This window comes from Stenotrophomonas sp. YJH_SMC_122 (assembly GCF_059369535.1).
This window is the reverse complement of the sequence record NZ_JCAFST010000003.1, coordinates 114,887-228,751: the sequence shown is the minus strand read 5'-3', so window position 1 is coordinate 228,751 and position 113,865 is coordinate 114,887. Positions and strand designations below refer to the sequence as shown.

At 66.4% G+C, this 113,865-nt stretch carries 97 protein-coding genes, 1 tRNA gene and 1 pseudogene; 40 read left to right on the top strand and 59 right to left on the bottom strand.

The window, feature by feature from the left end; genetic code table 11:
• Positions 1–108 precede the first annotated feature (108 nt).
• Both gshB and AC5P66_RS06380 read left to right on the top strand, forming a co-directional pair.
• Positions 109–1,056 carry a glutathione synthase gene (gene gshB, locus AC5P66_RS06385; RefSeq protein WP_134709577.1) on the top strand — a complete coding sequence of 316 codons (948 nt, stop codon included), beginning with the start codon at positions 109–111 and terminating at the stop codon, positions 1,054–1,056.
• Positions 1,056–1,940 (top strand): energy transducer TonB, encoded by an 885-nt coding sequence (locus AC5P66_RS06380; RefSeq protein ID WP_049415555.1) that lies wholly within the window; start codon positions 1,056–1,058, stop codon positions 1,938–1,940. The genes gshB and AC5P66_RS06380 overlap by 1 nt, the downstream gene beginning before the upstream one ends.
• Positions 1,941–2,267: 327 nt before the next feature.
• Here AC5P66_RS06380 and tsaB read toward each other — a convergent pair whose 3' ends face one another.
• The 7 genes from tsaB to AC5P66_RS06345 form a co-directional block, all read right to left on the bottom strand.
• Positions 2,268–2,981, bottom strand: coding sequence for a tRNA (adenosine(37)-N6)-threonylcarbamoyltransferase complex dimerization subunit type 1 TsaB (tsaB, locus tag AC5P66_RS06375; RefSeq protein WP_099494530.1), 714 nt, complete (start codon positions 2,979–2,981; stop codon positions 2,268–2,270).
• A gap of 9 nt (positions 2,982–2,990) precedes the next feature.
• Entirely contained in the window at positions 2,991–5,039 is a 2,049-nt protein-coding gene (gene yoaA / locus AC5P66_RS06370) for a DNA repair helicase YoaA (RefSeq protein WP_099494532.1), read from the bottom strand.
• Between the two features lie 602 nt (positions 5,040–5,641).
• Entirely contained in the window at positions 5,642–6,178 is a 537-nt protein-coding gene (locus AC5P66_RS06365) for a hypothetical protein (protein WP_049414191.1), read from the bottom strand.
• Positions 6,175–8,601, bottom strand: coding sequence for a penicillin-binding protein 1B (gene mrcB, locus AC5P66_RS06360; protein ID WP_495216135.1), 2,427 nt, complete (start codon positions 8,599–8,601; stop codon positions 6,175–6,177). Before mrcB ends, AC5P66_RS06365 begins: the two co-directional genes overlap by 4 nt.
• A 76-nt stretch (positions 8,602–8,677) precedes the next feature.
• Positions 8,678–9,631, bottom strand: a complete 954-nt coding sequence (locus AC5P66_RS06355; protein WP_099487653.1) for a glycosyltransferase family 2 protein — start codon at positions 9,629–9,631, stop codon at positions 8,678–8,680.
• Between the two features lie 186 nt (positions 9,632–9,817).
• Positions 9,818–11,389: a hypothetical protein gene (locus AC5P66_RS06350; protein ID WP_495216134.1), complete on the bottom strand. Its 1,572-nt coding sequence runs from the start codon at positions 11,387–11,389 to the stop codon at positions 9,818–9,820.
• Positions 11,390–11,419: 30 nt separating this feature from the next.
• Entirely contained in the window at positions 11,420–13,576 is a 2,157-nt protein-coding gene (locus AC5P66_RS06345; protein WP_495216133.1) for a RelA/SpoT family protein, read from the bottom strand.
• 130 nt (positions 13,577–13,706) lie between these two features.
• Here AC5P66_RS06345 and AC5P66_RS06340 point away from each other — a divergent pair, with 130 nt between their 5' ends.
• Positions 13,707–14,231, top strand: coding sequence for a hypothetical protein (locus AC5P66_RS06340; protein WP_495216132.1), 525 nt, complete (start codon positions 13,707–13,709; stop codon positions 14,229–14,231).
• 74 nt (positions 14,232–14,305) lie between these two features.
• Here AC5P66_RS06340 and hrpA read toward each other — a convergent pair whose 3' ends face one another.
• Positions 14,306–18,388: an ATP-dependent RNA helicase HrpA gene (hrpA, locus tag AC5P66_RS06335; protein ID WP_495216131.1), complete on the bottom strand. Its 4,083-nt coding sequence runs from the start codon at positions 18,386–18,388 to the stop codon at positions 14,306–14,308.
• Positions 18,389–18,474: 86 nt separating this feature from the next.
• On the opposite strand from hrpA, the gene AC5P66_RS06330 reads away from it, so the two are divergent.
• The 6 genes from AC5P66_RS06330 (at position 18,475) to AC5P66_RS06305 (ending at position 25,424) form a co-directional block, all read left to right on the top strand.
• Positions 18,475–19,023: a Dps family protein gene (locus tag AC5P66_RS06330; protein WP_005418469.1), complete on the top strand. Its 549-nt coding sequence runs from the start codon at positions 18,475–18,477 to the stop codon at positions 19,021–19,023.
• Positions 19,024–19,663: 640 nt separating this feature from the next.
• Positions 19,664–21,469: a DNA helicase RecQ gene (gene recQ, locus AC5P66_RS06325; RefSeq protein ID WP_049441274.1), complete on the top strand. Its 1,806-nt coding sequence runs from the start codon at positions 19,664–19,666 to the stop codon at positions 21,467–21,469.
• A gap of 152 nt (positions 21,470–21,621) precedes the next feature.
• The gene (locus tag AC5P66_RS06320; protein WP_099495000.1) at positions 21,622–22,005 is read left to right on the top strand and encodes a CopL family metal-binding regulatory protein; all 384 of its coding nucleotides are present in this window, start codon (positions 21,622–21,624) and stop codon (positions 22,003–22,005) included.
• Positions 22,006–22,080: 75 nt separating this feature from the next.
• Entirely contained in the window at positions 22,081–23,892 is a 1,812-nt protein-coding gene (locus AC5P66_RS06315; RefSeq protein ID WP_049413348.1) for a copper resistance system multicopper oxidase, read from the top strand.
• Complete coding sequence (locus AC5P66_RS06310; RefSeq protein WP_099494999.1) at positions 23,889–24,830, top strand: copper resistance protein B; 942 nt, start codon at positions 23,889–23,891, stop codon at positions 24,828–24,830. The genes AC5P66_RS06315 and AC5P66_RS06310 overlap by 4 nt, the downstream gene beginning before the upstream one ends.
• A gap of 81 nt (positions 24,831–24,911) precedes the next feature.
• Positions 24,912–25,424, top strand: coding sequence for a GNAT family N-acetyltransferase (locus AC5P66_RS06305; protein WP_099494998.1), 513 nt, complete (start codon positions 24,912–24,914; stop codon positions 25,422–25,424).
• 75 nt (positions 25,425–25,499) lie between these two features.
• On the opposite strand, the gene AC5P66_RS06300 is transcribed toward AC5P66_RS06305, so the two are convergent.
• The gene (locus AC5P66_RS06300; RefSeq protein ID WP_049413343.1) at positions 25,500–25,823 is read right to left on the bottom strand and encodes a TFIIB-type zinc ribbon-containing protein; all 324 of its coding nucleotides are present in this window, start codon (positions 25,821–25,823) and stop codon (positions 25,500–25,502) included.
• A gap of 150 nt (positions 25,824–25,973) precedes the next feature.
• On the opposite strand from AC5P66_RS06300, the gene AC5P66_RS06295 reads away from it, so the two are divergent.
• Both AC5P66_RS06295 and AC5P66_RS06290 read left to right on the top strand, forming a co-directional pair.
• On the top strand, positions 25,974–26,741 hold the full coding sequence (locus AC5P66_RS06295) for a CPBP family glutamic-type intramembrane protease (RefSeq protein WP_049441281.1): 768 nt from the start codon (positions 25,974–25,976) through the stop codon (positions 26,739–26,741).
• 92 nt (positions 26,742–26,833) lie between these two features.
• Positions 26,834–27,256, top strand: coding sequence for a response regulator (locus AC5P66_RS06290; RefSeq protein ID WP_049413341.1), 423 nt, complete (start codon positions 26,834–26,836; stop codon positions 27,254–27,256).
• Positions 27,257–27,313: 57 nt separating this feature from the next.
• Here the strand turns inward: AC5P66_RS06290 and AC5P66_RS06285 are convergent, their stop codons facing one another.
• The 3 genes from AC5P66_RS06285 to AC5P66_RS06275 all read right to left on the bottom strand — a co-directional run bounded on the left by AC5P66_RS06285 (position 27,314) and on the right by AC5P66_RS06275 (position 29,840).
• Positions 27,314–28,252 (bottom strand): alpha/beta hydrolase, encoded by a 939-nt coding sequence (locus AC5P66_RS06285; RefSeq protein ID WP_099494997.1) that lies wholly within the window; start codon positions 28,250–28,252, stop codon positions 27,314–27,316.
• An 82-nt stretch (positions 28,253–28,334) separates the two neighbouring features.
• Complete coding sequence (locus tag AC5P66_RS06280; RefSeq protein WP_099494996.1) at positions 28,335–29,186, bottom strand: alpha/beta hydrolase; 852 nt, start codon at positions 29,184–29,186, stop codon at positions 28,335–28,337.
• Positions 29,187–29,621: 435 nt separating this feature from the next.
• Entirely contained in the window at positions 29,622–29,840 is a 219-nt protein-coding gene (locus AC5P66_RS06275) for a hypothetical protein (protein ID WP_143566379.1), read from the bottom strand.
• A gap of 176 nt (positions 29,841–30,016) precedes the next feature.
• On the opposite strand from AC5P66_RS06275, the gene AC5P66_RS06270 reads away from it, so the two are divergent.
• Positions 30,017–30,373: a hypothetical protein gene (locus tag AC5P66_RS06270; protein ID WP_099487634.1), complete on the top strand. Its 357-nt coding sequence runs from the start codon at positions 30,017–30,019 to the stop codon at positions 30,371–30,373.
• 83 nt (positions 30,374–30,456) lie between these two features.
• Complete coding sequence (locus tag AC5P66_RS06265) at positions 30,457–30,786, top strand: hypothetical protein (protein ID WP_099487632.1); 330 nt, start codon at positions 30,457–30,459, stop codon at positions 30,784–30,786.
• Positions 30,787–31,181: 395 nt separating this feature from the next.
• On the opposite strand, the gene AC5P66_RS06260 is transcribed toward AC5P66_RS06265, so the two are convergent.
• The gene (locus AC5P66_RS06260; protein WP_049456377.1) at positions 31,182–32,126 is read right to left on the bottom strand and encodes an aromatic alcohol reductase; all 945 of its coding nucleotides are present in this window, start codon (positions 32,124–32,126) and stop codon (positions 31,182–31,184) included.
• 142 nt (positions 32,127–32,268) lie between these two features.
• On the opposite strand from AC5P66_RS06260, the gene AC5P66_RS06255 reads away from it, so the two are divergent.
• Positions 32,269–32,625: a winged helix-turn-helix transcriptional regulator gene (locus AC5P66_RS06255; RefSeq protein WP_231109319.1), complete on the top strand. Its 357-nt coding sequence runs from the start codon at positions 32,269–32,271 to the stop codon at positions 32,623–32,625.
• Between the two features lie 156 nt (positions 32,626–32,781).
• Here the strand turns inward: AC5P66_RS06255 and AC5P66_RS06250 are convergent.
• Positions 32,782–32,857 (bottom strand) — tRNA-Lys (locus AC5P66_RS06250).
• Positions 32,858–33,024: 167 nt separating this feature from the next.
• Between AC5P66_RS06250 and AC5P66_RS06245 the strand changes: the two genes are divergently transcribed.
• Complete coding sequence (locus tag AC5P66_RS06245) at positions 33,025–34,020, top strand: DUF2268 domain-containing putative Zn-dependent protease (protein ID WP_099494994.1); 996 nt, start codon at positions 33,025–33,027, stop codon at positions 34,018–34,020.
• A 65-nt stretch (positions 34,021–34,085) separates the two neighbouring features.
• Here AC5P66_RS06245 and queC read toward each other — a convergent pair whose 3' ends face one another.
• From queC to aspS, 18 genes are all read right to left on the bottom strand, one after another.
• Positions 34,086–34,751 carry a 7-cyano-7-deazaguanine synthase QueC gene (gene queC / locus AC5P66_RS06240; RefSeq protein ID WP_005410745.1) on the bottom strand — a complete coding sequence of 222 codons (666 nt, stop codon included), beginning with the start codon at positions 34,749–34,751 and terminating at the stop codon, positions 34,086–34,088.
• A gap of 77 nt (positions 34,752–34,828) precedes the next feature.
• Positions 34,829–35,530, bottom strand: a complete 702-nt coding sequence (gene queE, locus AC5P66_RS06235; RefSeq protein WP_049413329.1) for a 7-carboxy-7-deazaguanine synthase QueE — start codon at positions 35,528–35,530, stop codon at positions 34,829–34,831.
• A gap of 130 nt (positions 35,531–35,660) precedes the next feature.
• Positions 35,661–36,479: a tol-pal system protein YbgF gene (ybgF, locus tag AC5P66_RS06230; RefSeq protein ID WP_019660125.1), complete on the bottom strand. Its 819-nt coding sequence runs from the start codon at positions 36,477–36,479 to the stop codon at positions 35,661–35,663.
• 3 nt (positions 36,480–36,482) lie between these two features.
• Entirely contained in the window at positions 36,483–37,001 is a 519-nt protein-coding gene (gene pal / locus AC5P66_RS06225; protein WP_005418510.1) for a peptidoglycan-associated lipoprotein Pal, read from the bottom strand.
• A gap of 64 nt (positions 37,002–37,065) precedes the next feature.
• On the bottom strand, positions 37,066–38,385 hold the full coding sequence (gene tolB / locus AC5P66_RS06220) for a Tol-Pal system beta propeller repeat protein TolB (protein WP_005418511.1): 1,320 nt from the start codon (positions 38,383–38,385) through the stop codon (positions 37,066–37,068).
• Positions 38,386–38,668: 283 nt separating this feature from the next.
• Positions 38,669–39,724: a cell envelope integrity protein TolA gene (gene tolA, locus AC5P66_RS06215; RefSeq protein WP_049413325.1), complete on the bottom strand. Its 1,056-nt coding sequence runs from the start codon at positions 39,722–39,724 to the stop codon at positions 38,669–38,671.
• A complete protein-coding gene (gene tolR, locus AC5P66_RS06210) occupies positions 39,714–40,142 on the bottom strand; it encodes a protein TolR (RefSeq protein WP_005410751.1) in 429 nt (142 codons plus the stop codon). Before tolR ends, tolA begins: the two co-directional genes overlap by 11 nt.
• A gap of 24 nt (positions 40,143–40,166) precedes the next feature.
• Positions 40,167–40,946 carry a protein TolQ gene (tolQ, locus tag AC5P66_RS06205; protein ID WP_005410752.1) on the bottom strand — a complete coding sequence of 260 codons (780 nt, stop codon included), beginning with the start codon at positions 40,944–40,946 and terminating at the stop codon, positions 40,167–40,169.
• A gap of 10 nt (positions 40,947–40,956) precedes the next feature.
• Positions 40,957–41,388, bottom strand: coding sequence for a tol-pal system-associated acyl-CoA thioesterase (gene ybgC, locus AC5P66_RS06200; protein ID WP_049413323.1), 432 nt, complete (start codon positions 41,386–41,388; stop codon positions 40,957–40,959).
• The gene (gene ruvB, locus AC5P66_RS06195) at positions 41,378–42,418 is read right to left on the bottom strand and encodes a Holliday junction branch migration DNA helicase RuvB (protein ID WP_005418515.1); all 1,041 of its coding nucleotides are present in this window, start codon (positions 42,416–42,418) and stop codon (positions 41,378–41,380) included. Before ruvB ends, ybgC begins: the two co-directional genes overlap by 11 nt.
• Positions 42,419–42,544: 126 nt before the next feature.
• Entirely contained in the window at positions 42,545–44,395 is a 1,851-nt protein-coding gene (locus AC5P66_RS06190; RefSeq protein WP_414485319.1) for a potassium transporter Kup, read from the bottom strand.
• Between the two features lie 118 nt (positions 44,396–44,513).
• Positions 44,514–45,107 carry a Holliday junction branch migration protein RuvA gene (gene ruvA, locus AC5P66_RS06185; RefSeq protein WP_005418517.1) on the bottom strand — a complete coding sequence of 198 codons (594 nt, stop codon included), beginning with the start codon at positions 45,105–45,107 and terminating at the stop codon, positions 44,514–44,516.
• Positions 45,108–45,120: 13 nt separating this feature from the next.
• Positions 45,121–45,642 (bottom strand): crossover junction endodeoxyribonuclease RuvC, encoded by a 522-nt coding sequence (gene ruvC, locus AC5P66_RS06180; protein ID WP_005418518.1) that lies wholly within the window; start codon positions 45,640–45,642, stop codon positions 45,121–45,123.
• 105 nt (positions 45,643–45,747) lie between these two features.
• Complete coding sequence (locus tag AC5P66_RS06175; protein WP_495216130.1) at positions 45,748–46,479, bottom strand: YebC/PmpR family DNA-binding transcriptional regulator; 732 nt, start codon at positions 46,477–46,479, stop codon at positions 45,748–45,750.
• A gap of 175 nt (positions 46,480–46,654) precedes the next feature.
• Entirely contained in the window at positions 46,655–47,287 is a 633-nt protein-coding gene (locus AC5P66_RS06170; RefSeq protein ID WP_032954421.1) for an esterase/lipase family protein, read from the bottom strand.
• Between the two features lie 75 nt (positions 47,288–47,362).
• The gene (locus AC5P66_RS06165; protein WP_049415346.1) at positions 47,363–47,884 is read right to left on the bottom strand and encodes a GNAT family N-acetyltransferase; all 522 of its coding nucleotides are present in this window, start codon (positions 47,882–47,884) and stop codon (positions 47,363–47,365) included.
• Between the two features lie 31 nt (positions 47,885–47,915).
• On the bottom strand, positions 47,916–48,236 hold the full coding sequence (locus tag AC5P66_RS06160; protein WP_049441305.1) for a hypothetical protein: 321 nt from the start codon (positions 48,234–48,236) through the stop codon (positions 47,916–47,918).
• Between the two features lie 16 nt (positions 48,237–48,252).
• Entirely contained in the window at positions 48,253–50,004 is a 1,752-nt protein-coding gene (aspS, locus tag AC5P66_RS06155; protein ID WP_099494993.1) for an aspartate--tRNA ligase, read from the bottom strand.
• Positions 50,005–50,162: 158 nt separating this feature from the next.
• Between aspS and AC5P66_RS06150 the strand changes: the two genes are divergently transcribed.
• The gene (locus AC5P66_RS06150) at positions 50,163–50,909 is read left to right on the top strand and encodes a DUF3011 domain-containing protein (RefSeq protein WP_049415338.1); all 747 of its coding nucleotides are present in this window, start codon (positions 50,163–50,165) and stop codon (positions 50,907–50,909) included.
• Positions 50,910–51,042: 133 nt separating this feature from the next.
• On the opposite strand, the gene AC5P66_RS06145 is transcribed toward AC5P66_RS06150, so the two are convergent.
• From AC5P66_RS06145 to blaL2, 4 genes are all read right to left on the bottom strand, one after another.
• Positions 51,043–51,684 carry a hypothetical protein gene (locus AC5P66_RS06145; protein ID WP_495216129.1) on the bottom strand — a complete coding sequence of 214 codons (642 nt, stop codon included), beginning with the start codon at positions 51,682–51,684 and terminating at the stop codon, positions 51,043–51,045.
• Between the two features lie 59 nt (positions 51,685–51,743).
• Positions 51,744–53,300: an ArnT family glycosyltransferase gene (locus AC5P66_RS06140; RefSeq protein WP_049441311.1), complete on the bottom strand. Its 1,557-nt coding sequence runs from the start codon at positions 53,298–53,300 to the stop codon at positions 51,744–51,746.
• Positions 53,301–53,404: 104 nt separating this feature from the next.
• On the bottom strand, positions 53,405–54,634 hold the full coding sequence (locus AC5P66_RS06135; protein WP_099487618.1) for a cation:proton antiporter: 1,230 nt from the start codon (positions 54,632–54,634) through the stop codon (positions 53,405–53,407).
• Positions 54,635–54,720: 86 nt separating this feature from the next.
• The gene (gene blaL2, locus AC5P66_RS06130) at positions 54,721–55,632 is read right to left on the bottom strand and encodes a L2 family extended-spectrum class A beta-lactamase (protein ID WP_099494602.1); all 912 of its coding nucleotides are present in this window, start codon (positions 55,630–55,632) and stop codon (positions 54,721–54,723) included.
• A 174-nt stretch (positions 55,633–55,806) separates the two neighbouring features.
• Here blaL2 and ampR point away from each other — a divergent pair, with 174 nt between their 5' ends.
• Positions 55,807–56,673 carry a LysR family transcriptional regulator AmpR gene (ampR, locus tag AC5P66_RS06125; RefSeq protein WP_099487616.1) on the top strand — a complete coding sequence of 289 codons (867 nt, stop codon included), beginning with the start codon at positions 55,807–55,809 and terminating at the stop codon, positions 56,671–56,673.
• A 78-nt stretch (positions 56,674–56,751) separates the two neighbouring features.
• Here ampR and AC5P66_RS06120 read toward each other — a convergent pair whose 3' ends face one another.
• Positions 56,752–58,617, bottom strand: coding sequence for an ABC-F family ATP-binding cassette domain-containing protein (locus tag AC5P66_RS06120; protein ID WP_014648175.1), 1,866 nt, complete (start codon positions 58,615–58,617; stop codon positions 56,752–56,754).
• Between the two features lie 335 nt (positions 58,618–58,952).
• On the opposite strand from AC5P66_RS06120, the gene AC5P66_RS06115 reads away from it, so the two are divergent.
• The 4 genes from AC5P66_RS06115 to ybaL all read left to right on the top strand — a co-directional run bounded on the left by AC5P66_RS06115 (position 58,953) and on the right by ybaL (position 64,711).
• Positions 58,953–61,340: a TonB-dependent receptor plug domain-containing protein gene (locus AC5P66_RS06115; protein WP_072167662.1), complete on the top strand. Its 2,388-nt coding sequence runs from the start codon at positions 58,953–58,955 to the stop codon at positions 61,338–61,340.
• Between the two features lie 279 nt (positions 61,341–61,619).
• Positions 61,620–61,928, top strand: a complete 309-nt coding sequence (locus tag AC5P66_RS06110) for a hypothetical protein (protein WP_005418535.1) — start codon at positions 61,620–61,622, stop codon at positions 61,926–61,928.
• Between the two features lie 9 nt (positions 61,929–61,937).
• Positions 61,938–62,819: an XVIPCD domain-containing protein gene (locus AC5P66_RS06105; RefSeq protein WP_099494603.1), complete on the top strand. Its 882-nt coding sequence runs from the start codon at positions 61,938–61,940 to the stop codon at positions 62,817–62,819.
• 194 nt (positions 62,820–63,013) lie between these two features.
• Complete coding sequence (gene ybaL / locus AC5P66_RS06100; RefSeq protein WP_099487614.1) at positions 63,014–64,711, top strand: YbaL family putative K(+) efflux transporter; 1,698 nt, start codon at positions 63,014–63,016, stop codon at positions 64,709–64,711.
• Between the two features lie 424 nt (positions 64,712–65,135).
• Here the strand turns inward: ybaL and AC5P66_RS06095 are convergent, their stop codons facing one another.
• On the bottom strand, positions 65,136–66,422 hold the full coding sequence (locus AC5P66_RS06095; RefSeq protein ID WP_111096901.1) for an O-acetylhomoserine aminocarboxypropyltransferase/cysteine synthase family protein: 1,287 nt from the start codon (positions 66,420–66,422) through the stop codon (positions 65,136–65,138).
• Between the two features lie 180 nt (positions 66,423–66,602).
• On the opposite strand from AC5P66_RS06095, the gene AC5P66_RS06090 reads away from it, so the two are divergent.
• The 3 genes from AC5P66_RS06090 to AC5P66_RS06080 all read left to right on the top strand — a co-directional run bounded on the left by AC5P66_RS06090 (position 66,603) and on the right by AC5P66_RS06080 (position 69,567).
• A complete protein-coding gene (locus AC5P66_RS06090; RefSeq protein WP_005418539.1) occupies positions 66,603–67,340 on the top strand; it encodes a winged helix-turn-helix domain-containing protein in 738 nt (245 codons plus the stop codon).
• Positions 67,337–68,626: an ATP-binding protein gene (locus tag AC5P66_RS06085; protein ID WP_495216128.1), complete on the top strand. Its 1,290-nt coding sequence runs from the start codon at positions 67,337–67,339 to the stop codon at positions 68,624–68,626. Before AC5P66_RS06090 ends, AC5P66_RS06085 begins: the two co-directional genes overlap by 4 nt.
• Before the next feature lie 140 nt (positions 68,627–68,766).
• Complete coding sequence (locus AC5P66_RS06080) at positions 68,767–69,567, top strand: MipA/OmpV family protein (RefSeq protein ID WP_495216127.1); 801 nt, start codon at positions 68,767–68,769, stop codon at positions 69,565–69,567.
• Between the two features lie 39 nt (positions 69,568–69,606).
• Here AC5P66_RS06080 and AC5P66_RS06075 read toward each other — a convergent pair whose 3' ends face one another.
• The 3 genes from AC5P66_RS06075 to AC5P66_RS06065 all read right to left on the bottom strand — a co-directional run bounded on the left by AC5P66_RS06075 (position 69,607) and on the right by AC5P66_RS06065 (position 73,834).
• Positions 69,607–70,152, bottom strand: a complete 546-nt coding sequence (locus AC5P66_RS06075) for a hypothetical protein (protein WP_238378509.1) — start codon at positions 70,150–70,152, stop codon at positions 69,607–69,609.
• A 93-nt stretch (positions 70,153–70,245) separates the two neighbouring features.
• Positions 70,246–72,831 carry an ATP-dependent chaperone ClpB gene (gene clpB, locus AC5P66_RS06070; protein WP_099494609.1) on the bottom strand — a complete coding sequence of 862 codons (2,586 nt, stop codon included), beginning with the start codon at positions 72,829–72,831 and terminating at the stop codon, positions 70,246–70,248.
• A gap of 181 nt (positions 72,832–73,012) precedes the next feature.
• On the bottom strand, positions 73,013–73,834 hold the full coding sequence (locus tag AC5P66_RS06065) for a DUF3014 domain-containing protein (protein ID WP_495216126.1): 822 nt from the start codon (positions 73,832–73,834) through the stop codon (positions 73,013–73,015).
• Between the two features lie 169 nt (positions 73,835–74,003).
• On the opposite strand from AC5P66_RS06065, the gene AC5P66_RS06060 reads away from it, so the two are divergent.
• Positions 74,004–74,714, top strand: coding sequence for a glutathione S-transferase (locus AC5P66_RS06060; protein WP_019660153.1), 711 nt, complete (start codon positions 74,004–74,006; stop codon positions 74,712–74,714).
• 165 nt (positions 74,715–74,879) lie between these two features.
• Here AC5P66_RS06060 and AC5P66_RS06055 read toward each other — a convergent pair whose 3' ends face one another.
• The 4 genes from AC5P66_RS06055 to AC5P66_RS06040 form a co-directional block, all read right to left on the bottom strand.
• Positions 74,880–76,490 carry a SulP family inorganic anion transporter gene (locus AC5P66_RS06055; RefSeq protein WP_099494611.1) on the bottom strand — a complete coding sequence of 537 codons (1,611 nt, stop codon included), beginning with the start codon at positions 76,488–76,490 and terminating at the stop codon, positions 74,880–74,882.
• A 285-nt stretch (positions 76,491–76,775) separates the two neighbouring features.
• Complete coding sequence (locus AC5P66_RS06050; RefSeq protein WP_099495925.1) at positions 76,776–78,494, bottom strand: thiamine pyrophosphate-dependent enzyme; 1,719 nt, start codon at positions 78,492–78,494, stop codon at positions 76,776–76,778.
• 131 nt (positions 78,495–78,625) lie between these two features.
• Positions 78,626–79,483, bottom strand: coding sequence for an XAC2610-related protein (locus AC5P66_RS06045; RefSeq protein WP_099495949.1), 858 nt, complete (start codon positions 79,481–79,483; stop codon positions 78,626–78,628).
• A 36-nt stretch (positions 79,484–79,519) separates the two neighbouring features.
• The gene (locus AC5P66_RS06040) at positions 79,520–80,002 is read right to left on the bottom strand and encodes a DUF3574 domain-containing protein (RefSeq protein WP_049452521.1); all 483 of its coding nucleotides are present in this window, start codon (positions 80,000–80,002) and stop codon (positions 79,520–79,522) included.
• Between the two features lie 212 nt (positions 80,003–80,214).
• On the opposite strand from AC5P66_RS06040, the gene AC5P66_RS06035 reads away from it, so the two are divergent.
• The 4 genes from AC5P66_RS06035 to otsA all read left to right on the top strand — a co-directional run bounded on the left by AC5P66_RS06035 (position 80,215) and on the right by otsA (position 86,738).
• On the top strand, positions 80,215–82,650 hold the full coding sequence (locus AC5P66_RS06035; RefSeq protein WP_099495926.1) for a TonB-dependent receptor plug domain-containing protein: 2,436 nt from the start codon (positions 80,215–80,217) through the stop codon (positions 82,648–82,650).
• A 147-nt stretch (positions 82,651–82,797) separates the two neighbouring features.
• Positions 82,798–83,556 (top strand): trehalose-phosphatase, encoded by a 759-nt coding sequence (gene otsB / locus AC5P66_RS06030; RefSeq protein ID WP_049440966.1) that lies wholly within the window; start codon positions 82,798–82,800, stop codon positions 83,554–83,556.
• A gap of 39 nt (positions 83,557–83,595) precedes the next feature.
• The gene (locus AC5P66_RS06025; RefSeq protein WP_049411744.1) at positions 83,596–85,377 is read left to right on the top strand and encodes a glycoside hydrolase family 15 protein; all 1,782 of its coding nucleotides are present in this window, start codon (positions 83,596–83,598) and stop codon (positions 85,375–85,377) included.
• Positions 85,374–86,738 carry an alpha,alpha-trehalose-phosphate synthase (UDP-forming) gene (gene otsA, locus AC5P66_RS06020; protein WP_005418588.1) on the top strand — a complete coding sequence of 455 codons (1,365 nt, stop codon included), beginning with the start codon at positions 85,374–85,376 and terminating at the stop codon, positions 86,736–86,738. The genes AC5P66_RS06025 and otsA overlap by 4 nt, the downstream gene beginning before the upstream one ends.
• A gap of 70 nt (positions 86,739–86,808) precedes the next feature.
• Here the strand turns inward: otsA and AC5P66_RS06015 are convergent, their stop codons facing one another.
• From AC5P66_RS06015 to rluD, 4 genes are read right to left on the bottom strand one after another with little or no spacing between them, the layout of a single operon-like run.
• Positions 86,809–87,246 carry a thiol-disulfide oxidoreductase DCC family protein gene (locus AC5P66_RS06015; RefSeq protein ID WP_099495927.1) on the bottom strand — a complete coding sequence of 146 codons (438 nt, stop codon included), beginning with the start codon at positions 87,244–87,246 and terminating at the stop codon, positions 86,809–86,811.
• The gene (locus tag AC5P66_RS06010) at positions 87,221–87,727 is read right to left on the bottom strand and encodes a DUF4166 domain-containing protein (RefSeq protein ID WP_049416934.1); all 507 of its coding nucleotides are present in this window, start codon (positions 87,725–87,727) and stop codon (positions 87,221–87,223) included. Before AC5P66_RS06010 ends, AC5P66_RS06015 begins: the two co-directional genes overlap by 26 nt.
• Before the next feature lie 20 nt (positions 87,728–87,747).
• Positions 87,748–88,518 carry a peptidoglycan editing factor PgeF gene (gene pgeF, locus AC5P66_RS06005; protein ID WP_099495928.1) on the bottom strand — a complete coding sequence of 257 codons (771 nt, stop codon included), beginning with the start codon at positions 88,516–88,518 and terminating at the stop codon, positions 87,748–87,750.
• Complete coding sequence (rluD, locus tag AC5P66_RS06000) at positions 88,518–89,507, bottom strand: 23S rRNA pseudouridine(1911/1915/1917) synthase RluD (RefSeq protein ID WP_080354703.1); 990 nt, start codon at positions 89,505–89,507, stop codon at positions 88,518–88,520. Before rluD ends, pgeF begins: the two co-directional genes overlap by 1 nt.
• A gap of 113 nt (positions 89,508–89,620) precedes the next feature.
• Here rluD and AC5P66_RS05995 point away from each other — a divergent pair, with 113 nt between their 5' ends.
• Positions 89,621–90,508 carry an outer membrane protein assembly factor BamD gene (locus AC5P66_RS05995; protein ID WP_032960726.1) on the top strand — a complete coding sequence of 296 codons (888 nt, stop codon included), beginning with the start codon at positions 89,621–89,623 and terminating at the stop codon, positions 90,506–90,508.
• 80 nt (positions 90,509–90,588) lie between these two features.
• Positions 90,589–90,861, top strand: a pseudogene (locus AC5P66_RS05990) (lipase family protein); the annotation flags it as partial.
• A 24-nt stretch (positions 90,862–90,885) separates the two neighbouring features.
• On the opposite strand, the gene AC5P66_RS05985 reads toward AC5P66_RS05990, so the two are convergent.
• From AC5P66_RS05985 to sucC, 3 genes are all read right to left on the bottom strand, one after another.
• The gene (locus AC5P66_RS05985; protein ID WP_099495929.1) at positions 90,886–92,520 is read right to left on the bottom strand and encodes an NAD+ synthase; all 1,635 of its coding nucleotides are present in this window, start codon (positions 92,518–92,520) and stop codon (positions 90,886–90,888) included.
• Between the two features lie 179 nt (positions 92,521–92,699).
• Positions 92,700–93,575 carry a succinate--CoA ligase subunit alpha gene (gene sucD, locus AC5P66_RS05980; RefSeq protein WP_005418610.1) on the bottom strand — a complete coding sequence of 292 codons (876 nt, stop codon included), beginning with the start codon at positions 93,573–93,575 and terminating at the stop codon, positions 92,700–92,702.
• A gap of 24 nt (positions 93,576–93,599) precedes the next feature.
• Positions 93,600–94,769 (bottom strand): ADP-forming succinate--CoA ligase subunit beta, encoded by a 1,170-nt coding sequence (gene sucC / locus AC5P66_RS05975; RefSeq protein ID WP_049416943.1) that lies wholly within the window; start codon positions 94,767–94,769, stop codon positions 93,600–93,602.
• Positions 94,770–95,175: 406 nt separating this feature from the next.
• On the opposite strand from sucC, the gene AC5P66_RS05970 reads away from it, so the two are divergent.
• The gene (locus AC5P66_RS05970) at positions 95,176–96,789 is read left to right on the top strand and encodes a sensor histidine kinase (protein WP_049416945.1); all 1,614 of its coding nucleotides are present in this window, start codon (positions 95,176–95,178) and stop codon (positions 96,787–96,789) included.
• Positions 96,790–96,849: 60 nt separating this feature from the next.
• Positions 96,850–98,223, top strand: coding sequence for a sigma-54-dependent transcriptional regulator (locus tag AC5P66_RS05965; protein ID WP_099495930.1), 1,374 nt, complete (start codon positions 96,850–96,852; stop codon positions 98,221–98,223).
• Between the two features lie 84 nt (positions 98,224–98,307).
• Here the strand turns inward: AC5P66_RS05965 and pilB are convergent, their stop codons facing one another.
• Positions 98,308–100,038, bottom strand: coding sequence for a type IV-A pilus assembly ATPase PilB (gene pilB, locus AC5P66_RS05960; protein WP_099495931.1), 1,731 nt, complete (start codon positions 100,036–100,038; stop codon positions 98,308–98,310).
• A 363-nt stretch (positions 100,039–100,401) separates the two neighbouring features.
• On the opposite strand from pilB, the gene AC5P66_RS05955 reads away from it, so the two are divergent.
• The 3 genes from AC5P66_RS05955 to AC5P66_RS05945 are packed head-to-tail and all read left to right on the top strand — an operon-like array spanning position 100,402 to position 103,740.
• Positions 100,402–101,274, top strand: a complete 873-nt coding sequence (locus tag AC5P66_RS05955; protein WP_049405668.1) for a glycosyltransferase family 2 protein — start codon at positions 100,402–100,404, stop codon at positions 101,272–101,274.
• An 11-nt stretch (positions 101,275–101,285) separates the two neighbouring features.
• Entirely contained in the window at positions 101,286–102,500 is a 1,215-nt protein-coding gene (locus tag AC5P66_RS05950) for a glycosyltransferase family 4 protein (RefSeq protein ID WP_241896228.1), read from the top strand.
• Between the two features lie 43 nt (positions 102,501–102,543).
• A complete protein-coding gene (locus AC5P66_RS05945; RefSeq protein ID WP_241896229.1) occupies positions 102,544–103,740 on the top strand; it encodes a lipopolysaccharide biosynthesis protein in 1,197 nt (398 codons plus the stop codon).
• Here the strand turns inward: AC5P66_RS05945 and AC5P66_RS05940 are convergent.
• Both AC5P66_RS05940 and AC5P66_RS05935 read right to left on the bottom strand, forming a co-directional pair.
• Positions 103,703–104,818, bottom strand: a complete 1,116-nt coding sequence (locus AC5P66_RS05940) for a glycosyltransferase (RefSeq protein ID WP_099495934.1) — start codon at positions 104,816–104,818, stop codon at positions 103,703–103,705. The two genes, AC5P66_RS05945 and AC5P66_RS05940, sit on opposite strands and share 38 nt — an antisense overlap.
• Positions 104,815–105,627 carry an FkbM family methyltransferase gene (locus tag AC5P66_RS05935; protein WP_158229697.1) on the bottom strand — a complete coding sequence of 271 codons (813 nt, stop codon included), beginning with the start codon at positions 105,625–105,627 and terminating at the stop codon, positions 104,815–104,817. Before AC5P66_RS05935 ends, AC5P66_RS05940 begins: the two co-directional genes overlap by 4 nt.
• A gap of 168 nt (positions 105,628–105,795) precedes the next feature.
• Between AC5P66_RS05935 and AC5P66_RS05930 the strand changes: the two genes are divergently transcribed.
• Complete coding sequence (locus AC5P66_RS05930; RefSeq protein WP_241896230.1) at positions 105,796–106,887, top strand: glycosyltransferase family 4 protein; 1,092 nt, start codon at positions 105,796–105,798, stop codon at positions 106,885–106,887.
• A 33-nt stretch (positions 106,888–106,920) separates the two neighbouring features.
• On the opposite strand, the gene AC5P66_RS05925 is transcribed toward AC5P66_RS05930, so the two are convergent.
• From AC5P66_RS05925 to AC5P66_RS05915, 3 genes are all read right to left on the bottom strand, one after another.
• A complete protein-coding gene (locus tag AC5P66_RS05925; RefSeq protein WP_070490395.1) occupies positions 106,921–107,337 on the bottom strand; it encodes a pilin in 417 nt (138 codons plus the stop codon).
• Positions 107,338–107,340: 3 nt separating this feature from the next.
• Positions 107,341–109,266, bottom strand: coding sequence for a hypothetical protein (locus tag AC5P66_RS05920; protein ID WP_143566439.1), 1,926 nt, complete (start codon positions 109,264–109,266; stop codon positions 107,341–107,343).
• A 79-nt stretch (positions 109,267–109,345) separates the two neighbouring features.
• The gene (locus AC5P66_RS05915) at positions 109,346–109,780 is read right to left on the bottom strand and encodes a pilin (protein ID WP_070490391.1); all 435 of its coding nucleotides are present in this window, start codon (positions 109,778–109,780) and stop codon (positions 109,346–109,348) included.
• A 355-nt stretch (positions 109,781–110,135) separates the two neighbouring features.
• Here AC5P66_RS05915 and AC5P66_RS05910 point away from each other — a divergent pair, with 355 nt between their 5' ends.
• Genes AC5P66_RS05910 through coaE form a run of 3 tightly spaced genes read left to right on the top strand, consistent with a single transcriptional unit; the run spans position 110,136 to position 112,886 of the window.
• Complete coding sequence (locus AC5P66_RS05910) at positions 110,136–111,392, top strand: type II secretion system F family protein (protein WP_032957218.1); 1,257 nt, start codon at positions 110,136–110,138, stop codon at positions 111,390–111,392.
• Positions 111,393–111,399: 7 nt separating this feature from the next.
• Positions 111,400–112,263, top strand: a complete 864-nt coding sequence (locus AC5P66_RS05905) for a prepilin peptidase (protein WP_049416956.1) — start codon at positions 111,400–111,402, stop codon at positions 112,261–112,263.
• An 11-nt stretch (positions 112,264–112,274) separates the two neighbouring features.
• Positions 112,275–112,886 carry a dephospho-CoA kinase gene (gene coaE / locus AC5P66_RS05900; RefSeq protein WP_111096912.1) on the top strand — a complete coding sequence of 204 codons (612 nt, stop codon included), beginning with the start codon at positions 112,275–112,277 and terminating at the stop codon, positions 112,884–112,886.
• A gap of 173 nt (positions 112,887–113,059) precedes the next feature.
• Here the strand turns inward: coaE and AC5P66_RS05895 are convergent, their stop codons facing one another.
• Positions 113,060–113,446 (bottom strand): hypothetical protein, encoded by a 387-nt coding sequence (locus tag AC5P66_RS05895; RefSeq protein ID WP_049412678.1) that lies wholly within the window; start codon positions 113,444–113,446, stop codon positions 113,060–113,062.
• Positions 113,447–113,865 lie beyond the last annotated feature (419 nt).

Here is a 113,865-nt window from a genome sequence, read left to right as displayed (position 1 = left end):
TTCGCAATGGGTGCGCGACCGCCGGGCGGACGCTGCGTTGCAGTATGGCAGGGAGGCGCGCGGCCGGCGTTGCCGCTACCATCAACGCCTTGCCTGACAGGTGCGCCCATGCCGTTGAACGTCATCGTGGTGATGGACCCCATCGCCCACATCAAGATCGCCAAGGACACCACCTTCGCCATGCTGCTGGAAGCCCAGCGCCGCGGCCATGCCCTGCACTACGTGCGGCCGGGCGGACTGGCCCTGGAAGGTGGCGTGGCGGTGGCCCGGACCGCGCCACTGCAGGTGCGCGACGACCCGGCGGGCTGGTATGAGCTGGGTGAGTTCAGCCGTACCGAGTTCGGGCCCGGCCAGATCGTGCTGATGCGCAAGGACCCGCCGGTCGACGCCGAGTACATCTACGACACCCAGGTGCTGGACGTGGCCGCCGCTGCCGGTGCCTGCGTGGTCAACAACCCGCAGGGCCTGCGCGACTACAACGAGAAGCTGGCAGCCCTGCTGTTCCCGCAGTGCTGCCCGCCGACCCTGGTCAGCCGCGATGCCAAGGCGCTGAAGGCCTTCGCCCTCGAACACGGCCAAGCCGTGCTGAAGCCGCTGGACGGCATGGGCGGCCGCTCGATTTTCCGCAGCGGCCAGGGCGATCCGAACCTGAACGTGATCCTGGAGACCCTGACCGACGGCGGCCGCAAGCTGGCGCTGGCCCAGAAGTTCATTCCCGACATCACCGCCGGCGACAAGCGCATCCTGCTGGTCGACGGCGAACCGGTCGATTACTGCCTGGCGCGCATTCCCCAGGGTGACGAGTTCCGCGGCAACCTGGCGGCCGGCGGCCGTGGCGAAGGGCGCCCGCTGAGCGAGCGTGACCGCTGGATCACCGGCCAGGTTGGCCCGGAGATGAAGCGTCGTGGCATGCGCTTCGTCGGCCTGGACGTGATCGGCGATTACCTGACCGAGGTCAACGTGACCAGCCCGACCTGCGTGCGCGAGCTCGACGCGCAGTACGGCCTGAACATTGCCGGCACCCTGTTCGACGCGCTCGAGGCCGGCCTGCGCTGATGCCGTCCGCACCCGCCGTTCTGCCCCCGCCGCCACGCGAAGCGCAACGGCTGGGGGCCACCATCGCACTGTCGGTGCTGGTCCACGCCCTGCTGATCCTGGGCGTGGGCTTCGCCGTGAAAGGCGATGCTCCGCTGGTGCCGACGCTGGAAGTGATCTTCAGCCAGACGCGCACCGCACTGACGCCAAAGCAGGCTGATTTCCTTGCCGCCGCCAACCAGGAAGGCGGTGGCGAGCACGACCGCGCACAGCGTCCGCGCGACAACCAGGCCGGCATCGTGCCGCAGGCGCAATCCGGACTCAGCCCGGTTCCCCAGCAACAGCAATCGGCCGCGCCGGTTCCGCCGCCGCAGGCACGGGTGGTCAGCAGCCGCAATGGGGAGGACACCGTGGCGCAGGCGCAGTCCCGTCCAACGCCGGAACAGCCTGAGCCGGATGCGCCGCTGAGCGCGCGTGAGCAGCGCGATGTGGAGATGGCGCGACTGGCTGCCGAAGTGCATCTGCGCTCGGCGCAGTATGCCAAGCGCCCGAATCGCAAGTTCGTGTCGGCCAGCACGCGTGAATATGCCTATGCCAATTACCTGCGTGCCTGGGTCGACCGTGCCGAGCGCGTAGGCAACCTGAATTACCCGGACGAGGCCCGGCAGCGACGGCTCGGCGGCCAGGTGGTGATCAGCGTGGGCGTGCGCCGCGATGGCAGCGTGGAGAGCAGCCGCATCCTGCGTTCAAGCGGAACGCCGCTGCTGGATGAAGCGGCGCTGCGGGTGGTGAAGCTGGCGCAGCCATTCCCGCCGTTGCCAAAGACCGAGGACGAGATCGACATCCTGCAGGTCACCCGTACCTGGGTGTTCCTGCCGGGTGGCACCCTGCACGACGATCGGTAGGGTTCTGGTGCCCGGGCCTGCGGCCCGGGACCCGCTGAAAGGCTAGAGCAACGGCAACAGCGACAGCGACAGCGGCGGTTGGTGTACTGAAGCGTGGCGAGGCGGTGTCGGGCGGCGGGGACGCCGCAAGTACGTCCGTGCAAGCCGCGGCCAAGCCCCCATGGGTGAGGGCGCTTCGCTTGCGAAGCATTGCTTCGCAAGCGCCCGAACGCCCAGCCGCCAGCGGCTGGGCCGGACTGGGGGTTTACGGCGTCCCCCGCGAACCCACCCCGCCCGGCCAAGCGCGGCTTTTGGTTTATGCGATCAACCAACCCCGCCACGAGGGGCTCAGCCGTTGGCCTTCGCCTTCGCCTCGCGCGCGGCCTGCTGCTCGACCAGGGTCAGTGCCACGTTGTCGCGCAGGTACGCCGGCTCGACCTTCTCCGGTGCGATCGCCCCACCACGCGCGAACGCCGGCACCGCCAGTGCCAGCACGTCCGACGCCCGCGGCAATGCCGCAGCATCGAAACCGCGCAGGCCACTGCCCAACTGTGCCACCAGCGCGCCGTCGCCCGCGCCGAAACCGGTACCGACACCGTAGGCCGGCATTCCTTCCGGCAGCGTCACCACGGAGGGCGCGCAGACGCGCTCGGCATCTTGCGCGACCGGCAGGCCGTCCACGCGTTCGAAGCGCGCGACATACAGCTCGCCCATTCGTGCATCGATCGCCGACAGGATCTGCGTTTCTTCCGCCGGTGCCCGCAGCGCCAGCACCTGCAGCGTCGAAACCGGCAGCAGCGGGCGGTCCAACGCCAACGCGATGCCCTGGGCGATGGCGATCGCCAGGCGCACACCGGTGAACGCTCCCGGGCCGCGACTGAGCGCGATGCCATCGAGCTGGCGACGGCTGATGCCGGCTTCGGCCAGCAGCGCCTCGGCCCATGGCAGGCTCAGTTCGGCATGCCGGCGCGGGGCGATCTCGAAGCGTTCCAGCACCCGCCCATCGACATGCAGGGCAACGGAGCAGGCTTCGGTGGCGGTTTCAAAGGCAAGCAGTTTCATCAGATCAGGTCAGAACAGGGGGAACGTGGCACCGGGAGCCGGCTCCGGGCCCGGCGCAACAGCGGCCGGGTCAGCCGCATCATCAGCCACGGGCACCCATTGTGGCGTAAAGAAGGCCTGCACATCGGCCAGGCTGCGGGTGCGGCGGAAGGGTGGCAGTGAATCCAGGAAGACCCGGCCATAGCCGCGGTTGAGCAGGCGCGGATCGCACAGGACCAGCACGCCACGGTCGCTTTCGCTGCGGATCAGGCGACCGACCCCCTGCTTCAGTGCGATCACCGCCTGCGGCAACTGTTCGTCGCGGAACGGATTGCCGCCCTGGCCGCGGATCGCCTCCAGGCGTGCCTCATACACCGGATCGTCCGGTGCCGCGAACGGCAGCTTGTCGATCATCACCACGCTCAGCGCTTCGCCGACCACGTCCACGCCCTCGCGGAAGCTGGCCGAGCCCAGCAGCACGCCATTGCCCGATTCACGGAAGCGCTGCAGCAGCGTCGCGCGCGGTGCCTCACCCTGCACGAACAACGGCCATGGCCCGTCGCGCAGTGCCTCGGCCGCCTCGCGCAATGCACGGTGCGAGGCGAACAACAGGAATGCCCTGCCCTGCGATGCCTGCAGCACCGGCCGAAGGGTCTGGATCAGCGCGGTTCCGAAGCCCCGTGCGGCCGGATCAGGCAGGCCTTCCGGCAGGTAGCACAACGCCTGCTCGGGCCAGTTGAACGGACTCGGCTGGACCAGGGTATGCGGATCGTCCAGGCCCAAGCGCGTGGCGATGTGGTCGAATCCATTGCCCACGGTCAGCGTGGCCGAGGTGAAGATCCATGCCGCGCGGCTGCGCTCGCGGTGCTCGCGCAGCGGGCCGGACACATCCATCGGCGTGCGCTGGCAGCGGAAACCCCGCGGCGTGAGCTCGTACCAGAGCACATCGGCGGCACTGGCGTGGTCCGCCGGATCGGCATCGAAATCGAGAGCGGGTTCATCATCGCCCAGCCAGCGCTGCAACCGCGACACCGCCTCGCGCGCCCGCGCATGGCAGGCATCCAGGCCCGCTGCGGCTTCGCGCAGCGGCTGCAAGGCCTGCTCCAGCGCCACCAGGCCGGCCATCACCGTATCGAAGCCGTCACGGACCTTTGGCATGGCCAGCGCACGCCACTGCGTGCCCCGCGGCGGCAGCCCCTCCATCGCCGAACGCAACGCCAGCAACGCCTGTTGCAACTGGTCGACCGGCGCCTGCAGCGCCGATTGCGCGCCCCCTACGCCGCGCGCTTCAGCCAGGCAGTCGCGACCCAGTTCCTGCCATGGGCGCATGCCGAAACCTTCGCCGAAGAACTGCGCTGCCAGTTCGGGCAGCTGGTGTGCCTCGTCGATGACAAAGGCCTGCGCCCCCGGAAGCAACTCGCCGAAGCCGTCCTGTTTCAGTGCCAGATCGGCCAGCAGCAGGTGGTGGTTGACCACCACCACGTCGGCGGCCTGCGCACGCTGCCGTGCGCGCACCACGAAGCAGTCGTCCCAGAATGGGCAATCGGTGCCCAGGCAATTGTCGACAGTGGAGGTGACCATCGGCAGCAGCGGCGAGTCATCGGCCAGGCCCTCCAGTTCGGCGATGTCACCGAACTCCGAGCGGCCGGACCACGCCAGGATGCGCTGGAACTGCGCGGCCTGTTCGGGACTGGAAAACCGCGGCTCGCCCCGCGCCTGCTGCAGTCGGTAGCGGCACAGGTAGTTCGCGCGCCCCTTCAGCAGCGCGCTGCGCAGGCCGACGCCCAGCGCCTGGCGCACGCGCGGCAGATCGCGGTGGTAGAGCTGGTCCTGCAGCGCGCGGGTACCGGTGGAGATGATGGTGCGCAGCCCGGACAGCAGCACCGGCACCAGATAAGCGAAGGTCTTGCCGGTGCCGGTACCGGCCTCGGCCAGCAGCAGGTCCCGCTGCTGCAGCGCATCGGCAATGGCTGCGGTCAGGTGCAGCTGTGCCGGACGCGGGACGAAGGCATCCAGATGCGAGGCGAGCGCGCCGCCTTCGCTGAGGGCTTCGCGGCTGGCATGGACAAGGTCGGACATCAGAGGGAAAGGATACCCGGCCGGGCGCTGCCCGGCACCCGTTTCAAGCCAGAGCGCAGGCAAAGGCAACAGCAACAGCGTGGTTCATGGCTCTGGGTTGCTGCGTGTTTGGCGGGGCGGGAGGGGCAGGCAGGACACGCCGTAAACCCGTCCATGGGGGCTCGATGGCGCCATCCATGGCGCCAACGGTCCTGCCTGCCCCTCCCGCCCCGCCTTCGACAGTTTCCCGGTGACGGATGGACGTGCTTCGTAGCGTCGCGCTTGCTCGACTGATTCAGAAGCGGTGGGTGGAACGGAAACAAGAAGGGGTCGGATCCATTTTCCTGCGGAAAACGGATCCGACCCCACAACGAGTGCGCGCAGCGCGCGACCCGCTTTTGATTTTCTTTCTCTCTTCCGTGGCTGGCAGCACAAGGAAACTGTCAGAGGCCGGGCGGGGTGGGTTCGCGGGGGTGTCCGCGGCATGGATGCCGCGGCCAAGCCCCCAGGGACGGGTTCACGGCGTCCCCCGCGAACCCACCCCGCCCGGCCAAGCGCGGCTTTTGCTTCTGGCTTCAGCGACCAACCCACAGCCACGAGGGGCTGTGCCGTTGGCTGAAAACTCAGTAACGCTTGATCCCAGGCACCGTGCAACCTTCAATCTGCGCGTGCGCCGACACCGCATTTTCCTTCTCGCCCCGCGCCAGCCGCGACTGCTCGATCGTCGCCCAGTGCCGGCGGCACAGCGGCCCGGTCTTCGAGCCCAGATCCACGGCCTTGCGCGCGAACGTCTCCGCCTGTGCCCACTGCCCCTGCAGCAGCGCCAGTTCGGCACGCTCCTGCAGCACCGCCGGGTCACCGGCCACGATCTCCAGCGCATGGTCCAGGCTGCTGGCGGCACCGGCGAGGTCGTTGGCCTGGCGCTGCGCCTGTGCGGCCAGTCTCAGGTCTTCCACCTGCGAATCACGCAGCGGCTGCACCGACAGTTCCTTGTCGTCCGGACCCGCTGCAGCATCCACGGCCGCCAGGCGCTGCGCCGGCGTGGTGGTATCGACCGGCTTGACTACCGGCGGCGCGCTGCTCACGCAGGCGGCCAGGGCCAGGCTTAGACCGGTCAGGACCAGGGGCTGCAGCAGGGTTCGCATGTTCATCGGCATCATCGGCTCGGGGGAGAAGGGGTGGCGGCAGATTCGGCGGGTGCTTCCGGCTTGCGGTCCAGGCCGAACCAGCTTCGCCAGCCACCGCCCTCGCCTTCAGCCTCGCCCTGCCCCTCGGGCGACGCGGCCGGCGCGCACGGCGCATAGGCAGGCGCATAGCCCACCACGAACGGGAAACGACGCGCGCCGGGGCAGCCTTCATCGGTGCTGTTGAGACCGGTGGGAGCCACCGGCTGCCAATCCAGGCCCTTGTTGCTGACCCGCAATGGCGCACTCGGCAGGCGCTGGAAGATGCCCGACCAGACCCGCATCGCGCCAGTGGCGCCGTACAGGCCGGCCTGCTGGTTCTGATCGTTGCCGATCCAGATCACCGCCAGGTGATCGCCGGTGTAGCCGGCATACCAGCTGTCACGGCCATCGTTGGTGGTGCCGGTCTTGCCGGCTGGCTGCAGACGGCCGAGGCCATCAGCATTGAGCCGCTGCGCGGTACCGCTGGCGACGACCTGCTGCAGGCCGACACTGATCAGGTTGGCGGCAATCGAATCGCCTTCCTGTGCCGGTGCCGGCGTCTTGTCGTAGCGCTTGAGCAGCTTGCCCTGCGGATCGAGCACGCCGCGCACGGCGTGCAACGGCTGGATCTCACCACCGGACGCGAGGAACTGGTACAGCTGCGCCATCGCATACGGGCTCTGGTCGGTCGAGCCGAGGATCACCGCCGGATTGGCCTCGGCCTTGATGCCGGCCAGCACATGGATCAGCTGGGTCACGCGCTCGGGGCCGACCTGCATGCCCAAGCGCACCGTCGCCTGGTTGTACGAATGCGCCAGCGCATCGATCAGGCGCACCGTGCCGTGGCTGCGGTTGTCGGCGTTGCCGGGGCTCCAGTTGCGGCCGCGGCCGAGCTGCACCGTCACCGGCGAATCATCGACCCAGCTGGCCAGCGAATAGCGGTCAGGCTGCGCCAGGGCCAGCAGGTACACGAACGGCTTGAGCAGCGAACCGACCGGGCGCTGCGCCTCGATCGCACGATTGAAGCCGACCTCGGACACCTCACGGCTGCCGATCACCGCCAGCACGTCGCCGTTGTGCACGTCGGTCAGCACCATGCCGGCCTGCAGTTCAGGGCGACGCTGGCTTTCCAGCGACTTGATGGTGCGGGTCACCGCGCCTTCGGCATAGGCCTGCGCGGACGGCGACATGCCGGTCATCACGCTCAGGCCCGCGCCCTGCAGCGCAGATTCCGGATAATCATGCGCAAGCTGCCGGCGGACCAGGTCGACGTAGGCGGGGAAGCGGTTGGCTGCCACCAGGCCCGGTGTCTTGGGCACGCCCAACGGAGCCTTCAGCGCGCGCTGGTACTCGGCATCGTCGATCAGCGTGGCCTCGTGCAGCTTGCCCAGCACGAAGTTGCGGCGATCCAGCGCGCGTTCCGGGTTGCGCCGCGGGTCGTAGAAGGACGGCCCCTTGACCAGGCCGATCAGCAGGGCGATCTGCTCGGTCTCCAGCGACTGCAGGTCACGCCCGAACCAGAATTCGGCGCCGGAGGACATGCCATGGATCGCCTGGCTGCCGCGCTGGCCCAGGTACACCTGGTTGAGATACGCCTCGAAAATGGTGCGCTTGTCGTAGCGCGCCTCCATGATCAGCGCGTACAGCACCTCATTGAACTTGCGGGTGAGCGTCTGCTCCTTGCCGATGCCGAGCAGGCCGCTGCGGGCCAGCTGCTGGGTGAGCGTCGAAGCGCCCTGGCGGCTCTGGCCACCGGAACGGATCGTCACCCACACCGCGCGCGCGATGCCGGACAGGTCGATGCCGTGGTGGCGGTTGAAGTCCTTGTCCTCCACCGCCTGCAGGCCGGTCACCAGCAGGTCCGGCGCCTCGTCCATGCGGATCAGGCGGCGTTCTTCCTGCTTCTGGCCGTACAGCGTGGCGATGCGCGCCGGATCCAGCCGCGCGGCCTTCAGTGCCTTGCGGCTGTCGGCGTCGCGCAGCGAGGCCACGCCGCCATCGGCCAGCGACAGCTCCACCCGGCGCGGGGCCACCCGGCCATCGACGTCGTTGTAGCCACGACTGGAGATCACAAAGCGACCGCCGTTCACCGCATAGGTGGCCGGCTCCTTGCCCTGACCGTCATCACGGTAGGCGGAGGCGGCCAGTTCGGTCTTCAGCGTGGGCGCATCCATCGCCTTGCCGGGGGTGAGCACCAGCGGCCGCGCATACACGCGCGTCGGAATCTGCCAGCGCAGCTCGCCGAAACGCTGGGTCACCTGCTGGTTCAGGTACAGCGTATAGGGAATGAGGAAACCCAATCCCAATGCGACCGCAGCCATGCTCCAGGTGATCAGCCGGCGCCGCCACAGCGGACCGCTGTCCTGCTGGTCGTCGTCGAAATCGTCGGTGTCGTCGGAATCGTAGCGTCGGGGCACGGGAGAAACATGGCAGGGGCGTCAGCGGAGTCTACCCCAGCCCATTTCCGCAAGGCAGGTTCACCAAACCGCCTGTTCAGCGATTTACCGGAGGCAAAGGCCCGGCCTTGCCTCGAAGTCCATCCCACAGACCTCTCAGCATGAACCGCAACCGAATCCAGCGAGGGGCGAGGAACAGACCGTTGCCTGCCAGCTTCAGCAACAGGCGCGGCACATCCTGGGCAATCCACACCCGGGGCGTATAGGCACGTCCATAGAGCAGAACGCGATTGCGCATGATGAAGTAAAGGCGGAAGGGCTTGTGCACGATCACGCCATCCGGCTTCGTACGTGATGGCAGCAGCTCCTCGCCGATGCTATGGGTCATCTGCGCATCGCAGATGCCATACAGAGAATAACCCTGGCGCTTGGCCCTGAAACACCAGTCCATGTCCAGGTTGTCAATGAACAGGTCTTCGTCCATTGCACCAATATCCTGCAATGCCGACATCGGCACCAGCGAACCGGACGTGATGAGGAAATCGCAGGAGATGCGCTGGCCCGCCCCCCCTCGCAACTTGTGGTTGAACGGGAAGCCAAAGCGAACGAACGGGGCAAGCATGCCACTGCGCGAATCGCGGAACTGCGGCCCGACAGCAGCCACGCGCTCTGCGCGGTTGAGTTCGATCAGTGCAGTCCCCAGGACATCCACCATCTTTGGCGCCAGCACACTATCCTGATCCATCAGCAGCACATAAGCGAAGCCGAGCGCCTGCGCCCGCTCATAGGCCCGGTTCAAGGCACTCCCGAGGCCAACGTTGTGCGCCGAGGCAACCACGCTGATCCCCTCCCTTCCGGCCAGCAGTTCGTCGACATCAACACCAGTGCTGCCATTGTCGAACACCACCAGATGCCCCACCTGCTGCAGCACACTGTCAACCACCCGCCGCAACAGGTCCGGCTCGGGCCCATAGGTGACGATGACAGCGCAGACAAGGGAGGCATCGAATGCGGGCCCCGGACCTGGCCCTTGCGGAATCACTGGATTCATGACGTCATGTCGCTGGCTGCGGAACGCAGGCCGTGTGAAAAACGATGAAAACGACCAAAGGCCATCTCCCGTCAAGCCTGCAGCAATAGCATTGACAGCAAGACTGACAACTCACTGCACCGCTTGAGCGTGACGCAGCGGCTGGACTATACCCGACCAGTGCGACCTGCACGAATCCTGTCGATATCAGCGTGGTCGCAGCTCACCACCGGCGCGGCGCAGGCGATCTTCAAACGCCGGCAGTTCGGCCAGATCCGGCTGCAGCAACCGCGCCTGTTCGGCGGCATGCGCGGCGAAGGCCAGGTCACCGTTACCGAGCCGCTCGCTGCCGATCGCCAGCCAGCGCTGGGCCAACCGCAGCCGCGCCGAAGGCAGTCCGGCTGCGGTCGGTGACAGCGTCTGCCAGGCCTGCAGGCAGGCGCCTGCCGCCTGCACGCGGTTCTGCCGCAGATTGTCGTCGAAGCAGCGTCGGCTGGCGGGCAGCAAGCGTGCGGCGGCTGCCTTCACCCGCGCATCGCGGGGAGCCAGCGACTGGGCTTCGCGCAACGCGTCGAACGCGCTGTGCCCGGGTGGGCTGATCCACTGCCCCGCACGCTCGGCACGTTCGATCTTCCGCAGGTGGTCGCGCAGCTGGCGTTCGCGCTGCGCCGTGCTGACCGCGGGCTGCTGCAGAGCCCGCTGCGCCTGCTGCGCGCGCTGCAGGCGCTGCGCCAGTTGTTGCCGGACTGCCTGCGAAGCCCCCAGCTCCGCCGCCAGGGCCGCATCACGTTGCGCCGCATCGAACTGGAAGTCGTCGGCGGACTTCTGGCTGCGTGCAACCACTGCCTGCAGGGTCTGCTCACGCCCGCGCTGCGCATTGGAATCATCGGCGGCCACCACCAGCACCGCCTGGAAACCCTTGGCCGCAGCTTCCAGCTGCTGCCGTCGCAACGCACGCTGCGCCTGCCGCAGCCGCCGGTCGGCCGCGCGCGCGAGGGCCTCCTCGCTCGCCGGCAGATCGGCATGACCGGCATCGAACTGACGGGCACGACGCAGGAGCGCGGCCGCCTCGGCCAACTCCCCTCGCTCCGCCAGCGTGCGTGCCTGCAGCAGCAGGTCGCTCAGCGCATCTTCGCGCCCTTCCAGCGCCGGCAGGTTGTCCGGCTGCAGGGCCAGGATGCGCTGGAACAAGGGCAACGCACTGCTGTCGCCGTCATCCAGGCGTCCGGCCGCGAACGCGTTACGCGCCTGCGCCAACAACGCACCAATACCGGCTCCGGCGCTGCGTCGCGCCTGCAACTGGCGGGCGACCGCATCGGCGTCGCCCTGCGGCACCTGCAGCTCACGGGCCAGTGCCAGGGCCTGCGCGCTGCCGTCCAGGTCATCCGCCTGCAGGCGATCGCGCGCCTGTTGCAGCGCTGCCGCGCCGGTATTGGCCAGGCCCTGGCGCGCCTGCGGGCGATCACCGTCCAGCGCCAGCGCCGCCTGGTAGCGCTCGCGCGCACCACTGCCATCGGCATCGCTCAGGCGCCCAACCGCCAATGCACGATCCCCCTCGGCCAGCAGCTGTTCGATCTGCGGCTCATCCCAGAACCAGTCTGCCAACGGCTTGCGCAGCAGGACCAGCAGCACGAACACGGCCAGCGCTGCGAGCAGCGCCCAGCGCCAGATCCGGCGCGCATGGCGCGCCTGCAGCCACCACCAACGCCCCTCGCGACGGACGCGGTCCAGCGCAGGATGTTCAGCGCCATGCGGACGATGCGGGGGCTCGCGTTCCATGCGTGCAGGGTAGCCGGGGCAGCGTGAAGCTCAGCCGAGGCGACGCGCCTCGCTCACGCCCGGCAGCGCATCGAGCTTGCCCAGCAGCGTCGACAACTGCCCGTAGTCACTGACCTTCAGGCGCAGCCGCAGATGGGCACGGCCACTGTTGCGCACGTTGTCACTGTGGATGTCGAGCACGTAGGCGTCTTCCTGGGCGATCAGGTTGGTGATGTCCTTCAGCAGCCAGCGGCGATCGACCGCATCGACCACGACGTCCACCTCGTAGCCGCCCCCGGCCTGGCCCCACTCCACCGGCAGGATGCGCTGCGGGCTGCTGGCCGCCAGCCGGGCCAGCGCGGCGCAGTCTGCACGATGCACGGTGACACCCCGGCTACGGGTCAGGTAGCCGACGATCGGCTCGCCGGCCACCGGCTGGCAGCAGCGTGCCAGCTGCACCAGCAGGTTGCCTACGCCCTGCACGGTGAACTTGGACTTGCCCAGGTTCTCGCGGCGCGCGGTCGGCCGCGGCAGAGCCGGTGCGGGCGCGGGCTGGCTGGCGGCACGCTCCGCCTCCAGCAGCGCACGGCTGACCTGGTTCGGGCCGGTATCGCCCAGCGCTACCTGGATGTACAGGTCATCGACGCTGTCGGCATGGAACTTCTTCGCCGCCACGGCCAGGTCCGCGTGCTGCAGGCCCAGCCGCTTCAGCTCGCGCTCGAGCAGTTCGCGACCGGCCTGCACGTTGCGCGCGCGGTCCAGCTTGTGGAACCAGCTGCGCACCTTCTCGCGCGAGCGGTTGCTGGCCAGGAAGCCGTTGGCCGGCATCAGCCAGTCGCGGCGCGGATCGGCCTCCTTGCCGGTCAGGATCTCGACGCGGTCGCCGCTGCGCAGGCGGTAGGTCAGCGGCACGATGCGGCCGTTGACCTTGGCGCCGCGGCAGCGGTGCCCGACCATGGTGTGCACCTGGTAGGCGAAATCGAGCGGCGTAGCGCCCTGCGGCAGGTCCAGCACCTCGTCCTTCGGGCTCAGCGCATAGACCCGGTCCTCGGTCAGCTCGGCATCAAGCGCCCCGGCCAGTTCATTGCCCTGCCCGTCCTGCGCCTGCTCCAGCAGTTGGCGCATCCAGGTGATCTTGCGGTCGAAGGACTTCTCCGCGCCCTTGCCACCTTCCTTGTACTTCCAGTGCGCGGCCACGCCCAGCTCGGCCTGCGAGTGCATTTCATGGGTGCGGATCTGCACTTCGATGGTGCGACCTTCCGGGCCGACCACGGCGGTATGCAGCGAGCGATAGTCGTTGGCCTTCGGGCGTGCGATGTAATCATCGAACTCGCTCGGCACCGGTGCCCACAGCGCGTGCACCACGCCCAACGCGGCATAACAGGCGGCAACGTCGTCGACCATCACGCGCACCGCACGGATGTCATACAGCTGGTCGAAGGCCAGCCGCTTCTTCTGCATCTTCCGCCAGATGCTGTAAATGTGCTTCGGGCGGCCGCTGACTTCGGCCTTGATGCCCTGGGCGACCAGCTCGCGCGACAGCACCTTCTTGACGTTCTCGACGTAACGCTCGCGGGCGATGCGGGTTTCATCCACCTCGCGGGCGATGCGGCGGTAGGTTTCCGGTTCCAGGTGGCGGAACGCCAGGTCCTCCAGCTCCCACTTCAGCTGCCAGATGCCCAGCCGGTTGGCCAGGGGCGCGTGGATGTCGCGGGTCAGCTGGGCCAGCGCGCGGCGTTGCTCGTCGTCCAGCTTGTCGGCCGCGCGCATCCGTGCCAGCTGCCGCGCCAGCAGGATCGGCACCACGCGCAGGTCGCGGATGATCGCCAGCAGCAGCCGGCGCAGGCCCTCACTGTTGCGCCCCGCCTCACGGCCGGCATGCAGCGCCCACACCGGATCGGCCGCATCCTGGCCATCGAGCAGGCCGACCACCGCCGCCTTGTGGTTGCCCAGCGGCAGCTGCTCCAGGCTGGCGCGCAGGCCCGGCAGGTCGAACAGCAATGCGGCCACCACCGCGCCTTCGTCGGCCGAGAGCATCGCCAGCGCATCGAGGGTATCGCCCAGCACCGACCAGGTGGCACGCATCTGGTGGTCGCAATCCGGCGCTTCCCAATGCTCACGCAGGGCCTGGCGCAGCGGAGCAGGCAGCACCGCTGCCGAGGGACGGTTCAACAAGGCATCCAGGCCAGGGACGGAAGCGCGGTTCACAGCATCGAGCAGGCAAGACAGAGACCCCTACACTAGCGCCGGCGCCGTTCAGGGACAATCACTGCAGCCACCATCACCCGGCATGAAGACATGCCGCTACACTCGCCCACACACCCAGGAGAGACCCGCCATGCCTTCGATTGCCCCGCGCGTCCGTCCACGGCTGCTGGCCTGTGCCGCCGTGCTGCTGTCCCTGTCCGCGCCTGCGCTGGCCCAGCGCGTGGTGGAGGGCGACCTGCAGCAGCAGATGTCGCCCTCCGAGTTCAAGGCCGCCGGCCTGGACAAGCTCAGTGCCGGTGAACTGGCCACGCTCAACCGCTGGCTGCAGGGCAAGGTCGAGGCGGCCACCACCCAGGCCGTCGCCGCAGCGCGCGAAGAAGGCCGCCAGGAAGTGATCAAGAAGAACCGCGGCTTCCTGGACTTCGGCAGCAGCGAACCGATCGAAAGCAACCTGCAGGGCGAATTCCGTGGATTCGACCGGGGCCGCCGCTACGTGCTGCAGAACGGCCAGGAGTGGGAGCAGATAGACGCCACGCACTATTCCGGTGGCCGCAAGGACGCCCCGGGCGTCAGCATGCGCCCAGGGGTGATGGGTGCCTGGTATATGAAGGTGGACGGGGTGAACGTGCAGCCGAAGGTTCGCCGCACCAAGTAACGCCCGGGCATTCCGGCCGTGCCGGCTCCCTGCCCGGCCGGCCACGGTCGCCCGGCGGGGCGACCGTGGCGCGCTCAGGCCTGGCGCAATGCAGTCACGCGCTGCGCCAGCTTCTTCGCCGAGATACCAGAGCGTGCACCCAGCTCCTGCGCGAACAGCGATACCCGCAGTTCTTCCAGATCCCAGCGCAGCGCCTGCCATTGCGGGCGATCACGCAGTCCCTGCTGCTCGCCCGCCTCCAGCGCTTCCAGGAACGGATGCAGTTCCAGCATGCGCGCCTGGTCGCGCGGCGGATCACGCTTGGCACGCTCGGTGCGCAGGATCATCGCCTTCAGGTAGCGCGGGTACTGCGCCAGGGCATCGGCCGGCGTATCGCGCAGGAACCCGGGGTGGATCAGGCCGGCGAGCTGCGCTTCCATATCGTCCAGGTTGCCGCGCGCCCAGCCCATCAACGGCGCTTCCAGCATCGGCTTCAGCTCCGCTACCAGCGCCAGGATGGATTCGGCCAGCTTCAGCCGCGACATGGCCTCGCCGAACAGGCCCTTGGCGGCATGCTCGCGGCGCTGCTCGAAAGCCGCCGCATCACGGATGTCTTCCAGGCCCTCGGCCAGCACCGCGTTCATCGCTGCGTCGACCAGGTCACCACGCAGGCGCTCCTGCGATTCGATCGCGGCATACAACAGGCCGGTCTTGGCGCCGACCGGCAACTGCTTGCGTGCCTGCTTCACCTTCTCGGCCAGGGCGATCTCCAGCAGGCGGCGCACGCCCAGCGGATGGGCGTCCTGCGCCTGCTGGCGATCGGCGAAGATGCGCAGCGCCACGCTGTCGCCCTCGTCCAGCAGCGCCGGATAGGCCGGCACGCCGGCTTCACCGGGCACCTGCAGCGGAATCGGCGTGGCCGGGAACGTGCGCAGGCCGTCAACCGCCATCTCGCGCCCGGCACGCGCGGCGAAGGCATCGCCAGCACGGCCACCGAATTTCGCGCGCAGCGCTTCCAGATCACGCGAGGTGGCCAGCACCTTGCCCTGTTCGTCGCGCAGCCGCAGGTTCATGTGCAGGTGTGGCTCGATCGAACCCGGCTCGAAATCCAGTGCGGTGACCGTCGCGCCGGTCGCACGTGACAGGAAACGCGCCAGCTCGCCGGTGATGGCATCGGCGCTGGGCTGCGGGAAGGCCTCGTAGAACGCGCGACCGAAGTCCGGCGCCGGCACGTAGTTGCGGCGCATCGCCTTGGGCAGGCTGCGGATCAGTGCCGAGGCCTTGTCGGCGACAAAGCCCGGCGCCAGCCAGCCCAGCTGCACCGGATCCAACGCGTTGAGCAGGTGCAGTGGCACGTCCAGGGTGACGCCATCGTCGTCGGCCCCCGGTTCGAAGCGGTAGTGCAGCGGCAAGCGCGCCTGGCCCAGCGCCAGGTACTTCGGATAGCGCTCCTGTTCGCTGCCCTCACCGGGCAACAGGTCTGCCAACGACCAGTGCAGCGCCTTGCGCTGTTCCGGCGCCAGCCCTTTCCACCAGCTATCCAGTCCCGCCGCCGAGTGGATCTGCGGCGGCACCCGGTCCAGGTACCAGCGTGCCTGCCAGTCTTCGTCGGCAACGATGCCGGCGCGGCGCAGCTTGGCTTCTTCCTCGCGCGCGACCTCCAGCACTTTCTGGTTGTCGGCGACGAAACTGGCGCGGGTGTTGATCTCGCCGGTGACCAGCGCCTGGCGCACGAAGATGTCATGCGCCTCGCCCGGCGCGATGCGGCCGTAATGGACCGGTTTCTTCGGTGCCAGCACCAGGCCGAACAGGCTGATCTGCTCGGACGCCAGCACCTGGCCCTGCGCGCGCGACCAGTGCGGGTCGAAGTGCTTGCGCAGCAGCAGGTGCGGCAGTTCGGCGATCACCCAGTCCGGCTCGATCGCGGCCAGGGTCATGCCCCATACCTTCTGCGTATCCAGCAGGTTGGCCACCAGCAGCCACGGCGGTGGCCGCTTGGCCAGCGCGGAACCGGGGAACGGCAGGAAGCGGCGCTGGCGTGGTGCCTGGAAATCGCCCTTCTCGGTGCGGTGGCCGATCTGCGTCGGCAGGCCCGCCACCAGCGCCCGGTGCAGGGTCTGGTAGGCAGCAGCGCGTACACGTTCGCTGAAGCCGCCGCTGGCGGGCGCCTGTTCCTTCTGCGCGCGCACGGCCACCGGTGCCGGTGCGGCCTCGGCCTTGCCTTCGCGGGCCAAGCGCGCGGCGCGGTGCAGCTGGCCACGCGTGGCTTTCACTGCGGCCGCGTCATCACGCGCCGGTGCCGGCGCACTGCTGCCGGCCAGCAACGGTGCCATCGACGCCTCGCTGGCCTCTTCCTTCCAGCCCAGCTCCTCGCAAAGCAGCCGCAGCTGGCGATGCAGCTCTCGCCATTCGCGCATGCGCAGGAACCCGAGGAAATGACGGCCGCACCAGTCGCGCAGCTTGGACTGGGTCAGGTCCTCATGGGCCTGCCGGTAGGCATCCCACAGGCGCAGCACGCCGACGAACTCGGAGCGGCCATCGGCGAACTGCGCATGCGCGCTGTCGGCCGCACCGCGTGCTTCCGGCGGGCGTTCGCGCGGGTCCTGGATGCCCAGGAACGAGGCGATCACCAGCATCGGCCGCAGGCAACCGGCGGCCTGCGCGGCGACCAGCATGCGCGCCAGCTTCACGTCCACCGGCAGGCGCGCCATCTGCTTGCCGATGGTGGTCATGCGCCGCTCGGCATCGATCGCGCCCAGCTCGGTCAGCTGCTGCCAGCCATCGGCCACCGCGCGCTCGTCCGGCGCTTCCAGGAACGGGAAGTCCTCGATGCGGCCCAGGCCGAGCTGCAGCATGCGCAGGATCACCCCGGCCAGGCTGGAGCGGCGGATTTCCGGATCGGTGAACTCGGGCCGCGCCTGGAAATCGGCTTCGGCGTACAGGCGGTAGCAGATGCCCTCGGCGATACGACCGCAGCGGCCCTTGCGCTGGTTGGCGCTGGCCTGCGAGATCGGTTCGATGTGCAGGCGATCCAGCTTGTTGCGCGGGCTGTAGCGCTTGACGCGGGCAAAGCCCGGATCGACCACGTAACGGATGCGCGGCACCGTCAGCGAGGTTTCCGCGACGTTGGTGGCCAGCACGATGCGCCGGTTCGGCCCGGGATTGAATACCCGGTCCTGGTCCTGGTTGGACAGGCGCGCGTACAGCGGCAGCACCTCGGTATTGCGGTACTTGCGTCGTTCCAGCGACTGGTGCGCATCGCGGATCTCGCGCTCGCCCGGCAGGAAGATCAGCACGTCGCCGCGTGCGTCCAGGCGGGTGATCTCGTCGATGGCCGACACGATGGCGTCATTGACGGTGCGCTCGCCCTGGTCTTCGCCCTCGCCTTCCAGCGCCCGGTAGCGCACTTCCACCGGGTAGGTACGGCCTTCGACGCTGATCACCGGCGCATTGTCGAAATGCTGGGCGAAGCGTTCGGTGTCGATGGTGGCCGAAGTGACGATCAGCTTCAGGTCCGGGCGCTTGCGCAGCAGCTGCTTCAGGTAGCCCAGCAGGAAGTCGATATTGAGGCTGCGTTCGTGTGCCTCGTCGACGATGATCGTGTCGTAGTTCGACAACCAGCGGTCGCTGGCGATCTCCGCCAGCAGGATGCCGTCGGTCATGAACTTGATGCGGCTGTCGTCGCTGACCTTGTCATTGAAGCGCACCTGGTAGCCCACCAGCTGGCCCAGTTCGCTCTGCAGTTCCTGCGCCACGCGGCTGGCCACCGCACGTGCGGCGATCCGTCGCGGCTGCGTGCAGCCGATCATGCCAGCCTGCCCACGGCCTGCGGCCAGGCACAGTTTCGGCAGCTGGGTGGTCTTGCCCGAACCGGTTTCACCGGCGATCACCACCACCTGGTGGTCGCGGATCAGTTTGATGATCGCGTCGGCTTCACGCGCAATCGGCAGCTGCGGGTCCAGAGTAATGGACGGCTGCTGTTGCGCCCGCACCTGCCGGCGCTGCACCGACGCCTGCAAGGCCTGCTCGAAAGTAGCGGCCAGTGCCGCATCCTGCGGCTTGGCCTGGCAACGCGAGAGCATTCCCAGCAAACGGCCCCGGTCGCGGCTCATGGCGCCATCGATGGCGGCGCGCTGTTGGCGCAGGCGGGGCGATGGATTTTTATCGATAGAGTTCATCAATCGGTTCGTTCAAAACTTTGAAAGCGACCAGTCATCACGACCGGTTTATTGTGAAGGCCAACGATTCCACAAGGAGGAACCCCATGGCGAAGACCAAGAGCACGACCAAGGCCAAGACCGGCAAGCAGAAGCTTGCAGCGGCGGCACCGTCGGCGCCGAACATCGATATCGGGATCACCCAGGGCGACCGCAAGAAGATCGCCGACGGTCTGTCGCGCTTCCAGGCCGATGCGTTCACGCTCTACCTGAAGACGCACAACTTCCACTGGAACGTGACCGGGTCGATGTTCAACTCGCTGCACACCATGTTCGAGACGCAGTACACCGAGCAGTGGGCGGCACTGGACGATGTGGCCGAGCGCATCCGCGCGCTGGGCTTCAATGCCCCGGGCTCCTACCGGGAATTCGCTGCGCTGACCTCGATCGTCGAGGAACCGGGCCTGACCGACAGTGCGGACTGGCGTGAAATGGTACGCCAGTTGGTGGTCGCCAACGAAGCGGTCTGCCGTACGGCACGTGAAGTCCTGGACGTGGCGGCCAAGGGGGACGACGCCCCGACCGAGGATCTGATGACCCAGCGGCTGCAGACCCACGAGAAATACGCCTGGATGCTGCGCTCGCTGTTGCAGTAAGGGTTGGGGGCGGTTCGGCAGGGCTGCGCCCTGCACCCGCAGAGGCAACGGCAACGGCAACAGCCGGAGCAGAAGCGGGTTTCCTGTGGGTTGGCGGGGTAGGTCCGGTTGCGGGGGACGCCGTGAATACGTCCATGTAGGCTCGGTCGCCGCATCCATGCGGCTCACGCCCCCGCAACCGGCCCCACCCCGCCTTCGACAGTTTTCCGCGATCTGCCAGCAAAGCCATTGGGGTCAGATCCGTTTTCCGCAGGAAAACGGGATCTGACCCCATTTTGTTTGTCGATATCTGACAGATTTCATCCACGCATGGCGTGGATGGACCCTCCGTGACCGGGAAACCGTCGAAGGCGGGGCGGTGTGGGCTTGCAGGACCGTTGGCGCCATGGATGGCGCCATCGAGCCCCCATGGGTGAGGGCGCTTTGCTTGCGAAGCACTGCTTCGCAAGCGCCCGAACGCACAGCCGCCAGCGGCTGGGCCGGTCTGGGGGTTTACGGCGTCCCCGCAATCCGACACCACCCCACCAAACAACGGATCACCCCAGAGCCGGCTGTTGCCTTTGACGTTGCCCTGGCTTGAACGCTTCTGCAGGTGCAGGGCGCAGCCCTGCCGACTCCCCCGCCGGGGTAAACTAAGCGGATGGCTTCCCGTCCCGCGCACGACCTGCTCCAACGCGTCTTTGGTTACGACGATTTCCGTGGTCCGCAGCAGGACATCGTGGAGCATGTGGCTGCCGGTCACGACGCCCTGGTGCTGATGCCCACCGGCGGCGGCAAATCGCTGTGCTACCAGGTCCCGGCCCTGCTGCGTGACGGTTGCGGCATCGTCATCTCGCCGCTGATCGCGCTGATGCAGGACCAGGTCGAAGCCCTGCGCCAGCTGGGCGTGCGTGCCGAGTACCTGAATTCAACCCTGGATGCCGAGACCGCCGGCCGCGTCGAGCGCGAGCTGCTCGCCGGCGAACTGGACATGCTCTATGTCGCCCCCGAGCGGCTGCTGACCGGGCGTTTCCTGTCGCTGCTGTCGCGCAGCCAGATCGCCCTGTTCGCCATCGACGAGGCGCACTGCGTGTCGCAGTGGGGCCATGACTTCCGCCCCGAATATCGCCAGTTGACCGTGCTGCACGAGCGTTGGCCGCAGATCCCGCGGATCGCGCTGACCGCCACCGCCGATCCGCCGACCCAGCGCGAGATCGCCGAGCGCCTCGATCTGCAGGAAGCCCGCCACTTCGTCAGCTCGTTCGACCGCCCCAACATCCGCTACACCGTGGTGCAGAAGGACAATGCCCGCAAGCAGCTGACCGACTTCCTGCGCGGCCACCGTGGCGAGGCCGGCATCGTCTACTGCATGTCGCGGCGCAAGGTCGAGGAGACCGCTGAATTCCTCTGCGGCCAGGGCTTCAACGCTCTGCCCTACCACGCCGGCCTGCCGCCGGAAGTGCGCGCCAGCAACCAGCGCCGCTTCCTGCGCGAGGACGGCATCGTGATGTGTGCCACCATCGCCTTCGGCATGGGCATCGACAAGCCGGACGTGCGCTTCGTCGCGCATACCGACTTGCCCAAGTCGATGGAGGGCTACTACCAGGAAACCGGCCGCGCAGGCCGCGATGGCGAAGCCGCCGAGGCCTGGCTGTGCTACGGCCTGGGTGATGTGGTACTGCTCAAGCAGATGATCGAGCAGTCCGAGGCGGGCGAAGAGCGCAAGCAGCTGGAGCGGGCCAAGCTCGATCATCTGCTGGGCTACTGTGAATCCATGCAGTGCCGTCGCCAGGTGCTGCTGGCCGGCTTCGGCGAAACCTACCCCCAGCCCTGCGGCAACTGCGACAACTGCTTGACGCCGCCGGCCTCGTGGGACGCGACCATACCGGCACAGAAGGCGCTGAGCTGCGTCTACCGCAGCGGCCAGCGCTTCGGTGTCGGCCACCTGATCGACATCCTGCGCGGCAGCGAGAACGAGAAGGTGAGGCAGCAGGGCCACGACAAGCTGAGCACTTATGCCATCGGCCGCGATCTGGATGCACGCACCTGGCGCAGCGTGTTCCGCCAGCTGGTCGCCGCCAGCCTGCTGGAAGTGGACAGCGAGGGCCACGGCGGCCTGCGCCTGACCGACGCCAGCCGCGACGTGCTGACCGGCCGCCGCCAGATCAGCATGCGCCGCGACCCGGCCAGCAGCAGCAGCGGACGCGAGCGCAGTGCGCAGCGCACCGGCCTGTCGGTGCTGCCGCAGGACCTGGCCCTGTTCAACGCGCTGCGCGGCCTGCGTGCCGAACTGGCCCGCGAGCAGAACGTGCCGGCCTTCGTGATCTTCCACGACAGCACCCTGCGCAACATCGCCGAACAGCGCCCGACCAGCCTGGACGAACTGGCCCGGGTCGGTGGCATCGGCGGCACCAAGCTGAGCCGCTACGGCCCGCGCCTGGTCGAGATCGTGCGCGAAGAGGGGTAAGCCGGGCTCCTGTAGAGCCGAGCCGGCGCTCGGCTGCCATTGCCGCAGAAGCAGCCGAGCGCCGGCTCGGCTCTACATTGGTGCGGCTCCAACCTTGAACCGGCCATTCAGCCGGAAGTGCATCCGCGCCCGCTTGCGGCTAGATTAGCGTCATGTCCCTGGCCTCGACCCTGCTCCGCGTCGTGCTCATGCTCAGCCTGTTGCTCAACGGGCTGAACGCGGCCATGGCCCGTGGTCACGAAGAAATGGGCCGGATGGCGCACGCCGTGGCCGCTGCTGTTGATGGCGGCACTGCCGACTGCCACCACCACGCGGGTATGCAGGCCGACCCGGCCCCGCAGGCCCAGGCCCCGGCCCACGACGCCCACTGCCAGATCAAGGACTGCGTGCGCAGCTGCGCCCAGCACCCGCTGCTGGTGGTGCAGCCGTTGCCGTACCTGGCGGGCCCCGGCCTGTCGCTGGCCCCGCAGCCGATGCCGGCCACCGGCCGGCCGGCGCCGCCGCTGCCGCCGATCTCACGCCCTCCCATCGGCTGATTCCACACGCAGCGTGCGCGCTGCGCACCGGAGCCGGCGGCCTGCCGGCGTCTTTCCGTGTCTGGAGTCATCCTCATGAATACCCGTAATCCCCCCGGCCCGGGCGCCCTGCCCATGCCGTCGCGCCGCCTGTTCGTGCAGGGCCTGGCCGCCGGTGGCGTGGTCGCCGGCATTGCTGCCGTCGGCGTGCCGCAGCGTGCGCTTGCCGCGGCCACTGCCACCCCACGCCTGGCTGGCGCTCCGGCCGTGCTCAGCGATACCCGCATCGAACTGGCCATCGGCGAATCGCTGGCCAATTTCACCGGCCGCACCCGACCGGCGATCACCGTCAACGGCTCGCTGCCGGCGCCGATCCTGCGCTGGCGCGAAGGCCAGTCCGTGGACCTGTTCGTGCGCAACACACTGGCCCGCCACCCGACCTCGATCCATTGGCACGGCATCCTGCTGCCTGCGAACATGGACGGTGTCCCGGGGCTGAGCTTCAATGGCATCGGCCCCGGTGAGACCTACCACTACCACTTCGAACTGAAGCAGTCGGGAACCTACTGGTACCACAGCCACTCGATGTTCCAGGAGCAGGCCGGCCTGTACGGTGCGCTGATCATCGACCCGGCCGAGCCAGCGCCGTACCGGCACGACCGCGAGCACGTGATCATGCTGTCGGACTGGACCGACATGGATCCGGGCGCGCTGTTCCGGCGCATGAAGAAGCTCGCCGAGCATGACAACTACTACAAGCGCACCCTGCCCGACTTCCTGCGTGACGTGAAGCGCGACGGTTGGTCGGCCGCGTTGTCCGACCGTGGCATGTGGGGGCGGATGCGGATGACGCCCACCGACATCTCCGATATCAACGCGCATACCTACACCTACCTGATGAACGGCACCGCCCCGGCCGGCAACTGGACCGGGCTGTTCCGCAGCGGCGAGAAAGTGCTGCTGCGCTTCATCAACGGCGCCTCGATGACCTACTTCGACGTGCGCATTCCCGGCCTGAAGATGACCGTGGTCGCCGCCGACGGCCAGTACATCCATCCGGTCAGCATCGACGAGTTCCGCATCGCGCCGGCCGAAACCTACGACGTGCTGGTGGAACCGACCGGGCAGGACGCGTTCACCATCTTCTGCCAGGACATGGGCCGTACCGGCTTTGCCGCCGGCACGCTGGCGGTCCGCCATGGCCTGCAGGCACCGATTCCCGCGCGCGACCCACGCCCGTTGCTGACGATGAGCGACATGGGGCACGACATGGGTAGTGGTGACCATGGTGGCCACGACATGGCCGCGATGAAGGGCATGGAAGGCGGCTGCGGCGCCAGCATGGGCCACGGCCCGCACGGCGGCGGCGATACCGCCAGCAGGGCGCCGAAGCACCCGGCCAGCGAGCGCAACAACCCGCTGGTGGACATGCAGAGCTCGGCCACCGAACCGAAGCTGGACGATCCCGGCATCGGTCTGCGCGACAACGGTCGCCAGGTACTCACCTACGGCGCGATGCGCAGCCTGTTCGAGGATCCCGATGGCCGCGAGCCGAGCCGCGAGATCGAGCTGCACCTGACCGGGCACATGGAGAAGTTCTCCTGGTCGTTCGACGGCATTCCATTCGCCAGCGCCGAACCGCTGCGACTGAACTACGGCGAGCGCATGCGCATCGTATTGGTCAACGACACCATGATGCAGCACCCGATCCACCTGCACGGCGTGTGGAGCGATCTGGAGAACGCGCAGGGCGAATTCCAGCTGCGCAAGCACACCATCGACATGCCACCGGGCACCCGCCGCAGTTACCGCGTGCGTGCCGATGCGCTCGGTCGCTGGGCCTACCACTGCCATCTGCTGTACCACATGGAAGCGGGCATGATGCGCGAAGTGAGGATCGAAGAATGAGCCGCTCACTGCTTTCCCCCAGCCTGCTGGCCCTGGGCCTGGCTGCCGCACTGCCGGTGTTCGCACAATCGCATGCCGGGCATGACATGGGCGCGATGGCGCCGCCGGCGAAGACCGCAACGACACCGGCCGATCATTCGAAGATGGACCATTCGACGATGGATCACTCGACGATGGACCATTCAACAATGGACCACGCAGCGATGGGGCCCGGCGCGCCCGCACCAACCGAACCGCGCGAACCCATCCCGGTTCTCGCCGATGCCGACCGCGCTGCCGCATTCCCACCGATCGGGCACGGTGCGATGGCGCATGCACCGGAGATCAACAGCCTGCTGCTGATCGATCGCCTCGAACAATGGGACGGCAAGAACAGCACCGGCCAGGCCTGGGAGGCCACCGGCTGGATCGGTGGCAACATCAACCGCCTGTGGCTGCGCACCGATGGCGAACGCAGCCGCGGCCGTACGGAATCGTCGTCACTGGAAGCACTGTATGGTCGCAGCGTATCGCCGTGGTGGGACGTGCTGGTCGGCGTGCGCCAGGACTTCCGGCCGGCCGACTCGCGTACCTGGGCGGCCATCGGCATCCAGGGCCTTGCACCGTACAAATTCGAGAGCTCGGCGACGCTGTACATGGGCTCCGGTGGCCAGGTACTGGCCAAGGCCGAGGTCGAGTACGACGTGCTGCTGACCAACCGCCTGATCCTGCAGCCGCTGCTGGAAGCCACCGTCGCAGCCAAGGATGAACCGGAGTACGGCATTGGTCGCGGACTGAACAAGGTCGAAGCCGGGCTGCGCCTGCGTTATGAATTGAGCCGCCGTTTCGCGCCGTACATCGGCATCAGCCACGAGCGCACGTTTGGCGACACCGCCGACTATGCTGGCGACCACGCACGCGACACGCGCTGGGTGGCGGGCGTGCGCATGTGGTTCTGAGCAGCGGTTCGTGAGCAATGGCCGGCCCCGGCAGCCGCCGGGGCCGGCTACACTGCGCCACGCTCCATTGCAGGCACCCCCATGTCGTTGCAGATCCGCCGCGCCACCCTTGCCGATGTCGACGCCCTGTCGGCCATCGCGATTGCCACCTACAACGAAACCTGGGGCGATTCCTATCCGCCGCAGGAGCTGCATGATTTCCTGCAGGCGCACTACAGCAGCGAACCGCAGCGAACCGAACTGTCCGACCCGCGCAGCGCGGTCTGGTTGCTGATGGACGCTGACGCCGTGGTCGGCTACCTGGCCGCCGGCGCCAACACCCTCCCGCATGCCGACGCATGCGAGGGCGACATCGAACTGAAGCGGTTCTACATCCTGGCCGCACACCAGAACGGCGGCCATGGTGCACGCCTGATGGACGCGTTCATGGCCTGGCTGGACCAGCCGCGCCGCCGCACCCTGTGGGTGGGCGTATGGGAAGAAAACTCCGGCGCGCAACGCTTCTACGCGCGCTACGGTTGCAGCAAGGTCGGCGAGTACGACTTCATCGTCGGTGACACGCACGACCGCGAGTTCATCCTGCGGCGGCCGTGATCGCGTCTCTGTAGAGTCGCGCCATGCTCGACCAGGGCCTGCAACATCCCGTCGAGCATGGCTCGACGCTACAAACTAGAAATCGAACAGCTCCGACAGGAAGCTGTCCTTCTTCTTTTTCTTGTACCCATGGCCGTACTGCTGGCCACGGTTGTCCTCGTAGCGCTGGCCCAGGTGGCGGGTATCGCGATGCATCACCGGCGGCGGCGTCGCAGCGGCCGGCTGCGCCTGCACAGGTGCCGGCGGCGGCACCGCAGCGCCGGCACCGGCGCGTTCGATGATCTTGTCCAGCTCGCCACGGTCCAGCCACACGCCACGGCAGCCGGGGCAGTAATCGATCTCGATGCCATGGCGCTCGGCCATCTGCAGGGTCTGGGTCTTGCACACGGGGCACAGCATGGGCATGGCTCCTGAAGGTCTGGCAACGACTTTACCTGCCCACCGATGACTGTGCGGCAACACATGACCGATGGCACAGGGACTTCCGGCGCGTGCCAGCGTCCCCGGCCGCCTTCCACACTCCACGCTGGTTCCGCAGGGAGTGCGTGCATGACCGTCCTGTCCCGCCTGCCCAACGCCGCGCGCCTGCTGCTGGTGCTGCTCGGCGTCGGCGTTGGCCTGAATCTGCGCGATGTCGCTGCGGCCGCAGGCGCGCCGATTCCCGCGTTGCCTATGCCCTACGGCGGCAGCCTGCTGGACAACGCACTGGCCGTCCTGCTGGCGCTGCTCCTGGCCGCACTGCTGCGCCCGCGTGGGGTGGGCCTGATGGCCAGCCTGGGGCTGCACGGGAACGGCTGGCGCGGCCCATTGTGGGTGCTGCTGGCCAGCCTGCCCTGCTGGCTGGGCCTGGCGGTGCTGGGCACGCCCAACACCGCACTGACCGCACTCGATGCGACGATGCTCGCCGTGCTGTTCCCACTGGCCGAGGAAGTGCTGTTCCGCGGCCTCGGCTTCGTGCTGGTGGTGAAGCTCATGCGTGGCCCGTGGTCCCTGCTTGCGCTGCCGCAGGCGCTGCTGTTCGGTTGGGTGCACTGGCTGGGCTTCGGCGGCTTCGACGGCGGCGGCACTGCCCTGTTCGTCGGCGCGGTCATCGCACTGGGCGGCTTCATCTTCGCTTGGCTCGACCATCTGGACGGCGACACCCTGTGGTGCGGCCTGGTGCTGCACGTATCGATGAACATGGCGTGGAACGTGTTCAGCCTCGACGACGTCGTTGCGCTGGGCTGGCAGGCCACCAGCCTGCGTATCGGCACCGCGCTGCTGGCGGTGGCGGTGCTGGCCTGGCAGGTACGCCGCCAGCGCCAGCGCTCGCTGTAACGCCCACTTAGCCTGGCGTGCACGCCGGGATCACCCCCGGCTTGCGCATACTTGCGCGCCTTTTCATTGCTGCTTTCCGGAGCTGTAGCGTCATGTTGCTGTCCAAGCGCCACGTTGAACCCCGCGTCCTGCTGATCGAGGATGCCGAGGAAACCCGCGAGCTGAGCCGTCTTGCGCTGGAAAGCCAGGCCTGCCACGTGGTGGGTGTGAGCTCTGCCGAAGCAGCACTGGGCCTGCTGGCCGCCGGTGAGCGTTTCGACCTGCTGTTCACCGACGTCAACCTGGGCCCGATCAGCGGCATTGAAGCCGCCAACCGGGTTCGCAGCCTGTATCCCCAGCTGCCGATCCTGGTGACGTCGGGCATGGACCAGCACCAGGTGCTGCCGCAGCTGCGCGACGGCATTCATTTCCTGCCCAAGCCCTACAACATGAGCGAGCTGCTCGACGCCATCCGGCTGTGCTTCCGGCACGCCGATGTGGGCGTACTGATCGGGCCGGACGCGCAGGCGGCGTGAGGCAGTCATCCGCGCCAACACCCCAGTATCCGCGCCACGCGTGGATGCAACCGGCCATCAGCCGCTGGTATACGGCCCCTCTCCCGGCATCACGTCCAGCAGCGCACGGGTGATCACCCGCGGGTAGACGGTCAGGTGGTCCTCACCGTCGATCACTACGTTGTCCACCTTCAACTTGCGGCCACTGCGCTCAAGCTGTGCAGTGAAGTCGGCAGTCTGCCGCAGCATGTCGTTCCCGGTTGAGTAACGCGGCCCCGGCTTGTCCGTCTCGTAGCTTCCCACCGACAACAGCACCCGCGTCGGCTGCGCCGGAATCACAGCGGCATCCTGCATACGCGGCAGCAGCAGCTGGTCGAACCACAGCGACGGGCTGGACAGGATGTAGGTGCTGAACATGTCCGGCTGGGTCGTCAACACGTAGGCCCCGAACAAGGCGCCATAGGAATGGCCGGCGAACATGCGGCGGGCGGGATCGGTGCGGTAGCGTGCATCGACCATCGGCAGCACCTGCGCTGCCAGGAAATCGCGGTAGTGCGCGGCACCGCCGTAGGTGACGTCATCGCTGTAGTAGCCATCGACCGTACGCGCTGGATTGCTGGGCGTGTAATCGCGCGAGCGGCTCTGCTTGGAGGTCAGGCCCTCCTGCGGCGGCAGCCCGACCAGGATGAAATCCTCGATGTTGACGCCCTTCTGGCCCACCATGTTGCGCACGCTGCGCACCAGCGGGAAGCTGTACAGCGCGTCGGTCACATACAGCACCGGGTAGTGCTTTTCCGGATGCGCCGCATAGTCAGCCGGCAGTGCTACCCAGATCGGGTAATCGCGGCCCACCGGATCGTGCACGCGCAGCGCTTCGGTGTCCGGCAGCACCACGCCCGTCGCGGCCTTGGTCGCGTCGCCCTTCGCTTCAGGCTGCGTTGCCGGTGGCGCCACCGACATCGCACAGCCACTCACGGCCAGGCAGGCCGCCATACTCCATCCACGCACACGCTGCATCCACACGCTCCCATTGCGGGCGGCGCACCGGATGGCGCCGCTGCCGCATCCTTGCATGCTGTGCACGCCGCTGCCAGTGCGGTCAGGGCGAGGCCGGCGGCGGCGGCGGGAACAGCGTGCGCAGCGCCTGCAAGGCGGCCGGGTGATAGATCGTGGCGTGGGTTTCCTCCGGCAGCGGCAGGTACTTCACCAGTGGCGATGGCGACGCCTGCTGCAGCAGCGTGGCCAACTGTGCGGCGGACGCAGCCAGCTCCGGCTGCCCACTGCTGGCCAGGAACACGCGCGGCTGCGCGCGCATCACGGCCGGCAACTGCTTGGCCGCGGCCGCCAGCATCGTGCCCCGGTTCCACCACAGGCTGGGGTCCAGCGCGATGTAGCTGTTGAACAGCATCGGCTCCTGCAGCAGTGTTTCCACCACGAACAGGCCGGCCAGCGACTCGCCGATCAGTGCGCGCTCGTCGGTGGTCGGGTAGCGCTGGCGGACCTGCGGCATCAGTTCATCGCGCAGGAACGCGCGGTAGGCCACCGAGCCACCGATGCGCGGTGCGATCTTCTGGTCCTGCGGGTCGCTGCTGGGGCCGGTCATGTCGCGGCGGCGCTCGGTGTTCTCGATGCCGACCAGCAGGAACGGACGCATGCTGCCGTTGCCGCTGAGCACCTGCACCAGCCCGGCCACATGCAGGAAATCCTCATCGATGCCGCCGTCGGGCATGTAGAGCACCGGCAGCGGCGCTTTCGGGTCCAGGCCCCACGGCTGCGGACGGTAGACATTGATGCGGCGGGTCTCGCCCAGCGCCTTCGATTCGATGGTGAAGGTTTCGCCGATCACCAGCGGGTTTGCCGGCGATGCCTGTGCGGATGGTGCCGGTTCGGCGGCCATCAGCGGCGCGACGGAGATGGCGGACAACAACAGCGACAGCATGATCAAGCGCATGGGGTGACCCGTCCTGGGATAGAGACCGAGCATAGCCCCCAGCGGCAGGCATTGGCGGCTTCTGCACGCTCAGCATCCCTGCCAGATGCGTGGATCCATGCCATGCGGGGATGACCTCCCCGCGCGCAACCGGGTACGGCTCGGTTTCCCATGCAAATCGCAGCCGAGCATGGCTTGACTCTACAACAGCTCAACCGTCGTGGATGGGACGGATCACTGTAGAGCCGAGCCCACGCTCGGCTCAGCCCACCGCGCAAATCGCAGCCGAGCATGGCTCGGCTCTACAACACCTTGGACGTCGCAGATGCACCGATTTTTGAGTGCGTGACCCGCTGTTCCGTACCACCACGGCTGGCAAACGTGGCGCCCACTTTCCACGTACCCCATCACGGCAAACGTGCCGTCAGCGGCAGTTGCCGACATTTTCCAACGTGATTAGCCAAGCGCCTGAGCACATGCGTCGCGCCCTGTCGCTTGCTGCGTCGGCGCGGCCTGCGCCACCATCGTCGCGCGCCTGGATTCCGCACCGTTCTTCGGAAAATCCTCATTGAGGTCCAGGCGCAGGCGTAAACACCATGCCGCGCCACCGACAACGGGTGGCAGCGGGCCTGCAAGCCCGTGATGACTGTAAGCATGTTGTTTGCGCTCACCCATCGGCACTGTCTCTGGACCATGCCGGCGGGTGATCCGTCGGTCTTCATGGCGGGCGCTGCGTGGGGGTCTTCGGACCCGCCGGTTAACTGCTTACTGTCATTCCGGCTTGCAGCCACGCATCGCCCGCCACCCGTTCTGCGCGGTGGCACGCCCACTCCAGAGTCGAGGAAGCCGAGATGACCGATCGTCCGCCCTATGCTTCGTACACCGCCAGTACTCACTATGACGACGACAACCCTTCGCCCGAACTGAGCACGTTTCTAGGCTGCCTCAAGCGCATCCGCGCGGGCGAAGGCGCCGATGGCCTGCCCTGGCCTGAAACCAGCGTTTCCATCGGGCGCGGGGTTGCCCTGTCGCGGGTGGAACGGGCCGCCATCGGCATGCTGACCGTGGTGGAAATGCTGCACGCCGCCGACCGCTGCCGGGCAATGGCCACGCCGGACCGGCATCTGGATGCCGGCGTGATTGAAGGGCTGTTCTTCGCCTGCCGCAGCCTGGCCGAGCTGGTGTGCCGGGATGTGCGGCCGGAGTAGCATCACCCTGTGCCGCGAACCGGGCCATACTGGGGCCGGACCGGCCGGCACCGGGTCCCATCGAAACCTACAAGGAGGTTTGCGTGTTGAATGTCGTGATCGTTGCCGCGCTGGCTGCTGGCCCGGCTGCGTCCGTTCCGTATGCCGATTGCCTGCTGGGCAATATCCAGCCCGGGCTGTCCGATCATGCTGTGCAACTGGTACAGCAGGCGTGTGCCGCAAAGCATCCAGACAGTTTTCTTGCCTCGCTGGAACTGGAACGCACCTCCAGCGCCCAGCGGCAGGCGCGGTTCGATGCGGATCGTGCGACAGCGGTGCGGGCTGCGAATGCCGCCGCCAATGCTGCAGCCGTTGGCGCGCAGGCAGCCACCGAACGCGAGGCGGCGCGGGCGCGCGGCGCCAAGGCGAAATAGGCATTTTGCGGGCAACAACACAAAAGGCACCGCTGAGCGGTGCCTTTCTGAATGACTTGGGTCATTGATTGCATTGGTGGGCCGTGAAGGATTCGAACCTTCGACCAAAAAGATCAAAAGAAGGCTTGCGACTCCTTTGAAAACAACCGGGTGCGCCGCTCTATTTTTCCGCCCGCCGAGCGTGGAACCATTGCCGATCCTAAGCTCACTCGACAATTTTTCCGCCGTCTCAAGGGATATACACGGGGTCCACGACCAAGGTTCCACCGTTTGACGCCGGTTACCGAGCCACTGGTGAACTGGTGTGCCGCGACGTGCGACCATCGTGAGCGTGCGGGCGGGAACGGCAATGAAAAAGGCGCCCAGCGGGCGCCTCCTCACAATCCAGCGGCAAATCAGGAGCGCTGCACGTTGGAATCCAGCCACGCCTGCACGCCCTGTAGCTCGGCCCCGATCTTCGCATTGAAGGTTCGCTCCACATCCCACGCAACGCCCCTCCCTTGGGCAAAGGCGGCGCGATACTTCTTTATCATGTTGCCCGGGTCGTTAGCCAGTTCCTGCATGAGCTGGGGTACGCCCCAGATCACCAGCTCGAAAGGTTCCCCGAACGCCTTCTGCAGAATATCCGGAAGATCACCGTAGCGGATGGTATCGCCTGCCAGATACACGATCTCGTTGCGGATCGCAGGTGCGTGGAACACGATGCGCGCTGTCATTGCGCCGATGTCATCCGGCGTGGTCAGGGTGACAGCATTGCTCGCCGAGCCCAACGCGTTCACTTTATGCCCAACCAGGTCGACCACCCCGAAGTCCGGCTCGAAGAGGTAACTGGTGAACATTCCAGTAGAGATGATCACCCAGTCCATCGCAGTCTGCGAACGCAGATACTCGCGCACGTCCAGCTGGGCATCGAACAGGTCCTGGGGACCACCGCGCCCGATGGCATCGAAATCGACACCGAACTGCCAAGGAAAGTAGCGGGGAATACCCGACTTCACCGCCGCACGCGCAACCTTCATTGGCGTATCGCGGCCTGCGGCATAGCCGGTGCATCCAATCACTGTGTCAAACTGCGCAAAGGTAGCCGCCAACGCCTCTACCGATTCAGTCACCAGATCACCAGCAACGATATTCACCCCCAAGGCGCGGATTTCATCGACCACCCGCTGCTTCTCCGGCAGTTCTGAGTCAATCGACGTCGCCCGTAGCATCACACTGATCCGTGTGCCTGGATGACTTACGGCCAAACGTGCAAGGTTCCGGATGACAGGCATTCCAAGCTCGCCTGCGCCGAGCACCAGGATCGACCGAGAGGGGGTAGTGCTGATATGAGATGACATGGAAATCGCCCTGTGTGTGTACGATGGCGGCGATTCTGCTCGCCTACTGGCCCACACGTAAGAAGGCACATCGATGATACCGACCGCACCGTTCATGAGTCCGGAAGAACTGCTAAGGCACTCTCAAGCGATATGCGACGGGATGAGCGAGGACGAAGATGGACTGCGCCGGGAGGTTTTGGCGCACGCTGGTAGCCGCTGGTCCCTGGGCATCATCCATGCGCTTGGCGTGTATGGAACGCTGCGTCATGCCGAGGTCGCACGACGGATGAAGGGGATCACCCAGCGCATGCTTACGCGCACCCTCCGGCAATTGGAGCGTGACGGGTTGATCAGCCGGGAGGATTTCCACGAAGTACCGCCGCACGTGGAGTACAGCATCACAGCGCTGGGCAAGGACCTTCTTGTACTGATGATTCCCATGTGGACATGGGTAGTGGCTCATGCGGAGGAATTCCGCCAATGTCGGCAGAATTTTGATTCTTCAGACGGGAAATGAAGATGCACTGTCCGTTCCACGGGATCGCCGAAGGTGACGATGAACTGCCGGTGGTTCAACCGCCCGGAAGGAGGAACGCACTTGAGCGTGGATCCACTTAATTTTTCCGGAGACACAAAAAAGGCGCCGCACGGGCGCCTAAGTCGTTGATGCAATTGGTGGGCCGTGAAGGATTCGAACCTTCGACCAAAAGATTAAAAGTCTTCTGCTCTACCGACTGAGCTAACGGCCCAATGCATCGCCCCGGCCTTTCGGCGGGGTGGGCATTCTACCCTATTTTGGCCGGTCGCGTGGAACCCCGGTGTGTCGGGGTTGCCGGCCAGCGGCCGGCACTACCAGCGGGATTAAACCTTTGGCGCCACTGGCGCATCCCATCTGTGGTCCTTTCTGGAGCCATGGATGCGTCTGATCGTCAGCCTGCTTGCCGCCCTGCTGCCCTGCAAAGCATTGGCTTCGCCGCCCCAGGTCGTCACCGACGACATCGCCCGCTTCTGGGCCACCTATGACGCGGTGCGCGCCGAACCCGATGCCGAGCGCCGGGTGGCGCTGGTCCAGCAGCGCTACATCGATCCGGGCAGCCCCGGCCTGCATGCACTGATGCAGGCCCGCCATTACACCGCCCGCGAGTACGCCGAGGCCATGCAGTCATGGCCACGCTTCTGGACGTCGGTACGGCCGTTGACTGCGAACGCGCAGCAGGCCAGCGCCACGCTGGAGCGGGATCTGACCGCCTTCCGCGCGCTCTACCCGGCACTGCGCCCGGCCACCATCACCTATGCGATCGGTGTCCTGCGCACCGGCGGCACCACGCTGGGCAACAAGGTATTGATCGGTGCGGAGATGGCGCTGGGTGATGAGCGAGTGGATGTAAGCGAGCTTCCGGAGCCGATGCGCAGCCGGCTGCGGATCTTCTACGACAGCCGCCCGGGCGCGAACAACGCGCAGAACAACCTGCACGAGTACGTGCATACCCAGCAGCGCGAGACCACCGGCAGCCTGGCCCAGCATGCATTGCGCGAGGGCGTCGCCGAGTATGTGGCCGAGCGGCTGAGCGGGCGTCGGCCGGCGCTTCCGCTGTACAGCTACGGGCCCGCGCATGAGGCGGACATCCGCACGCGTTTCATTGCCGAGATGGACGGGGGTAACCTCGACAACTGGCTCTACAACAGCGCCCGCAATCCGTTCGGGGTGAGTGATCTGGGGTACTACGCCGGGTATCGCATAGCGCAGGAGTACATGCGGCAGCAGGCCGATGAGAAGGCGGGGATCGCGCGGATGATCGAGCTGGATTACGCCGATCCGGAGGCGGTGCGGGCCTTCATCGAGGCATCGGGGTGGTTGCCTGATGAGGCTGCCGGCCAGCGGCCGGCACTACCAGACTCCAGCCGCCGGTAGCGGCGGAACAGGGAGTGCGAACCAACGATTCGCACCCACCACGGGGGGACATCGCCCCCATTACCTCAAGCGTACAGCGTAGGGTCGGGCACGCCGGCTTCGGCGAAGCCCTGCGCGCGCAGCCGGCAGGCGTCGCAGTGGCCGCAGGCGGCGCCGTTGGCGTCGGCGTTGTAACAGGACACGGTCAAGCCAAAGTCCACGCCCAGGCGCACGCCTTCGCTGACGATCTGGCCCTTGCTGAGGAACTGCAGCGGCGCATGCACCTTGATGCCCGCCCCCTCCACGCCGGACTTGGTGGCCAGGTTGGCCAGCGCCTGGAACGCGGCCACGAACTCGGGGCGGCAGTCGGGGTAGCCGGAGTAGTCGACGGCGTTGACGCCGCAGAAGATGTCGTTGGCGCCGAGCACTTCGGCCCAGCCCAGGGCCAGCGACAGCATGATGGTATTGCGCGCCGGCACGTAGGTGACCGGAATGCCGGCACCACCGGCCTCCGGTACGTCGATGTCATCGGTCAGCGCCGAGCCACCGATGCTGCGCAGGTCCACGTCCACGGTCTTGTGCGCGACCACGCCCTGGGCCTTGGCCACGCGGGCGGCGGCATCCAGTTCGGAGGTGTGGCGCTGGCCGTAGCGCACGCTCAGGGCGTGCACGGCGAAGCCCTGTTCCTGGGCCATGGCGATGACGGCGGCTGAATCCATGCCGCCGGAGAGAAGCACGACTGCCTTCTTCATGGAGAATCTTCCGGTTGGGAGGGGAAAGCCAGCACGCTGTCCCGCGCCGGAGCTACATCAGGGAACGCTGCACCGGCTCATCGGCCGGGCTCGTCGTTCCACAGGATTTTATGCAACTGCATCTGGAAGCGCACCGGCAGCCGGTCTTCGACGATCCAGTCGGCCAACTGCCGCGCGGTGATCTCGCCCTTGCTCGGCGAGAAGAACACGGTGCAACGCTTCACCAGGCCGTGCTCGGCGACCATGGCCTTGGCCCAGTCGTAGTCCTCGCGGCTGCAGATGACGAACTTGATCTGGTCGCGCGCGGTCAGCAGCGGCAGGTTTTCCCAGCGGTTGCGCGCCACTTCGGCCGAACCCGGCGTCTTGATGTCGACCACGCGCGACACGCGCGGGTCCACTGCGCTGACATCCAGCGCGCCGGAGGTTTCCAGCGAGACATCCATGCCCGCATCGCACAGCTTCTGCAGCAGCACCAGGCAGCGCTTCTGCGCCAGTGGCTCGCCGCCGGTCACGCAGACGTGGCGCACGCCCTGGGCCAGCACCTCGGCCACGATATCGTCGATATCCCACCAGGTGCCGCCATGGAAGGCATAGGCGGTGTCGCAGTACTGGCAGCGCAGCGGGCAGCCGGTCAGGCGCACGAACACGGTCGGCCAGCCAGCGGTCTCGGCTTCGCCCTGCAGCGAGGTGAAGATCTCGGTGATCTTCAGGCGCGGCAGCGGCGACTGCACGATGTCGCTGGGGGTGGCGACGGCGTTGGACGGGGTAACGGCGGTCATGGCGGAAAGTTCTTCATGGGACGGGCAGCCGATTCACGGCGCCGGAAACGAAAGCAGCCGAGCATGGGCTCGGCTCTACAGGAGGCTGCCGGGCATCAGCCCAGCGCCACGGTGCGTATTGTACGCCCGGTCAGCGGATCTGCTTGCCCAGGCGGATGGACTGCAGACGGTCCTGCGCGGTGCGCGCGGCGTCCGAGCCGGGGTACTGCGCCACGACGGTCTCCAGCGTCTGCTGGGCCTGGTCGACCTTTCCCTCGCCGTACTGCGAGAGGCCGATCTTGAGCAGGCCGCCCGCGGCCTTGTCGTGGGTCGGATAGCGCGAGAGCAGTTCTCGGAACTGGGTCTCGGCCATCGGGAAATTGCGGGTGGCGTAGTAGCTCTCGCCCAGCCAGTACAGCGCATTCGGCGCGTAGACGCCGTTCGGGTACAACTCCAGGAAGCTCAGGAACAGCTGCGCCGAATCGTCGTACCTGCCGGCCTTCAACGCATCGAAGGCAACGTTGTAGGAGGTGCGCTCGTCGCCGGTGGCGGCAAGGCTGCCAGCATCACCATGGACGGAAGGCGGCCGCTCGGAAGTGGCCGCCGCTGCGGGTTTTGCCGGGGCCGGTGCGGCCTTCGGCGCGCTCGCCGGAACAGGCGGCAGGGCCGGGGCGGCATTGCCCCCTTCCAGCCGGTTCAGGCGGCTGTCCAGATCCAGGTACTGGTCCTGGGCGGACTGCTTGAGCTGGGCGTTGTCATGCTGCAACTGCTCGATCGAGGCCTGCAGGCTGGTGACCTGCTGCCGCAGCTGATTGATCTGGTTCAACAGGTCCTGGTTGGCACTGTTGTTGTACATCTGCTGCTCGAGCGCGCCGACACGGTCAGCCAGGCTCTGTCGCTGTGCGTGCGCCGGTGCGGCAGCCACGAGGGCTGCCGCAACGACCAGCATCAGTTTGATGCCAATGCGCATGGATTACTGCGCGGTGTAGACGATTTCGACGCGACGGTTCTGCGACCAGCAGGACTCGTTCGACTCGGTGCAGACCGGACGCTCTTCACCGTAGGACACGACGGTCAGCTGCGAAGCCGAACCACCGTTGGCCTGCAGGGCCGAGCTGACGCCGTTGCCACGACGCTCACCCAGGGCCTGGTTGTACGCGCGCGAACCGCGCTCGTCGGTGTGGCCCTGCAGGGTGATGCGCGAGGACGGACGGTCACGCAGGTACTTGGCGTGGCACGCCATGATGGCCTGGAATTCCGGCTTCACGTCTTCCTTGTCCAGGTCGAAGTAGACCACGCGCTGGCGCAGGCAAGCGTCGGTGTCCAGGTCGCCCGGGCCGTACAGGCCGGAGGTCGACGGACCGGTCGGGGTGGTGGTCGAGGTGCCGGTGTCGACCGGGGCTGCCGGCTCTTCCTTCACCTTCTTCGAGCAACCGGCCAGGACGGCCACAGACAGCAGGGAAACAAGCAGAACGCGGGTGGACTTGTTCATGGCGATACCTTTGTGGCTCCTAAGCCGATGAGGGGTTCAAGACAACGAAAATATTAACACTCTTTTAGCGCTGGGTACGGTATGGGGACCATGCCGGTTCGCGCACATCACCGTCAGCCAGGACCAGGCGCTGGCGAACCCGCGCATCGGCCGAAACGGCATACAACACACCACGGCCACCTTCGCGGGCGGCGTACAGCACCATGCTTGCGTTGGGCGCAAAGCTCGGCGATTCATCCAGCGAACCCGGGGACAGCGTGCTCCAGCGCGGCGAGCCCAGCGAGCTGTCCATCATCGCGATCTTGTAGCTGTTGCCCGAGCCCTGGGCGACGGCGATCTTCTTGCCATCGTAGGACACCGACGGCTTGGCATTGTAGTTGCCCTGGAAGGTCACGCGCTCGGCGCTGCCGCCGCCGGCACCGACCTTGTAGACCTGCGGACGGCCGCCGCGATCGGAGGTGAAGTACACCGCGCTGCCGTCCGGTGCCCAGGTCGGCTCGGTATCGATGGCGAAGTGGTTGGTCAGCTGGGTCAGCTGCTTGCTGCCCAGGTCCATCACGTAGATTTCCGGGTTACCGGAGCGCGACAGGGTCAGGGCCAGCTTGCGGCCGTCCGGCGAGAACGCCGGGGCGCTGTTGATGCCGCGGAAGCTGGTGACCAGCTCGCGCGCACCGGTACCGATGTTCTGGATGTAGATGGCCGAATTGCCACGCTCGAAGCTGACGTAGGCCAGCTTGCTGCCATCCGGACTCCACGACGGCGACAGCAGCGGCTCGGCCGAGCGCACGATGGTCTGCGGGTTGAAACCATCGGAATCGGCCACCATCAGCGCGTAGCGCATGGCGTCGCCCTTGCCACTGGCGGTCACGTAGGCGATGCGGGTCCAGAAGGCGCCGCGCACACCGGTGATCTTTTCGTAGATGGCGTCGGCCATCTGGTGGGCAACGTCGCGCATGGCATTGCCACGGGCGGTCATCGCCAGGCCCAGCAGGCGCTCGCCCTTGGGCACGTCGAACAGTTCGTACTCGACGCGGTAGGCACCGGCACCGGCATCAAGCACGCGGCCGACCACGATGTAGTTCTGCTTCAGCGCGCGCCAGGTCGCGAACTGGATATCCCCTCCCCGCACGGGCTTCTCGACGATCTGCGCTTCCGGCAGCGTGCGGAACTGGCCCGAACGCTCCAGATCGGCACGGACCACGCCGGCGACGTCGGTCTGCGGAGCGGCCGACGAACCCTGGTAGGGCATCGGCACGATGGTGATCGGCAGCGCGGAGGCATTGCCGCCGATGATGTCGATATCCAGCCCCTTCTGCTGCGCGACGGCAGCAAAGGGCAGCAACAGGGCCGCAAACACGGCAAGCCAGCGAGGCATCTTTTTCATGGAGCGCTCAATAAGGGGAAACCGGAACGAGGGATAACAAAGCGGGAGTGAACCGCTTCGCAATCATGAACCAAGGGTACGTGAATTCCGGGTCAGTTCCAGCCCGTCTTCTCACGCACCGTTAACGTCGTGGCCAACATCGCACCGTCTGCCCTGGTCACGCCGCCCCGGAGGACGGCGTTCGACAGCAGCCCACAGCCTGCCCGGTCGAAACCGAGCACACCAGAGGCAAGCGCGACAACCGTGGGCAGGAGTGGCCCGAGCCCCCCCTGCCCTGCCCGCCTCAGCGATCCTGGGCGGTAAAGGTGAAGTTGAGCGTGCGTGCGAACACCGACTCGAAGCCACGGTACGGCAGGGGCTGCGCGTTGAGCACGGCGGCCTCGATCGAACGCTTGCCGGCCTCGTCGTAGGGGCAGTTCGGGCTGACCTTGGCCTGCATCACCGTGCCACCCGGAATCTGGGTGATGGTGATCTGGCAGCGCTGGCCCAGTGGCACCGTATCCGGGCGCACCCACTGCGACAGGACCTTGGCCTGGATCGCCGCGGCGTACTTGGCCGAAAGATCATCGCTGTTGCCACCGCCACCGGCGGCCGGCTGGGACGCACCGCTGGCACCGGCGGCGGCACTGCCCGCGGCATTGCGCGCGGCGGCGACCTGGCGCAGCTTCTGCTCGGCCAGCTTGGCTTCCTTTTCGGCCTGCTCGCGGCGGGCACGGATCTCGGCGATCTTCTTCTGCTTCTCGGCCTCGGCCTTGTCCGCGGCCTGGCGCGCCTGATCGGCCAGCTTCTTCTTCGCGTCTTCTTCCTGCTGCTTGGCCAGGCGCAGCTTCTGCTCGGCCTCTTCCTGGCGCTTGCGTTCGGTCAGGTCGATCTGCTCCTGGCGGCGCTTGGCTTCCTGTTCCTGTTTCGCCTTCTCCTGCGAGATGGCCAGCGCGCTCACTGCTTCCTGGTCCTTGGTATCCGGCTGCGCGACGCGCTCCTGCGCCTGTTGCTGCTGCGGCGTGGGGGCGTCCTGTGGGCGCGGCTCGGGAATCGGCTGTGGCGGCGGAATGGTGTCTTCCGGCACCGGATCCGGCTCGGCCACCGGCGGCGGCAGGTCCTCCAGCTTTTCGGACTGGCGCAGGGCCTGGCGGGCGGCGGACGCCTCGGACGCGGACAGCGCCAGGCTGGCCTCCACCGACGGATCACCGGCGGCGGCGTCGGTGTTGCGCTCGGGTGACCAGAACCAGGCCACGATGAAGACCAGCGCGACCAGCAGGTGCACCAGCAACGCCAGCGCCAGGGGCAGGCCCCAGCCGGGTTCGCGCTGCTGTGGAGGTGGCAGGGCGTCAGCGTGCATCGGTGGCCAGGCCTACCTTGTCTACCTTGGCGCGCTTGATCACATCCATCGCGGCGATGACCTTTTCATAGGCCACGGCACGGTCGGCGGCGACGATCACGCGCACGCCCTTGTCCTGGGCGGCGATGCCTGCCAGGCGGCCTTCCAGTTCCTCGGCCGACACGGCGGTCGGTTCCTTGGCATCGGGCAGCTTCAGGCTCAGCTGGCCGTCCTGGCGCACCGAGACGATCACCGGGTCCTGCTTGCTTTCCAGCGCCTTGGCGTTGGATTGCGGCAGGTCGACGTCGAAGCTCAGGGTGAGCAGCGGCGCGGTGACCATGAAGATGATCAGCAGCACCAGCATGACGTCGATGTAGGGAACGACGTTGATTTCCGATTTCAGCTTGCGGCGCTTGCGGCGACCGATGGCAGCGGACATGGCTTGGACTCCCGGGTCAGGCGCTTACTCGTCGCCAGCGCTCTGGCGCTGCAGGATGGAGCTGAACTCTTCGGCAAAGGTCTCGAACCGCACCGACATGCGCTCCACGCGGGTGGTGAAGCGGTTGTAGGCCCACACCGCCGGGATCGCCACGAACAGGCCGATGGCGGTGGCGAACAGGGCTTCGGAGATGCCTGGCGCGACGGCGGCGATACCGGCCTGCGCACCGCTGCTGATCATGTCGTGCATGGTCACCATGATGCCGAACACGGTACCGACCAGGCCCACGTACGGGGCAGTCGAACCGATGTTGGCCAGCAGTTCCAGGTTGCGCTCAAGCTGGTCCACTTCGCGGGTGTAGGTGGTGCGCATGGCGCGCTGCGCGCCTTCCAGCTGCGCACGGCCATCCAGGCGGCGCTTGTCGCGCAGACGGGTGTACTCGCGGAAACCGGCTTCGAAGATGGCTTCCAGGCCGGTCACGCTGCGGCTGCGGTCGGTGGCGGCGCTGTACAGCTTGCCCAGGTCGGCGCCGGACCAGAAGCGGTTCTCGAACTCGTCGGCTTCGCGGGTGGCCTGCTTGAACACGCGGGCCTTGCGGAAAATGATCACCCAGCTGACGAACGAGCCGACCAGCAGCAGCAGCACGATGATCTTCACCGGCAGGCTGGCCTTGGCCATCAGTTCGAGGTAGTTGATGCCGCCGCCGGTGGTGGCCTGGGCAAGGGTCTGTGTCGCGGCGTTGCTGACGTCGGCCGGCAGTGCCTCGGTGACCGTGGCCTGCAGGGCCAGGAGCGTTGCGATCATCCGTTGTTCCTCAGTGTTCGGATTCGGGGTGGAGGTGGGGTTGCAGCATGGCAAGGACGGCCTCGTCCATGCCACGCGGGCGGAAACTGGCCGCTTCCAGTGCGGCGATGCGGACCCGGGCCGACAGCAGCAGCTCGCCGTCGCGCAGGATCTGCTGGTCGAAGACCATGCTGGCCTTCTTCAGCTGGACCAGGCGGGCGCTCACCTGCAGGGTGTCATCCAGCCGTGCCGGCTTGATGAAATCCATCTGCATCGAGCGCACCGCGAAGACCATCCCATGCTCGGCGCGCATGCGCTCCTGGCCGTAGCCGAGCGCACGCATCCATTCGGTCCGGGCCCGTTCCATGAAGGCCACATAGCGGGCGTGGTAGACCACGCCGCCTGCGTCGGTATCTTCCCAGTAAATGCGTGTCGGCCAACTGAATAGTGGCTCAACCGACATCGGGAACCTCCGCGAACAGGTCCTGCGGCGGGTTCTTCGGCTTCAGGCCCATGTGCCGGTAGGCCTTGTGGGTGGCCATGCGGCCGCGCGCGGTGCGCACCAGGAAGCCCTGCTGGATCAGGTACGGCTCGACCACGTCTTCCAGCGTGCCGCGCTCCTCGGACAGCGCCGCGGCCAGCGACTCGATCCCGACCGGGCCGCCATCGAAGTAGTCGACCAGGGTCTTGAGCAGGCGCCGGTCGAGCTCGTCGAAGCCTTCCGGATCAACCTTGAGCATCTTCATCGCGGCCTGCGCCACGGCCTCGTCGATGTGGCCGCCCGCCTTCACCTGCGCATAGTCGCGCACGCGGCGCAGCAGGCGGTTGGCGATACGCGGGGTGCCGCGCGCGCGGCGCGCGATCTCGCCGGCGCCATCGGCGGTGCAGTCGATGCCGAGGATGGTGGCCGAGCGGCGCACGATCCGGGTCAGCTCCTCGACGCTGTAGAACTCCAGCCGCTGGACGATGCCGAAGCGGTCGCGCAGCGGCGCGGTCAGCAGGCCGGCGCGGGTGGTGGCACCGATCAGGGTGAACGGCGGCAGGTCGATCTTGATCGAACGGGCCGCGGGGCCCTCACCGATCATGATGTCGATCTGGAAGTCTTCCATCGCCGGGTACAGCACTTCCTCGACCACCGGCGACAGGCGGTGGATCTCGTCCACGAACAGCACGTCGTGCGGCTGCAGGTTGGTCAGCAGCGCGGCGAGGTCGCCGGCCTTCTCGATCACCGGGCCGGAGGTCACCCGCAGGGCCACGCCCAGTTCGTTGGCGATGACGTGGCTGAGCGTGGTCTTGCCCAGGCCGGGCGGCCCGAAGATCAGCACGTGGTCGAGCGCGTCGCCGCGCCCCTTGGCCGCTTCGATGTAGATCTCCATCTGCTCGCGCACCGGGGCCTGGCCAAGATAGTCGGCCAGGCGCTTGGGGCGGATGCTGGCGTCGGCGGCGTCATCCTCGCGGGTGGCGCCGGCGCCGATGATGCGGTCGTCGGTCATACCGTGATTATGCGGTAAATGGTTGCATTCCGGGGCCGGAAGCACGGTAGTGCCGGCCGCTGGCCGGCAACCCCATGAACACCGGTGGTGCGGCGGAAGCCGGCCAGCGGCCGGCACTACCAGACCTCAGATCTCGACCTGGGCCCCGAGTTCGACCAGGCGGTTGCCGGGAATACGGAAGAAGCCCGTGGCCGGCGCGGCATTCCGGTGCATCAGCGCGAACAGCTTGTCGCGCCAGATCGGCATGCCGCGGTTGGCGGTGGCAACGATGGTTTCGCGGCTGGCGAAGAAGGTGGTGTCCATCGGGTCGAAGTAGATGCCACCGTGGTCACACGAGCGCATCAGCGCCAGCGGCACGTCCGGGGTTTCCATGAAGCCGAAGCGCACATAGACGCGGTAGAACTCGTCGCCCACCGATTCGATCTTCAGCCGCTGCCCTTCCATCGCATACGGGATCGGCAGGGTCTCCACGTGCAGGAACACGTTGCGTTCGTGCAGCACCTTGTTGTGCTTGAGGTTGTGCATCAGCGCATGCGGGGCGACGGTCGGGTCGGCGGTGAGGAACACTGCAGTGCCCGGCACGCGCACCGGCGGTGCCAGCATCAGCCCAGGCAGGAAGGTATCCAGGCGGATGCCGTCCTTGCGGATCTCATCGCGCAGCAGTTCGCGGCCACGGCGCCAGGTGCGCATCATGGTGAACAGGAAGATCCCCAGTACCACCGGGAACCAGGCGCCCTGCAGCAGCTTGGCACCGTTGGCGATGACGAAGCCGAGGTCGATGATGAAGAACACCACGCACAGCGGCAGCAGCCAGGCGCGCGCCTTCGGCCACAGCGAACGGGCCACCAGGGCCAGCAGCAGGGTGTCGATCAGCATGGTGGCCGACACCGAGATACCGTAGGCCACCGCCAGGTTGGACGAGCTGCGGAAGGCCAGCACCAGGCCGATCACCATCACCGCGATGCCCCAGTTGATGCCCGGGATGTAGATCTGGCCGATGGTGTCGTGCGAGGTGTGCTTGATGCGCATGCGCGGGATGTAGCCCAGCTGCATCGCCTGACGCGAGACCGAGAACGCACCGGTGATGACCGACTGCGAGGCAATCACCGCCGCCATGGTGGCCAGGATGATCATCGGGTACAGCGCCCACGGCGGCACCGCCTCGAAGAACGGGTTTTTCAGCGCCTCGGGGTGGTTGAGCACCAGTGCGCCCTGCCCCAGGTAGTTCAGCACCAGGCACGGCAGCACGAAGAAGTACCAGGCGTGTCGGATCGGCTTGGCACCGAAGTGGCCCATGTCGGCGTAAAGCGCCTCGCCACCGGTCACCGCCAGCACCACTGCGCCGAGGATGAAGATCCCATGCCAGCTGTGCTCCATGAAGAAGCGGATCGCCCACCACGGGTTGAATGCCTTGAGCACTTCCGGCGCATCGACGATGTTGTAGATGCCGATCGCCGCCAGCGAGATGAACCAGACCGACGTGATGGGGCCGAACGCCTTGCCGATCTTCTCGGTACCGAAGCGCTGCGCCGCAAACACCATCAACAGCACCACCACCGTGATCGGCACGATGAAGGCATGCAGGCCCGGCGCGGCCACCTCCAGGCCTTCCACCGCACCCAGCACCGATATCGCCGGGGTGATCACGCCGTCGCCGAAGAACAGCGAGGCACCGAAAATGCCGAGGATGCCGACCACGTAGGCCGAGCGCGAGCCGTTGCGCAGCGTGCGCTGGGTCAACGCCATCAGCGCCATGATGCCGCCCTCGCCGTCGTTGTCGGCGCGCATGATGATGGTCACGTACTTCAGCGTGACCACGATGTTCAGCGCCCAGAACGCCAGCGACAGCACGCCCAGCACGGTGTCGTGGTCACTGTTGAGCCCGTAGTGCGGCGAGAACGCCTCCTTCAGCGTGTACAGCGGGCTGGTACCGATATCGCCGAACACCACGCCGATCGCACCGATGATCAGCGCCATGCCTCCTGCTGGAGGGGCGTGACCGTGGCTGCCGGAGGCAGCTGCGTGCGGGGTTTGACTGCTGGACATGGGACTCCTGGCGATGCTCAGGCGGTTCGTTGAAGGAAAGGGACGCGGCTCAGCGCAGCGCCGACTGCAGCGCCTTGCGGATCACGGTGGCTACCTCGTCGCCTTCATTGAAGGCGTCGCGGGCCATGCGTGCCGCTTCGGCCGGCTTGTAGCCCAGCTGCTGCAGGGCCACGGTGGCATCGGACAGCGGGTCGGCCGGGGCTGGGCCGCTGCCGGTGGGCAGCGCGCCGCCGGCGCCGAACTGGGCGGCGCGGTCACGCAGTTCCAGCACCATGCGCTCGGCAGTCTTCTTGCCGATGCCGGGGATGCGGGTCAGCGCCGTGATGTCACCGGCCTGGACCATGCGCGCGAACTCCTCGACGGAAACGCCGGACAGCACCGCCAGCGCGATCTTCGCGCCGATGCCACTGACCTTCTGCACGTCGCGGAACAAGCGCCGCTCACCCTCGCGCAGGAAGCCGTACAGCGAAACGCTGTCTTCCTTCTGCGCGTAGTGGGTGTACAGCGTGACCTCGCGGCCGAGCTCGGGCAGGTCGTAGAAGGTGCTCATCGGCGCCTCCAGTTCGTAGCCCACCCCGTTCACGTCCACCACCAGCCACGGCGGCGCCTTGTAGGCGACGATGCCGCGCAGTCGACCGATCATTGCGTGCAGCTCCTCATTTGCGGCCCCACGCCTGGCGGGCACTGAGCCCCAGGCGGTTGGCCGTTGCCCGTACGTGGGCATGGGTGATCGCCACCGCCAACGCGTCGGCCGCGTCGGCCTGCAGCTTGGTTTTCAGGTTGAGCATGAGCCCGACCATGTGTTGAACCTGTTGCTTTTCGGCGCCACCACGGCCCACCACGGCGAGCTTGATCTCGCTGGCGGCGTATTCGTGCACCGGCAGGTCGCGCAGCACCACGGCCGAGATCGCCGCGCCCCGGGCCTGGCCCAGCTTCAGCGCCGAATCGGGATTGCGGGCCATGAACACCTTTTCAATGGCCACTTCCTGCGGCTGGTACTCGCGGCACAGGTCGGCCAGGCCCAGCACCAGCAGCTTCATGCGCTGCGGGAAGTCGTCGGCGCCCAGCAGCACCAGTGGCTGGTGGTGCACGTAGGTGACGCGGCCGGCGGCATCGACATCGATGATGCCGACCCCGGTCCGCTGCGAACCGGGGTCGATGCCGAGGATGCGGGTCATGCTGCACTCCTGGCGGGGCGGAACGGGATGCGCTGGCAGGCGAATGGGCTCATGACTGTCCGCGGTGACCGTTCAACGGCCCGCGCCCAGGCCGTCGAAGACGGCTCAGGCGTAGGCGTCGGCGCCGAGTTCGGCGTTGGAATACACGTCCTGCACGTCGTCCAGGTCTTCGAGCATGTCCAGCAGCTTCTTGACCTGCAGGGCGACGTCGCCTTCAACCTTGATGTCGTTGTCCGCGCGGAAGGTGATCTCGGCGTGGTCGGCGACATGGCCGGCGGCGGCCATCGCATCCTTCACCGCGTTGAACGCGTCAGGGCTGGTGACCACATCGATCGAGCCGTCATCGGGGTAGACCACGATGTCATCGGCACCGGCCTCAATGGCCGCTTCGGTGATGGCTTCCTCGTTGGCCCCTGCGGCGAAGCTGAGCACGCCCAGGCGCTTGAACATGAAGGCCACCGAGCCCTCGGTGCCCATGTTGCCACCGCACTTGCTGAACGCATGGCGGACATCGGCCACGGTGCGCACGCGATTGTCGGTCAGGCAGTCGACGATCACGGCCACGCCACCCGGCGCGTAGCCTTCGTAGCGGACTTCCTCGTAGTCGACGCCTTCCATCTCACCGGTCGCCTTCTTGATGGCACGCTCGATCACGTCCTTGGACATGTTCACGGCCAGGCCCTTGTCCACGGCCACGCGCAGGCGCGGATTGTTGTTGGGGTCGCCTCCACCGCCGCGCGCGGCAACGCCGATCTCGCGGATGATCTTGGTGAAAATCTTGCCGCGCTTCGCGTCGGACGCGTTCTTGCGGGCTTCGATGGAGGGGCCTCTACCCATGGGTGCTACCGTCTGGCTGCTTCAGGATCAAGGCGCGGATTCTACCTGATCGGGCGCTGCAACCGTGTCTAGGCCCGTATTGTTGTAGAGCCGAGCCAATGCCCGGCTCCATGGGCCCGACCGAATGCAGCCGAGCATGGGCCCGGCTCTACAGGGCGGCCCTGCCTCCCTGCCCCTAGGCCGCCGCCGCGTCGCGGCTGTGGTCGAACTTGCCATGACGCAGGAAATGCGCGGTCTGCCGCGCGGCGTCGGGCGACACCACCAGGCCGCTGTGGCTGGTGCGGACCACGCAATGGTCGGCCAGGCCCGGCAGCCGGGTCTCGGCCAGTGCCACGGTGCCATCGGAGGCATCGTCGATGGCACCCAGCAGGCTGCCCAGCCCATGCGGCACCGAGCCGGCGATCAGGCCAACCTCGGCCCTGCCCTGCCAGTCCGGCAGGCCATCGAGCAGCAGCTCGCTGCTGCGTCCCAGCGCCAGGCCCCAGCCGTGCTCGGACAACGAGCGTGCGGTACCACTGCCGCGCAGCGGCGACCCCAGGCAGACCACCCGCTGCACCGGCAGCTGCGGATTGCGCCGCAGCGCTTCCAGCGCCAGCAACCCTCCCAGGCTGTGGCCGACCAGCGACAACGGCCCGGCATCGGCCAGCCGCTCCAGCAGCTGGGGCACCGCCACGTCGGGACCACCGAACACCGAGGAGTAACCGAACGCATGCACCTGGAAACCACGCGCGCGCAGGCGCCAGGCCAGCGGCCCGACCCAGGCGCGGGCATTCCAGATGCCATGCAGCAGCAATACGGGGGGAGTCATGCAAACAGCCTGGCGGTCAGCGGGGCAGGAACGTGAGGTGATTGAACACGCGCGCGCAGCAAGCGGCGGTGAACGTCAGGCCGCGCGCGGTGCGCGGCGCAGGATGAATTCAAGATCGTTGGTATCGCCGACCGGGAACAGGTACTCGCCGGCCTTCTCGAAACCATAGCGGGCGTAGAAGCGTTGCGCGCCGAAGTTCTCCGACCACACGCCCAGCCACAGCGTGCGCGGGCCTTCGCGCTCCAGCCAGGCCAGCGCGGTTTCCAGCAGGCGGCTGCCCCAACCGCAGCTCTGCTGCGTCTTGATCAGGTACAGGCGCTTGAGTTCGCCATCACCGGGCTTCACATCCGGATGCGGCAGGCCACAGGGTCCGGCGGCGGCATGGCCGACCGCCTCCCCATCCAGTTCCAGCAGCCACACCGCGTAATCGGGGTGGGCCAGGATCACGCGCTGGCGCTCGACCGTGTAGGCCTCCTCCAGGAAGGCCTGCAGGTCCTGCGGCGGGTACAGATGGCCGAAGGTTTCGGTGAACGTGCGGGCGGCCAGCGCCGACAGGGTCGGCGCATCGTCCACAGTGGCGCGGCGGATCGAATACATGCAGGAAGTTGACGCCAGGGCGAAGCGGGGGTCAAGCCTTTTCAGGCGACTCCGCTTCTTCTTCCTCGTCCTCTTCCTCGTACTCCTCTTCGTCCTCGTCCTCTTCTTCCTCGCCTTCCTCGTCCTCGTCGTACTCTTCCTCTTCGTCGTCCTCGTAATCCTCGACGCCGAAGTCTTCACCGTCCCAACGGCCTTCGCCGTCGGCGACGAAGGTCAGGGCCATCGCCGCCGGGTTGGTACCGACGCGGACCAGCCAACCACCGAACACACGTGCACGCTCGGTGACCAGGTTGGCCTCGGAGCCTTCATTGCCCAGCTTTTCCCACTCCAGCGAAAACGCAAACTCGGTCATTGCCTGGATCTCCTGATCAGTTGGTCTTGGGGCGAACCTGGATGTGCACTTCGGCCAGCTGCGCGTCGACGATCGGCGACGGCGCGTCGGTCATCAGATCCTGTGCACCGGTGGTCTTCGGGAACGGGATGACGTCGCGGATCGATTCGGTGCCGGCCATCAGCGCGGCGATGCGGTCGATGCCGAAGGCGATGCCACCGTGCGGCGGCGCGCCGTAGTTCAGCGCGTCGAGCAGGAATCCGAACTTGGCGCGCGCCTCTTCGGCGCCGATGCCGAGCAGCTCGAACACTGCGCTCTGCATGTCCGGGCGGTGGATACGGATCGAACCGCCGCCGATTTCATTGCCGTTGAGCACCATATCGTAGCCGCGCGAAACGGCGGTACGGGCGTTGGCGCGCAGGTCGGCGATGTCATCCACGGCCGGTGCGGTGAAGGGGTGATGCAGGGCGACGTAGCGCTGTTCTTCCTCGTCCCATTCGAACATCGGGAAGTCGGTGACCCACAGCGGCGCCCAGCCGTCGGCGACCAGGCCGAAGTCCTTGCCGGCCTTCAGGCGCAGCGCGCCCATGAAGTCGGAGACCTTGTTGTAGCCACCGGCACCGAAGAACACGATGTCGCCGTTGCCGGCGCCAACATGGGCGACCAGCGCAGCGAAGGAGGCCTCGCTGAAGAACTTCTGGATCGGCGAGCTGACTTCGCCGTTGTCGGCGATCTTGATGTAGGCCAGGCCCTTGGCGCCGTACTTGGCAGCGTGCGCGGCGTACTCGTCGATCTGCTTGCGGCTCAGCGCTGCACCGCCCGGGATGCGCAGCGCGGCGACGCGGCCTTCGGCATCGTTGGCCGGGCCGGTGAACACTGCAAACTCGCTGTCCTTGACCAGTTCAGCCACGTCGACCAGCTCCAGCGCGATGCGCAGGTCCGGCTTGTCCGAACCGTAGCGACGCATCGCCTCGGCCCAGGTCATGCGCGGGAAGCTGGCATCCAGCTGGACGTCGACCACTTCCTTGAAGATGGCGCGGATCATGTCTTCGACGAAGTCCTGCACGTCGCGCTCGCGCACGAAGGCGAATTCCATGTCCAGCTGGGTGAACTCCAGCTGGCGGTCGGCACGCAGCGCTTCGTCGCGGAAGCAGCGCGCGATCTGGTAGTAACGGTCGAAGCCGGCCACCATCAGGATCTGCTTGAACAGCTGCGGGCTCTGCGGCAGGGCGTAGAACTCGCCCGGGTGCATGCGCGCCGGCACCAGGAAGTCGCGCGCGCCTTCCGGGGTGGCCTTGGTCAGGATCGGGGTCTCGATGTCCTGGAAGCCCTTCTCGTCCAGGTGGCGGCGCAGGGCCTGCACCAGCTTGATGCGCGTGCGCTGCATGCGCTGCATTTCCGGACGGCGCAGGTCCAGGTAGCGGTACTTCAGGCGGGTTTCCTCGCCCGGGTTCTCGTGGGCGTGGAACGGCAGCGGTGCAGCCTTGTTCAGCACGGTGATGGCGGTGGCGATCACTTCCACCTTGCCGGTGCGCATCTTGTCGTTCACCGCGTGGCGGGCGCGCACGATGCCCTCCACCTGCAGCACGTCCTCGTAGCCCAGCGAAGCCGCCACGGCGAACACTTCGGCGTTGTCGACCTCCACAGTCACCTGCACGATGCCTTCATGATCGCGGAGATCGATGAAGCAGACGCCGCCCTGGTTACGGGCCACGTCGGTCCAACCGGCGAGGGTGACAGTCTGGCCAATCAGGGTCTCGTCGACCAGGCCGCAGAAGTGGGTACGCATTGGGGGAAGCTCCGCTGGAGAACGCCGGCGCCGGATGGGGGCCGGAAAGCCTCGTATTCTGCGGCCGAGGCCCCGGCCGGGGCAAATCCGGCCAGTCACACCGGCTTGATCATCCCCCTCCCTATAGTCAGGCACCTGCCACCGTATGGGATGCCGCCATGAATCCGCTGTCCCTGGCCAGCCTGGCCGTGACCCTGAGCCTGGGCACCATCGCCACGCTCGCCCTGCCCTCTGCCCCGGCCGCCGCGCAAAGCGGGGTGATCCGTTGCGAGAGCCAGAACAACCGAGAACGCGTGTGCAATACAGGCTGGCGCAATGCGCAGCTGGTCCGCCAGCTGTCCGGCAGCGCCTGCGACGAGGGCCGCACCTGGGGCAGCCGCAATGGCAGCATCTGGGTCAGCAATGGCTGCCGCGCCGAATTCGTCGAAGCCCGTGGTGGCTGGGGCGGCGGCAACGGCGGTGGCTGGGGCGGCAACAACGGCCGCCCCGGCGAGACCATCCGCTGTGAGAGCCAGAACAATCGCGAACGCAGCTGCCCGGTCGGCTGGCGCAACGCCCGCCTGGTCCGCCAGCTGTCAGGCAGCCCCTGCGACGAAGGCCGTACCTGGGGGGTGCGCAATGGCGCGGTGTGGGTCAGCAACGGCTGCCGCGCCGAATTCGCCGAAGCTCGCGGATGGGGTGGCGGCGGGGGCGGTGGCTGGGGCGGCGGTAACAGCAACTACTCCATCACCTGCAGCAGCAACAACAACCGCACGCAGAACTGCGACTGGGATGAGCGCCAGGGCCGGCCGGTGCTGCAGCAGCAGCTGTCCGGCAGCGCCTGCCAGGAGGGCCGCAGCTGGGGCTACGCACGTGGCCAGGTGTGGGTGAGCAATGGTTGCCGGGCGCGCTTCGGTACGCGTTGAGTTGCGGGGGCGGATCCCTGGCCAGCGGCCGGGACTCTGACCCGACCAGGTCTCCCGCATCCACGCATGACGCGGATCTGCCGGGGGTCTTTCCGGGGTCGGAGCGCTCCACAGGAGGCATCCGACCCCGCGATCACGGTGCGGGCGCTTTGTCGTCGCCCCACGGCGGCGGCGGCAGATCGACCGGCTTGCTCAGGTCGAACTTCACGCGGAAGCGGCGGCCGTCCGGGCGGGCCAGCTCGTAGACGAAGGTCTGGTCCGGGTCGATCTCCATCGCCCAGGTGTTGTGCGTGGACGCAAGCATGTCGGCACGACGGAACATCGCCACCGAATCGGTGTCCGCCGGGAACTGCTGGCGCTCGGCGGTGCCCGGCGGCGTGCTGTCGCCCCCGTAAAGGGTGATCGCATCCGCGCTGCCATCCGGGTGGCGATGGTCGTGCTTCAGACGCAGGCCATTTCCGGTGCGGCTCAGCACCCAGGTGCGCGAGTGGTCATCCCCCACATGGAAGGGAATCCGCAGCTCGTGGGCAGGGTCGGCACAGCCGCGCACATGCATGACCAGGCGCTGGCCGGCGAACGGGTCCTTGCCGGTCGGCGCCGGCGTGTCCTCCACCACCCGGCCCTCATAGGCCTGGCCGCAATGCGCGGCGATGGCGGCCATGAAGGCATCGGCCGGTGCGGTCGCCAGATCATGGGCGACCGTATCGGAACGCTGCGAACAGGCAGCAAGGCTGAGCAGGAGGGTGGAAGCGGCAACAACGGCAGGCAGTCTCATGCCCCAACCCTAACGACCCCGGCCGATGCGCGCAAACCCTGCGCACCGGCCACGTCACCTCAGTGGTGCAGCCAGACCTCGCAACCGCCCACGTCCTGCTTCCGGCCACCGGCGGCATAGCGGCGGGTGATCTCGGCCAGCCATTGCACGCGCTCGGGGCTGCTGCCTACCTGGCTGGGGCAGTTGACCAGTGCGGCCAGCGGCAAGCCCCCCAGTGCTGCATCATCTGCGGCCAACGACGCAAGCACGTCGTCCGAGGCCCAGTCCGGAATCATCACGGCACGGCGGCCGGAGAAATACGGCAGCTCGGAGGACCAGTCCTGGCCGAACGCGACCACCACGCCCTGCGCCGTGGTGCCGGTCCGGATGGCCTCGGCGATCTGCGAAACCGGTGTCGGCTCGCGTGCTTCCTTGATGTCCTTCAGCGACTTCACCAGGCCAAAGCCCACCGACAACACGCACAGGAAGATCGCCAGCGCAACGCCACGGCGCGGCTTGCCCGCCGCTTCGGCCGCCAGCACCGTCGACCACAGCACCAGGCCGATGATCGACGTGGCGAACACGATATTGGCCGCTTGGTAGTAGGGATGGGCGATGTGCAGGTTGGTGAAGACCAGGAACGGCGCCAGGTAGGCCAGCAGCAGGACAGCCACCGCCGTGCGCGTGCGCTTCTGCCACAGCCCGGCGATGACGAAGACCAGGAAGATCCAGTTGGAGCCGATCGCACCGGAGAAGCGCTTCTTGAACACCGTGCCCCACCAGGTAGCCGGATCCAGGCGCTGCTGCAGGGTGCCGTAATTCCAGGTGGACAGTGCATCGGAGGTGATCTGCCGGCCCAGCGCCGACTGCGCCTTCAGTGCATCGGCATGCTGCAGCCACAGGCTGAGCGTGGCCAGCACGGCCAGCGCGGACAGGCCACCCCAGAACAGCAGCTGCCAATGCTGCTGCAGCCACCGCGGGCGCCAGCCGTGCTCGCGCAGGGCCAGCCACAGGAAGGCCAGTGCAACGAACGCGGCAAAGCCGAAGAACGAAGTCACCTTGATGGCCGCCGACAGCACCGCCGCGACGACGGCAACCAGGCCCACCCACACGCGCGGCTGGCTGCGCAGGCGTGCCATCGCCCAGACAAAGAGCAGGCCAAAGAACACCGCGCTGGACTCCATCATCACCGAGCGCCCCCAGAACTGCGCGTACGGTGAGACGGCGAATGCGCCGGCCACGCACAGCGCCAGCGTGCGGTCAGGGCGCCATGCCAGCAGCGTGCGGTAGACCAGCCAGATGCAGCCGGCATGGAAGACGGTGGAGACCAGCCGCCCGCTGTTGTCGGCACTCATGCCGGTGACGCTGGACAGCAACGCCGCCAACCACTGGTAAAACGGGAACTCGAACGGGATCGACCAGGGCGCGCCCAGCACCGGGGTCACGTAGTCCAGCCAGGGACCGCCGCGCAGCAACCAGTCGATCGACAGTGCAGTCTGCGTCTGCCGGAAACCGGAGGCATCGACCGGGGGCATCGACCAGCTGCAGCCCAGCAGGACCAGCAGCGCGACCGCCGAGAACCACAACAGGATCTTGCCCGGCAACAGGCTGCGGTCTGGGTTGCTTTCCTGGGTCACGCCTGTTGCTCCTGACTGTGGCCGCCCACGACAGGGCGCGCTTCACGGGCGCGCAGTGTCTGTGTTGGCGCGCGGGAGTGCAAGCCGCTGCACGCGGCTGCGGCTCAGCCCTGCGGTGGCAGCGGCGCCTTCAGCGGCTCGGCATGGATGGCTTCGGTGGCCGCCACCGGTGCGGCCTCGCCCTCGCCCGCGGGCTCCTGCTCCACCGGATCGACATCGAACGGTGTGCGGAACACCAGCGACGGCAGCAGCGTGGTCAGTGCGGCGTACAGCAGCAGCGCGCCGAACAGCACCGCTGGAATCTGGAAACGCTCGCGCATGATCGCCGCCAGCACCAGGGTGAAGATCAGGGTCGGAGCCAGCGCCAGCGAGACCCGCAGGCTGCTGCGGAAGCTCTCGCCGAACATCACCCGGCGCTGCAGCCAGACCACGCCGATGCGCAGCGGCAGCACCACCAGGGTAATCACGATGCCCAGCCCCAGGGCCTCGAAACTGAGGGCTTCGCTGGGCACCTTGGTGCCGGCATTGAAGAAATAGAACGGCACGAAGAACGAAGCGAACAGGCGCAGCGCGTGCAGGTTCTCGTGCGAGGCCAGCAGCGGCATGCGCTGGTGCAGCAGGCGCGCGACCAGGCCGGCGATGAACGCGCCGACCAGGTAGTACACGCCCAGCAGGTAGGTGATGTAGGCCGCCACCATGCCGACCATCACCAGCAGCGAGAACTCCGAGCCCGGCGCGTGCGGCGCCACCCAGCGGCCCAGCGCGATGAACAGCAGCGGCAGGCCGACCATCATCGCCAGCAGCGCCAGGCTGGACAGCGCCATGTGCCCCGGATCACCGGCCTGCAGCACGATGAACAACGCCGCCAGCGCCAGCAGTTCGCCGGCGATGGCCTTGCTGGTCACCCAGAACCGTTCGTCCTCGCTCAGGCCCAGCCGCGACAGCGAGTCCATGATGAAGCCGGTGGAGGGCGTCAGCAGCGCCAACGCCAGCAGCCCGGCGGCCTGCCACGGCAATCCTGCGTAACGCCAGGCCAACCAGCCGACGCCGAACAACGTGCCGGTACGGATGACCAGATGTGCCAGCAGCGGCCACATGCCCCGGCGCAGCGCCTGCAGATCCACTTCCAGGCCGGCAAACAGGAACAGTGAGGAAATGCCCAGGGTGGCCAGCAGTCCGATCACCGCATCATGTGCCTGATCCCCCAGCCAGAGCATGCCGATGATGCCGAACAACAGGCAGGTCAACGGGGCAGGCAGGCTGAAACGCTGCAACGCGCGCGGGATCACCAGCAGCGCGAAGATCAGCAGCAGGTAGATCAACTCATGGCTCATCGGGGTCTTCCGTGGGGTTGGAACGCGCGCAGGATGCGCGCGCTGAACCGATCCGGCAAGCCGTTTCTGGATGACTCCCGGTTACCTCAACCGATCAGGCGATCGGCAATGCGCCCCACCTGCGCCAGCACCCCGGCGCGTTGCTCGTTGCTGATCGCGCCGGCCTGCAGATAGGCGGTCAGCACCCACGGCGCGCCGCCGGACAAGGGCCACAGGACGGCGATGTCGTTGCGCGCGTCTTCACCATTGCTGCCGGTCTTGTCACCCACCCGCCAGCGCTTGCCGAGTCCCGCGCGCAGGCAGGCATCTCCGGTTTCATTGTCGATCAGCCAGTCGGACAACTGCTGCCGCGACGCCGGTTGCAGCACATCGCCCAGCGCCACACGCTGCAGGGTCATGGCCATCGCCGCCGGCGTGGTGGTATCGCGTGGATCGCCCTCGGCAAAGCTGTTCAGCTCCGGCTCCAGCCGGTCACTGCGGCTCACCGCATCACCGCTCGCGCGCAGGAACGCGGTCACTGCGGGCGGGCCACCGACCACGCCGAACAGCAGGTTGGCGGCGGTGTTGTCGCTGGTGATGATCGTGGCCCGGCACAGATCGCGCACGGTCATGTCCTTGCCGGCGTGGCGACGGGTGACCGGTGCGTGCGTGAGCAGATCGGCATCGCGCACCGGCACGCGCCGGTCCAGCAATGCCGGCATGCGCTCGGCCTGGCTGAGCACGGTGGCCGCCAGCATGCTCTTGAAGGTACTGCACATCGGGAAGCGCTCATCCTGGCGATGACCCAAACGGCGGCCGCTGGCGGTGTCGAGCAGGGTCACGCCCAGGCGGCCGGCGCAGGCCATCTCCAGCGCTGCGAAATCGTTGGCGGTGGTAATGGCAGCCTCGGTCGGTGCGCGTGCGCTGGCCTTGCCTGCCGCACGCGCCAGCAACGGCAGGGCAAGCGAAGAAGCGACGGCGGCACCACTGAACTGCAGGAATCGGCGACGGGCGAGCATACGGGATCTCCTGGCAACCACTCGATTATTCAGGCCAGCACGAAGGGCGACCAGCGCGAAATATCAGCGAGAGACATGAATATTATTCATGCTTGTTGCATTCAACCCACTGCTGTTACGAACAACTTCATTGACAGGGTAGGATCAGCCATCACTCCAGCTCACGACTGCACGATGCTGCACCCGACCCTGCCGCTGAATGCGCTGCGCGCGTTCGAAGCCGCCGCCCGCCACCAGAACTTCACCCGTGCAGCGCTGGAGCTGTGTGTCAGCCAGGCCGCGCTGAGCCACCAGATCCGCGGCCTGGAGGACCGGCTCGGCATCCGCCTGTTCCATCGCCTGCCGCGCGGCGTGGCGCTCACCGACGAAGGCGCGGCGCTGTATCCGGTGCTCAACGAATCGTTCGAACGCATCTCTGCCAGCATCGCGCGCTACACCGGCGGGCCGGCCCGTGAAGTGCTGACGCTGGGCGTGGTCGGTACCTTCGCCACCGGCTGGCTGCTGCCAAGGCTGGCCGCATTCGAGGCCGCGCACCCGGATATCGAGCTGCGCCTGCAGACCCACAACAACCGCATCGACCTGGCCGGCGAAGGGCTGGACCTGGCCATCCGCTTCGGTGATGGCGACTGGCAGGGCCAGGCCTGCACGGCGATCCTCGATGCGCCCTTCGCGCCACTGTGCGCACCCGCATTGGCGCGGCGGCTGAAACAGCCGCGCGACCTGGCCACGCTGCCGTTGTTGCGCTCCTACCGCAGCGACGAATGGCCGCGCTGGCTGCAGGCGGCCGGCGTCAGCGGCGTGGAAGCGCGCGGGCCGGTGTTCGATTCCTCGCTGACGGTGGCGATGGCCGCCGCCGGGGGAGCCGGCGTGGCGCTGCTGCCCCTGCGCATGTTCGAGCAGGAACTGGCCGAAGGCCGCCTGCTGCAGCCGTTCGGCACCACGCTGGAGCTGGGCCGCTACTGGCTGACGCGGCTGCGCTCGCGCGCCGAGCGCGAGCCGGCCAAGCGCTTCCGCGAATGGCTGCAGGCGCAGCGCGCATAGGTAGTGCCGGCCGCTGGCCGGCAACCCCTGGATCCTTGTGAGCGCATCGCGCTGCCGGCCAGCGGCCGGCACGACCGGTCAGGACTCCAGCAGCTCCATCCACGCTGCCTCAGCTTTTTCCAGCTGCGCGGCGGTGGTTTCGCGGTCACGTCCGATCACCGCCATGCGGGTCGCATCGGCGTAGTTGGCCGGATCGGCCAGCTGGCGATCCAGTTCGGCCAGCGCACCTTCCAGCTCGGCCACCTTGGCCTCGGCGGCCGCCAGCTTGTGCGGGTTCACCGGCTTCTTCTGCACCACCTGCGCCACCGGGGCGGTCTTGACCACCACCGGCTCTTCCACCTGCTCCATGCGCGCCTTCGTGCCCTGCGCCTGCGGGCGGGTGCGCAGCCACGCGGCGTAGGCGTCCAGGTCGCCATCGAACGGTTCGACCACGCCATCGGCCACGCGCCAGTAGGTATCGCAGACCAGGCCGATCAGGTGGCGGTCATGCGAGACCATCACGATCGCGCCTTCGAAGGTGGCCAGCGCTTCGGCCAGGGCTTCGCGCATTTCCAGGTCAAGGTGGTTGGTCGGTTCGTCCAGCAGCAGCACGTTCGGCTGCTGCCAGGCGATCAGCGCCAGCGCCAGGCGCGCGCGCTCGCCGCCGGAGAAACCATCCACCGGCTCGAACGCGCGGTCGCCCGGGAAATTCCACTTGCCAAGGAAATCGCGGAACGACTGGTTCGGTGCGTCCGGGGCGATCTCGCGGAAATGCTCCATCGGCGACTGGCCTTCGTGCAGCGACTCCACCGTGTGCTGGGCGAAGTAGCCGATCTTCAGGTCCGGATGCGCCATGCGCTCGCCGACGATCGGCGCCAGCTCGCCCACCAAGGTCTTCACCAGGGTGGTCTTACCGGCGCCGTTGGGGCCGAGCAGGCCGATCCGCTGGCCCGCTTCCAGACCGAAGCCGACGTTGTGCAGGATCACCGCGTCCTTGCCGTAGCCGGCCTCGACGTGGTTCAGGCGGATCAGCGAGAACGGCAGCTTGGCCGGCGGCGCGAACTCGATGCGGAACTCGCGTTCGGCGCGCACCGCTTCGGTGCCGGCCAGCTTGGCCAGGCGCTTCATGCGGCTCTGCGCCTGCGCGGCCTTGCTGGCCTGCGCCTTGAAGCGGTCGATGAAACTCTGCAGGTGGGCACGCTCGGCCTGCTCCTTTTCGTGCGCGATCTGCTGCTGGCGCAGCTGTTCGGCGCGCTGGCGCTCGAAATCGGTGTAGCCGCCCGGGTAGAGCTTGGCGCCGCCGCCGTGCAGGTGCAGGGTGTGGGTGGCCACGTTGTCGAGGAACTCGCGGTCATGCGAGATCAGCAGCAGGGTGCCCGGGTACTTCAGCAGCCACTGTTCCAGCCAGTACACCGCGTCCAGATCGAGGTGGTTGGTCGGTTCGTCGAGCAGCAGCAGGTCGCTGGGCATCATCAGCGCACGGGCCAGGTTCAGGCGCACGCGCCAGCCACCGGAGAACGAAGACACCGCGCGGTGGTGCGTCTCGGCGGGGAAGCCGAGCCCGTGCAGCAGCTTGCCGGCGCGCGCTTCGGCGTCGTAGGCGCCCATCTCGGCCATCTTCGTGTGTGCGTTGGCCACCGCCTCCCAGTCTTCGCGGGCGGTTGCCTCGGCCTCTTCGGCCAGCACCGCGGCCACCTCGGTATCGCCGCCCAGCACGAAGCTCAGCGCCGGGTCCGGCAGCGACGGAGTTTCCTGGGCCACGCTGGCGATACGGACCTTGCCGGGCAGGTCGACGTCACCCTTGTCGGCCTCCAGCTCGCCCTTCACCGCCGCGAACAGGCTGGATTTGCCAGCACCGTTGCGGCCGACCACACCTACCCGGTAACCGGCGTGCAGGGTCAGGTCGACATTGGACAACAGCAGCCGCTCGCCGCGGCGCAAGGCGAAATTACGAAGGGAGATCATCGGGGGAGGGGTCCATATAACCGGATGGAATGTGCTGGTGAGCACTGTTCCTGCGACGCAATTCTAGCGTTAACGAATACTTGACGCGTCCCGGGATGCGCAGTGGCCGACGTTCCTCTCTCCCACGTCCCCGCCGCGCGCGTCCCGGGTCTCCTCCCCGCCGATGCCTGTCCGGGCTAAATGGTTGCTGCTGCAACGTTTTTTCCGATGACCGGCATTTGACAGGCACTGAATATCCCGTTAATTGCTGTATTGCGCACCGCAACAACCGCCGTCCGCCTCACCCCCGTGATGTCGATTCCGGTGCCGCCCCCGCCAACCGGAGCCCCATCCCGATGACCCGCAAGACCAGCCTGATCGCCGCCGCCGTCGCTGTCGCACTCGGTGGCTCTCCGTTCGTCGCCGCCGCCCAGCAGGCCGGCACCGCCGCCAACACCCTGGACACGGTGATCGTCACCGGCACCCGCGTGGCCGACCGCACGGTCGCCGAATCGCAGTCGCCGATCGACATCATCACCCCCGAAGCACTGCAGTCCACCGGCACCAGCGAACTGGCCACCGCCCTGTCACGCGCCCTGCCCTCGCTGAACTTCCCACGCCCTGCCCTGACCGACGGCACCAGCGGCGTGCGCCCGGCGCAGCTGCGCGGCCTGTCGCCGGACCAGGTGCTGGTGCTGGTCAACGGCAAGCGGCGCCACACCTCGGCGATGATCAACGTCAACGGCAGCATCGGCCGTGGCTCGTCGGCGGTGGACATCAACGCGATCCCGATCGCCGCCATCGAGCGGGTGGAAGTGCTGCGCGACGGCGCCTCGGCGCAGTACGGCTCGGACGCCATCGCCGGCGTCATCAACATCGTGCTCAAGGGCAGCGGCCGTGGCGGCAGCCTGGCAGTGGACTACGGCCAGTACTCGGCCGGCGACGGCAACAAGTACCAGCTTTCCGGCGATACCGGCGTCGAGTTCGGCAACGGCCGTGGCCGCGTGCACGTGGCCGGCCAGATCAGCCAGCAGGACGAGAGCAACCGCGCCGGCCCATACCGCGGCACCACGCCGAACACCGGCAACTTCCCGAGCATCGGCCAGAAGACCTTCATCGTCGGCGACCCGCGCGTGGATGCCACCGCAGCCTCCGCCAACGCCAGCTTCGATTTCAGCGACCACGTGACCGGCTACGCCAGCGCGCTGCTGAGCAACCGCGACATCACCTCGTTCGCGTTCTACCGCTCGCGCAACCACAGCGGGCAGAGCGCGCTGCTGGCGCAGACCTACCCGGACGGCTACGTGCCGGAGATCAACCAGTATTCCAAGGACCGCTCGCTGGTGGCCGGGGTCAAGGGCAACACCGACAGCGGCTGGACCTGGGACCTGAGCCTGAACCACGGCGAGAACACCCTCGATTTCCACACCCGCAACAGCATCAACTACAGCCTCGGTGCGACCAGCCCGCGCTCGTTCTACGACGGTACGCTGAAGTACCAGCAGGACATCTTCAATGCCGATCTGACCAAGTCGCTGGACTGGGGCCTGGCCTACCCGGTCACGCTGTCCTTCGGCGGTGAGTACCGCAAGGAGAAGTGGGACCAGAACCCGGGCGAACTGAACTCGTACACCGGCAGCGGCGCGCAGGGCTTCGCGGGCTTCACCCCGACCAATGAAGTGCATGCCGACCGCCACAACTACGCGGTCTACGCCGGCCTGGAAGCGGACCTGACCGAGAAGTTCTCGGCCGGCATCACCGGCCGCTACGAGGACTACTCGGACTTCGGCGACCGCTTCTCCGGCAAGCTGTCGGCGCGCTATGCGTTCACCGACAAGGTCGCGCTGCGTGCCACCGCCTCCAGCGGCTTCCGTGCACCGTCGCTGGCGCAGCAGGGCTACCAGGCGGTCACCAGCCAGTTCCTCAATGGCGTGTTCGTCGAGCGCGGCACCTTCCCGACCACCAGCCCGGCCGCGCAGGCGCTGGGCGCCTCGCCGCTGAAGGCCGAGACTTCCACCTCCTACAGCCTGGGCCTGGTACTGCAGCCGGTCGACCGCCTGTACATCACCGTCGATGCGTACCAGATCGATATCGATGACCGCATCGCGCTGTCGTCGAGCATCACCACCAATGCCGCGACCAGCGCGCTGCTGGGCACCCTGGGCCTGCCGCAGGTGACCGCGTTCTCCTACTTCACCAACGGCCTGGATACGCGCACCCGCGGTGTCGACTTCGTCTCCAGCTACACGGTGCCGTTCAGCGCCAGCAGCCTGGAGCTGACCGCCGCCTACAGCTACAACGACACCGAAGTGCGCCGTGTCGGCGGCACTCCGGCGGTATTCGGCACGCTGGGCCTGACCCAGTCGCTGATCGGCCGTGATGAGATCGGTCGCATCGAGGACAGCTACCCGCGCGACAAGGCGATCCTGAGCGGCACCTGGCGTTCGGACCACTGGGAACTGGGCCTGGCCGCGACCCGCTACGGCAAGTTCACCGTACGCAACTCTGCCACCGCGCTGCGCGACCAGACCTACGGCGATGCCTGGGTGGTGGATGCCTCGGCCAGCTACAAGCCGAGCAGCAACTGGACCCTGACCGTGGGCGCCGACAACCTGCTGGACAAGTACCCGGACCGCACCGAAGACCTGCAGAACTCGACCTTCGGCATGCTGCCGTACAGCAACTACTCGCCGTTCGGCTTCAACGGCGCGTATGTGTACGGGCGGATCAAGTACACCTGGTAAGCGGTAATGGGTGCGCCGGGCCCTGCCCGGCGCTGCTCCACACACCCGCCCGCGGCCTCGGGCCAGGCGCGGTCCTGACCGTATACCGTTGCCAGCTCCTGCACCCGGTTTCCAGGCTGTGCTCTGTTGCACGCGCCTCATAGGTCGTCCCGTGCATAATCAGCGGACCAACGAAGGAGCCGCTCCGTGACGAGAGCCTGCATCACTCGCCGCCATGTGTACGCTGCGCTCGCGTGGGTTGCGCTGGCGGCCCCCCTGTCAGGGTGTTCAGGAGATCACGTGAAACCCAGCTATTCCAAATCGAGCCTTGAGCCGGTCGTCGTCACCCAGCTCTCCGCGTCGAAGCTCCAGGTCCAGTTCAATGAACCGATGGAAAGCATGTATTACGCGGCAGGGATGAGCTATGTCGTGGAAGGGGACACCATGAAAGTCGTTGTTGATCGCTGCCCCATATCCGGCCAATGCACAACCATGCTGCGGCGCGACGTGAAGCCCGGACCTGCTGGCCCGGCCCGTCAGGAAATTCCCTTGATGGCGCCGCGCGTGGTGATGCTGTACGCCGATGGCGAAACACAGATTTTTCCGTAAGGGCATCCCATGAGCGACAAGGTCGTCCTCGGCATCCATAGTCACGTAGATCCCAATACACAGGGGTCGTTCAATCAGTTCGTGGACGGCCACGCCTGGATCTCGGTGACGCGAAACGGCCATACGACGTTCCATGGCCTGTGGCCAGACAACCATCCACTCGTTGAGGACAATGGCCCAGGTTCGGACATCCGCGAAGGCATGGAAGCCCGGGCCACACCTTCGGCCTCACGCTATTACGAATTGACTCCCGAGCAGGTCAAGCGACTTGACCAGGCCTTGGGCGAAAATGTCACCTGGTCATATGGCAATACCTGCGCATCGTGGGCGACCAGTACCGTGAACAAGGTTACCGGGCAGTCCCTGGATGCAGGCGAACTGCTGTTCACCGATACACCGCGGGAGCTGATCGAGTCCATTCGCAAGGCAGAGCGCGTGCGGCCCACCAGTCCTTCGCAGCCGCAACCGGCAACCGAACGGCCGGAAACCAGCATCCCATCGCTGAGCGATGCCTCGGCATCGCTTCACCAGCAGGCACTCGCCGGCGTCCACGCGCTGGACGCATCGCTGGGTCGCGCATCTGATGAATCCAGCCAACGCATGGCGGCCAGCCTCACCCAACTTGCCCGGGCACAAGGTCTGGAACGGATCGACCATGTGGTATTGGGCTTGCCGGCTGGTCAGCCCCCAAGGCCGGAGAACATCTTCGTCATTCAAGGAGCCTTGGATGACCCGGGCCGTCTGCGTGCCCACATCAACATTGAAACGGCCCTTCAGCCACCCGTTGCGGAGTCGCTGCGGCAGATTCATCAGTTGGACAAGCAGCTGGCCGCCTCGCCGCAGCAGGCCGAGCCTGCCCTGGAAGAGACCCAGCGCCGGCAGATGGTGTGATCATCGACGGCTACGCCTGGAGCCCCCCATAGGTAGGCACCATTCGGCCCGTCAGGGCCTGCCATCTCTCAACAAGGCTTGATATCTCGCCCGTACAAGCCGCCCACGCAACGATCCGATACGCTGGCCCGGTTTGCCGTATGTGACCGCATCGGTGAAAATCGGGGCATCCCCCCGATTGCCTGCGAGTGCCGATGCACCATGACACCGACCTGATCAACATCGTTGCCGTTGGCCTGGGGCTCGCCTTCATCTTCGGCGCGCTGGCCAACAAGCTCCGCTTGTCTCCCCTGGTCGGTTACCTGGTTGCTGGCATCTGCGTAGGTCCGTTCACCCCCGGCTTCGTCGCCGATCAGGCGCTGGCCAACCAGCTGGCCGAACTGGGCGTGATGCTGCTGATGTTCGGTGTCGGCCTGCACTTCTCGCTGAAGGACCTGATGGCGGTCAAGGCCATCGCCATTCCCGGTGCCATCGGCCAGATCGCAGTGGCCACCCTGCTGGGTTGGGGCGTGGCCTCGCTGATGGGCTGGCCAGCCATCCATGGCGTCATCTTCGGTTTCTCGCTGGCCACGGCCAGTACCGTCGTGCTGTTGCGGGCGATGGAAGAACGCCGCCTGCTGGAGACGATGCGCGGCAAGATCGCGGTCGGCTGGCTGATCGTGGAAGACCTGGCCTGCGTACTGGCGCTGGTGATGATGCCGGTGATGGCGGGTGTGTTCGGCCCCGATGCAGCGAAGGAATCGCACTCGCTGGGCAGCGTGCTGGCCGACATCGGCTGGACCTTCGTGCAGCTGGGCCTGTTCGTGGCGGTGATGCTGGTGGTCGGGCGCCGGGTCATCCCGTGGATCCTGGAACGCATCGCCGGTACCGGTTCGCGTGAGCTGTTCACCCTGTCCGTGCTGGCGATCGCGCTGGGCGTGGCGTTCGGCTCTGCGATGCTGTTCGGCGTCTCGTTCGCGCTGGGCGCGTTCTTCGCTGGCATGCTGCTCAACGAATCGGAACTGAGCCACAAGGCCGCGCACGATTCGCTGCCGCTGCGCGATGCGTTCGCGGTGCTGTTCTTCGTCTCGGTCGGCATGCTGTTCGACCCCAACATCCTCGTGCAGCACCCGTGGCAGGTGCTGGCGACGGTGGCCATCATCATGTTCGGCAAGTCGGCCGCGGCGTTCTTCATCGTGCGCGCATTCGGCCACCCGACCAGCACCGCGCTGACCATCTCGGCCAGCCTGGCGCAGATCGGCGAGTTCGCCTTCATCATCGCCGGCCTCGGCGTGGCGCTGCAGATCCTGCCGAAGGAAGGCCAGTCGCTGGTGCTGGCCGGCGCGCTGGTGTCGATCATGCTCAACCCACTGGTGTTCGGCCTGCTCGACCGTTGGCAGGCCAAGCAGGAAAAGCAGCCGCAAACGCCGGAGCCGGAAGAGGCGACCGGCCCGTCGCGCGATCTGCATGACCACGCCATCGTGATCGGCTATGGCCGCGTCGGCAGCGAACTGGCGCAGGTGCTGCGCGACCGTGGCGTGCCGGTGCTGGTGATCGATGACAACAAGGAACACGTCGAGGAAGCGCACGCCAAGGGCCTGGCGGCGATCCGCGGCAGTGCCGCTGCCGACCGGGTGCTGGCCGAGGCCCACCCGGAACGCGCCAAGATCGCGGTGCTGGCGATCCCACAGCCGCTGGAAGCCGGTGAGGCGCTGGCCAAGCTGCGGGCGATCAACCCCGACCTGACCCTGCTGGCACGTGCGCACAGCGATGCCGAAGTGAAGCATCTGCTGGAGCATGGTGCCGATGGCACGGTGATGGCCGAGCGTGAGCTGGCCTATTCGCTGGCGGAGATGGTGATGTCCACGCCGCCGTACCGGAACCTGGGGCAGCACAGCATCCCGGTGGTGTGAGGGGCGTGCGTGCGGCAGGGCTTGCAGCCCTGCACCTGCCGAAACAACGGCAACGGCAAAAGCTGGCATAGCGTGGGATGGCGGGGTGGGTCCGATTGCGGGAGACGCCGTAAACCCTTCCATGGGGGCTTGGCCGCGGCATCCATGCCGCGGACACTCCCGCAACCGGACCCACCCCGCCTTCGACAGTTCCCCGCTGCTGTTGGTGGATGTCGACCTTGGTCGACACGGCGGCGCACGGGGTCAGATCCGTTTTCGGCAGGAAAACGGATCTGACCCCGGAAACAAAAAGATCCCCGGTCGACCCGCATCGACCGGGGATCTGGATCGCCACGTTGCCACGCCTTGGAGAGGCAGTTCCACCGTAGCGCATCGCGTGGCCGGCGGTGATCGCCTGAGGCGATATGCACCAAGCGCGTGGCTATCAGGCGGCGGCCAGGGCCTGCTCCAGGTCGGCGCGCAGGTCGCCGATGTGCTCGATGCCGATCGACAGCCGCACGGTATCTTCGCTGACCCCGGCCTTGGCCAGCTCCGCTGCATCCAGCTGCCGATGGGTGGTCGAGGCCGGATGGGTGGCCAGCGACTTTGCGTCGCCCAGGTTGACCAGGCGGGTGAACAGCTTCAACGCGTCGAGGAAGCGCGCGCCAGCCTCGCGTCCACCCGGCAGGCCGAAGGTCAGTACGCCCGAGCCATGCCCGCCCAGGTAGCGCTGCGCGGCGGCATGCTCGGGATCGTCGGCCAGTCCCGCGTAACGCACCCAGGCGACCTTGTCGTGCGCCTTCAGGAACTGCGCGACGGCCAGTGCATTGGCGTTGATGCGTTCCATGCGCAGCGCCAGGGTCTCGATGCCTTGCAGGATCAGGAACGCATTGAACGGCGACAACGCGGCACCGGTATTGCGCAGCGGCACCACCCGCGCGCGGCCGATGTAGGCCGCTGGCCCCAGTGCTTCGGTATAGACCACGCCGTGGTAACTGGGGTCGGGTTGGTTGAGGCGCGCGAAACGCTTCGGCTGCGCCGCCCAGTCGAAGCGGCCGGAGTCGATGATGGCGCCGCCGAGGCTGTTGCCGTGGCCGCCCAGGTACTTGGTCAGCGAGTGCACGACGATGTCGGCACCGTGCTCGAACGGGCGCAGCAGGAACGGCGTAGCCACGGTGTTGTCGACGATCAGCGGCACACCCGCAGCATGCGCGACCTCGGCGATGGCGGCGATGTCGGTGACATTGCCGCGCGGGTTGCCGATCGATTCGACGAACACCGCCTTGGTGCGCTCGTCGATCAACGCGGCGAACGCAGAAGGATCGGCCGGGTCGGCGAAGCGCGCCTGGATGCCGTACTGCGGCAGCGTGTGTGCCAGCAGGTTGAGGCTGCCGCCGTACAGCGCGCTGGAGGCGACGATGTTGTCACCGGCCTCGGCGATGGTCTGGAGGGCATAGGTGATCGCGGCCTGCCCCGAGGCCAGCGCCAGCGCACCGATGCCACCTTCCAGTGCGGCCAGGCGCTGCTCCAGCACGTCGGTGGTGGGGTTCATGATGCGCGTGTAGATGTTGCCGGGCACCTTCAGGTCGAACAGATCGGCGCCATGCTGGGTGTCATCGAAGGCATACGCCACGGTCTGGTAGATCGGCACCGCCACCGCGCGGGTGGTCGGGTCGGGACGGTAACCGCCGTGCACGGCCAGGGTTTCCAGTTGCCACTGCGGGTCGCTCATTGCACCAGGCTCCATCCGGGGAAACCGCCACCATAGGCCAGCCGGGGCCGCCCGCTGAAAGCCGCTGGCGATGACGCCCGTACCGGCGGTTATCAGGTTGGCCGCGATTCAGGCAGTCGTCATGGGGCGTTGCTAGGCTGCGCCGCCGGGCGCTCCTGCCCGGGCACGGAGGCCCCACCCATGCAGCCATCGCCCTGGCATCCCACCACCAGCAGTTCGCCTACGTCGGTCATGCTGGTAGAGGACGACCGTCGCCTGGCCGAACTGGTGAGCGACTACCTCCACCAGCATGGCTTCGCCGTACAGCACATCGCACGCGGCGACCTGGCCGGCGCCGCCTGCCGCCAGCACGCGCCGGAGCTGGTGGTGCTGGACCTGATGCTGCCCGGCCTGGGCGGCATCGACGTGTGCCGGCAGATCCGCAGCTTCTCCGACGTGCCGATCCTGATGCTGACCGCCTGCGAGGACGACATCGAACAGGTGCTGGGCCTGGAATCGGGCGCCGATGACTATGTGCACAAGCCCATCGAACCACGCCTGCTTCTGGCCCGGCTGCGCGCCCTGCTGCGCCGCCGCCACGGCAGCAGCAACACCGGCACGCCCAGCCGGCTGATGCACGGTGAACTGCTGATCGACCGCATGCAGCGTGAGGTCCACCTGCACGGCGCCACGGTGGACGTGGGCACCACCGAATTCGAGATCCTGTGGCTGCTGGCCAGCCAGCCCGGGCAGATCCTGTCCCGTGACCAGATCCTGCAGGCGGTGCGCGGTATCGGCTTCGACGGCCTGGACCGCAGCGTTGACGTCTGCATCGGCAAGCTGCGCCGCAAGCTCGGCGACGATGCGCGCGAACCACGACGGATCAAGACCGTGTGGGGCCGCGGCTACCAGTTCAATCCGTCGGCCTGGACGGCATGAAGCGGCTGTTCCTGTGGCTGTGGTTCATCACCGGCGCCTGTTTCCTGGCCTCGGTGTTCTTTCTCAACCGGGTGCTCGACAGCATCTATACGCCCGTGCAGGATCGCGTTTTCGTCCAGCAAGTGCGCGGGCAGGTGTACGCCCTGCGCAGCGGCCTGGCCGGCCTGGACGGTAGCCAGCAGCGTGAGCGCCTGCAGCAGTGGCAACCGCACTATGGCATCGCATTGACCCTGCTCGACAAGCCTCCCGCGCTGGCCCCGCAGGAACAGGCAGCCGTGCAGGCCGATGGCTTCATCGTGCGCGATCAGTACCAGCAGGTCCTGCTGCCCATCGAAGGCATCGATGGTCGCTGGTTGCACCTGCGCCTGCCTGGCGCGGTGCAGATGACGACGTACATGACCATCGCGGCCTACCTCAGCATCCTGCTGCTGGTCGGCGCCAGCCTGTACGCCTGGGTACGCCTGCTCTGGCGCGACCTGGAGGCCCTGCGCGTGCATGCCGACCGCATCGGCGCCGGCGATCTGCAGTCACGCGCGCAGGTTTCGCCACGCTCGCAGATCCGGGTCATCGTCGATCACTCCAACCGCATGGCCGCACGCGTGGCCGAATTGGTGCAGCGCCAGCGCGACCTGACCCATGCGATCTCGCACGAACTGCGCACGCCGATCGCGCGCGTGGCCTTCGGCCTGGACCTGATGCAGGACAGCGATGACCGCGAGCGCCGCGAACGACTGGCGCAGGGCCTGCATGGCGACCTGGCCGAGCTCAACCGGCTGGTCAGCGAACTGCTGGCCTACGAACGGCTCGAGCATCCGGGCGAGGGCGAACCGATGCAGCGGATCGAAGCCAACGACTGGCTGCAGGCCTGCCTGGCCGATGCCCGCCGCGATGCCGAACGTGCTGGCCTGGTGCTGCGCGTGCAGCCCAGCACCCTGCCACGGGTGGACGCGGAACCGCGCCTGCTGCAGCTGGCATTGAGCAATCTGGTCGGCAATGCCCTGCGCCACGCGCGCTCGCAGGTGGACGTGTCGCTGATGGGTGTGGGCGGGCGCGCCTGCCTGCGCGTGGACGACGACGGCCCCGGCATCGCCGAGGCTGACCGCGAAAAGGTGGTCCGCCCGTTCACCCGCCTGGATGACAGCCGCAGCCGCGACACCGGCGGCTTCGGCCTTGGCCTGGCGATCGTCGGCCGCATTGCCGCACGCCACCACGGCGAGCTGCGCATCGGTCGCGCCGCCCTCGGCGGCGCACGCCTGGAAATGCACTGGCCGCTGGCTGCCAGCTGAACGCCCACGGGCGCAATTACAGTTGATTACAACTCCCGCACAACTGCGGACGGATCGGTCGCCGGCGTATCGCCACGCTAACGACCCTGCAGCACTCGCTGGATGCGCGCGCTGCTTTCCTCCCATTGTCGAGAGTTTCCATGTCCCAGCTTCGCCGTTCCCCCACCCTGCTCTGCCTGGCCCTGTTGCCACTGTTCGCTGCCCCGATCGCCCACGCCAAGGATGACCACTGGACCTTCGAGCTTGCCGCCGGTGGCGGCGTGGCACCGCGCTACAGCGGTAGCGAGGAGTACCGTGCGACGCCTTCGCTGTCCTTCGATGTCACCTCGCCGGGAGGTTGGTTTCTGGGCACCAGTGGCATCGGCTGGGGTACCTCCCTCGGCGAGCACACCCGCGTGCGCGCCTACGTCGGTGCCAGCGGCATCCGCAAGGACAAGGATTCGCTGCTCGGTGGTTCGGACTTCCTGCGCGGCATGGGCGATATCGATTCCCGTGCCCTGGTCGGTGTCTCGGCTGGTTATACGCTGGGCGAAGCCGTGCTGAGCGGCTCCTGGCAGTTCACCCGCAAGGACGAGGACAAGGCCGAAAACGGCTTGGCCACCCAGCAGATCCACCTGAACCTGAGCATGCCGCTGTTCGACCTGGCCGGCGGCGTGGTCAGCGGCAGCGTCTCCACCGATTACGGCAACCGTGGCTACATGCAGACCTGGTATGGCGTCAGCCCGGAACAGGCGGCGCGCACCGGCTTCGCCGAGCACAGGCCGAAGGCCGGCCTGGTCAGCGCCGGTGTGGGCCTGAAATGGAGCCACCGCGTGGGCCGCAACGGCAACTGGTACATCTCGGCCGAAGGCACGCGCCTGCTCGGCGATGCCGCCGACAGCCCGATCGTGCAGAAGGCCAACCAGTTCGGCGTGATGAGCGGCTATACGCACCGCTTCTGATGCATGAAGGGCGCCGCTGGGCGCCCTCTTCTGCTGCGATCAGCGGCAGGCCGGGGCGTCGCCGCTGCCGCACAAGCCAACCTCGCGCAGCCAGCCGATCCACTGCACGACGTCGTCCTTCTCCGGTTCGGCGCGGAACGACTTCTGCACGGTGTGGAAGCCCTGCCTGCCCTGCATGCCCTTGATCCACGTGAACTCCGGTTTGCCGGTGCCGGGGTTCAGCGGGCAACTGAGCATCAGCAGCGCGAATGGCCGTCCGCCCTCCTCGCCTTCGCGGATCCAGTGGCTCTGCGCGGCCGGACAGGCCATGCGCCACCCCGCCTCGATGATGCCGAGGAACTCGCGCGGACTCACATGGCCACTGTTCGGCGCATCGTTGACAGTGACCATGTCGGTCCAGTCCTGCACCGTCTGGCCCTGCGGCACGTACTCGGTGATGCGGTTGCCTTGTGCGTCGGTGCTCTGGTGGGCCTGCTGGTAACCCTTCATCGGCGGCAGCTGGACCTGTTCGACGGCTGCGGCGTGTCCAGCAACTGCGGCGAGCGCCAGCGCCATGCAGAGTGAAACGCTGCGGGTAACGTCCATGCGGTTCTCCTCGTCCTTGCGAAAGTGAAACGGGATCATTGTGCCTTGCTGAGGCGTTGGTGGCGCGCCCGCCATGGCAGGCGCGCCACCGGTTCAGTCCTTGGCGAAGACCAGGCGTCCCCCGTCGTTGCCGACTTCGATGGTGTCACCGTTGACGAAGGCACCGGACAGGATCTGCTGCGCCAGCGGATTCTCCAGCTGCGACTGGATCGCGCGCTTCAGCGGTCGCGCGCCATACACCGGATCGAACCCGACGTTGCCGAGCAGATCGAACACCGCATCGGAGACCGCCAGCTTCAACCCGCGCTCGGCCAGGCGCTTCTCCAGCCCGCGCATCTGGATGCGCGCGATCTGCTTGATCTGCTGCTTGTCCAGCGGGTGGAACACCACGATGTCGTCCAGGCGGTTGATGAACTCCGGACGGAAGTGCGCCTGCACCACGCCCATCACCGCCGCCTTCATCTGCGTGTAGGCCTCCGGACTGTCGTCGGCGCTCATGTCCTGGATCTGGTGCGAGCCCAGGTTCGAGGTCATCACGATGACGGTGTTGCGGAAGTCCACGGTGCGGCCCTGGCCGTCGGTCAGGCGGCCATCGTCCAGCACCTGCAGCAGGATGTTGAACACATCCGGATGCGCCTTCTCCACTTCGTCCAGCAGGATCAGCGAATACGGGCGACGACGCACCGCCTCGGTCAGGTAGCCGCCTTCCTCGTAGCCGACGTAACCCGGGGGGGCGCCGATCAGGCGGGCGACGCTGTGCTTCTCCATGAACTCGCTCATGTCGATGCGGATCATCGCGTCGGCGCTGTCGAACAGGAACTCGGCCAGCGACTTGCACAGTTCGGTCTTGCCGACGCCGGTCGGGCCGAGGAACAGGAACGAGCCGGCCGGACGGTTCGGATCGGACAGGCCTGCACGCGAGCGGCGCACGGCATCGGAGACGACCTTGATCGCTTCCTCCTGGCCGACCACGCGGTTGTGCAGCACCTCTTCCATGCGCAGCAGCTTGTCGCGCTCGCCTTCGAGCATCTTGTTGACCGGGATGCCGGTCCAGCGCGATACGACCTCGGCGATCTCCTCGTCGGTCACGCGGTCCTGTACCAGCTTGAAGTCCTTGTGCTCGGCTTCCTGCGCGGCGGCCAGCTGCTTCTCCAGTTGCGGCAACAGGCCGTACTGGATTTCGCTCATCTTGGCGAAATCCTGGCGGCGCTGCGCAGCTTCCAGCTCCAGCTTGGCCTGCTCGACCTGTTCCTTGATCTTGGTGGCGCCCTGCAGCGCGGCCTTCTCCGACTTCCAGATTTCATTGAGGTCGGAGAACTCGCGCTCCAGCCCGTCGATGTCGTTTTCCAGGTCGGCCAGGCGCTGCCGCGAGGCCTCGTCCTTCTCCTTCTTCAGCATCTCGCGCTGGATCTTCAGCTGGATCACCCGGCGCTCCAGGCGGTCCAGTTCTTCCGGCTTGGAGTCGATCTCCATGCGCAGGCGCGAGGCAGCCTCGTCCATCAGGTCGATGGCCTTGTCCGGCAGCTGGCGGTCGGTGATGTAGCGGTTGGACAGCGTGGCGGCGGCGACGATGGCCGGGTCGGTGATTTCCACACCGTGGTGCACGGCGTACTTTTCCTTCAGCCCGCGCAGGATCGCGATGGTGTCCTCCACCGTGGGTTCGCCGACGAACACCTTCTGGAAGCGGCGCTCCAGCGCAGCGTCCTTCTCGATGTACTTGCGGTATTCGTCCAGCGTGGTCGCACCGATGCAGTGCAGCTCGCCGCGTGCAAGCGCCGGCTTCAGCATGTTGCCGGCATCCATCGCACCGTCGGCCTTGCCCGCGCCGACCATGGTATGCAGCTCATCGATGAACAGGATGATCTGGCCTTCGTTCTTGGCCAGGTCGTTGAGTACACCCTTCAGGCGCTCCTCGAATTCGCCGCGGAACTTGGCCCCAGCGATCAGCGCGCCCATGTCCAGCGACAGCACGCGCTTGCCGCGCAGGCCTTCGGGTACTTCGTCGTTGATGATGCGCTGGGCCAGCCCTTCCACGATCGCGGTCTTGCCCACGCCGGGCTCGCCGATCAGCACCGGGTTGTTCTTGGTCCGACGCTGCAGCACCTGGATGGTGCGGCGGATTTCCTCGTCACGGCCGATCACCGGGTCGAGCTTGCCGCTCTCGGCACGCGCGGTCAGGTCGATGGTGTACTTCTCCAGTGCCTGCCGCTGTTCCTCGGCATTCTCCGACTGCACGTTCTCGCCGCCGCGCAGCTTGTCGATGGCCGCCTGCAGTCGGGTCTTGTCGGCACCGGCGGCGCGCAGCGCCATGCCCAGCGTGCCACCATCCTCCAGCGCCGCCAGCACGAACCACTCGCTGGCGATGAAGGCATCACCGTGCTGCTGGGCCAGCTTGTCGGTCTGGTTCAGCAGGCGCCCCAGGTCATTGCCCATCGAGACGTTGCCGGCCTGGCCGGACACCTTGGGCAGCGCGTCCAGCGCCTCGGACAGGCGCTCGCGCAGCACCGGCACGTTCACCCCGGCCTGGGCCAGCAGCGGGCGCGTGCTGCCGCCCTGCTGGTCCAGCAGCGCGCTGAACAGGTGAACAGGTTCGATGATGCTGTTGTCGCGGCCCACGGCCAGCGACTGTGCGTCTGCCAGCGCCTGCTGGAAACGCGAGGTGAGCTTGTCCATCCGCATTGCGAATCCTCATCGGTCATCAGGGCCGGCCCGCGCCGGCGATGCTGGGAAGATGCGGTTGCCCCACCCCGTTTCAAGGGTGGCTGCGACTGCACCCCGAGGCCAGTCAGCCTGCGGCCAGCATGCCGGAACGGGTGTGGTCGGCGCGTTGATCCCGATCAGTTCGGCGCAGTGGACCGGTTCAGCGGGTGATCGCAGAGCGGAGCGCCCGCAACTGCTGCTTGACTGCCCGCGCCTGCGGGGCGTCCATGCGCAACAGCGCCTTCTGGCCTATCGAGCGCGACTGCAGGGTGGAATCGACGAAGTGGTAGCGACCGCGCTCATCGCGCTGCACCAACGGCGCCTGCGCCAGTTCCGGGGTCTCCAGCAGATGGTCGATCACCGCGACCAGGCGATCATTGAAATATCCGTCGGGTCGGCCCAGGTCCACATAGGCCTGCTGGATCAGCGGATAGAACCGCTTGTACGCGGTAGCCGTTGCCGCCGGATCCAGCGCAGTGAAAGCCTGCACATAGGGCGCGTAACGTGCCGAGTTGCTTGCCGCGATGCGTTCCCCGCCCTCGCCAGGCTCGACCTGCAGGTTGCCCGGCAGCGGCCGTGCGGCCAGCGCCGTCGGCGGCACGCTTGGCTTGTCCAGGTTGTCGACCTGGGTGACCAGGCGCTGGATCAGGTGATCGCGCAGCAGCAGGGTCAGCGGCCCCTCGCCCTGGAACAGTTGGCTCAGCGCGCCCCAGGCCGCGGCATCGCTGTCAGCTAGTTTCGGCAGCGCCGGGTCGGCGGCGGCCTCGGTATCCAGCGGATGCCTGATCGGCGGCGGTGCTGGCGAGGGTTTCGCGGCCGCCTGCGGTTGTGGCGCTGCGCTGGTGCTGACGGGAGTTGACTGCACCGGCACCGAAACACCATCTGCCAGGTGCTTCAGCTGATCCCGGAACAACCAACCGCCCGCGCCGCCGATCACCACCACACCCAGCACCCAGGGCCATACCGCCTTTGCACTCTGCATGATGCAGCACCTCGTTTCACACGCATGGAGAAGGTGTGACCCCACCGGTTCCAGCCGGTTCCCCGCCTGTTCCGCTGCCGTTAGGCTTCGCCCTGCGCCAAAGCCGCGCTCACGCCTGCTTTGCATGCCGCGCGCGAGGCTTGGGGCCTTGTCCTGCGGAGACACTGCCATGCAGTACGCGCTGTATTACTGGACCGGCATCCAGGGCCGGGGCGAGTTCGTGCGGCTGGCGCTGGAAGATGCCGGCGCCGACTACATCGACATGGCGCGGGTGCACGGTGATGCGGTGATGCAGCCGTTCCTGGAGGGCCACAGCGAAGGCCCGCAGCCCTTCGCGCCGCCGTTCCTGAAGGCCGGTCGCCAGGTCATTGCGCAGGTCGCCGCGATCCTGGATTTCCTCGGCCCGACGTTGGACCTGGTGCCGCAGGCCGCATCGCGGCGGATGCAGGCGCTGCAACTGCAGCTGACCATCGCCGATCTGGTAGCCGAAGTGCATGACACCCACCATCCGATTGCCGCATCGAAGTACTACGAAGCGCAGAAGACTGAGGCCAAGGCGCGTGCCGCGTCGCTGCGCAGCGAGCGCCTGCCGAAGTTCCTGGGCTACTTCGAACGGGTGCTGGCCGCCAACGGTGGCCGCCATGCACTGCGCGAGCATTCGTACGTGGATCTGTCGCTGTTCCAGCTGCTGAGTGGGCTGGACTACATGTTTCCACGCCGCATGCAGGCACTGGCGTCCACCCTGCCGCTGCTGCGCGCGCTGCAGGCGCGGGTGGCGAAGCGGCCGAACATCGCCGCCTATCTGGCCTCGGAACGACGTCTGGCGTTCAACACGAATGGCATCTTCCGCCATTACCCGGAGCTGGACGCCGAACGGTAGTGCCGGCCGCTGGCCGGCAGAGCGCGCTGTGATCATTCGCCGCCTGCAACACGCCCCTGTAGGGCCGAGCCATGCTCGGCTCAGAGCAGCCGAGCGCAGGCTCGGCTCTACAGAGCACCAGAAGTGGAAGGAGCGGTAGCGCCGGGCCATGCCCGGCGTCACCGGTCAATGATCGGTGCGATCACCCAGCGGTTGCACCGGCTGCTTCTGCAGCGAAAGCAGGCCCAGCAGCACCGCCAAGGCCACGTAGGCGCCGGCAAACTGCAAACTGATGATGCGCGCCAATCCTTCCAGGTCCCATGGCAGGTAAATGCCGCCGCGCGGATCAACCGAGTGGATCAGCCCGAACAGTGTCAGCAACGCAGCCACCAGCAGGAACCCGCAGGCACGGCGCAGGCGGCCGTCGACCATCGCCGCCACCGCCGAAATCCACAGCATCGAGGTGATGATGAAGCCGTTACCGAGGGTGAAGATCACCGCCAGCTCCGGCAGGCCGTGGCCGTCGAGCTTGGTCAGCAGTTGCGGCAGCTGATCCGGTGCGATCCAGCCGGGTGCCTTGATCGCCAGCAGGTAGGCCACCGACGGCAGGAAACCGAGCACCATCGCGCCGGCATGGTGGCGCGGCGTGGCCTGGAACGCCTGCGTGGTGATGTCGATGGCCACGTACACGATGATCGGTGCCAGCACCGCCAGCGGCAACCACTGCACCAGACCGGAGATGATGCCGAGCATGCCGCCGATGCCGACGAACAGGCCGGTCAGCAGCGTATAGCCGCTGCGCGCGCCCATGTGCTTGTACGCCGGCTGGCCGATGTACGGCGTGGTCTGCGCCACGCCGCCGCAGACGCCTGCCACCAGCGTAGCCACCGCCTCCACCAGCAGGATGTCGCGGGTGCGGTAGTCGTCACCGGCTGCGCGCGCGCTTTCGGATACGTTGATGCCACCGACCACCATGAGCAGGCCGAACGGCAGCAGCAGCGGCAGGTAGGTCATCGCGGTGGGCAGGCCGTCGAGGAAGCCCAGCGTCGGCAGCGGCAGCACCACCTGCGGCGGCACCCACGCCGGCACATGAAAGCCCGGCGCACCCAGCCCGGCCAGACCGAGGCCGTAGTACAGCACGGTGCCGAACACGAAGGCCAGCAGCACGCCCGGGCCACGCACCGGCAGCTTGCCCTTGGCGATCAGCACATACAGCAGCAGGCCCAGCGTGGTGAAGCCGACCAGCGGCGAGCGCAGCGTTTCCAGCAGCGGCAGCAGGCCCATCAGCACCAGCGCGATGCCGGCGATGGAACCCAGCAGCGCGGCACGCGGCAGCGCGCGGGTGACCGCTTCACCGAAGAACGACAGCACGAACTTGAGCACGCCCATGATGACCAGCGCCGCCATGCCCAGCTGCCAGGTGGCGATGCCCGCCGCGTGCGGGTCCATGCCCTGCTGCTTGAAAGCGAGGAACGCCGGGCCGAGCACCAGCAGAGCCATGCCGATGCTGGTCGGGGCATCCAGGCCGAGCGGCATGGCGGTGACATCGTCGCGGCCGGTGCGCGCGGCCAGCCGGCGTGCCATCAGGGTGTACAGCAGGTTGCCGATCAGCACGCCGAAGGCCGTGCCGGGGAACATGCGGCCGAACACCACGTCGGCGGGGAACTGGAAGATCCCGACCAGGGCCATGGCGATGAAGCCGAGGATGGAAAGGTTGTCGACGACCAGGCCGAAGAAGCCGTTGAAGTCGCCGGCGACGAACCAGCGACGCGGTACGGCGGAAGCGGGAGCGGACATGGAAGGGGCGGTGGGGGTGGGGACCGCCGATGGTAGGCCCAGCGGGGCCTGGGCGCCAATTCCGCAGTGGAATGAGGGGTTCCAGCCAACGGCGGGGCCCCTCGCGGCGGGGCGCGGGTAGAGTCGACTGTTAGTCGACTGGCATTGCGAGTTGGGCCGGTCGGGAGGGGCTGCGCAGGACACGCCGGATCCACCTCGCCGACCCACGGCAAACCTGCTCTTGACCTTGCTTCGGCGGTTGCCGTGGTTTCGGCGGGTGCAGGGCGCAGCCCTGCATCGCCCCCCTCACTTCTTCAGGAAGTTGTCCACCAACAGATGCTTCACGTCGTCGAAGCGGCCGTTCAACACCGCCTTGGCCGCATACAGCGCCGTGCCGGCGACCTGCTTGGCTTCGATCTGCGGTGGCATCACCAGCTCGGCGCGGCTGGTGTGCACGTCCAGCAATGCCGGTCCGCGCTGCGACAGGAAATCCTGCACCGCCTCCTCCAGATCCTCGCTGCGCGTCACCGTGCGGCCGTGGAAGCCGATCACTTCGGCAAGGCGGCCAAAATCCGGGTTCTTCAGGTCGGTGTAGTTGTCCAGCAGGCCTTCCACCTTCTGCTCCAGCTCGACGAAGTTCAGCGAGCCATTGTTGAACACCACCACCTTGATCGGCAGGTTTTCCTGCACCGCCGTCAACAGATCGCCCAGCAGCATCGCCAGGCCGCCATCGCCGGACAGCGAAATCACCTGCCGGCCGGGGAACGCCTTCTGCAGGCCCAGTGCCTGCGGCATTGCATTGGCCATCGTGCCGTGCAGCAGGCTGGTCAGCGTGCGGCGGCGGCCGTTGACGCGGATATGGCGCAGCACCCAGACCATCGGCGAGCCGCCGTCGGCGGTGAACAGTGCATCTTCGGTGGCGTACTTCGACAGCAGCGCGGTCAGGTGCTGCGGATGGATCAATTCGCCTTCGCCCGGCTGCTCCTCCTGTTCGCGCTTCTTCAGCGCCTTGTCGCGATGCTCGATGCACTCGTCCAGGAAACTGCTGTCCTCGCGCGGCGGCAGCATCGGCAGCAACGCATCCAGCGTCGGTGCGATATCGCCGACCACGCCGAGGTTCACTGGGTGGCGGCGGCCAAGGTGGCTGCCATCGCGGTCGACCTGGATGATGGTGGCCTTGTCCGGGTAGAACTGGCCCCAGGCGAAGTCGGCGCCGAGCAGCAGCAGCGTGTCGCACTCCATCAGCGTGTGGAAGCCGGATTCGATGCCGAAGATGCCGGTCATGCCCATGTTGTACGGGTTGTCCGGCTCGACGAAATCCTTCGCGCGCGAGGTATGCGCGATCGGGGCCTGCAGGCGCCGGGCCAGTTCCAGCAGCTGTGCGTGCGCGCCCTGGCAACCGGCACCGGCGTAGATGCCGATGCGCTTGCCCTGCCCCAGCAGTTCGGTGATGCGCTGCAGCTCGGCATCGGACGGGCGCAGCACCGGCTGGGTGTAATGCACCGAGAACGGCACATCGTGCTTCACCTCGGCCTGGCTGATGTCGGCCGGCAGGATCACTACCGCCACGCCACGCCGGCTGATCGCCGCCTGGCAGGCCAGGGCCACCACGCGTCGCGCCTGCTCCGGGCTGTGCACCTGTTCGCAGAACACCGTGCAGCTGCCATAGACGGCCTTGAAATCCACTTCCTGCGGGAATTCCATGCCCAGCTCGCTGGTCACCACCTGGCTGGCGATCAGCACCATCGGCGCACGGTTGCGGTTGCTCTCGAACACGCCGTTGATGAAGTGCAGGCCACCGGGACCACAGGAGCCGGCGCAGGCGGTCAACTCGCCGCTCACCAGCGAATCGGCGCCGGCAGCGAAGGCTGCCACTTCCTCATGACGCACGTGCACCCAGTCGATGTCACTTCGGTGCAGGGCATCGGTGACGTGGTTCAAGGTGTCGCCGACGATGCCATAACAGCGGCGGACGCCCGCCTGCTGAAGGGTCTCGACAACGATCTCGGCAACGCGCTTGCTCATCGGATACATCCTCGAACGGGGGAACGTCCGAGGCTAGACCCGAGGAAGTGATGCCTCCGCAAAAAAAGGGGACGGAGGGAATTAAGTCGTTAACGGCACAAGCGACTTAATTCCCTCCGTCCCCTTTTTCGTCAATCGTTGACGTTGATCCAGCCCACCACCGCGCCCTGCTTCGGGTTGCGGTAGCGCAGCTTCACCCAGCCATCCTGTTCATCCAGCATCTCCACGCGGTCTCCCTGCACCAGGTAACGCCTGGTGGTGGATGCGCCGGGCCGGTCGAACAGGAACAGCCGCGCCGGTGCCACGGTGGCCTGCTGGCCACGCAACGGTCCATCCGGCGGTGCGCCCAGGCCATCGGCAATGGCACTTTCCAATACTCGGCCGGCGGGATCATAGGTGCGCCAGACCGCCAGCGGGCCCTGCTCATCGGTCTGCTCCCAACGCAGCGCGGCGTTCACCGTATCGCCCAGCATCAGCACACGCTCGGCGCGGTACAGATGGAGCGTCGCGCCTGCAAAGCGGTACTGGTCGGTGTACCACATCGGGCCGCTGCGGCAGCTGCTGGTCAGCGTGCGGCTGGGACGGTCAACCGTCAGCCCCATCAGCTCACCGCAGCTGTCCTTGCCATGGGTCTCGGCCTGCAGCGCGCGGAATGCCTCAACGGCCGGATCGAACCGGTACACCGCCACCGCTTCGTTGACCATGCCCACCGAAGCGCGTGCGACCAGTTCCGGGTAGCCATCGAAATCGACATCTTCGAGCGACCAGCGCGAATGGCCGTCGGCATCCACCGCGCCCTCCAACGTCTGGCGCTTGCCCGACGGCGACAGCTGCACTGCAATGCTGCCGTCCTGCTGGGGATCGGCATGCGCCTGCACATGCGCGGCCACCTGGAAGCGCAGCGTTTCGCCGTCGTCCCCACCCGCCTGCGCCGTCGGTGCCAGCGCGCCGGCCAGCGCCAGGCCCAGCAGGCATTCCCTGTAGTTCATCATTGCTCCCTGCGGCACCGCGGCGGCACCTTCAACTCAGAACGATACCTCGACCGGCTGCCGCGACCACAGCACCGACTGATGCCTGGTCTGCTGCTTCCACGCCAGGCGGATCGCTTCGATATCGGCGCGGCGCTGCGGGGTGTCCTCATGCAGCACCACCAGCACCTTGGTGCGCAGGCGGTTGGGCGCGGCATCGCCGCGGAACAGCCACTGGCCATAGGCATCGAACACGGTCAGGCCATCCGGGAAGCGCGGGGTCACTTCCTTGTCCAGGAAGGTGCGCCACTGCGCGTCGCTGATGGTGTCGGCCTGCGGGCGGTTGCCGGCGCCCTGCTCCTCGCCCACGCCGAAATACAGCTCGCTGCGCACCCAGCCGTGGCCGGCGGACGGGCGTGCGGCATCGCCCTTCAGTTCGGCGGTGGTGGCCGTGGCATAGGCGCTGGGCGCCTGCGAAGAGAGGCTGGCGCAGCCGCTGGTGGCCAACAGCACGGCGAAGACGAGGCCAAGGTGTTTCATCGGTACAGCTCCGGGGAAGGGGTCAAGGCGAGCCGGCAGCGTACAGCGCCACCGGCCGGGCGTGCTGATGCCAACCGGGCATCAGCTCATGCCGGACCGGCAGGGGCTTGCATCGGCACCGGCCATCACGCGAAGATAATATATCGCTTCATCCGGATGGATGTAAGTGAAACCATCTCCCCTTCCCCGCCGTCGTTGTTGCTGGAGTCCCCATGTCCGCCCGCCTGCCCGCGTCGCCGCTCGGCCTCGCCATCACCCTCGCGCTTTCCACCGCCGCCGCCCCGGCGCTGGCCCAGGACGCCACCAACCTGGATACGGTGATCGTCACCGGCACCCGTGCCGCCGACCGCACCGTGCTCGAATCCACCTCGCCGGTGGATGTGCTCACCGCCGAGGACATCCGCAAGGCCGGCGTGGTCAACGGTGAGCTGGGCAGCGCGCTGCAGGCGCTGCTGCCGTCGTTCAACTTCCCGCGCCAGTCCAACTCCGGTGGCGCCGACCATGTGCGCGCAGCGCAGCTGCGTGGCCTGTCGCCGGACCAGGTGCTGGTGCTGGTCAACGGCAAGCGCCGCCACCACACCGCACTGGTCAACACCGACAGCAAGATCGGCAAGGGCACCACCCCGGTCGATTTCAATTCGATTCCGGTCAGTGCGATCAAGCGCATTGAAGTGCTGCGCGACGGCGCTGGCGCGCTGTACGGATCGGACGCCGTGGCCGGCGTGATCAACGTGATCCTCGACAATGGCGGTGACGGCGGCGAGATCGAGGCGAGCTACGGTGCCAACCACACCGACCTCAAGCCGATCGGCCGCACCCTTACCGATGGCCAGACCGGCAACCTCAGCGCCAAGGTCGGCACCTCGCTGGGCGAAGACGGCGGCTTCCTGCGCGTCGGCCTGGAATACAAGCACCGCAACGGCACCAACCGCGCCGGCTTCGACCAGATTCCGCCGTGGGACCAGACCCCGGGCAACCTGGCGCTGCAGGGCAGGCGCAATTATGTGCTGGGCGATGGCCAGAGCAAGGACATCAACCTGTGGCTGAACACCGAGATTCCGGTGGGCCAGACCTCGACGTTCTACGCGTTCGGTACCTTCAACCAGCGTGACACCGAAGGCGCGAACTACTTCCGCTATCCCGATGGCGATGCCAACTGGAAGCAGGTCTATCCGAACGGCTACCGGCCGATCTCCGAGGGCGAGAACCGCGACGTGCAGGCCGTGGCCGGCGTGCGCGGGCAGTGGAGCGAATGGAGCTACGACGGCAGCCTGGACTACGGCCAGAACGACTTCACCTACCGCCTGCGTGATTCGCTCAACGCGTCGCTGGGCCCGACCAGCCCGACCCGCTTCAAGACCGCCGACTACGCGTACGCGCAGACCGTGGGAAACCTCGACCTGAGCCGCGTGTTCACCCAGAGCGACAGCATCAGCCACACCCTGGGCCTGGGCGTGGAAGCACGCCACGAGCGCTACCAGACCCGTCCCGGTGACCCAGCCAGCTACGCCGCCGGCCCGTACACCGATCGCCCGACCGGTTCGCAGGCAGGTGGTGGCCTGACCCCGCAGGACGCGGCGCGCCTGTCGCGCGATGTGGCCAGCGCCTACGCCAGCCTGTCCAGCCAGTTCGGCGAGAAGTTCTCCACCGACCTGGCCGCGCGCTACGAGCACAACGAAGACTTCGGCGGTGAACTGACCGGCAAGCTCGGCCTGCGCTATGAGTTCACCCCGGCGTTCGCGCTGCGCGGCGCGATCTCCAACAACTTCCGCGCACCGTCGCTGGCGCAGATCGGCTACGAGTCCACCTCTACCGGCTACAACGCAGGTGGCCAGCTGGTGCAGGGCCGCCTGCTGTCGGTCAACAATCCGATCGCACGCGGCCTGGGTGCACAGAACCTGAAGCCAGAGAAATCGCTGAACACCTCGCTCGGCTTCACCAGCCGCATCGGCGAGCATTTCGACCTGTCGCTGGACTTCTTCCAGATCGACATCGATGACCGCATCGCACTGTCGGAGAGCATCACCGGCGATGCGCTGACCGACTACGTGGCCGCCAACTACGGCGTCAGCGGCCTGCAGAGCGCCAGCTTCTTCGTCAACGCCGCCGACACCCGCACCCGTGGCGCCGAGCTGGTGAGCAACTGGCGCCAGTCGCTGGGCGATGGCCAGCTGCTGCTGACCGGCACCTATGCGTATACCAAGACCACGCTGAAGAACGTGCTGGCCACCCCGGCCCAGCTGCGCGCGCTGAATCCGGGCTACGTGCTGTTCGGCATCGAAGAGACCAACACGCTTACCGACGCCACGCCGCGCACGCGTGGCAGTTTCTCGGCCGCATGGAGCAACGACCACTGGTCGCTGAGCACCCGCGTGAACCGTTATGGCAGCGCCACCCGCGTGTTCAACTTCGGTGACGGCTACATCCCGCGCCAGACCTACCAGGCCGAGTGGCAGCTGGACGCGGAAGTCGAATACCGCATCACCCCGCAGTGGAGCGTGGCCCTCGGCGGGCAGAACCTGACCGACAACTATCCGGATCGATCCAACAGCGATATCCACTACTTCGGCAACCTGCCGTACGACGTGCTGTCGCCGATCGGCAGTAACGGTGCGTACTACTACGGCCGCGTCCGCTATACGTTCTGATTCGCCAGTCCGGTAGTGCCGGCCGCTGGCCGGCAACCGCAGGGTGCATCCATGGGCTGTCACGTTGCCGGCCAGCGGCCGGCACTACCCCGATCCGTAGCCTGCCCTCGACCCCACGTACACGCCCACGCTGGCAAGCTGGGCTTCATGGCTGAACCGCTCCCCCTGCGTCCGCCGCCGCCATTGCTGGATGACGCCTGCGCGTTGTTCCTCGATGTCGACGGCACCCTGATCGAATTCGCTGCACGCCCGGATGCCGTGCAGCTGCTGCCGGATGTGCGCGAAGCCATCGGCCGCATCAGCGACCGCCTGGAAGGTGCCGTGGCACTGGTCAGTGGCCGCCCGCTCGAACAGCTGGATCAACTGTTCGCTCCGCTGCAACTGCCTGCTGCGGGCCTGCATGGCCATGAACTGCGTGGGCAGGATGGTCGCGTACTGCGCGACGAACACGATGACGACACCGCCGAATGGCTGCACGCACTGCACCAGCAGGCGATGCGCTTCGCCCACGGCCATCCCGGCGTGCTGGTGGAAGACAAGGGTGTCGGCCTGGCGCTGCACTGGCGCGGCGCGCCGCACGCCGCCAGCGATGTGCGCGCCTTCGCCGACCGCCACGTGCGCGGCCGCGCCAGTTACCGCCTGCAACCTGGCGACCATGTGGTCGAGTTCGTCCCCGTTGGCAGCGACAAGGGCCGTGCGGTGCGGAGGATGATGCAGTACCTGCCCTTCCGCGGCCGCCTGCCGGTGTTCCTCGGTGACGACCTCACCGACGAATTCGGCTTCGACGCTGCCAACGGCCAGCATGGCTGGAGCGTGCTGGTGGGCGAACGTGAACCCAGCAAGGCGGTGTTCGCGCTGCCCGACATACGCAGCGTGCACGCCTGGCTGCGTGAGAATGCCTATTGACCCGGCCACCCCACGGCCGCAACCGAGATGTACCGCGTGATGACCCAACCCGATCTTGATCTGGGCGTGGTCGGCAACGGCAGCTTCGGCGCCCTGGTCGACAAACGCGCCCGCGTTGTCTGGAGCTGCCTGCCCACCTTCGACGGCGACCCTACCTTCTGTGCGCTGCTCGGCCCCAACCAGCAGACCGGTGGCGACTTCGCCATCGAGCTGGAAGATTTCGTCAGCAGCGAGCAGGAATACCTGACCAACACGGCGATCCTGCGCACCGTGTTGCGCGACGCGCACGGCGGCGAACTGGAAATTCTCGACTTCGCCCCACGCTGGCGCCAGAACGACCGTTTCTACCGCCCGGTCAGCCTGATCCGCCAGGTGCGTCCGCTGGCCGGCAGCCCGCGCATCACCGTACGCGCACGCCCGCTGGCGGACTGGGGCGCACGCGTTCCGGAATCCACCTGGGGCAGCAACCATGTGCGCTGGGTGCTGCCCGAACATGTGCTGCGGCTGACCACCGACGTGCCGGTGCGCTTCGTGCGCGACGGCCTGCCGTTCGTGCTCAACCATCCCATCCACCTGATCCTGGGCGTGGATGAATCGCTCAACCGTTCGATCAGCGGCTATGTGCAGGAGGCCTTCCAGCGTACCCGCGATTACTGGCGCGAATGGGTGCGCTACCTGTCCATTCCCCTGGAATGGCAGGACGCGGTGATCCGCAGTGCGATCACGCTGAAGCTGTGCCAGTACGAGGACAGCGGCGCGATCATCGCGGCGATGACCACCTCCATTCCTGAAGCCCCCGGCAGCGTGCGCAACTGGGATTACCGCTACTGCTGGCTGCGTGATGCCGCGTTCGTGGTGCGTGCATTGAACCGCCTCGGCGCCACGCGCACGATGGAACAGTTCCTCGGCTACATCTTCAACCTGGCCACGACCGACGGCACACTGCAGCCGCTGTACGGCATCGGATTCGAAGCGAAGCTGGACGAAGATGAGGTCCCCAGCCTGTCCGGCTACCGCGGCATGGGCCCGGTACGGCGCGGCAATCTGGCCTGGGTGCAGCGCCAGCACGATGTCTACGGCAGCGTCGTGCTGGCGTCCACGCAGCTGTTCTTCGACCGGCGCCTGCAGGACCCGGGTGATGCGCACACCTTCGCCCGCCTCGAACCCCTCGGCGAGCAGGCCTTCGCCCTGCACGACGTACCCGATGCCGGCCTGTGGGAGTTCCGCGGCCGCACCGAGGTGCACACCTACACCAGCGCGATGTGCTGGGCCGCCTGCGACCGCCTGTGCAAGATCGCCGTGCGGCTGAAGCGCGACGACCGCGCCCACTACTGGCGCACACGTGCCGACACCATCCACGCGCGCATCATGGCCGAATCCTGGAGCGAAGCGCTGGGCCACTTCACCGATACCTTCGGTGGCCATCGCCTGGACGCCTCGCTGCTGCTGCTGGCCGACATCGGCTTCATCGACGCGATGGATGCCCGCTTCATCGCCACCGTCGAAGCCATCGGCCGTGACCTCAAGCATGGCAATTCGCTGTACCGCTATGTCGCGCCGGATGACTTCGGTGAACCGGAAACCAGCTTCACCATCTGCACGTTCTGGTACATCGATGCACTGGCGGCGATCGGGCGCCTGGACGAGGCGCGCGAGATGTTCGAGCTGCTGCTGAAGCAGCGCAACCACCTGGGCCTGCTGTCGGAGGATCTGGCCTTCGACACCGGCGAGGCCTGGGGCAACTTCCCGCAGACCTATTCGCATGTCGGCCTGATCACCGCCGCGATGCGCCTGTCGCGGTCCTGGCAGGAGGCATCGTGAGTCGCCTGGTCGTGGTATCAAATCGTGTGGCCGTGCCCGGCGAGAACCGCGCAGGCGGCCTGGCGGTCGGCCTGCTGGCCGCCCTGAAGGAGCGCGGCGGCCTGTGGTTCGGCTGGAGCGGCAAGACCGTAAAGGAAGGCAGCGGCACGCTGCACCGGCAGAAGGACGGTGACATCGACTACGTCACCATGGACCTGAGCAAGCGCGAAGTCGATGGCTACTACAATGGCTTCGCCAACCGGACGCTGTGGCCGTTGCTGCACTTCCGGCTGGATCTGGTCGACTACGACCGCGGCACCCGCGAGACCTACCACAAGGTCAATGCGCTTTTCGCCGATAAGCTCGCGCCATTGCTGCGCGAGGACGACATCGTCTGGATCCACGACTACCACCTGATCCCGCTCGGCGCACTGCTGCGCGAGCGCGGCATCGGCTGCCGCATCGGCTTCTTCCTGCACATCCCGATGCCGTCGGCCGACCTGCTGCAGGCCATGCCCGATCATCTGCGGTTGTTCTCCGCGTTGTACGCCTACGACCTGGTCGGCTTCCAGACCCAGCGCGATGCCGATCGCTTCCAGACTTACCTGCGCCTGTTCGGTGGTGGCCGCGTGCTCGACAACGGTGAGCTGGAAGCCCCCGGTGGGCGCCGATTCCGTGCGGCGGCCTTCCCGATCGGCATCGACACCGAACTGATCGCACGCCAGGCCGGCACCGCCGCGACCAAGGCCGCAGTGAAGAACCTGCGCAGCAGCCTGCGGGACCGCCAGCTGGCGATCGGCGTGGATCGCCTGGACTACTCCAAGGGCCTGCCCGAACGCTTCCTCGGCTTCGAGCGCTACCTGCAGCGCCACCCCGACCAGCGCGGCTCGCTCACCTACCTGCAGATCGCGCCGGTCTCGCGCGGCGATGTCACCGAGTACCGGCAGCTGCGCAGCCAACTGGAACAGATCGCCGGCCACATCAACGGGGGCCACGCCGAGCCGGACTGGACGCCGCTGCGCTACGTCAACCAGAACTTCACCCATGCCACGCTCACCGGCTTCTACCGGGCGGCGGCGGTCGGCCTGGTCACGCCGCTGCGCGATGGCATGAACCTGGTGGCCAAGGAATACGTGGCCTCGCAGGACCCGGAGGATCCCGGTGTGCTGGTGCTGTCACTGCTGGCCGGCGCCGCCGACGAACTGAAGCAGGCACTGCTGGTGAACCCGCACGACCTTGACGGCGTGGCCGATGCGATCGCCACCGCAGCGACGATGTCGCTGAGCAGGCGCAAGGAACGCTGGCACGCGATGATGGAACATCTGCGCACCTACGACATCAACCACTGGCGCCGCAGCTACCTCGACGCGCTGGAAGGCTGAAGAAAAAGGGGACGGAGGGGATTAAGTCGTTTGTGCACAAACGACTTAATCCCCTCCGTCCCCTTTTTCTTCAGTCCAGGAACCGCGCGACCTGTTCCGGTGCGGGTAGATGGCAGGTGTCATGCCGACCGAACCAGCGGTAGCGATTGCGTGCCAGCGCGCGATACGCCGCATCACGCCAGCCGCGCGGCACGAGCCGCAGCACGCCGGCCAGGCGCCAGGCGCCGCCCAGCCCCGCAAGTACGCGCAGGATCGCATCGGTATCGGTCCAGGCACCCTGTGCGTCCAGCAGCAGGAACGACATCGGGTCCTGCGGATCCAGCCCGTGCGCGCGCAGCATCGCGCTGCCCTTCTGCCCCTGCATCGCTGCAAAGCGGTAGCGCCCCCTGCGATCGAAACGCAGCAGGAACCGCACCCAGCGGTTGCACAGTGCGCACACGCCATCGAACACGATCACCGCGCTGCCAGCCTCGGCGGCAGCGTCACTGCGGTTCGAGCCAACCTTCATAGCGGATCAGGGCTCCGGCCCAGGGCAGCGTCACATCGACCAGGAAAGTGTAGCGCTCGCCCTGCCAGGCTTCACGGCAGCGCACACCGCCGAACCAACGCGTCGGCAGCGGCAGCAGCCCGAACGCCCAGACCCGGCGCACCGACCAGTCGATACCACCGTCGCGGGCCTGCAGCGCGAACTCGAAGCGCACCGCGCCCAGCTGCTCGCGCAGATGCCCGTCGTGCGCCCACAGCCGCGACACCATTGGCCAGCGGCCGAACCGCCGCGCCCACTGCTCGCCCTGCCGGTAGCGGTTAAACGCCACCTCGGTGGGCAGCGCGTCACCGTCCTGTGGCAACCGCGCCAACGCAGCCAGCAGCGGCACCAGCCAGTGCCGCCCCCTCACGATGCAGGCCTGCCCCACGTAGCGGCACGGCAACGGCGCGGCATGCAGCGCCTGCACCGGTCCTGCCAGGGTGGCGAAGGCCGGCCCCAGCACACGCGCGAACAGCGGCGGAGTCAGGGCGCGATCCAGGCCAGGGTCGCCATGCGCCCGGTGCGACGATCGCGCCGATGCGAATACAGGTCCGGGTCGGCCATCGTCGACACCGTGCCGCCATACACTTGCGCCGGGTCCATCCCCACAGACTGCAGACGCTGCCGCGCCAGCGCGAACAGGTCCACCTTCCAGTGTCCGGGACGGGTCGCGACGAACGCCCGCTCAGCAGCGGGATCATGGCCGACGAAGGCGTGATAGACCTCCTCGCCGATCTCATAGTCGGACGGCCCGGCGGCCGGGCCCAGCCAGGCCCGCAGCTGCGCCGGCGGCGTCTGCAGGGCGGCCACCGTGGCCTCCAGCATGCCGTCGGCCAGCCCCCGCCAGCCGGCATGGGCCGCGCCCACCTCGCTGCCGTCTGCGGCGGCGAACACCACCGGCAGGCAGTCGGCGGTCAGGATCGCCAGCACCACGCCCGGCACCGAGGTTACCGCCGCGTCGGCCACCGGCTCGCTCGCGCCGGGCACCGGCGGTGCATCGAATCGCAGCACGGTGCTGCTGTGCACCTGGCGCAGCCAGTGCGGCGCCGACGGCAGCGCCAGCCCCTGTTGCAGCAGCTGGCGGTTGTGCTCCACGTTGGCCGGGGTATCACCATCGGCCGCATGCCGGTTGCCCAGGTTGAACTGCGCGAACGGCGTCGGCGAGATGCCCGCGCCGTGCCTGCGCGTGGTCAGCGCGTGGACGCCTGCGGGCGCCGGCCAGTCGGCCTGCAGCAACGGCAGCGCGGCCGCCATTACCAGCGGTCCCGCTCGCGGGCGGCGAAGGCTTCGCTGTCTTCGCGCAGCACCTTCATCAGGTGCAGCATGTCCTCCGGCACCGGCGCGGTGTTGCGCACCGGTTCACCGGTGATCGGGTGCATGAACTCCAGGGTCTCGGCGTGCAGGGCCTGGCGCTTGAAGCCGCGCAGCGCGGCCACCAGCTCGTCGCTGGCGCCCTTGGGCAGCTTCAGCGCGCCGCCATACAGCGGGTCGCCGATGATCGGATGGCGCACGTGCGCCATGTGCACGCGGATCTGGTGGGTACGGCCGGTTTCCAGGCGGCACTCCAGCGCGGTGTGTGCCCGGAAGCGCTCGCGCAGGCGGTAGTGGGTCACCGCTTCCTTGCCGTCCTCACGCACCGCCATCTTCAGGCGATCGCGCGGGTGGCGGTCGATCGGGGCATCGGCAGTACCACCGGCCACCAGCGCGCCCATCACGATGGCCAGGTACTGGCGGTGCACGTCGCGTGCGGCCAGCTGCTCGACCAGCGCGGTCTGCGCTTCCAGGGTCTTGGCCACCACCATCACGCCGCTGGTGTCCTTGTCCAGGCGGTGCACGATGCCGGCGCGCGGCAGCACCGCCACCGACGGATCGCGGAACAGCAGCGCGTTGACCAGGGTGCCGCTGTGGTTGCCGGCCCCCGGATGGACCACCAAGCCGACCGGCTTGTTGATCACCAGCAGGTGCTCGTCCTCGAACAGCACGTCCAGCGGGATGTCCTCCGGCAGCGCGTCGGTCTGGGTTTCCAGCACCACATTGAGGGTCACGACCTCGCCGCCGCGCAGCGGATCGCGCGGGCGCACCTGGGCACCGTCCAGCAGGACCTCACCGGCCTTGATCCACTCGGTCAACCGCGAGCGCGAGTATTCGGGGAACAGTTCGGCCACGACCGCGTCGAAACGGCGGCCGGCGGCGGTGTCGGGGACGATGGCCTGGCGGGCCGATTCAGAGGGTTGTTCAGACATGGCAGGGGGCATTCTTTGGAATTTTGGGGTCCCGGCGGCCGGTTTCAGTCGCTGGACAGGACACTAGGCTATCATCGACCCTTCGTATTCCAGCCGCGTCCCGCCTCGACCCCATGATCCGACGCTCCGCCATGCTCTCCGCGCCCGTCCGCCTCACCGCCCTGCTGCTGGTGCTGGTCATCGCCGCAACCGGCTGCCATCGCGGCGCCAAGAAGGGTGATCGCCCCGATGAAGGCGTGCCGGTCGAACAGCTGTACGAGAAAAGCCACAAGCTGATGCAGGGCGGCAACTGGAGCGGCGCCGAAGCCAGCTTCCGCCGCCTGGTGGCCCAGTATCCGTACGGTCCTTACACCGAGCAGGCGATGATCGAAACCGCCTACGCCCAGTACAAGGCCGGCAAGCACGATGACGCGGTGTCCAGCATCGACCGCTTCATCCGTACCTACCCGACCCACCGCAACATTGCCTATCTGTACTACCTGCGCGGCCTGGCCAACTCCAACCGCAGTACGGTTTTCCTGCGCCGCGTATGGTCGCTGGATGCCAGCCGCCGCGATCTGTCCACGCCGCACCAGGCGTACTCGGACTTCAACATCGTGGTGGATCGTTACCCGAACAGCCGCTACGCCGCCGATGCGCGCCAGCGCATGCTGGAGCTGCGTGACGTGTTCGCCCAGCACGAACTGGACAACGCCCTGTACTACATGCGCCGCGGCGCCTGGGTGTCAGCCGTGGGCCGCGCCAACTACCTGCTGGAAACCTACCCGCAGAGCGCCTTCCAGTACGACGCCGTGGCCGTGCTGGCCGATTCCTACACCCACCTGGGCAACAAGACCCTGGCCGACGACGCCCGCCGCGTCCTGCAGCTGAACCAGCCGGACCACCCGTGGCTGGAAGGCAAGTGGCCGAAGTACCCGTGGATGATCCGCAAGCTGAACCCGTTCGCCGGCGAGAAGTCCGCCAGCACTGGCCAGCGCAACGCGCGACTGGAAAAGAAGTAAGCGAGGGCCCCGAAAGGGGCCCTTCTTCTTTGTGGAGTCGGGCCATGCTCGACTGCTTTCCTCGTCCACCTCTCGGCGCCGGTGCAGTCAACGCCTACCACGCGTACCTGCTCGATGGCCTGCTGCAGGTCGCGCCGCAGATCGACCGCGTCCTCAGCGACGCCGGCCGCGCCCGTGTTGCAGTGGCACGCGAGCAGTGCCTGGGCGAACTGGCCACCACGCTGGACGGCGCCGACACCGGCAGCATGTTCACTGCACCGCTGGCCAGCGTGCCGGGCATCTGGGCGGCGCTGTACGACTATCTCGGCGTACCGCGCCGCGGCTTCAGCCAACCGCTGATGCCGGCCAGCGGCCGGCACTACCCGCCAGGCGCTGCCTCAGCCCTTGTAGCCGTTGCTGATCGGGTAGCGCCGCTCGCGGCCGAACGCGCGGCGCGAGACCTTTGGCCCCGGCGCGGCCTGGTGCCGCTTCCACTCGCTGATGCGCACCAGGCGCAGCACGCGGTCGACCACGGCTGCGTCGTAGCCGGCGGCCACGATCTCCCCGCGCGACTGCTCCTGGTCGATGTAGCGGTACAGGATGCCGTCCAGCACGTCATAGGCCGGCAGCGAGTCCTGGTCCAGCTGGTTCTCGCGCAGCTCGGCCGACGGCGGGCGGCTGATCACCGCCGGCGGGATCACCGGTGCGCCGCCCACGGTATTGCGCCACTTGGACAGGCCGAACACTTCGGTCTTGTACAGGTCCTTCAGCGGCGCATAGCCACCGCACATGTCGCCGTAGATGGTGGCGTAGCCGACCGCGTACTCGCTCTTGTTGCCGGTGGTCAGCAGCAGGCCGCCGAACTTGTTGACCAGCGCCATCAGGATCACGCCGCGGCTGCGCGACTGCAGGTTCTCTTCGGTCACGTCCGGCGCGGTGCCTTCGAACATCGGCGCCAGCGATTCCATCAGGCCCTTGAACGCCGGCTCGATCGACACAGCCTCAAGCTTCACCCCCAGCGCCCGGCACTGCTCGGCGGCCAGGTCGTTGGACAGGCCGGCGGTGTAGCGCGACGGCAGGCGCACGGCGGTCACGTTCTCCGCGCCCATCGCATCCACGGCCAATGCCAGCACCAGGGCCGAGTCGATGCCGCCGGACAGGCCCAGCCACACCTTCCTGAAGCCGTTCTTGCGGCAGTAGTCCTGGATGCCACGGGTCACCGCGCGCCAGGCCAGCGCGTCCATGCTCTCGTCGCCGTCGTCCATCCACACATGCGGCATGAAGCGGCGGGTCTCACCGTCGTAGTCCACCACCAGCCACTGGTCGACGAAGGCAGCAGCGGCCGGGTGCACCGTGCCATCACCATCCGCCACCACCGAAGCACCGTCGAACACCAGCGCATCCTGGCCGCCCACCACGTTGAGGTAAGCGATGGCCGCCCCGCTCTCGCGGGTACGCGCGGCCAGCACGGCGTCGCGCTGCGCGTGCTTGCCACGCTCGTAGGGCGAAGCATTCGGCACCACCACCAGCTGCGCACCCGCGCGCATGGTGTCGGCCAGCGGCTCGGCAAACCACAGGTCCTCGCAGATCAGCAGGCCGACCGGAATGCCATTGACCTCGAACACGCAGCTGCCACCATCCGGATCGACATCGAAGTAGCGGCGCTCGTCGAACACGGCGTAGTTGGGCAGCTCACGCTTGCGGTAGGTCTGCTCGACCAGGCCGTCACGCAGCACGCTGGCGGCGTTGTAGACCACCGCGCCAGCCGCCTGCGGCCAGCCGACCACGGCGGTGATGCCACGGCAGGCGGTGGCGATGCGGGTCAACGCCTGCTCGCACTCGTACAGGAAACCCGGGCGCAGCAGCAGGTCCTCCGGCGGGTAGCCGCTCACCGCCAGCTCGGGGAACATCACCAGCTCGGCGCCGTACTCGTCGCGCGCCTGGCCGATCATCTCGATGATGCGCTCGGTGTTGCCGGCGACGTCGCCGACCGGGAAGTCGAACTGCGCCATCGCGATGCGGATCGAAGCCATGGGAATCCAGCCTGTGGTTGCAATGCTTCCATTGTAACGCCGGGGTCAGATCCGTTTTGCGCAGCAAAAGGATCTGGCCCCACGCCAGACGCAGAAAGGCCGCCCCAAGGCGGCCCTTCTGTTTCAGGCAGCCGGCCAGCGGCCGGCTCTACAGCATCGTCTGCCGGAGGCAGTCGATCTTATTTCACCAGCTTGGCGATGGCAGCGCCCAGGTCGCCCGGCGAACGGACGGTGACCACGCCAGCGGCCTCCATCGCGGCGAACTTGCCTTCCGCGGTGCCCTTGCCGCCCGAGGCGATCGCACCCGCGTGGCCCATGCGCTTGCCGGCCGGAGCCGACGCACCGGCGATGAAACCGACGACCGGCTTCTTCACGTGGTTCTTGATGTACTCGGCGCCGGCTTCTTCAGCGTCACCGCCGATCTCGCCGACCATGATGATGCCTTCGGTCTGCGGGTCTTCGTTGAACAGCTTCAGGCAGTCGACGAAGTTCAGGCCGTTGATCGGGTCACCGCCGATGCCGATGCAGGTGGACTGGCCCAGGCCGACTTCGGTGGTCTGCTTGACCGCTTCATAGGTCAGGGTGCCCGAACGCGACACGATGCCGATCTTGCCCGGCTTGTGGATGTGGCCCGGCATGATGCCGATCTTGCACTCGCCCGGGGTGATGACGCCCGGGCAGTTCGGCCCGATCAGCACGGTGTCCGGGTAGGAACGGGTCAGCACGTTCTTGACGCGCAGCATGTCCAGCACCGGGATGCCTTCGGTGATGCAGACGATGACCTTGATGCCGGCAGCCGCAGCTTCCAGGATCGCGTCGGCCGCGAACGGCGGCGGCACGTAGATGACCGAAGCGTTGGCGCCGGTGCTCTGCACGGCATCGGCAACGGTGTTGAAGACCGGCAGGTCGATGTGGGTGGTGCCACCCTTGCCCGGGGTCACGCCGCCAACAACCTGGGTGCCGTACTCGATCATCTGAGTGGCGTGGAAGGTGCCCTGCTGGCCGGTGAAGCCCTGCACGATCACCTTGGTGTTCTTGTTAATCAAAACAGACATGGGAATTTCCTTCGGTGTCGTGGATCAGGCGGCGTTCTTGACCGCTTCAACGACCTTCTTGGCGCCGTCGTTGATGTTGTCAGCCGGGATGATGGCCATGCCGCTGTCACGCAGCAGCTGCTTGCCTTCTTCCACGTTGGTGCCTTCCAGGCGCACCACGACCGGAACCTTGACGCCCACTTCCTTCACGGCGGCGATGATGCCTTCGGCAATCATGTCGCAGCGGACGATGCCGCCGAAGATGTTGACGAAGATGCCTTCCACCTTGTCCGAGGACAGGATCAGCTTGAACGCCTCGATGACGCGCTGCTTGTTGGCACCGCCGCCCACGTCCAGGAAGTTCGCCGGCTCGCCGCCGTTGAGCTTGATGACGTCCATGGTGGCCATGGCCAGGCCGGCACCATTCACCATGCAGCCGATGTTGCCGTCCATGGTGACGTAGTTGATGTCCAGCTCCGAAGCGGTCACTTCGGTTTCATCTTCCTGGGACTTGTCGCGCATTGCGACCAGTTCCTTGTGGCGGAAGTTGGCGTTGTCGTCGCTGTTGAACTTGCCGTCCAGCGCGTACAGGTTGCCATCGTCCAGGATCGCCAGCGGGTTGATCTCAACCAGCGCCAGGTCCTTTTCGTTGAAGATGCGGTACAGGTTCACCATGATGTTGGCGAACTGGCCGGCCTGCTTGGCAGTCAGGCCCATCTTGAAGCCGATGTCACGGCCGTGGTAACCCTGCACGCCTTCGACGAAGTCCACGTTCAGGGTGTGGATCTTGTCCGGGGTCTCGGCAGCGACCTGCTCGATTTCCATGCCGCCTTCGGAAGAGGCGATGTAGCTGATGGTGCGGGTGCCGCGATCCACCAGGACCGACAGGTACAGCTCCTTGACGATCTCACCGGCGGTGGTCACCAGCACCAGGTTGATCGGCAGCTCGACGCCGGCGGTCTGGTAGGTGGCCATCCTGGTGCCGAGCATCTTGGCCGCTGCGGCCTTCACGTCGTCGACGGTCTTGCAGAACTTGACGCCGCCAGCCTTGCCGCGGCCGCCAGCGTGGATCTGCGCCTTGACCATCCAGGGGCCCTGGCCCAGCGACTGGGCGACTTCAACCGCCTCGTCCGGGGTCGCCGCGACCTTGCCGGCCGGGACCGGGATGCCGTATTCGGCAAGCAGTTGTTTTGCCTGGTATTCGTGGAAATTCATGCGTCACCGTGGGAATAGGAACGACCGCACGCAATTCCTCAGGGCCCCCTGGAAGAGGCACCGGCACGGACCGCGGCGGGCCCACTATTGTGGCCGAGCCGGCGCCGGGGCGCAAAGAAGTCTGTACAAAACGCCAGAACCGGCCAGATTTCCGCCGTCATTCAGGCAGTTGCGCCCGGGGGCCGGCTGGCCAGCGGTATCCAGCCCGGGCCAAATGCGCGATCCGGGCCGTACCGGCGGGCCCCTGCCCGGGGCCCTATACTGGTCAACCAAGGTGTGCAGCGTCGGGGGTGCTCGACGGCTTCCACCGCAGGCCACATCGAAGCGACGTACCGCCGGCCCCAGGGGACGCCGGGCAGGCCCGCCGCAGATTCCAGACCCAGGCAGCCAGAAGGGGAGTTCCGGCGTGTCACCCAGTGCTTCATTGATCGACCGCATCGAATCGATTCCGCGGCGTGAGCTGTATTTCTTCGCGCTGTACCGGGTGCTGATCGCCTCGGTCATCGCCGCCCTGCTCTACAGCCCGCTTTCGGCCATGGTCGGCGAAGCCGACCACCCGCGGCTGGCCGACACCGTCGCCGCCATCTACCTGGTGCTGTCGCTGCTGGCCCTGGTGATCGGCCGCAACGAACGCTGGCTGCGCCCGATCGTGGTCAGCGGCGTGCTGGTGGACATCGTGGCCGCCACCCTGTTGTCGCATGCCCTGCCGGGTGCCAGCGCCGGCATCTCGATGTCGCTGCTGTTCAACATCGCCGCCGCCGCCACCCTGCTGCCGCTCAGCCTGGGGCTGGGCCTGGCGCTGGCCGCCAGCCTCGCCACCGGCGTGGAATACACCTGGAAGCTGCTGGAAGGTGGCGACCCCACCCGCACCCTGGCCGAACTGGCGATGTTCGCCACCAGCTACCTGGCACTGGCCTTCATCAGTTACCAGGTCGGCAGCCGCGCGCGCCGCAACCAGCAGCTGGCCAACCAGCGCGGCGACGAAGTGGCCAACCTGTTTCAGATCAACGAGCTGATCATCCGCCGCATGCGCACCGGCGTGCTGGTGGTCGACGCCGACAACCGTGTCACCCTGGCCAACGAGGCCGCCTCGATGCTGCTCGGTGACAGCGACGGCAGCGGCGAAAGCGGCCGCCTGGACCTGGCCAGCGCCGCCCCGGAACTCGCCCGTCGCCTGCAGCGCTGGCGCAACGGCTGGGCCCAGGACGAACTGCCGCTGCAGCTCAACCCCGACCAGCCCGAAGTGCAGCCCCGCTTCGCGCGCCTGCTGGCCGGCAGCGACCTGGCCCTGGTGTTCCTGGACGATTCCAGCGTGGTCTCGCGCCGCGCCGAGTCGCTCACCCTGTCAGCAATGGGGCGCTTCTCGGCCAGCCTCGCCCACGAGATCCGCAACCCGCTGGCCGCGATCAACTACGCGGTGCAGCTGCTGGAAGAAGGCACCGGCTTCAACGAAAGCGACCGCCGCCTGCTGCAGATCATCCGCCAGCAGTGCCAGCGCACCAACGGCATCGTCGAAAGCGTGCTGGGCCTGGCCCGACGCGAGCGCGCCACGCCCGAAAACGTCGACCTGGCCGCCTTCGTGCGCCGCTTCGTGCTGGAGTACAAGCAGGGGCAGACGCTGGAAACCGACAGCATCGAGCCGATCATCAACGACACCTCGGTGCTGGCCCAGGTCGACAGCAAGCACCTTTACCAGGTGCTGACCGTGCTGGTGCACAACGCGCTCAAGTACGGGCGCATCGGCCAGCAGCCGGCGCGGGTGCGCCTGCGCGTGGCGCAGCACGAGCGCAGTGCGGTCATCGACGTGATGGATCGTGGCCCCGGCATTCCCGAGAGCGTGGCCGCGCAGTTGTTCCGGCCGTTCTTCACCACCTCCGAGCACGGCACCGGGCTGGGCCTGTACATCGCCCGCGAGCTGTGCCGGGCCAACCAGGCACGGCTGGACTACATCCCGGTTCCGGCCGGTGGCTCCTGCTTCCGCCTGGTGCTGCCCGGCCCGCATACGCTGTTGCCCACCTGATCTCGATTCTGTGCGTCAAACATTTGTCGCTTCCAGCCCCCTCGTTTATCTTTCACGCCCATGAACGAAACCCGCAGCGCCCTCGTCGTCGACGACGAACGCGACATCCGCGAACTGCTGGTACTGACGCTCGGCCGCATGGGGCTGCGCATCAGTACCGCAGCCAACCTTGCCGAAGCGCGCGAACTGCTGGCCAGCAATCCGTACGACCTGTGCATCACCGACATGCGCCTGCCGGACGGCAATGGCATCGAGCTGGTCAGCGAGATCGCCCAGCACTACCCGCGCACGCCGGTGGCGATGATCACTGCCTTCGGCAGCATGGACCTGGCCGTGGAAGCGCTGAAGGCCGGCGCCTTCGATTTCGTCAGCAAGCCGGTGGACATCGCCGTGCTGCGTGGCCTGGTCAAGCACGCGCTGGAACTGAACAACACCGAGCGCCCTGCACCCGGCCCCGCCGCCGAACAGGGCGCACGCCTGCTCGGCGACTCGCCGGCCATGGACGTGCTGCGTACCACCATCGGCAAGGTCGCGCGCAGCCAGGCGCCGGTCTACATCCTCGGCGAATCCGGCGTGGGCAAGGAGCTGGTCGCACGCACCATCCACGCCCAGGGCGCCCGCGCGGCCGGCCCGTTCGTGCCGGTCAACTGCGGTGCCATTCCCGGCGAGCTGATGGAGAGTGAATTCTTCGGCCACCGCAAGGGCAGCTTCAGCGGCGCCCACGCCGACAAGCCCGGGCTGTTCCAGGCCGCGCATGGCGGCACCCTGTTCCTGGACGAAGTGGCCGAGCTGCCCCTGCAGATGCAGGTGAAGCTGCTGCGCGCGATCCAGGAAAAGTCGGTGCGCGCGGTCGGCGCCGCCAACGAAGAGCCGGTGGACGTGCGCATCCTCTCGGCCACCCACAAGGACCTGGCCGAGCTGGTCGAGGACGGGCGCTTCCGCCACGACCTGTACTACCGCATCAACGTGATCGAACTGAGGGTGCCGCCGCTGCGCGAGCGTCGCCAGGACCTGCCGGAACTGGCCGCGTCGGTACTGGCACGGCTGGCCCGCAGCCATGGCCGCCCGACGCCGCTGCTGGCGCCGTCGGCGTTGGACGCGCTGGCCCAGTACGCCTTCCCCGGCAACGTACGCGAACTGGAGAACATCCTGGAACGCGCGCTGGCACTGGCCGAAGAAGATTGCATCGGCGCCGACGACCTGCGCCTGCCGCAGCATGCCCCACGCACGCCCGGCAGCGCAGCGCATGCCGAAGCCGTGGTGGACCTGCAGCCCGGCAACGCCGCCCTGCCCTCGTACATCGAACAGCTCGAACGCAGCGCCATCCAGCGCGCGCTGGAAGAAAACCGCTGGAACAAGACCCGTACCGCCGCGCAGCTGGGCATCACCTTCCGCGCGCTGCGCTACAAGCTGAAGAAGCTGGGGATGGAGTAAGCACAGGGTCACCCAATCTGGTAGTGCCGGCCGCTGGCCGGCAACCTCATGCATCGCGGCATCCACGCACGGCGTGGATCGACCTCAATCCTTGGTAACGCGGTTGATCTCGGCCAGGCTGGTAATGCCCGCCGCCGCCTTCTTCAACGCCGATTGGCGCAGATCGTTCACCCCGATCTGCTGCGCGGCCTCGGCAATCTGCAACGCATTGCCACCGGCCAGCACGATCGTGGCGATCTCGTCGGTCATCGGCATCACCTGGTAGATACCGGTACGGCCCTTGTAGCCCTCGGTGCACTCATCACAGCCGACCGCCTCGTACAGCTCGATACCCGCGTCCAGCTGCGCCTGGGTGAAGCCTTCGGCCAGCAGCGCGTGCTCTGGCAGGTTGGCCGGGCGCTTGCAGTTGTTGCACAACCGGCGCGCCAGGCGCTGGGCGATCACCAGCGTCACCGAGCTGGTGATGTTGTAGGGCGCGATGCCCATGTTCATCAGGCGCGCGATGGTCTGCGGCGCATCGTTGGTGTGCAGCGTGGACAGCACCATGTGGCCGGTCTGCGCCGCCTTGATCGCGATCTCGGCCGTTTCCAGGTCGCGGATTTCGCCGACCATGATGATGTCCGGATCCTGTCGCAGGAACGAGCGCAGGGCCGCGGCGAAGGTCATGCCGCGCTTGTTGTTCTGCTGCACCTGGTTGACGCCGGGCAGGCGGATTTCCACCGGGTCTTCGGCGGTGGAGATGTTGCGCGTCTCGTCGTTGAGGATGCCCAGCGCGGTATACAGCGACACCGTTTTGCCTGAACCGGTCGGGCCGGTTACCAGCACCATGCCGTAGGGCTTGTGGATGGCCTCCAGGAACAGCTTCTGCTGGTCCGGTTCGTAACCCAGCTTGTCGATGCCCAGCTTGGCCGCGCTGCCGTCCAGGATACGCAGCACCACCTTCTCGCCGAACAGGGTCGGCAGCGTGCTCACGCGGAAGTCGATCTGCTTGGTCTTGGACAGGTTGAGCTTGATGCGTCCGTCCTGCGGCACGCGCTTCTCGGCGATGTCCAGCTGCGCCATCACCTTCAGGCGTGCGGCGATGCGCTGGTTCAGCTTCACCGGCGCGCGCGCGACCATCTTCAGCAGGCCATCGATGCGCAGGCGCACGCGGTAGTCATCTTCATAGGGCTCGAAGTGGATGTCCGAGGCGCCCTTGCGGATCGCGTCCACCAGCACCTTGTTGACGAATTTCACCACCGGGGTGTCATCGCCCTTGGCGTCGATGCCGGCGTCGCCGGCTCCGGAAATGTCCTCGTCACCGCCGGACACATCCAGGTTGCCAATGCCATCGTCGTCACCGCTCAGCGCGTCGCCCAGCGTGTCATGGCTGGCATGCCACTGCTCGAGCGTGCGGCGGATCTGGTCTTCATCCACCAGGATCGGCTCCACCACCAGGTTGGTGTGGAACTTGATTTCGTCCAGCGAATGGGTCGGGTTGCTGGTGCCCACGAACAGCTTGCCGCCGCGCCTGAACAGCGGCAGCACGTTGTGCTTGCGCAGCAGCTCCTCGCTGACCAGGCTCATCGCGTTCTGGCTGGCGTCGAACGTGGACACGTCGAACAGCGGCATGCCGAACTCGACCGCGTTGGCCGCCGCCAACTGGGCCGCCCCGACCACCTTGTTCTGCGCGAACCAGGTCGGCAGCGGCTGGCGGGCCGCAGCGGCCTTGGCCATGGCGTCGCGGGCGGAAGCCTCGTCCAGCGCACCATCCTGGACCAGGCGACGGGCCAGGCCGGTGATGCCGACGAGGTTGGCGGTGGTTACGGCGTTCATATGAATCCTTGGCTCATCATGGGTCAGGCAGTGCGGCGCGCCTTCCAGGGGCACCGCACAGGGCAGCAGAACCTGCCGCGACCCGCTGGCCGACGACGACGCCAATCCTTCAGCATGACTGCCTCGCCCGGCACTCCCAGCCCGGCAGGCACGATCCTGACTCCCCCGGGGATGATAGCCCCGTCAACGGCCCACCAACATCCCTTCTGGTCACATGTTTCCACATCGCTTTCGTCTACAGCCGCTCCTCAGACTACTTCAGGTTGGAGGAGGTCTGACCCGTGCCTTTCCTTCCGCTCCTTCCCCGCCCCATTCAGGCACCGCAGCGGAGTACCATTGCACCGGGGAAAATGGGGACACACTTTGAATCAGCTCAGCATCATCCTGCCGGCCAAGAATGAAGCCGAAGGCCTTCTTCGCACGCTGCCGGAACTTCGTTTGCAGTACCCACTTGCAGAGATCATCGTAGTCGATGACGGCTCCACCGACGCCACCGCAACAATTGCGCGGGAACAAGGTGTTCGGGTGCTTTCCAGCCCCTATTCGATGGGTAACGGTGCCTCGATCAAACGTGGCGCACGCGCAGCCTGTGGAGACATTCTGGTGTTCATGGATGCCGATGGGCAGCATGACCCGGCCCACATCCGGGCATTGCTGGATAAGCTGTCCGAAGGCTACGACATGGTCGTCGGCGCTCGCGACAGCAGCGGCCAAGCCAACGTTCACCGCGGCCTTGCCAATCGATTCTACAACTGGCTGGCCAGCCATATGACCGGCTTCAAAGTAATGGACCTGACTTCGGGCTTCCGTGCGGTACGCGCGCGACGCTTCCGCGAGTTCCTGCATTTGCTGCCTAACGGATTTAGCTACCCAACGACCAGCACCATGGCATTCTTCCGAAGCGCCTACCCTGTTGCCTATGTCCCCATTCCTGTCGCGAAGCGTGTGGGGAACGGTAGCCACATTCGTCCGATCAAGGATGGAATCCGCTTCCTGCTGATCATCTTCAAGATTGCCACCTTGTACTCTCCCCTGAAGCTGTTCGCACCCGTGGCGCTGGCCTTCTTCCTTCTGGGCTTGGGCTACTACGGGTATACATTCGCGACCATGCATCGCTTCACCAACATGAGCACACTGCTGTTCAGCGCATCGGTGATCATCTTCCTTATCGGCTTGGTATCGGAGCAGATCACCGGCCTTACCTACCTTGCATCGCGGAAGGACTCAACCGAGTGACTGAGGGAGGCATGCAGACCGCCTCTCTTCCGGGGCTGCTGGTCGTGGCGTCCACCTATCCGCGGTGGGAAGGAGATACCGAGCCTGGGTTCGTGCACGCCCTCAGCCGGCATCTGACCGGTGATTTCCGGGTCACTGTGCTATGTCCTCACGCTCCTGGCGCCGCCACCCAAGAGAAACTGGACGGTGTACAGGTCATTCGCTATCGCTACGCGCCGGAATGCATGGAGCAACTTGTCAATGGTGGTGGCATCACCTCCAACTTGCGCCGCCGCCCTTGGATGCTTGCACTGTTGCCCACGTTCCTGCTGTGTCAGTGGTGGGCATTGCAACGCGAGCTGCGGCGAAATCGTCACGAAGTGCTGCATGCACACTGGATCATTCCGCAGGGACTCACAAGCGCGCTGCTGCCAAGACGCCTCCGCCCCCCGATGCTGATTACATCTCATGGCGGAGATCTCTTCTCTCTGAAGGGGCGGCTTCTCTCGGCCGTGAAACGATTCTCCCTAGCTCGCGCACAAGCGGCCAGCGTCGTCAGTCAGGCGATGGTGGCGCCCTTTCGCGCATTAGCGGCGAACCTTCCCTTGGCGGTTTCGCCAATGGGCGTGGACCTTCAACATCGCTTTGTCCCCTCCCCAGTGAAGCGGGCACATAACGAACTGCTGTTCGTCGGACGACTGGTCGAGAAGAAGGGATTGACGTACCTGATTGATGCTTTGCCACTCGTTCTGGCTCGTCATTCCCAGGTCTTTCTCACCATCATCGGACACGGGCCGGAACTACCAGAACGGGAAGCTCAGGTGGCAGCATTAGGTCTGCAAAAGCACGTCCGTTTCGTCGGTCCGGTGACGCAGAACGCGCTTCCCGCCTACTACCAACGTGCGACTACGCTCGTCGCTCCCTTCGTCGAGGCCCGCAACGGAGATCAGGAGGGGCTTGGATTGGTTACTGTGGAAGCTCTCGGTTGCGGCTGCCCGGTCGTGACCACGGACGTGCCGGCAGTACGTGATGCATTTCCAGCGGGCCCGCCTCGCTATGTGGCCATGCAACGATCCTCAGCTTCGCTTGCAAGCGTACTCATCGAACTGCTGAGTGCACCGGAACAGGCGCAAGCGTGGGCGCACGCACAACGACCTGAGCTGGTAGCTCGCTTCGACCATTCGCAAGTCGCCGCAGACTATGCGAAGCGATTACGCGCCATCATGGAGCCCCAGAATGCCCGCTAGGCTACCGCGCCTTGGCAACCTTGCTAGGACCTCGATCCTGGTGATGTTCTGGCAGGGCATGCGGATGGCGTGCTTGGCTGCATGGATCATCCTCGGCGCTCGCGTTTTGGGGGCAACCGACTACGGCCTGTTCTCCGGCACGGTTGGCACGGCCTCGGCTCTTGCCGGCCTAGTCGGGCTGGGCAGCGGCATGCTGATGTATCAATACAGCACTGCGGACCACGGGAAGTTTCCCCGTTATTGGAAGCAGAGCCTTGTACTCTGCGCCCTGAGCGCAGCGCCACTTTCCTTGGCCTTTTCTCTACTGACCGCTGGCTTGATGTCGTGGCCCGCACTCGGCCTTGTCGCGCTTTCGGAGATCATCGCATTCCCTATCGTCACCAATGCTGCATTCGCATTTTCAGCCAATGATCGTTTGGGCTGGGCCGCTGCCCTCCCCGCATTGAACGCAGGCATGAGGCTTGCAGCCATCTGCATCTTCGGGCTGCTACCGGTCGACCACAACCTGACGACCTATCTATTGCTGCACCTGGCCTCTTCGGCATGCAGCGCGGTGCTGGCCCTCATGCTGGTCCGGCGAATACTGCGCCCCGGCCCAGCACACCTGCAGATCGGACGCAGCGATTTGAAGCATGGCACCGGACACGCCGCTGCATGGAGTTCTGCCGTTGCCGTGACTACGCTGGATAAATCGTTAGTCCTGCATGCAGGTGGAAGCGAGCTAGCCGGCTTGTATGCTGCGTGCTATCGCATCGCGGCGGTAATTGCGATGCCACTCGATGCAATGGTCATGTCAGCGATGCCGCGGTTGTTCCGTGCGCAACCAGTGTCCCCCCAGCATCTACACCTGATCGTTTCAATGATCTTGGTCGCGACGGCGTATGGAACGCTGGGGGGCCTCGTGCTGTGGTGTACCGCCGGCATCTTGCCCTCCGTGCTCGGTATTGAGTTCTCTGCTGCCATTCCCGGCCTGCAATGGATGGGCCTGTTCATCATCGGCTACAGCCTGCGCCAAATCGCCTGTAATGTGCTGATTGGACGTGGCAAGAAAATGCATCGATTCATCATCGAGACTCTCGGGCTGATGATAATGACCTTGATCGCCGCAACTTGGATTCCTGCACACGGACTGTTGGGAGCGGTTTGGATGATCATCGTCGCAGAAGCACTGATGGCAATGGCCGCATGGTTGACTGTGATTTTCAGTCCCGGCTCTGAAGTCGCTCAATTGCCAAGCTGAAGAGCTCCAGATACGCCTCACAGGCTGCATCGATGGAGAATGCCTTGCTACGTTCGCGAAGATCTTCAGCAGCCACCTGCCGCCTTCCATTCAGCACATTCCTCATGGCCTGGGCCAATGCATGCGCATCTCCCACAGGCACCAGTTGGCCAAACTGACCGCCGCCCAAGACTTCCGACGGACCGTGTGGGCAGTCGGTAGCAATCACCTGAACGCCGCAACTCATGGCCTCGACCAGGACATTGCCAAACCCTTCGTAGTCTGACGGCAGCACCAGCGCCGTGCTTCGGGCCATCCAGGGCAGCGCATCCTCCACCCGCCCCAGCAGCGCGCAGTCGCTCTGGAATGTGCTCCTCTCAATCCACTGGGCCACACGCGCACCTTCCGGCCCCTGTCCCAGTATGAGCAAACGTGCCGGATGGGTGGCTCGCACCAGCACAAATGCCTCCCAAAGAAGATCGAGGCGCTTCTCCGGTGAAAGGCGCCCCGCATAGATAAAAACCGGAACATCGTCATGCGGGAAGGGCCACGCCTGAGAAATGTGCCTTGCCTGCACACCCTCCGTACTGACCAACGGGTTGTGAATAACTCGTATTCCGGAGCGAGGGAGCTTCAGCTCAGACGCCATTTCTGTCGCCAACGCCACAGAAACAGCGACCAGACCCTGGGACCGCGCCAGCATGCCCCGCATCGCCCAACGAATCAATTCCAGTTTGAGCCTGACAAACCCACGAGCCGCCCGCCTGGGCCCTGACAGCGAAAGATGCTGAGCCACAACGACTGCCGTAGAAGGATAGAGAATGCGGCGCCAGAAGGTGACCCATACCGCAATGTCGTTGGAGGTAGTGACCACGACGCGTGGCCGCTCACGTCGGATGCGCAAGGGCAATCCAAGGAGCATCTGCCACGCACCGCGCGGAGCGATGAACGTCACTTCACCATTGTCACCCGGCCCATTCAGATCACGCCCGGCGATGATACTCACCGAGCATTTTCTCTTCTTGAAGCCACGCGCGAGGTTCAATTGCACGCGCTCCAATCCGCCGGCTTCCCAGCGGCTGGCCAGCAGCCAGATCATGCAACCTCCAAGGCCCGGACCGGCCCTGCAATGCAGATCACATCCTGATAGTCACGCAGATCCTGAACACCGATCCGAACCAACCGCCGCCTCGCCTCCAAGCGATAGAAGCGATAGCCCAATGGCGATAGCAGCTCCAGAATCTCCCGACTATGGTATCCAGCGGCCAGGCTGGAGCGCTCCTGTACTTCCACTGCGATTATCGGCAGGAAGCGTCGTAACGTTTCGATGCCCCCCTGCAGACAGGGCAACTCACCGCCTTCAATGTCGACCTTCAAAAAATCCAACCGTGACAGGCCAATACGCCTTACGAGTTCGTCCAACGTTGTTATGTCGACCATTCCAATACGCTGGTCGACACCCTCGGTTCCATGCAGGCTCCCCAGTCCCTGATGAACTTCATTCACGTCATGCTGTCCGCAGGACGCATAGATCGCCTGCCGGCCAGCCTCTCCTGCCAAGCCCTGCTGATGGACCTGCACTATCCCCTGCAGCCCATTGCGCCGCACATTCAATCGCAATTCGTCAGCAATCCCGGCTATCGGCTCCAATGCGACGACATGACCGGCACTGCCCACTCGATTCGCGCAGACCAGGCTAATCTCCCCGATGTTGGCACCCACATCGATCACGGTCATTCCCCGCTCAAGGAGATGGTCGAGGAGAGAGACGAGGCGAAGGTTGTAGTAGCCCATCCAGAACATGCGACGCTGCATATGCTCGGCAAGATCGAGGGTCATGATGAACCGGCCATCGAAATCGCGCACTGTCTGCCGCCCGCGGGCGTGACGGAACAGGCGGCGTAGCATGCTCTGCACCCAGCCCGGCCGCTCCCCGATGCGCAGCTGATTACCCACCCTCCTCAGCGCTGTTGCAAATCCCATGCCCCCCCCGCAGGTGACTTCCCACCTTCAACTGGCCCATGATGATGCACTACCCATCTGATTTTCCATACAGGTCAGTCCATGCATGTCCTCATGCTCAGCAAGCGGCAGTACACCGGACGCGACCTCATCGACGACCGCTATGGCCGACTCTGGGAAATCCCGGAAGCACTTGCGCGCCGTGGGCATGCCATCAGCGGAATCGTACTGAGCTATCGGCATCGAGATTCCGGCAATTTCCTGTCTCCGGCAGGGGTTCAATGGCGTTCCATCAACGCTCTTTCACTCGAGACCATCCAGTTAGAACGTGCAATCAGGCGACTTCACCAGAAGCACCCTATCGATGTCCTCCTGACAAGCTCCGATGCACCATGCACCGTGCTCGGTGCAAGCTTGGCGAAGCACATCCATACTCCTCACGTTGCAGATCTCTACGACAATTACGAATCTTTCGGACTCAGCCGGATCCCAGGCATGCGCGCCGCCTTCCGTCGCGCATGTGCGCGCTCAAAGGCAATCAGCGCAGTAACACATGCCCTGGCTGATCACGTGAAATCCACTCTTTCAACACCTGTTCCAGTACATGTCATTGGCAACGCGGTCCGCCGGGATCTGTTTCATCCGATCGACAAACGTGTCAGCAGGGAGATGCTTGGTCTTCCCGTGAAGGCTCGCCTGATTGGCTGTGCCGGCGCCCTCGACCAAAGCAGGGGGATTGAAGATCTATTCCGAGCATTCCAGGCACTTTCAGAGCGCTACCCCGACATCCACCTCGTCATTGCCGGCCCTAGGGATACCACCCTTCACCGCTACCCACATCCCAGGATCATCGATTTCGGCGTCATCGGCTGGAAGCAGGTCCCGTTATTAATCAATTCACTCGATGTATCGGTAGTCTGCAATCGCAATTCAGGGTTTGGGCGTTTCTGCTACCCATTGAAGCTAGCGGAATCGATTGCCTGTGGCGTACCGATCGTCGCCTCAGACGTTGGTGACACACGACGGATCGGCGGGGGCGCAGTACGCACATACGTCCCCGGCGACATCAATGATCTCGTAGAAGCCATCGACCTTCAGCTTCAGATGCCGCTTTCCAATACCGACCTGAGGGCCTTCGACTGGGAAGAACGAGCCATTCAGATGGAAGCGCTTCTTCTAGAGGCGACACGCCCAAATCACCCCTGAACTCTCGTTCAAGCCCCGGGACCGGACTGTCGTCTAGCGACAGGATGTGGGCACATACCGGGCGTCCAACCCTCCACAAGACCAGTTCACCGCCCCGTTGGTATCGCTCGCGGTAAGAACTAGTGTCTGTCCGGCGACCTTCGCGCTGGCCGAAGAAGCAAAGGCCACCGAGATCGATCCGGTACCGTCAACGGTCACCGATCGGACGAATTTTCCGGATACCGACCCTGGAGCAGCCATGCCCGCGGCGCGATTGTCGGCAGGAAACTGCCCATGGTCGGAGTAGTAGGTGGCTATTGCCTCCTTGGCCCCGGTCGACAACGAGAGCCCCTCAGCTACCTGTCCTCGAGCAACATAGTCCTGGTAGGCCGGCAGCGCAATTGCCGCCAGGATGGCGATGATAGCAACCACGATCATGAGTTCGATCAAGGAAAATCCACGCTGATTCATGTACTACTCCCCTGTTGTTTGTTGGCTCGCCACCAGCCAATGCTCCAGGCCCTCAATGTCCCGGTCATATGCATGGCGATGATTGACGGCTCGCAGGATCCCCAATCCTTGCCTAGCCTCACTGACCTGAAGCAAGTTCGATGCCAATCCCATCCTCAGCAACCAAAGCCGGCATCCCAGGTCCTCCGGCGAGATCTGCACGGCCTCACGAATGAGCCTCATCGCTAGAGACGGATCTTTCATCACGTTGAAGGCGTAGTTGGAGAACACTACACGGACCCTCGACGATCGAGGATTCTCTGCAGTTGCGGTCGACAACAGAGCAAACAGTGCCTGCTCTTCAACTGGCCTGCACCCCCCCTCAACCCGACATGCGACGATCGCTTCAAGTGCCCCGACTTCCTGTGGTCCCAATGACCGCCTGGATATCTTCCGCTCAAGTGAACCCCATATCTCCGGGGGCTGCGCCCGCCCTTGATGCGAGTTGAGAATGATCAGTGCCTGCTCGGGAAGTGGCGAACTACCGGGCAATGAGGCCGCATGCGTGAACTCCTTCTCAGCCAGCGCCCAGGCCGGGGAGGCAGGATCCGCGGGGGCCGATGCCAGCAGTGCTCGTCCAAGTTCATAACCGGCCCGCGAAGAATCAGGATTACGGTTGGACAACGTGAGAGCAAGGCGCATTGGATCCGCCCACGTCTGCACCTGGATCCACCCCATGGCCGCAACAAAAAGCAGCAGGACTCCCCCTGCCGTACGGCGTGCCTCAACGGTCCACCTCTGCATCACCGCGGCCAGTGGTTGCACCAAGGCAAGAGCGATACCCACGATTGCCAGGTAGTTCCGATGTTCAAATGCCAACTCCAGCGGCACAACGTTACTGGTCAGCAAATGGCTGGCAAAGAACCATCCGATGCCAAGTGCCGTCAGGGGCCAGCGCTTGCGCAGCCCCCAAGCCGCTGTCGACAGCGCGACCAGCGCCAGCATCGGGACTATGAAAGTAGTTGAACGCCAGGATGGCGGGACCTGTGCATTGTCGTAATAGAACTTCAACGACTCGGGCCAGGGAAGCATGATCTGCTGAAGGTAGTTCAGCAGAATCGCCGGTTGCGAGTACAACCTGCCTGCCAAGCTGAAATCACGTGCCGAGTAGCGTTCCGGCGCTAGGGCGCCAGGCAGAATCACTGCGAAATATAGAAAGATCGCCCCTATGGCTCCAAAGGCATATAGGAGGGAAATTGCGCGCGCGCGTGTTCCATCCGGATTCCGGAACTTGAGGAGAAACACCTCGATCAAGAGTGTGTAAGCTGGGATGAGTATCGCGGTCTCTTTGAAGCCCAGGCCAATCCCGGCTCCGAACACCGCACAGCACCACCAGAGCAACGACGCCCGGGACCAGGGAGCGCTGCCGCGCGCCTTGAGATAGCAGAGAAGTGCGATCAGGACTCCCGTCGCCCCTCCTATTTCCATGCGCTGCACGACATAAAGGACGGTAGACACCTGCAATGGATGAACCATCCACACGGTGGCGACCATGAAGGCCGTCAAGCGCACCTGTGACCACGAAATGCTGAGCACTCGCCTGATCAGCATGGACGCCAGGGCGAACACCAGCGCTGAATTCAGGAGGTGTAGAGCCAAGCCGGTCGCCTTCATCGGCCAGGGCGCCAAGCCAGTAAAGTAGTAATTCAGGCCGAAACTGAGAATTGCCAATGGGCGGCCCACGTCGCCCGTGACCCCATTGCCCATGACCTGCGCGATGGAAGTAAAGTCCATCGAGGTCAAGCGCCAATCCGGATCGTCCACCAGATTGGGAAAGTCATCAAAGATGAACCCCCCATTCAAGCCATTCCAGTAGACGCCCACTCCGAGCAACGCCAGCAGGACCAGACCCGCCAGGGGCAGCAGTCGCTGCGCAGGTGCACTTCGCATCGAATAGAACTCCCCTTGCCCCAAAAAAGAAAGGGCCGCAAAGCGGCCCTTTCCCGATACCGCTATGCCGTCTGCGCGATTAGCGGCAGGACGACGGACGGTACTTGGCGTCGATGGTACCGGAGCTCTTGCAATCCCAGGTGATCGAGCCGCCCGCATCAGCCGGAGTCAGCACGAAGGTCTTGCCTGCAACCTTGGAGCTAACCGAACCCGAGCCCTTCATCATTGCGGTAATTGCACCACCGGTGCCAACAGTCACGCTGGTGACATACTTGCCGCTGATCGACGAGGCGCCAGCAAGGCCAGCCAAAGCATTGGTGGTCGGGAAGGCGCCCTTGTCGGCGTAGTACTCGGTAACAGCGGTCTTGGCACCCGAGCTCAGGGTCATCGCTTCGGAAACCTGCGAGCGTGCCACATAGTCCTGGTAAGCCGGCAGCGCGATGGCAGCCAGGATGGCGATGATCGCAACAACGATCATCAGTTCGATAAGGGTGAAGCCCTTCTGGTTCTTCATTTGGTACATCCCCAAGATAAGTGGTGGTTGATTTCAGAAGTCAGGATCGGTCTGACCAGTGGTCAGCTGAGCGGGTCCTGCCCCCTGCGGGTGGATCAACGCAGGTTGCGTGCCAACCCCGGCACGCCTCCCCCTGGATTTCCCCGCGCCCATGATGGCAGCTATTTCACGGATGGGAACCCCCCGGATGCGAATCTGCGATGGACGCGGCAATGTGACGCAGTGCGTCACCTTTGGTCGGCACCCGGCACGAATTCGCATGATGGTGCCCCCAACAACTGCCCAGACGGGCATGAACCCGCTACCATCGACGGCTAGACGCCCGCCTGGGGATGGCGGGTCTTGGGGAGCCGATATGTCTGTCAGTCGCAGTGCGATCAAGAAGGAGCCCGTGGCGCGCAGCACCACGGACCTGCAGCCGTTTGTCTGGGAGGGGACGGACAAGCGGGGTGTGAAGATGAAAGGGGAGCAGGCCGCGAAAAACGCGAATCTGCTGCGGGCCGAGCTGCGCCGCCAAGGCATCACCCCGGGCACGGTCAAGCCAAAGCCCAAGCCACTGTTCGGCGCAGCCGGCAGCAAGATTTCGCCGAAGGACATTGCATTCTTCAGCCGCCAGATGGCGACGATGATGAAGTCCGGTGTGCCGATCGTCTCAGCGCTGGACATCATCGCCAGCGGGCACAAGAACCCGCGCATGAAGAAGATGGTGGACGGCATCCGCACCGATATCGAGGGCGGATCGTCCCTTCATGAGGCAATCAGCAAGTATCCGGTGCAGTTCGACGAGCTCTATCGCAACCTGGTGCGTGCCGGTGAAGGCGCCGGTGTATTGGAGACGGTGCTTGATACCGTGGCCAACTACAAAGAGAACATCGAAGCCCTGAAGGGCAAGATAAAAAAGGCTCTGTTTTACCCTGCAATGGTCATTGCGGTAGCGCTCTTGGTCAGCTCGATCCTGCTGATCTGGGTGGTTCCACAATTTGAGGACGTCTTCAGGGGATTTGGCGCTGATCTGCCGGCATTTACTCAGATGATCGTAGCCGCATCCCGGTTCATGGTCTCTTGGTGGTGGCTGATCGCGATCATCGTCATCGGCAGCATCGTAGGTTTCACCATGGCCTACAAACGCTCGCCGAAGATGCAGCACGGGATGGATCGCTTGATCCTGAAAGTGCCAGTCATTGGCCAGATCATGCATAACAGCTCGATTGCCCGCTTTGCCCGCACGACCGCTGTGACTTTCAAGGCTGGCGTACCGCTGGTGGAAGCCTTGGGCATTGTTGCAGGCGCTACCGGCAATACGGTTTACGAGCATGCCGTATTGCGCATGCGCGATGACGTCTCGGTCGGTTACCCGGTCAACATGGCCATGAAGCAGACCGCCCTGTTCCCACACATGGTCATCCAGATGACGGGTATCGGTGAAGAGGCGGGCGCTCTGGACGCCATGCTGTTCAAGGTGGCCGAGTACTATGAGCAGGAAGTCAACAACGCCGTGGATGCACTGAGCAGCCTGCTCGAGCCGATGATCATGGTGTTCATTGGTATCATCGTCGGCGGTCTGGTCATTGGCATGTACCTCCCCATCTTCAAACTGGCATCGGTGGTCTGACACATACATGGCATTTCTCGACCAGCATCCCGGCCTCGGCTACCCCGCCGCGGCCGCCCTGGGGCTGCTGCTGGGCAGTTTCCTCAACGTCGTCATCCTGCGCCTGCCCAAGCGGCTGGAGTGGCAGTGGAAGCGCGATGCGCGCGAGGTCCTGGAGGAACCGGACTTCTACGAGCCCCCACCACCGGGGATCGTGGTCGAGCCCTCGCATTGCCCGCACTGCAAGCACAAGCTGAGCTGGTACGAGAACATCCCGCTGTTCAGCTGGATCATCCAGGGCGGCAAGTGCCGCCACTGCAAGGCGCCGATCTCGTTGCAGTACCCGCTGGTCGAGGCCCTGACCTCGGTGCTGGTGCTGGCCTGCGTCTGGCAGTTCGGTTTCGGCTGGCAGGGCTTCGGCGCCATCGTGCTGACCTGCTTCCTGATCGCCCTGTCCGGCATCGACCTGCGCACCCAGCTGCTGCCCGACCAGTTGACCCTGCCCCTGATGTGGCTGGGCCTGATAGGCAACATCGACAACCTGTACATGCCGGCCAAGCCTGCCTTGGTCGGCGCGGCGGTGGGCTATCTGTCGCTGTGGATGGTGTGGTGGCTGTTCAAGCAGCTGACCGGCAAGGAAGGCATGGGCCACGGCGATTTCAAGCTGCTGGCCGCCCTCGGCGCCTGGTGCGGGCTGAAGGGCATCCTGCCGATCATCCTGCTGTCGTCGGTGCTGGGCGCCATCATCGGTTCGATCTGGCTGTACACCCGTGGCCGTGACCGCGCCACGCCGATCCCGTTCGGCCCCTACCTGGCGATCGCGGGCTGGCTGTACTTCATGTGGGGCGCGCCCGTGGTGGAGCAGTACCTGGTGATGAGCGGACTGCGCTGAGGGGAATCCCCATGAGCCGGTATGTGGTGGGCCTGACCGGCGGCATTGCCGCCGGCAAGAGCGAGGTGACCCGGCGCTTCGAGGCGCTGGGCATCGTGGTGGCCGACGCCGATCTGGCCGCCCGCGCGGTGGTCGCTGCCGGCAGCCCCGCCCTGGGCCGCATCGCCGAGCGCTTCGGCGCCGGCATGCTGCAGGCGGACGGCAGCCTGGACCGGGCGCGCCTGCGGGCCCACGTATTCGCCGACCCGGCCGAACGGGCGGCACTGGAAACGATCACCCACCCGGCCATCCGCCTGCTGATGCAACAGCAGTGCGCGCAGGCCGCCAGCCCCTATGCGATTGCCGCCATTCCGTTGCTGACCGAGGTCGGTGGGCGGCAGGCCTACCCGTGGCTGGACCGGGTATTGCTGGTGGATGCGCCCGAAGCGGTGCAGCACGCGCGGCTGATGCAGCGCGACGGCATCGACGCCGCGCTGGCCGACAAGATGATCGCCGCCCAGGCCACCCGTGCACAGCGGTTGGCACTGGCCGATGATGTGGTGGTCAACGATGGTCACCCGGAAGACCTGCAGGCGCAGGTGGAAGCGCTGCATGAGCGGTATCTGGGGTTGGCTGGGGGTTGAGGCCTGGTTGCCGGCCAGCGGCCGGCACTACCGAAGCGCATCCGCGCGTTGCGGCGATCTACCCGGCGCCACCGTGGAACTGCTGTAGAGCCCAGCCCACGCTCGGCTGCGATCATCAAGCCAAGCATGGGCTCGGCTCTACAAAGCGTTCTGCATCCACGCGTGGCGTGGATCTACTCCAGCTGCAGGCGGGCATAGCGGGCCAGTTCTCGTGCGCCAAGCAGCAATCCATCTACCACGTCCGGGCTGAGTTGCTGGTGGGCACCGCCCTGTTCGCGGGCGGCTTCGGCGGCGTGCAGCACCTGCATGAGTGCATTCAAGCCGGCCAGGGTGCGGCTGAGACCGGCCATGGTGGCCGCCTGGGCAGGGCTGAGGCCCTGCGCTTCCAGTCGCCGGCCGTCGGCTGCATCGCGGCCGTCCATGCGGGCCAGCAGCGCGGGCAACAGATCCTTGGGATCATCGAGCAGGGTTTCGACGCGCTCGGCGACGTCGACCGGTAGCAGGTCAGCGGCTTCGCCGATCAGTGCGTACAGTTGGGGGAACACGGGGCGTGCGGACATGGTGAGTCTCCTCGTAGACGACGAGCCACCTGCGGATGCAAGGTGGCGGACGGTGCGGGTTGGCGTACCGGAGATCCGACATTCAGCAAAAAGACTCCAGCGGATTCTGATGAATCCCCACGCACCGCCCGCCGAAGCAAGGCACGCGGTGCATTTTCAACGACGGGCCGAGTGGTCGTCGAAGAGTGCTGAATGTTGGTTTTTTTCAGGACGCCAATCCCGGCCAGGGCACCTGCCCCGGCCGACCCATCTGGCCATCACGCAGCACCGTGATCTGTAAGGAAATTCTCAAGCCGCAGTTGGGTGTACGAATGCGTGCATGCGGACACGCGCGCGGCGTGGCGGCGGTCACGGTGATGTCGTGTTGGGCTTCTGGCGCATCACGACTGCGAAGTTAATTCGATGGCACAAGCGACACA

Excerpts from the sequence above, each read along its gene's own strand:
- pgeF (WP_099495928.1), bottom strand. The coding sequence starts at position 88,518 with ATGGCGGCCGCGCTGCCGTTGCTGCAGGCCGACTGGCCGGCGCCCGCA.
- AC5P66_RS06075 (WP_238378509.1), bottom strand. The coding sequence starts at position 70,152 with ATGGACGTTACCCGCAGCGTTTCACTCTGCATGGCGCTGGCGCTCGCC.
- AC5P66_RS05910 (WP_032957218.1), top strand. The coding sequence starts at position 110,136 with ATGTCTGTCAGTCGCAGTGCGATCAAGAAGGAGCCCGTGGCGCGCAGC.
- AC5P66_RS06355 (WP_099487653.1), bottom strand. The coding sequence starts at position 9,631 with ATGAATCCAGTGATTCCGCAAGGGCCAGGTCCGGGGCCCGCATTCGAT.
- AC5P66_RS05925 (WP_070490395.1), bottom strand. The coding sequence starts at position 107,337 with ATGAATCAGCGTGGATTTTCCTTGATCGAACTCATGATCGTGGTTGCT.
- AC5P66_RS06260 (WP_049456377.1), bottom strand. The coding sequence starts at position 32,126 with ATGTCATCTCATATCAGCACTACCCCCTCTCGGTCGATCCTGGTGCTC.
- AC5P66_RS06145 (WP_495216129.1), bottom strand. The coding sequence starts at position 51,684 with ATGAGACTGCCTGCCGTTGTTGCCGCTTCCACCCTCCTGCTCAGCCTT.
- ampR (WP_099487616.1), top strand. The coding sequence starts at position 55,807 with ATGCTGCACCCGACCCTGCCGCTGAATGCGCTGCGCGCGTTCGAAGCC.
- AC5P66_RS06330 (WP_005418469.1), top strand. The coding sequence starts at position 18,475 with ATGGCGAAGACCAAGAGCACGACCAAGGCCAAGACCGGCAAGCAGAAG.
- AC5P66_RS05915 (WP_070490391.1), bottom strand. The coding sequence starts at position 109,780 with ATGAAGAACCAGAAGGGCTTCACCCTTATCGAACTGATGATCGTTGTT.
- ybgF (WP_019660125.1), bottom strand. The coding sequence starts at position 36,479 with ATGCGCATTGGCATCAAACTGATGCTGGTCGTTGCGGCAGCCCTCGTG.
- AC5P66_RS06015 (WP_099495927.1), bottom strand. The coding sequence starts at position 87,246 with ATGAAGGTTGGCTCGAACCGCAGTGACGCTGCCGCCGAGGCTGGCAGC.
- ruvA (WP_005418517.1), bottom strand. The coding sequence starts at position 45,107 with ATGATCGGTCGACTGCGCGGCATCGTCGCCTACAAGGCGCCGCCGTGG.
- queE (WP_049413329.1), bottom strand. The coding sequence starts at position 35,530 with ATGACCGCCGTTACCCCGTCCAACGCCGTCGCCACCCCCAGCGACATC.
- AC5P66_RS06380 (WP_049415555.1), top strand. The coding sequence starts at position 1,056 with ATGCCGTCCGCACCCGCCGTTCTGCCCCCGCCGCCACGCGAAGCGCAA.
- AC5P66_RS06255 (WP_231109319.1), top strand. The coding sequence starts at position 32,269 with ATGAGCGAGGACGAAGATGGACTGCGCCGGGAGGTTTTGGCGCACGCT.
- sucC (WP_049416943.1), bottom strand. The coding sequence starts at position 94,769 with ATGAATTTCCACGAATACCAGGCAAAACAACTGCTTGCCGAATACGGC.
- AC5P66_RS06305 (WP_099494998.1), top strand. The coding sequence starts at position 24,912 with ATGTCGTTGCAGATCCGCCGCGCCACCCTTGCCGATGTCGACGCCCTG.
- AC5P66_RS06095 (WP_111096901.1), bottom strand. The coding sequence starts at position 66,422 with ATGAGCGACCCGCAGTGGCAACTGGAAACCCTGGCCGTGCACGGCGGT.
- yoaA (WP_099494532.1), bottom strand. The coding sequence starts at position 5,039 with ATGTCCGACCTTGTCCATGCCAGCCGCGAAGCCCTCAGCGAAGGCGGC.
- AC5P66_RS06285 (WP_099494997.1), bottom strand. The coding sequence starts at position 28,252 with ATGCAGCGTGTGCGTGGATGGAGTATGGCGGCCTGCCTGGCCGTGAGT.
- AC5P66_RS05965 (WP_099495930.1), top strand. The coding sequence starts at position 96,850 with ATGAACGAAACCCGCAGCGCCCTCGTCGTCGACGACGAACGCGACATC.
- AC5P66_RS06105 (WP_099494603.1), top strand. The coding sequence starts at position 61,938 with ATGAGCGACAAGGTCGTCCTCGGCATCCATAGTCACGTAGATCCCAAT.
- AC5P66_RS06165 (WP_049415346.1), bottom strand. The coding sequence starts at position 47,884 with ATGTATTCGATCCGCCGCGCCACTGTGGACGATGCGCCGACCCTGTCG.
- AC5P66_RS06120 (WP_014648175.1), bottom strand. The coding sequence starts at position 58,617 with ATGATCTCCCTTCGTAATTTCGCCTTGCGCCGCGGCGAGCGGCTGCTG.
- AC5P66_RS06115 (WP_072167662.1), top strand. The coding sequence starts at position 58,953 with ATGACCCGCAAGACCAGCCTGATCGCCGCCGCCGTCGCTGTCGCACTC.
- AC5P66_RS05895 (WP_049412678.1), bottom strand. The coding sequence starts at position 113,446 with ATGTCCGCACGCCCCGTGTTCCCCCAACTGTACGCACTGATCGGCGAA.
- AC5P66_RS05930 (WP_241896230.1), top strand. The coding sequence starts at position 105,796 with ATGCTCAGCAAGCGGCAGTACACCGGACGCGACCTCATCGACGACCGC.
- AC5P66_RS06365 (WP_049414191.1), bottom strand. The coding sequence starts at position 6,178 with ATGATGCCGATGAACATGCGAACCCTGCTGCAGCCCCTGGTCCTGACC.
- gshB (WP_134709577.1), top strand. The coding sequence starts at position 109 with ATGCCGTTGAACGTCATCGTGGTGATGGACCCCATCGCCCACATCAAG.
- recQ (WP_049441274.1), top strand. The coding sequence starts at position 19,664 with ATGGCTTCCCGTCCCGCGCACGACCTGCTCCAACGCGTCTTTGGTTAC.
- tolQ (WP_005410752.1), bottom strand. The coding sequence starts at position 40,946 with ATGATCGCAACGCTCCTGGCCCTGCAGGCCACGGTCACCGAGGCACTG.
- AC5P66_RS06300 (WP_049413343.1), bottom strand. The coding sequence starts at position 25,823 with ATGCTGTGCCCCGTGTGCAAGACCCAGACCCTGCAGATGGCCGAGCGC.
- AC5P66_RS06080 (WP_495216127.1), top strand. The coding sequence starts at position 68,767 with ATGTCCCAGCTTCGCCGTTCCCCCACCCTGCTCTGCCTGGCCCTGTTG.
- ybaL (WP_099487614.1), top strand. The coding sequence starts at position 63,014 with ATGCACCATGACACCGACCTGATCAACATCGTTGCCGTTGGCCTGGGG.
- AC5P66_RS05995 (WP_032960726.1), top strand. The coding sequence starts at position 89,621 with ATGATCCGACGCTCCGCCATGCTCTCCGCGCCCGTCCGCCTCACCGCC.
- AC5P66_RS06050 (WP_099495925.1), bottom strand. The coding sequence starts at position 78,494 with ATGAGCAAGCGCGTTGCCGAGATCGTTGTCGAGACCCTTCAGCAGGCG.
- AC5P66_RS05905 (WP_049416956.1), top strand. The coding sequence starts at position 111,400 with ATGGCATTTCTCGACCAGCATCCCGGCCTCGGCTACCCCGCCGCGGCC.
- tolA (WP_049413325.1), bottom strand. The coding sequence starts at position 39,724 with ATGCACGCTGACGCCCTGCCACCTCCACAGCAGCGCGAACCCGGCTGG.
- AC5P66_RS06315 (WP_049413348.1), top strand. The coding sequence starts at position 22,081 with ATGAATACCCGTAATCCCCCCGGCCCGGGCGCCCTGCCCATGCCGTCG.
- AC5P66_RS06135 (WP_099487618.1), bottom strand. The coding sequence starts at position 54,634 with ATGAGCCATGAGTTGATCTACCTGCTGCTGATCTTCGCGCTGCTGGTG.
- blaL2 (WP_099494602.1), bottom strand. The coding sequence starts at position 55,632 with ATGCTCGCCCGTCGCCGATTCCTGCAGTTCAGTGGTGCCGCCGTCGCT.
- AC5P66_RS06295 (WP_049441281.1), top strand. The coding sequence starts at position 25,974 with ATGACCGTCCTGTCCCGCCTGCCCAACGCCGCGCGCCTGCTGCTGGTG.
- tolB (WP_005418511.1), bottom strand. The coding sequence starts at position 38,385 with ATGAAAAAGATGCCTCGCTGGCTTGCCGTGTTTGCGGCCCTGTTGCTG.
- hrpA (WP_495216131.1), bottom strand. The coding sequence starts at position 18,388 with ATGAACTCTATCGATAAAAATCCATCGCCCCGCCTGCGCCAACAGCGC.
- AC5P66_RS06190 (WP_414485319.1), bottom strand. The coding sequence starts at position 44,395 with ATGGCGCTGATCATCGGTGCGATCGGCGTGGTGTTCGGCGATATCGGT.
- AC5P66_RS05950 (WP_241896228.1), top strand. The coding sequence starts at position 101,286 with ATGCAGACCGCCTCTCTTCCGGGGCTGCTGGTCGTGGCGTCCACCTAT.
- AC5P66_RS05945 (WP_241896229.1), top strand. The coding sequence starts at position 102,544 with ATGTTCTGGCAGGGCATGCGGATGGCGTGCTTGGCTGCATGGATCATC.
- AC5P66_RS06270 (WP_099487634.1), top strand. The coding sequence starts at position 30,017 with ATGACCGATCGTCCGCCCTATGCTTCGTACACCGCCAGTACTCACTAT.
- AC5P66_RS06055 (WP_099494611.1), bottom strand. The coding sequence starts at position 76,490 with ATGTCCGCTCCCGCTTCCGCCGTACCGCGTCGCTGGTTCGTCGCCGGC.
- AC5P66_RS05940 (WP_099495934.1), bottom strand. The coding sequence starts at position 104,818 with ATGATCTGGCTGCTGGCCAGCCGCTGGGAAGCCGGCGGATTGGAGCGC.
- AC5P66_RS06085 (WP_495216128.1), top strand. The coding sequence starts at position 67,337 with ATGAAGCGGCTGTTCCTGTGGCTGTGGTTCATCACCGGCGCCTGTTTC.
- AC5P66_RS06340 (WP_495216132.1), top strand. The coding sequence starts at position 13,707 with ATGCCTTCGATTGCCCCGCGCGTCCGTCCACGGCTGCTGGCCTGTGCC.
- tsaB (WP_099494530.1), bottom strand. The coding sequence starts at position 2,981 with ATGAAACTGCTTGCCTTTGAAACCGCCACCGAAGCCTGCTCCGTTGCC.
- AC5P66_RS06280 (WP_099494996.1), bottom strand. The coding sequence starts at position 29,186 with ATGCGCTTGATCATGCTGTCGCTGTTGTTGTCCGCCATCTCCGTCGCG.
- AC5P66_RS06090 (WP_005418539.1), top strand. The coding sequence starts at position 66,603 with ATGCAGCCATCGCCCTGGCATCCCACCACCAGCAGTTCGCCTACGTCG.
- pilB (WP_099495931.1), bottom strand. The coding sequence starts at position 100,038 with ATGAACGCCGTAACCACCGCCAACCTCGTCGGCATCACCGGCCTGGCC.
- pal (WP_005418510.1), bottom strand. The coding sequence starts at position 37,001 with ATGAACAAGTCCACCCGCGTTCTGCTTGTTTCCCTGCTGTCTGTGGCC.
- AC5P66_RS06160 (WP_049441305.1), bottom strand. The coding sequence starts at position 48,236 with ATGACCGAGTTTGCGTTTTCGCTGGAGTGGGAAAAGCTGGGCAATGAA.
- tolR (WP_005410751.1), bottom strand. The coding sequence starts at position 40,142 with ATGTCCGCTGCCATCGGTCGCCGCAAGCGCCGCAAGCTGAAATCGGAA.
- otsB (WP_049440966.1), top strand. The coding sequence starts at position 82,798 with ATGGCTGAACCGCTCCCCCTGCGTCCGCCGCCGCCATTGCTGGATGAC.
- AC5P66_RS06035 (WP_099495926.1), top strand. The coding sequence starts at position 80,215 with ATGTCCGCCCGCCTGCCCGCGTCGCCGCTCGGCCTCGCCATCACCCTC.
- coaE (WP_111096912.1), top strand. The coding sequence starts at position 112,275 with ATGAGCCGGTATGTGGTGGGCCTGACCGGCGGCATTGCCGCCGGCAAG.
- AC5P66_RS06245 (WP_099494994.1), top strand. The coding sequence starts at position 33,025 with ATGCGTCTGATCGTCAGCCTGCTTGCCGCCCTGCTGCCCTGCAAAGCA.
- ybgC (WP_049413323.1), bottom strand. The coding sequence starts at position 41,388 with ATGTCGGTTGAGCCACTATTCAGTTGGCCGACACGCATTTACTGGGAA.
- AC5P66_RS06045 (WP_099495949.1), bottom strand. The coding sequence starts at position 79,483 with ATGAACTACAGGGAATGCCTGCTGGGCCTGGCGCTGGCCGGCGCGCTG.
- AC5P66_RS05985 (WP_099495929.1), bottom strand. The coding sequence starts at position 92,520 with ATGGCTTCGATCCGCATCGCGATGGCGCAGTTCGACTTCCCGGTCGGC.
- AC5P66_RS06320 (WP_099495000.1), top strand. The coding sequence starts at position 21,622 with ATGTCCCTGGCCTCGACCCTGCTCCGCGTCGTGCTCATGCTCAGCCTG.
- sucD (WP_005418610.1), bottom strand. The coding sequence starts at position 93,575 with ATGTCTGTTTTGATTAACAAGAACACCAAGGTGATCGTGCAGGGCTTC.
- AC5P66_RS06290 (WP_049413341.1), top strand. The coding sequence starts at position 26,834 with ATGTTGCTGTCCAAGCGCCACGTTGAACCCCGCGTCCTGCTGATCGAG.
- rluD (WP_080354703.1), bottom strand. The coding sequence starts at position 89,507 with ATGTCTGAACAACCCTCTGAATCGGCCCGCCAGGCCATCGTCCCCGAC.
- AC5P66_RS05935 (WP_158229697.1), bottom strand. The coding sequence starts at position 105,627 with ATGCTACGCCGCCTGTTCCGTCACGCCCGCGGGCGGCAGACAGTGCGC.
- queC (WP_005410745.1), bottom strand. The coding sequence starts at position 34,751 with ATGAAGAAGGCAGTCGTGCTTCTCTCCGGCGGCATGGATTCAGCCGCC.
- AC5P66_RS06065 (WP_495216126.1), bottom strand. The coding sequence starts at position 73,834 with ATGCAGAGTGCAAAGGCGGTATGGCCCTGGGTGCTGGGTGTGGTGGTG.
- clpB (WP_099494609.1), bottom strand. The coding sequence starts at position 72,831 with ATGCGGATGGACAAGCTCACCTCGCGTTTCCAGCAGGCGCTGGCAGAC.
- ruvC (WP_005418518.1), bottom strand. The coding sequence starts at position 45,642 with ATGACCCGCATCCTCGGCATCGACCCCGGTTCGCAGCGGACCGGGGTC.
- AC5P66_RS06025 (WP_049411744.1), top strand. The coding sequence starts at position 83,596 with ATGACCCAACCCGATCTTGATCTGGGCGTGGTCGGCAACGGCAGCTTC.
- ruvB (WP_005418515.1), bottom strand. The coding sequence starts at position 42,418 with ATGACCGACGACCGCATCATCGGCGCCGGCGCCACCCGCGAGGATGAC.
- aspS (WP_099494993.1), bottom strand. The coding sequence starts at position 50,004 with ATGCGTACCCACTTCTGCGGCCTGGTCGACGAGACCCTGATTGGCCAG.
- AC5P66_RS06310 (WP_099494999.1), top strand. The coding sequence starts at position 23,889 with ATGAGCCGCTCACTGCTTTCCCCCAGCCTGCTGGCCCTGGGCCTGGCT.
- AC5P66_RS06275 (WP_143566379.1), bottom strand. The coding sequence starts at position 29,840 with ATGGGTGAGCGCAAACAACATGCTTACAGTCATCACGGGCTTGCAGGC.
- AC5P66_RS06060 (WP_019660153.1), top strand. The coding sequence starts at position 74,004 with ATGCAGTACGCGCTGTATTACTGGACCGGCATCCAGGGCCGGGGCGAG.
- AC5P66_RS06150 (WP_049415338.1), top strand. The coding sequence starts at position 50,163 with ATGAATCCGCTGTCCCTGGCCAGCCTGGCCGTGACCCTGAGCCTGGGC.
- AC5P66_RS05920 (WP_143566439.1), bottom strand. The coding sequence starts at position 109,266 with ATGCGAAGTGCACCTGCGCAGCGACTGCTGCCCCTGGCGGGTCTGGTC.
- AC5P66_RS06350 (WP_495216134.1), bottom strand. The coding sequence starts at position 11,389 with ATGGAACGCGAGCCCCCGCATCGTCCGCATGGCGCTGAACATCCTGCG.
- AC5P66_RS06170 (WP_032954421.1), bottom strand. The coding sequence starts at position 47,287 with ATGACTCCCCCCGTATTGCTGCTGCATGGCATCTGGAATGCCCGCGCC.
- AC5P66_RS06040 (WP_049452521.1), bottom strand. The coding sequence starts at position 80,002 with ATGAAACACCTTGGCCTCGTCTTCGCCGTGCTGTTGGCCACCAGCGGC.
- AC5P66_RS06175 (WP_495216130.1), bottom strand. The coding sequence starts at position 46,479 with ATGGGTAGAGGCCCCTCCATCGAAGCCCGCAAGAACGCGTCCGACGCG.